The organism is Pseudomonas sp. LBUM1659, from assembly GCF_059716045.1.
Genome location: NZ_CP166797.1, coordinates 3,955,446 through 4,069,936 on the forward strand (window position 1 = coordinate 3,955,446; position 114,491 = coordinate 4,069,936).

The window sequence follows — 114,491 nt, forward strand, 5'->3', positions numbered from 1 at the left end:
GTATTCAACATCGGCGCGGCCTCCGGTACGCCGGTGAATGACCAGGACTACCAGATCCCGTTTGCATTCACCGGCAAGATCAACAAGCTGAATATTATGATCGACCGGCCGAAGCTGTCACCCGCGGACGAGAAGAGGCTGCAGGAAGCTGAAGCGAAGGTGGCAAGCGACAAATAATCTCGGGAGAGCGTTGGATCGTTGCCAACGATCCAGCCTCTGATTTCACTGGCCTGCGCGGTCATCCACACAGGCCAGTGAATGACAAACGGTCAGGGACGGCAAACAGCAGATTGCATCCTCTTGGAACGCTCAAGTATTGGATGGGAGCTACCCACTTCCTGACCAAAATACTTCCGCGGGTAGGTACCGTAATGAGCCACGAATCAAGTACAGGTCTCGCATAGCATTGAAATAACGCGGCAGATCATGGCAATAGGACGCCGAGATCGTGGTAGCTGAAAGCGCTATTTGTAGGTGTAGAGGCGTGCAACCACCACCTTTGACGGCAAATTCAGAGGACGCTGGGGTTCGTCAACAAAGCACGGCATTTCCAATCGCTGGCGAGAAGCACAACCCAGGAGTGCATCTATGTACGACTATGTCATCGTAGGAGCCGGTTCGGCCGGCTGTGTTCTTGCCAACCGCCTGTCGGAGGATCCCGACATCAGCGTCTGTGTGATTGAGGCCGGGCCTTCAGATGCACTGACGTTCATCCACACACCGGGCGCTTTCGGTTTGTTTATGTTCACCAAAAAGTACGATTGGTCGTACGAGGCGAAGTCGGATCCGGCCCTGCGCCATGGCAAACCGCTTTTCTGCCCTCGTGGCAAAACCCTTGGTGGGTCCAGTTCGATAAACGGCATGGTCTATACCCGCGGCCACCGGTCCGACTACGACGGCTGGGCCGCGTTGGGTTCCCCAGGCTGGAGCTATGACGAGGTGCTGCCCTATTTCCGCAAGGCGGAACACAATCAGCGCGGTCCCGACAAGTATCACGGCGACCAGGGGCCCTTGGCCGTGTCGGACAGCGAGCTCAACTACACGATTTCGAAGGTCTTCATCGAGGCGGCCGAGCAGGCTGGCATGCCGATGAGCAATGACTTCAACGGCGAGCAATATGAAGGTTTCGGGGCATTCCAGTTCACCATCGCCAATGGTCGGCGCTGTAGCACTGCAGTGGCCTATCTGCATCCGGCCATGAGCCGACACAATCTGACGGTGATGACCGGTGCCGACGTTGTGCGTATCGAGTGCGAAGGCAAGCGGGCGGTCGGTGTTACCGTTGAGCACAGGGGTGGACAAGCAACGATCAAAGCCAAACGCGAGGTCATCGTTTCAGCGGGTGCCTTCAACTCACCGCAACTGCTGATGCTGTCAGGCATCGGGCATCCGGACGAACTCAAAATGCATGGCATCCCGCTCGTCCATCCCTTGCCAGGGGTCGGCAAAAATTTGCAGGAGCACCCCGATACTGCGGTGCTCACCACCAGTCATTACCACGGCGGCGTGCAACTCTCCCTTGGAGGGGTGCTACAGATGGTCGGTGAAGGTATTGAGTATTACGGCGCCCATCTCGGCAAACTACGGTCCTCGTTCACCGAAGTCGGGGCCTTTCTGAAAACTGATCCGTCCCTCGCTGTGCCGGACATCGAGCTTTGCACCTTGCCGCTGCTGTTCGACGATTCAGGACGCGATCTGAAGCTGATGACAACCGATGGCTACTCGTGCCACGTGGGCTGTATACGCCCCAAAAGCCGTGGCACAGTCAGTCTAGCCAGCGCCAATCCGACCCATCAACCGATCATCGACTTCAACTTCCTCAGTCATCCGGATGATATGAAAACACTGATCGGCGGGGTTCGGCTGGTGCGCAAGATTTTGGCCGCCCCGGCCTTCGATCCATACCGGAAGGAAGAGCTGTTTCCTGGTAAGGATGTACAGTCCGACGAGGACCTCGCCCAAGCGATCAAGGACAAGTTCGGCCTTGAGTATCACCCGGTCGGTACCTGCAAGATGGGGCAGGACGACATGGCAGTGGTGGACGCCGAACTGCGCGTTCATGGCATGCAGGGGTTGCGCGTTGTTGACGCTTCGATTATGCCGACTCTGGTGGGAAGCAACACCAATGCTCCGACCATCATGATTGCGGAGAAAGCCGCTGACATGATTCGCAATCTAGCGCCGTTAAAACCTGCTGCGACATAGATTTCGAATGTTAAACCCAGTGCGAGTGGTCGACGTTTTCGTCGATGAACTCGACCTGGGTGCACTTGGGTTTGAGGGCGTCGATCTTGCTGTCACGGGGCGTCCGGCCTACCACCCAGCGATCTTGCTGAAGATCTATATCTACGGCTATCTCAATCGGATTCAGTCCAGCCGCCGGCTAGAACGCGAGGCCGAGCGCAACGTCGAGTTGATGTGGCTGACGCGGTGATTAGCCCCGGACTTCAAAACCATTGCCGACTTTCGCAAGGACAACGGCAAAGCCATTCGCAGCGTCTGCCGCCCGTTCGTAGTGCTTTGCCGCAACCGCAGTCTCTTCTCTCAGTCGATCATCGCCATCGACGGCAGCAAGTTCAAAGCCGTCAACAACCCAAGGACATCGAGGCGCAGCTCCACGACAGTCCAGACCAGCAGATCTCTCTTACCGATCCAGATGCACGCTCAATGGCCACGAGCGGCCGAGGCACCGGAACGGTTGGCTACAACGTACAAACAGCGGTCGACGACAAACACCATCTGATCATTGCCCATGAGGTGACCAACGTTGGTAATGATCGTGGGCAACTGAGCAATATGGCGAACCAGGCGCGTGAAGAAATCGAGGCTGAATCGCTAACGGTGGTGGCCGACCGAGGCTACTACAAAGGTCTGGAAATCCTTGCATGTGCTCGCCTACAACCTCAAACGAATGATGAGCATCTTCGGCATCGCAGGACTGCTTGAGGTGATCAGGGAGTAAATCCAGCCGCTTGCTCGCCCGTTAGTAGCAGTTTGGGCCGCTGACGCGGCCCAAACGGCATTACGAACGTCTATGTAGCTGACTAAGGTAATTCGCGCTTCCGCCCGCTGATTCCACAGGCAACCCTCGCGACTCTCGGTTTTCGAGGTATTTAGCGCGTTTTCACACAGCCTGGGTCGCTTGCAGCCGGCCACGACAGCTTGAATTAGCAGCCTTTACGGGAGTGATCGGCGCCAGCCTGGACGTCGACACTGCGCAGCTAAAAGTGCGCAGTATCTGGCCCGGCGGCGGGCAGGCTTGTCCACAGGGATACGCTCTGCGTGACTTTGGCCATCTGGGTGATTTCCACCTGCAACTTATCCTTGCCGAGCAGGTAGTCGGCCAGCTTCTGCGAAAACGGCCAGTAGTTCAGGTCGGCAGTCAGGGTCAGCGGCCCGACGGCGTCGGCCGGCACCAGGAAGGAGAACTCCCGAATATCGTAGCCCTTGGGCAGAATGCGGTTATCCGAGAGAATTTGCGTGGCATTCCAGACCTCGACATCCAACGGATTGCCGTCCTTGTCGCCTATGTGCACTTTGAAATTTCGCGTGTTGTCCTCGGTCTTGCCGTCCTTGATTGAACCCAGTCGATAGAGCTCGCGACCACTGGCATCCAGCACCCGGAAATCGATCCATATCTCCCGTCCCTCCGGAAAGCCGGTCGGCAGCTTGTGCCCGGCGCCGACATTGGAAACTTTGACTGCGACTGAGGTGTATTGCCCGGGAATGATGGCTGCCGGAAGTTGCTCGAACTTTATTTGCGCCGCGCGTGCGAGCATGTCGCGCCCGCGTTGCGCGCCCTCTTCCTGACCGAGATGCTTGAGCATCGTAGCGTTGGCTCCGCTGAACCAATGCGAGGCGACCTGCTCACGGTCTGGCCCCATGATCGCGGCCTTACCCGCAAAACCCGGCATATGGCAGCTCTGGCAGGTTACATCGTTAAAGCTGTAGGAACTCTCCTGCCATTCGTCATAGGTGCGCTCGACCGCCACACTGCTGAACGGGTGCGTGACGTTGTGGCAGGTGGCGCAAAAGTCCGAGCGTGTGTGCAGAGCGGAATACACGGTGTCGTGATAAGGCGAAACGGCATCTTTACGCGGGCCGAACTTGGTCGGTTTACCGTGCGCTCGAGGGCTCAAGACATAGGCGCCGTTATCGAGGCCGGTGCGGGAACTGATGTTGTGGCAGGTCTCGCAATCGACCCCAGGCATTGGATGATTTTTTTCGCTGTCTTCAATCGAGGAGCGGTTGACTTGCGAATTGATCTGCCCGGTCGTGAGACCGATCGGGGTATGGCATCCGGTGCAGAAGTTATCGACCTTCCCCTCGGTGGCCGAACTCGCACGCGTGAGCAAGGCCCGATAGATGGGTTCATCCCAGGCTTGGGACATCATCGACGAGCGCCACTGCTTGTAAATCTCCGTATGGCAGGCGCCACATACCTGGGCATTGTCGAAGTCTTTTACATTCAACACCAGGTTGCCGGGAGTATTGGCCCGGTGCGGAAAGAACGGCATCCCGCCATTCACATGCATGAGCCTGGAGCGAGCCGGCTCCAGCCACTTCTCATTACTTTGATTGTCGTTGCCCTGAGGTTCGTCGGCCGCCACCAGAGTTACCGTAAGCAGGCAGGCTAGAAAGAACAAAAGACGACTAACGGAAGGTCTGATCAACAGGTAGATCAGGTTGTGGACAAAGGCTGCCAGCGAAATGCTCAAGTCGACAATAGTGAGCTTGACGCCTGCCGGGACATTGAATACGGCCGTGTAGGGGCCGGTGCGCATCGTCCAGAGAATAATCAAGGCCGATAACCCGTTCAGCGCTACCTGCGCACACGAATATTCAGGGTGGTTCATAAGAGTTTCCCCAGGACGGTTGCAGAGGCTGAACGCAGCACTTCCATTGAGTTGACAGGGGTACTTCATCCTGCAAGCCAAGGGTTATAGGTACAGCTTCTCAACTCTCCACCTTTAATGAACCGGAGAAGCTCACTGGGTAATTACGATGCAAGGACTGTGACAAAACATGTGCAACGACCTGAAGGTCCGCACACATTGGTCAGAGGCTGAAATTTTGTGCTAATCGAGACTCGGCTGAGCAGCACCACCCATTAATGGGGGAGTTCACTCCGAAATGGGGGGGGTATGGACACCGGACCGTCTCACGCTAATTGTCTGCGCCAGGTGCCGGGTGACGTGCCGAACTGACGTTTGAAGGCGCGACTGAACGCGGCTTCGGATTCGTAGCCAACTGCAAAGCCGATTTGCGCCACACTGCCGCGACCTTCGCGCAGGTGTTGAGCCGCCACGTGCATACGCCAGAGCGTCAGGTATTGCATCGGTGGCTGTCCGACCAATGCCGTGAATCGCTCCGCGAATACCGAGCGCGACATACCCACTTCAAGCGCCAGGGCTTCTGCAGTCCAGCCCTCGGTTGGACGAGCATGGAGTAGCGCCAGTGCGCGCCCGATATGCGCATCTCGCAAACCCGCGAGCCACCCGCGCCGCTCAACGGGGAGGCTTGCGACATACTGGCTGACGGCTTCGACGAATAGCAGTTCGGATAGCTTGGCAATGACCGTCGTCGAGCCGACGCGTCCCGCCGCGATTTCGCTGACAGCGAAACGGAACGAGCTTTCGATCCAGGCTCCCGAAGCCGTCGCGCGAACGTCTAATTTCAATACGGATGGCAGCGACGAAAGCAACGGACTGAAGGGTGTTTCAGAGCCGAGGAATCCACACAATAGCTGCGTGGCCTCGCCGCCCCCACCGTACTTGATTCGTGAAATGCCGCCGACTTCTGGCGGCTGAACAACTTCGCTCGCCGGCATGGGCGCAATGCTCAGGTCGCTGCCAAAAGTATGGGGGTCATTGCGAGGAAGCAGGACGAGTTCGCCTGCCCCAACGTCGATGTTGGCACCACCATCGATGCGCAATTGCATGTGCCCGGCGGCGACAAAATGCGACGCAATGATATGCCGAGGTGCCGCCAGGAACGGGTTGCAATCATCCGCCGAGATTCTTCCGTTGATGCACCAGGGCGCAGTGAATTCTGCCTCGAGGAAGACTCCTCCAGACAGCCGAATCACACGCAAGACATCAGAAAGCGCATCCAACACTTGCCCGCCCTCTTTTCCGGACGCCTGAGCAGGTAATCCGGCGCACTGGTCATTCACCGCCTGAACGGCGAGACCTAGATTAGCACCAACGCGGACTCAGCGATCGAGGCTATCCCCCCCGATGCTTCACCTGTGGTCATTGGCTCCGACGTCAACCGTAATTGCCCCGTTTCACCCGACCAAGGCAACAGGAGATTTTTATGAACAGCGTCGCTACCCTACTCAGCTCAGAGTCAGACAACGCCGATCGTTATGCGCAAATTGTCAGATCATCAAAAAAGGCTGAATGGCAGATCGATCGCGATTTGCTACAGGACCGGAGTTTCGACTTCTCGCGCAAATTCTTGCCCGATGGACTATCGCAGATCGACCGCCTGACCTTTCTCGCCGGGGCCGAGGCGCGCCTGCTCAGTCAGATTCAGGGCCGGACCTATGCGTATATCTTTGGCCTGGTCGAGCGTTTTATCAGTGCCAAAATGCTCGATCAAGGTCGAGCCCATGTCTTTGACAATCAGCTCGCACTCGAAGCGCTGGTGCGCTTTTCCAACGACGAGATCAAGCACCAGGAGTTGTTTCGGCGCATGGAGACGATGATGGGTTCGCACTTGCCTGCGGGGTATCGTCAAGTTGCCGATCCCAACGACGTGGCGCGTGCGGTACTGGCGACCAGCACTTGGTCGGTGCTGGCGCTGACCTGTCATATCGAGCTGTTTGTTCAGGCGCACTACGTACAGAGCATCGCGCCGCGCGAGGAGCTGTGCCCACTGTTCAAGGATGTCTTCAAATTTCACTGGAAGGATGAAAGCCGGCACGTCGTACTCGATGAACTGGAGTGGAAGACGGAGCACGCAAAACTCTCGCCAGCCGAGTGCGACCAGGCGGTGAACGATCTGATTGCGCTGGTGGCGGCCGTCGACGGAATTCTTCAGGCGCAATCGGCATCCGATGCCGACTACTTTATTCGCAATGTTTCACGCCCGTTCAGTGTCGATGAGACAACGCAAATCAAAGCCTGCGTGCTGAGCGCCTACCGCTGGCAATACATTGTATCGGGCGTGCAGCATCCACACTTTGGCCGGCTGCTTGCGCGTATGACAACGCCAGCACAAATGACCAGGATTCAGACCGCACTGGCACCCATCATGAGCCATTGATCGACTGCGCGCGACCGACGCCTCGTCGGCCGCGCGGCTGTGGGAAGACGTGCTGAAAATGAGTTTTTGAGGATGGCGGCCATGACCATACCGATGTGGATGCTGCTTGGGTTTGCGACCTGGACTTTGCTGCTGTTGATGGCAACCGTCGGCGTGTACCGCTGGGTCGCCATCTTGTTCTCGAATGTGCCGATTGCCTCGTTCCGAAGCGATCAGCTCGAAGGCGAGGATTGGTATCGGCGCGGGACAAGAGCACATGCCAACTGTGTGGAAAATCTGCCTGTCTTTGCCGTCATCGTGTTCGTGATTTCAGCGCTTGGTGTCAGCGGCCCTGCAGTGAACTACTTGTCCACACTCGTCCTGATCGCTCGCGTTTGCCAGTCTTTGGTTCACGTATCCCATGTGCAAACCGATACGTTTGTGGCGATTCGGTTTACCTTCTTTTGTGTTCAGTTGGTGTGTTTTCTCGCGCTCATTGTGATAGCCGCTTGTTACGGCTAAGCAGCAGCTCAAGCAAGGCGCTTCGGTCGTTGATAGTCGTCAAAACTCGTGCATCTCTCTTCCACCTCACTGATTCTCATCCTGCCGTTTGGCCCCATCTACAGGATACGTCGCGAGGTAGCTGTTGACCGCAGCGCCTAATGTCGGAAAAAACGCGGTTTCGCCAAACTGCGTGAAAAGCCCGAATCGCTTCAGTTTGTCCTTGACCGGATCTTTCATCTCGGCCAGGCACAACTCGATGCCCGCCGCGCGCAATGTTTCGTCCAGTTCGGCCAACATATCGGCAGAGGTCACGTCCACACTGGTCATAGGTTCCGCCGCAACGACCACCCAACGTACCGGCGTAGGGGACGTGGCCACCGCGTCCAGAACCCGCTCATTGAACAACTCGGCGTTGGCGAAAAACAAAGGCGCATCCCAGCGGAAAAGGACCAGGCCGGGAAGGAGTCTTGCGTCAGGAAAGCGCTTGATGTCATGGTAGCCCTGAACGTCATCGACACGTCCCAACACCGTAGAGTACGGCCGCCAGCCATCCCACAGGAATTCAATCACCGCAATCAAAATGGCCAGGGCAATCCCCTCGATTGCACCAAACACAGCGACGCCGACGGTGCAGGCAATGGACAGCCAGAACTCCCAACGCTGAATGCGATAGATGCGTCGCAGATCCGTGACCTCGATCAAGCCGATGGCCGATGCGATCACCACCGCTGCCAGCGCGCTGTTGGGCAGGTCCTGCAACAGGTTCGGCGCCACCAGCAACAGCAAGGCAACCGCCAGCGCTCCGACGACACTGGACAATTGGGTTTTGGCGCCTGCGGCCTCAGCCACCGGTGTGCGTGACGAACTGCTGCTGATTGGAAAACCCTGGAAAAAACCGGCCGCCAGATTGGCGACGCCGAGCCCCACCATCTCCTGGTTCGGATCAACGTAAGTACGCGAACGTGCCGCATAGACACGCGAGAGCACGCTGGTGTCGGCGAACGAGACAAGCGCGACGGCGAAGCCGCCGATCAGGACCGGGACAATATCGGCTTGAGTGATCCAGGGAATGGCGAACGCAGGCATGCCTTGTGGAAGCTCGCCGAGGACCGATATGCCGTATTTCGAGGCAAGGTCCAGCACACCGACGGCGATGGTTGCACCTGCCACGGCAATCAAAATACCCGGTATGCGTTTGTGCCCCTTGAGCAACAGGATCACCACCAACGTTGCGGCGCCGACCGCGAACGTGACCCAGTTGGTTTTTCCGTCCAGCACCGCAGTGACAATCGCCCACATGGTTCGCAGCGGCCCGCCTGACTCGATCTTGAAGCCGAAGAATTTGGGCAATTGGCTAATCAATACGGTTAGCGCGATACCGTTCATGTACCCGTAGCGAATCGGTTTGGAGAGCAGTTCCGTGATGAAGCCCAAGCGCGCTATGCCAGCCAGGATACAGACCACCCCCGACACAATCGCCATCATTCCCGCCAGGGCGACGGCGCGGTACGGGTCGCCGCCCGACAGTGGCAGGATCACGGCAAGGATGACGGCCGCCAGCGAGGAATCCGGCCCCAGCACCAAAATCCGGCTCGGCCCGAATAACGCATAAGCCAGCAGCGCAATGATGGTCGCGTAGAGGCCATAGATGCCGGGTACGCCCGAGGCCACCGCGTAGGCGATACCCACTGGCACCAGCATGGTGGTCAGGACGAGTCCCGCGACGATGTCATTTCGCAACCAGGCTATTTGATAGGTGAGTAGCGTGTTCAGTCCAGGCAGCCAGCGGCGCCAGTGTTTCTGATCGGCGCCTGCTACCCGATGTGCAATACGGCCAGGTTCCGGGGCGGAAGGTACAGAATTCGAATCACTCATAGAACTGTAACCCCTTGGTGTTCAGCGCGTGATGGCTTAGAGGCAGCCGCAAAATTGCCGAATCCGCTTTTGTTCGTTATCCGCCGAGCGCGACGATCGCAACGATCAGCACCGCGCCAGTGACCGCCATTGCAACCCCGCCTTGCCACGGTTTTGCGCCTGCGTATCGCGCCAGTATCCAACCCGCGATGAACAGCACCGCGAGCCCGACCCAATTAGATAGACGAACGGCGAGCGCCGTCTCTTCGAGCAACAGGAAAGGCACTACGAGTGGAAAGGTCGATGCCACCACCAACAGAAAAACGCCCAGTGCACCTTTGAAATCATCCCATCCCAGACGCGACTGTACTGACGTGGCCGGATACTCGACCAGGCGACTGCGTAACAATTCAAGGGTCTCGGTTTTGGCTGCTGCCGCCAGGTGCGACGGCAGAGCCCCCGCCACCAGCGCCTGGCCGGTGGCCGCGTCCGCCCCGCCGAGTTTTTTGTATAACGTGCTTTTGCGCGTGCGATCGATCAAGGCTCGCAGTAGATACATCACCGCATCCGCGAGCCCCCAGGCAAGATTGCAACCGAGCGCGGCAAACATCATGGTACGTTCCGCCTCCTGGCCCGATGTCGCCACGCTGATCGTTCCAGTGAAGGTCATCGCCATGAGCAAGCCGAAGATGACCTCTGTGACACGGTCGACGGGGTCGAGTATTCGTGCCCGCTTCTGTCCTTCGGTGCTTGGCATGCGTCCTACCTCGCTGAAAAATTCTCGTGTGGTGCAGGTTTCATAGGGCAGAGCACAGCGCTTTCAATCGATGCTCTTTTTCGATTTCACTTCATTGTAGTGACAAAAAATTTTTCGCTGCCAGCGTGCGCGAGTTTCCAAACGCGGCACGTCTGCCTTGCGGGGCCTGGAACTGTTACAACGCACTGCATCAGCAACGACTAAGCTTTTGCTGGTAAATATCGTCTCCCTTGGAGATTCCCATGCGCGCCGCACCCCTCTCTGACCTCGATGCCGCCCTGCCCGGTCTGGCCCGCAAGATCCGCGTGCTGGATGCCCTGGCTTGGCCCCATGGCGTCGAAGAAGCCTTCTTGGCGAATTGGCGCAGCGGGCATGCACAGTTACCGAACGTCGAACTGCGTCCGCGTGACCACAGCGCCGACATCGCCACGCTGGAATCCTTTGTTGACCATTGTGATGAAGCGCATCCGGCCGGGAACTACCTCGCCATGACAGCGCGAAGCTATGCCACGGCCGGACGCATGCTGGGGGCCATTGGCACTCCCGCCTTTACTGACTATTCATCAGCGCTGTACCGGCGCCCGGATTTCTACTACCAACGCCTTAATCTGAGCATGCTGGATGCCGCCCGGTTCTTCCTCAACACCACTGACGCCCTTCTGGGCAGTGCCCGGATTCCCCCGAGCCCGGCCGAGGCCTTTGCCACCTGGATGCAGCCAGAACTGGACCGTTTCTTCGGCGAGGACCAGGTCACGGTGGTACTCGATCCGACCCTGGCCGCCAAGGCGGGTCGGCGTTTACCAAGGATGCCGCCTACCTGACTGGCTTGCTCGGCGTGCATACCCTGCTGCGCATCGCGATCCGCGACAACCGGCCAGAACTGGTCGGCCATTTGTTTGCCGGGCGCCTCAGCCTGGGGGATACCGTACGCCTGGCGCCACTGTTCGAGTCGGGCTAGGGGCCGGTCTATCTTCCAGCGTGGGCCAGCGATCTGCGCCTGCTCGCCGCCAACCTCGCCTTCTCAGCCTTTATCGCCCGGATCAAGCTGGATGTGCTCGAAATGGAGGTGCTCGTGGCGTTTGCAGACGAGCACGAAACCGATGCCAGTGCCCTGAGATGACAGTGACGACTAGCTGAATGGATTTAGTTTGAGTTTCTAGCGTGAATGGAATGAACGTAAACAAATGGCAGAGATTTTTTGTTTGCTACGCTTAGGGAGGGGCATCGAAGCTGAGGTCTGGGGTTAGCGAAGTCGGACCTCACCTCCCTGGCATTGATCCACTCATTCCAAACCTGCCTGACCACATGGAGATGCAATGCGCATTCCATCACTCTACACGTTGTCAGCTGTCCTTATTTTGAGCGGATCTTTCTGCGTATCACAGCCAGTGGAAGCGGCCTCAAGCACGACCACTGCCGTGCCAGCGCCCGCCAGTTCGACGCTTAAAGATGCCGTGTTTACCCAGGAACAGCTGGATCAAATGCTGGCGCCCATTGCGCTTTATCCGGATCCACTGCTGGCACAGATACTGATGGCCAGCACGTACCCAGGGGAATTCGCCGAGGCAGTCGCCTGGTCCAAAGCCCACCCGGACGCCAAGGGCGATGATGCGGTCAAACAAGTGGCGAGCCAGCCCTGGGATCCGAGTGTGCAGGCGCTCGTCGCCTTCCCGCAGGTCTTGGCCACGCTGGGACAGGATCCTGTGTGGGTACAACGCCTGGGTGATGCCTTCCTGGCGCAGCCCGACGATCTCATGGGAGCGGTTCAACGCTTGCGTCATCAGGCGCAGGCAGCAGGCAACCTGCAGAGCAACCAATATCAGAACGTGACGGTTCAGAATTTTCCAGCACCCGCACCGGCACCGTCCTCCACGTCCACAACTGTGGCCCCGGCTCCGGCCCCAGCCAGCTCCTCCACCATCATCATTCAGCCCGCCGATCCACAGGTTGTATACGTACCCACTTATAACCCGACAACCACCTACGGCACCTGGCCTTATCCTGCGTCACCTCCTGCGTACTACCCACCGCCGCCCGCCTATTACCCCGGCCAGGCATTGTTGGCCGGGCTGGCGTTTGGTGCCGGTGTGGCTATTGTCGGCTCGTTGTGGGGTGACTGTGACTGGGGAAATAACGACGTCAACATCAACGTCGAACGCTACAACAACATCAACGGCAACAACCGGATCAACGTCAATCAGAGCAAGTGGGAGCATAACTCCGCGCATCGCAATGGCGTTCCCTATCGCGACAGCAGGAGCCGCGAGCAGTACGGTCGCCAACTTAACGGTGCCAATCAGCGTGAAGCCTATCGAGGGGACACTGCTCAGCGAGCCCAGGCCCGTGAAAACGCCCGTAGTTCGATGGACAGGGCCGGTATCGAACGCCCTGCCACCAGCAACCTCGAAGCCCGTAATCAAGCGCGCGACGCCCAGTCCAGAGGCGCGGACAGCAATCGGTTACAAGGTGGTACAGACAGGGATGCTGCCAGACAGAATGCCGCTAACCGACAGCGAGCGGCTGAAAGACAGAGTGCGTCTGACAGACAGCAGACTTCTAACAGAGGCCAGGGCACTGACAGAAACACTCGGGATACTCCGCAACCCAGGAAACAGACCGCTGATGCCAGACCGCGCGGACAGGGTAACGCACAGGCGCGCCAAACTACGAAAAGTCTGCCAACCACGCAGGCCACCAACAAGGGCGGGGCACGCGACAATGCATTCGCCGGCGCGCGCTCACCGTCCCAAGTCAACGCACAAGCGAATCGTGGCCGGGCCAGCCAGGCATCTGCCCAGCGCCCGAGTGCCTCGCGATCAGCCGGCAAACAGGTCAGTCGGCCGTCTAATCCACCCGCGCGTCAAACTCAAAGGGGTAGCCGTAGTTGAATAACAATCCTCGAGTGAAGACACTCATGGGCTTGCTTCGTCACTCCTTGGCGATAACGGCAGTCGTTGCGTGGTCATGCTTGGTCATGGCACAACAGGAATTTCCAACGCCCGAAAAGACCGCTCAAGCGTTCGTCGAAGCACTGGGTACAAAACAGGCCAATAGTGAACGCCTGACAGAGTTACTGGGTAAAGAATGGCGCAGTTACATCCCTCGCGACGGCGCAGAGCGCAAAGATGTCGATGCGTTTTTGAAGCTGTACCACGAGCAAAACCACATTGAAAAAACCAGCGACGGCGAGGCGATCCTGTCGGTCGGAACCAACAACTGGACACTGCCTGTCCCGATCGTAAAAGGCACGAAAGGTTGGCACTTCGACATCAAGGCCGGCAGTGCCGAAATCCGTGCACGTCGAATTGGCCGCAATGAATTAGCCGCGTTGCAATCGGCGCAGGCCTATCACGACGCCCAGATGGATTATGCGTCAGTGGATCGTGACGGTGACGGCGCACTTGAGTATGCGCAGAATATCTACAGCGCCCCCGGCAAGCACGATGGACTTTATTGGGCAGACGACGATAGCGGTCAGATCAGCCCATTGGGTCCCTCGTTCGGCAAAACCATTGCCGGAGAAGCCTGGCATGGTTACCACTTCCGCATCCTGACTGGGCAAGGTCCTTCGGCACCGGGTGGCGCCTACAGCTATCTCATCGGTGACAAGATGAGCCGAGGCTTTGCGCTGATTGCCTGGCCGGCTAAATACGATGATACGGGCGTGATGAGTTTCATGATCAGTCATGACGGCCAGATATTTGAAAAAGACCTGGGGCCTGAGGGTGAAAAGCTGGCACAGTCGATGAAGGTCTTTGACCCGGATGACAGCTGGAAAGAGGTCACAGTAGATCAAGACTAGAACCTGGCAGTAGAACAGCCGCTGCGCTTGATGCTGATCAGTTGAGTAATTTCTGCGGTAGCGCGATTTTTTGTCGGATCGTGTTGCACGGCGCTTGCGACGTTTCCATCAGCAACTGATCCACCACGTTTGACAGAGCGCCATGGACATCCTGAGTGCTGATCAGCGCCTGCTCGAAAACGTTGCGCTGACGGTCTGCACTGGTACCGCCGCGCAGAATTCGGCGGGCTTGGGAAAAGACGTTTTCCACACGCAATTCCTGCGCCGCATCGCCAAGGATCTGCTCCGCCTGGAACAGCCACTGCTCAGCCGAGAAGGGTCGGTCGTACCCCTCGACAATGAAGGCCCCATGGATTCCAGAGCGTTTTGCTCGCCAACGATTTTCCTTGAGAATCCAATGAGACGTTGGCGACCAGGACCGTCCTGGGCGGGATTGATCAGTGGCATCGGCAACCATCAGCCGAAACAATGAGGCAATACACAAGGCATCTTCCAGGCGTGGGCAGGCATCCGTCATGCGCAATTCCAGGGTCGGATACCTGGAAGCAGGCCGTAATCCCCACCAGCATTCGCTGGCCTGCCGGATGGTGCCGGTGCGGATCAGCAAGGCGACGTAGGACTCATAGGCCGCTTCATCCTCGAAGAACTCCGGAACACCCATCCTCGGCCACTCATCACACGCGGTCTGCCGGTAGCTCATAAAACCGCTGTCAGCGCCGTCCCAAAAAGGTGAAGAGCTACTCAGCGCCAGCAACAACGGCACCCACGGCAACACGTGGTTCATGACTCGAATACGATCCAGGTGTTCCGGCACTTCAACGTGCACGTGCAGTCCGGATAACACGCTACGCCTGGCCACGCGCTGATAGTCTTCAAACAATTGAGTAAAGTGATCCTGCCGGGTGGCCTGTTGTACACGCCAGTCTGCCAACGGGTGGCTCCCGACGCAAAGCAGTCCAAGACCATAAGACTGGAGCGTGCAGCGCAGCGTTTTGCGAGTGTTGACAAAGTACTGTTCGGCCTCGGCAATACGGGTGAAAACGGGAGAAGCCACTTCGATTTGCCCTTGGAACATCTCATACGCGAAACAATCGCCTATCGCCGCCTTGCACGCGTCAATCGCAGCGTCGGGAGGCCTCTGGGCCATACGTCGAGTGTCCAGTTCAGTGATGAAATACTCCTCTTCAATTCCGAACTTCAGATGTCTATTCATCGATGTGCCCTGGGTGATAATCCTCCCCCGCTACTGCGCGCAGAAAGGCCTGATCGGCCGCGATTCGCAAATCTCGCCACTCTTCCCAACTGACCATGCGCTGACGGTCCATCTCGTCTGATTGTCGTAGCAGCTCTTCGTGCCAGGTCTCAGGCGAGTCCATTCGCAGAGCGATGTTTTCGAGTGCTCGATGCCAGGAACCCAACGCACAAAGTCTTCGTTCCTGGGCCGGCGTCAGCTGGTTTTTGAAGGCATTCATGGCAGTGGGATCCCAGAGTTGGTTCTGAATGGATCAACAGGATTCGACGTGGGTTCATAGGGACCGACAAGAGGCGCTGACCTATGAATAACGGGAGGCCCGCCTGGACCTCCCGCGCTTCATGCCACTCTTCAGGAAGTACCCATTCCTCGAGACAGATCGGCTGGGGCATTGGGTGTGTCGCGGTAATCGCGCTCTGGTTTCACGTCTTCATCCGCGTGATCCGTGGTTTTTGTCACCGTATCGCGCACCGCTTCAAAACCTTCCCGCGCCTGTTGTTTGACCTTGTCGGCCAGCCCTGCGCTGGTCTTGCCCATGTAGCGTTGCTCGGTCGCTGTCGATGGCAATGCAGCCCCCAACATCGCCCCCAAGGCGATTCCCGCAGCGGCGACCATCAGAGGCTGCTCCTTGAGCAATTGGCTGAGTTGATTGCCCATCACTTGTGTACTGCGCACCAAACGGTCGCTGGCGTCATGCACGGCATGGCTGACGGTATCGGTGGCCGCCCCCAGGTTGTCACCCAGGTGCGCCGCTTTGCCTTTCACGGATTGGTAGCCCTCCTTAAGCGTGTCCGCTGTCTGGTGCAGATGCTCACGCGCACTGTCGATGCCCTCCGCTAAACCATCGGCCCACTCCCCCACCTTGTTCTGATCCGGACCTGCGGGATAAACCGGGCGTGGGGTCGGCGGACGGTTCTGGCTCATCATCAACCACAGCAGACCCACCGACGTCAGCACTGCAGGAACCGGATTATTTCGAACGCTGGTGCCCAGGTTGGTCAGGAAGGTCGTACCGTTGTTCTGCATGAACGACAATGCCTGATCAAAGGCCTGTCCCGGGGTAAATTTGCTTTCCAGGGCATCGACAATATTGCCGATGCTCGCCCGCTGCGCATCGATGTCGCGCTCGATAGCCTCGGGGCTTTTTTGCGACTCGTATTCGAATTCACTGTTCATGAGACTCTCCTGCGCAGCGCTTCCTGGTCTTTGTTCAAGGCGTCCAACGTCCGATCAGGCTTCAAATGGGACGGTTCGAACTGTTTTTTTCCGGCCTGTAGCATGGCGAACCCGACGATCATCACCACCACACCTACGATCAGTGCTGCCAACCACGGCGCCATCACCATGCTCAGTCCATAGACGGCGGACATCAACAGGATGATGAACCCCGCCAGAAGCACAATTGCACCGCTCGCGACCCCGGCAATGCCGGCCTTGAGCGTTGTGAGACTGGCCTGGAGTTCGGCTTTGGCCAACGCCAGTTCCTTGGTGAACAACGCCGGCACTTCGCGGGCTAGCTGACGTAACAGTCCGACGACCGAAGCGTCAGGGTCAGGTACGGGTATCGGTGTCGCCCCTGGGAAATTCGGATCTTCTCTGTTCATCACAGTGCTCCATTGACGTTTGTCGAGCCGGGGCTCGAAGGTGTTGCAAAGTCCGAAGCATGGCCGTGGTCACTGGGTGCCGTCGGTGTGACGATGGTGCCGTGGCCAGGACTTTGATCGGAGCGAGATGGAACGGAGGTTTCGTAGGGGCGTTGCGCGCCAAAACCACCTGACGCAGGCATTGAGTGGCCTGCTGCCGGATCGCCGGCATCGGAGAGCGTCGCTGCAGGCGCGGCACCGGCCTTGAGAAAGCGCGACAGGCCGAAGCCCAGTGCGATGCTGCCGGCAATGAATAATGCCGGATTGTTTCGCGCCAGTTCGGCGCCATCATGGAGCAACTGTTCGGCACTCTTTCCACGCAGGTTCCCGGCCAGGCCGCTCATGGACTCGGCCATGTCCGCCAGGTAGTCGGACATGCCCAGCGTGTCCTTGTCCTGCAATTCAGCAACGAAGGATTTCGCCCCTTGGGCCAGTGCCTCCATCTGGTCGGCTGCCGTATCCCGGTATTGACCAAATTGCGCATCCGCCTGCTCTCTTGCGCCGCCCAGCGCTTCTGTCACGTTTTCCTTCAAGTGTTCAAAGCCCTGCTCTGTCCCTCCGGAGTTGGGTTTATCGGGCTGAGTCCCGGTTGTGGTGTCTGAAGTAATCATGTCGTCCCTCGCCTTCTGAATGGAAAAAAGCGTTAACAGGGTTCGCCACGAAATACCCGCAGCCCCCCTTAATCCAGATGACGGGGCGGCGGTACGGGGAGTTCCAACAGAATGATGAGCGATGCGCTCGGGATGACGCATGAAGGGGACTATCAATGTCGAGGGGGGGGGTAATTCAACGGTGGCCGGCACGGGACAGTAAACCTACAACTTCCCTTCAGACCCCGTATAACCGACGCCCAGCACCTTGTCCTTCTCATCCGACAGGCATGACCACGGCGCATCGGCGTCAGGCACTTTTATTTCCACACCAATGCCCGCTTCAGCAAACAACACATCAGTTACCTTCAGTTTGTCCTGGGCAACACCGGTCGCTTTCGCCACGGCTTTCAAACAGGCCTGCTGGGCTTTGGGGTATTGCTGGCTGAGATTATTCGCTGCGCTCGGCGGCGGGGTGGCGCGGTGGCGGCGTGTGCAAGGGAGCTGGCCAGTAAAATCGCTGCTGAGAGAAAAATTTTCATGATGTGAACGGCGCCTCATGTGCCAGAAAGCCCGAATGTAACGGTCCCTTTTGTCCTCAGGAACCGACGACAGTGCAGTGTAGATCAATGCACTGTCGCGCTATCCCACGATCCAGGAGTGGCGAGGGAGATCGGCTAAAGAATTTCGTATACCCTAGCGCTATCTCACTCCAAAACGACCGCCGACGTGAACCTACCCAAACTCAACGCTCCCGACCTTGGCAATACGCCTTCGACCTCGGAAATCATCACCCGTCATCTGCGGGACGCGATCGTCGCCGGTCATTTTGCCGAGGATGAACCGATTCGCCAGGACGACATTGCCCGCCAGTTCAACGTCAGCAAAATTCCGGTTCGCGAGGCCCTCAAGCGCCTGGAGGCCGAAGGTCTGGTGATGTTCCAGCGCAATCGCGGCGCGATGGTCACGCGGATTTCCGATGCGGAACTGGCGCAGATGTTCGAAGTGCGCATGTTGCTGGAAGACAAGGTGTTGCGCCTGGCCATTCCGAACATGACCGAAGATACCTTCGCCCGTGCCGAGCGTATCTGCCAGGAATTCATCGGCGAAGACGACGTCGGACGCTGGGCCGAGCTCAACTGGGAGCTCCATTCTTGTCTTTACGAGCCGGCGCAGCGGCCGTTTCTGGTGAGTCTGATTCGTTCGGTCAACGACAAACTGGAGCGCTATTTGCGCATGCAGATGAGCCTGTCCGCCGGCAAGGAGCGCGCCGATCACGAGCACCGTGAAATCCTGTCGGCCTGCCGTGCCGGCGATGTCGATCTGGCGGTGAAGCTGTTGGATGAGCACATTGCCGGGGTCTGCAAAACCCTGTTCGAGCATCTGCCCCACGCCCACTGATCGCGGTAAATACTGTGCTGATTTCGTCATCGGCACCGGTTAAATCCATCAAGCCGACACCCGACCGCACGGGCCACTCTAGCGTTCACTCAACCGAATGGACGTGGCCCTCCCATGAAACACATCTCCGTCATCGACTCCCACACCGGCGGCGAACCGACCCGTCTGGTGACCGCCGGTTTTCCTGATCTGGGCCGCGGCAGCATGGCTGAACGGCGCAAAATCCTCGCCGAACAGCATGACCAATGGCGTGCGGCGTGTGTGTTGGAACCACGAGGCAGTGATGTGCTGGTGGGTGCCCTGCTCTGCGAGCCCGTCGACCCGAGCGCCTGTGCCGGGGTGATTTTTTTCAACAACAGCGGTTACCTGGGCATGTGCGGTCACGGCACCATCGGCCTGGTGGCTTCTCTGGCGCATATGGGCAAGATCGGGCCCGGCGTGCACAGCATCGAGACGCCGGTGGGCACGGTACAAGCCACCCTGCACGACGACCATACGGTCAGCGTGCGCAATGTTCCCGCCTATCGTTATCGCAAAGCGCTGCCATTGCAGGTGCCGGGTATCGGTCAGGTGACCGGCGATATCGCCTGGGGCGGCAACTGGTTTTTCCTGATCGCCGATCACGGCCTGCGGGTGTCCGGTGACAACCTTGAGGCGCTGACCGCTTATACCTGCGCGGTGCAGCAAGCGCTGGAAACCCAGGGTATCCGGGGTGAAGACGGCGGCCTGATCGACCATGTCGAGCTGTTCGCCGATGATGATCACGCCGATAGCCGCAACTTCGTACTTTGCCCCGGCAAGGCCTACGATCGTTCACCGTGCGGCACCGGTACCAGCGCCAAACTGGCGTGCATGGCGGCGGATGACAAATTGCAGCCAGGGCAAATTTGGCGTCAGGCCAGCGTGATTGGCAGCGAATTCGAAGGCTCCTTCGAATGGCAAGGTGAGCGCATTATCCCGACCATTCGTGGCCGGGCTTTCATCAGTGCCGAAGCCCGCTTGATCATTGAACAGGACGATCCGTTCGCCTGGGGCATTCGCCCATGAGCCAGGGCCGTGTGGCCGATGTGATCGTCATCGGCGCCGGCATCATCGGCGCGGCGTGCGCCCAGGCGCTGGCGCGTCGCGGCTTGCAGGTGCTGGTGCTCGATGCCGGCCTGCACAACGCGACAGCCGCGGGCATGGGCCACTTGCTGGTGCTCGACGACAACCCGGCCGAACTGGCCCTGAGTGATTATTCCCTGCAACGCTGGCGCGAGCATGCACCGGACTTGCCCGACGGCTGCGCTTACCGCAACAACGGCACGCTCTGGCTGGCCGCCAACGCCGAGGAAATGGCAGTGGCCCACAGCAAATGCCTGAACCTGCAGGCTCAGGGAATCGCCTGTGAACTGCTCGGTGCCAGTGCCATGCGCCAGCGTGAACCGGAGCTGCGCGAGGGCCTTGAAGGGGGACTGCTGATCAAGGGTGACGGCATTCTCTATGCGCCCGCCACGGCCAACTGGATGCTCGACACGCCGAACATCCGCCAGCGCCGGGCACGGGTCACGGAGGTCGATGGCCATCGGGTCCGCCTCGATGACGGCCGCTGGCTAAGTGCCGAAGCGGTGGTGCTGGCCAACGGTGTTCAGGCCAATGAACTGTGCCCTGAGTTGCCCATCGAGCCGAAAAAAGGTCACTTGCTCATCACCGACCGCTACCCCGCCACCGTCACCCACACCCTGGTGGAACTGAGTTACGTGACCAGCGCCCACAACGCCAAAGGCCCGTCGGTGGCCTGCAATATTCAGCCGCGTCCGACCGGGCAATTGTTCATTGGCGCCTCGCGGCAATTCGGCACGACCGACCCGCAAGTCGAAGGCTGGATGCTGGCGAAAATGCTCAAGCGTGCGGCCGACTACATGCCGGGGTTGGCCAGGCTGAACGGCATCCGCGCCTGGACCGGATTTCGTGCCGCCAGCCCCGACGGTTTGCCGCTGGTGGGTCAGCACCCGCAACGTCAGGGCTTATGGCTGGCGGTCGCTCATGAAGGACTGGGGGTGACCACCGCTCCCGGCACGGCGGATCTGCTGGTCGCGCAACTGTTCAACGAAACCCCGCCACTGGCCGCGCAACCCTATCTGCCCCAGCGATTCCTCGGAGAACCTGTGTATGCCTGAATTGATGCTCGACGGTCATGCCCTGAGGGTCGCCGACGGTACCAGCGTCGCCGCAGCACTGGCGTTGGGCGGCAACGGTTGCAGCCGCACCTCGGTCAGCGGTCAACGCCGCGCGCCGCTATGCGGCATGGGCATTTGCCAGGAATGCCGGGTGACCATCGACGGTCGCCGTCGCCTCGCTTGCCAGACCCTCTGCCGTGACGGTATGCAGGTGGAGACACAGCCATGAACGAATACGCCGATCTATTAATCATCGGTGCCGGCCCCGCGGGTATGGCCGCTGCACTGGCCGCAGCCCCCAGTGGCGCACGCATTGTCATGCTCGACGACAATCCGTTTGCGGGTGGGCAAATCTGGCGCGATGGCCCTCAAGCGAGCCTTCCCGATCAGGCCCGTCAGTTGCGTGAGCGCTTGCAGTCCCACGGCAATATCCACCATCACAGCGGCACGCGGGTGATCGCCAATCCCGGCCCGAAACAACTGCTGGTCGAAGACGACGAAAACGGCTGGCTGATCAGCTATGACAAATTGATCCTGTGCACCGGTGCCCGCGAGTTGTTGTTGCCCTTCCCCGGCTGGACGTTGCCTGGGGTCACCGGGGCCGGGGGTTTGCAGGCACTGATCAAATCCGGACTTTCGGTGCGTGATGAGCGCGTGGTGATCGCCGGAAGCGGACCCCTCTTATTGGCCAGTGCGGCTACCGCAATCAAACAGGGGGCCACGGTGCCACGCATCGCCGAGCAAGCTTCGTTCGCGTCTGTCGCTGGTTTCGCTGCGCAACTGCCCCGCTGGCCGGCGAAATGGCTGCAATCGTTCAGCCTGTTCAACCGTCATTACCGTGCAGGCACTCATGTGCTGGCCGCCCTTGGCACGGACCGGCTCGAAGGCGTGAGCCTCCAACAGCAAGGCAAAATCGTCGAACTGGAGTGTGAGCGACTGGCCTGTGGATTCGGTCTGATCCCGAATATCCAATTGGGTCAGGCACTGGGTTACGCCGTCGAAGGACAGGCGTTGGCGGTGGATATCTGGCAGGCCAGCAACCGCGCCGATCATTACGCCGCGGGCGAATGCACCGGGTTCGGCGGCAGTGAACTGGCCTTGGTCGAAGGTGCGATTGCCGGGCACAGCGCCGTGGGAAATGTGGAACAGGCCCGCCAATGGTGGCCACGCCGGGCACGCTGGCAGGGATTCGCCAAGGCACTGAATCAGGCATTCGGCCTCGAACCGCAACTCAAGTCCCTGGCGCGCCCCGACACCCTTGTCTGTCGTTGCGAAGACGTGCCCTACGCCGCACTGACCGGGCACAGCGACTGGCGCGAGGCCAAGCTGGCCAGTCGCTGTGGCATGGGTGCCTGTCAGGGGCGTGTGTGTGGCGGTGCGGTGCAGCATCTGTTTGGTTGGCAACCCTCAGCGCCGCGCCCACCGTTCAGCCCGTCGCGAATCGAGACGTTGATGTGCCTGGACGACACCCCGCCCGCGTGATGATCGCATCGGGGGTTTCGGCCACGCTGCCGAGCCACTATGATCCCGGGGGTCGACATCAGGCCCCCAACGCCATGTACCCCTCGCTCACCACGTTTAAACCCTGCGACTTGCCGACGCTTCTGAACAGTCTTCAGCCGATCGCGCCGCTGCTCGATACCCTGTCGGACGTGGTGTTTTTCATCAAGGATCGCGAGGCCCGTTACGCCTTCGTCAACCAGACGCTGGCGCGGCGATGCGGTTTCAAACACAGTGAGGAACTGCTGGGGCGCACCGCTGAAATGGTCTTCCCGGAGAAGTTCGGCCCGCTGTACACCGAACAGGATAGACGGGTGCTCTCCAGCGGCCGGGTACTAGCCGACCAGTTGGAACTGCACCTGTATTTCGGCAACCAGCCGATCTGGTGCCTGACCCACAAACTTGCCCTCAAAGATGAACAAGGTCGCATCGTTGGCCTTGCCGGCATTTCCCGCGATTTGCAATCGCCACAATCCAATCATCCTGCTTATCAGAAGCTCGCCGCGGTGGATTCGCATATCCGTGATCACTTTACCCGAACTATCAGCCTTGCCGAGTTGACGGCCATTGCCGGGTATTCGGTGGCGCAACTGGAGCGTCACTGCAAACGGGTGTTCCAGCTCACACCGCGGCAGATGATTCACAAGGCGCGGCTGGAAGAGGGTTCACGGTTGTTGTTGCATAGCGGTTTGCCGATTACCGAGATTGCCTTGCGTTGTGGGTATACCGACCATAGTGCCTTCAGTCGGCAGTTCCGCGCACTGACCAGTTTGTCGCCGAGTCAGTATCGCGACAATCAGCGCTAGGCCCCTGTCGGTCGGTCACCGGTGTTCCCTAAAGGGGCGCCCGCACAACCATTGCTCCCATCTGTAACACCGGCCCGAATCACTCTGACACGCCGGTGCGCCGCTGCAACACTGCTACTTCAAGGGCTGGCGCTAAATTCACGGTTCTGACTGGAAATCGGCACGTTGATTGCTATTGTTAATATCGTATACGAAATCCTCAATACGATATTCAACAGCATTTCACACGAACGAGGCCTCTATGAAAAACCCCGCATTTGCCGTAGCCCTCAGCGCTGTTCTAAGTACCTCCTTTGTCGCCAGCGCCCAGGCCGACAAGCTTGACGACATCATCGAAGCCGGCAAGCTGCGCTGCGCCGTCACCCTGGACTTCCCGCCCATGGGTTTTCGCGATGCCAGCAACAGCCCTGCCGGTTTCGATGTGGACTACTGCCGCGACCTGGCGAAGATCCTCGGGGTCGAGGCTGAAGTGGTCGAGACGCCGTTCCCGGACCGCATTCCGGCACTGGTCTCCGGACGCGCCGACGTGATCGTCGCCTCCACGTCCGACACCCTCGAACGGGCCAAGACCGTCGGCCTCACCGTGCCCTACTTCGCTTTCCAAATGGTGGTGCTGACCCGTGACGATACGGGCATCAACGGCTTTGACGACCTCAAAGGCAAACCCGTGGGTAACACCAGCGGCACCTATGAGGCCATCGCCCTGGAGAAAGATGTGAAGAATTGGGGCACCGGCAGCTTCCGTGCCTATCAGTCGCAGAACGACACCCTGCTGGCTGTTGCCCAAGGCCACATCGACGCCACCGTGGTCACCAACACCGTCGCCGCCGCCACCCTCAAATCGGGTAAATACAAAAACCTGAAAGTCGCCGGTAACGCTCCGTACGTCATTGACTACGTGTCCCTCGGCGCCAAGCGCAACGAGTATGGCCTGCTCAACTACCTCAACCTGTTCGTCAACCAGCAGGTGCGCACCGGTCGTTACAAGGAGCTGTTCGTCAAATGGGTCGGCACCGATATCTCGCCGGCCAACCTGACCGTGCCACAGGTCTACTACTGAGGTGTCCGGCATGCCTAGGCCCACTTCTCTGACCGGTCGCAGCCTGGTCGCAGGCGCCGCTCAAGGTGCCCTGCTGTTCGCCGATGTCGGGCTGAGTTTCTGGGGCGGGGTTGACTCCAGCAGTGGCGAGGTCATCGATCGCCACCACCCGCTGAGCGGCGAATACCTGTCGGGGTGTGTGCTGGCGATTCCCAGCGGGCGCGGTTCCTGCACTGGCAGCAGCGTGTTGATGGAACTGATCAGCAACGGCCATGCACCGGCGGCACTGGTGCTGGCCGAACCGGATGAGATCCTGACCCTGGGCGTGCTGGTGGCGCAGACTATTTTTGCCCGCTCCCTGCCGGTGCTCTGCATCGGCCGGGAGGCCTTCGCGACGTTGCGCGATCACGCTTTCGCAAGGATTGATGGCGACACGCTGAACCTGTTCGAAAACCTGCCCGGCGATGCCTGGCAGGCACTCGACAAACCTTTGTCCACCGATAGCCGCGCGTCAATCGAGCTCACCGCGTTTGATCGGGCGCTGCTCGACGGTCAGCATGGCCAAGCTGCGCAAATGGCCATGCACATTGTTCTGCGCATGGCCGAGCTGCAAGGGGCCCGACGTCTGGTGGATGTCACTCAGGCGCACATTGATGGCTGCATCTACACCGGACCTGCGAGCTTGCGCTTTGCCCAGCAGTTGGTGCAATGGGGGGCGAAAGTGCGAGTACCCACCACCCTCAATTCGATTTCCGTGGACCAGCGTCGCTGGCGCGAATTGGGCATCGACCCGGCCCTCGGCGAGCCGGCCAGTGCCTTGGGCGATGCGTATATGGCAATGGGCGCACAACTCAGCTACACCTGCGCGCCATACCTGCTCGACAGTGCACCCAAGGCCGGCGAGCAGATTGTCTGGGCCGAATCCAATGCTGTGGTGTACGCCAACAGCGTGCTCGGCGCCCGCACCCTGAAGTACCCCGACTACCTCGACATCTGCATCGCCCTCACCGGCCGCGCCCCGCTGATCGGCTGCCATCTGGACGCACAACGCAAGGCCCGGTTGCAGATCGAGTTGCCGGTACTCGGTGAACTGGACGATGCGTTTTACCCGTTGCTCGGTTATCACATTGGTGCGCTGGCCGGCAGCCGCGTGCCGCTGGTATTGGGCCTGGAACATCGCAAGCCGAGCCTGGACGATCTCAAAGCCTTTGGTGCTGCGTTTGCCACCACCTCGGCAGCGCCGCTGTTTCATATCGCCGGGGTAACCCCTGAGGCCATTGACCCGACCAACGTGGTGGAGCCGAATGTCACCCTGCCCGTGGAAAAAATCCGCCTGAAAGACCTGCTGGTGAGTTGGCGCGAGCTCAACAGTGCCCGTGACAACCGGGTGGATGTGGTGTCGCTGGGCAACCCGCATTTTTCCCTTAGTGAATTTGCTCATCTGGCGCGGCTGTGCCGGGATCGGCGCAAACACCCGGACGTGGTGCTCGCCATCACCTGCGGCCGCGCAGTGCTGGAGCAGGCACGCCAGGCCGGGCACATCGCGGTGATCGAGGCCTTCGGCGCCACCCTGGTCACCGACACCTGCTGGTGCATGCTCGGCGAGCCGGTGATTCCACCCGCCGCGACCACCTTGATGACCAACTCCGGCAAGTACGCCCACTACGCACCTGGACTGGTGGGTCGCAAGGTGCATTTCGCCAGTCTTGCCGAGTGTGTCGATACCGCGTGCAACGCCATCGCCAGCGGACGCCTGCCGGCCTGGTTGCAACCTGCCCCCCAACTGGAGAGCCCCGCGCATGTTTGACTACACCTTCCAATGGCGCTCAGCCCTGCGCGCCTTGCCGGATATGCTCGCCGGCGCCGTGGTCACCTTCGAGACCGCGGCCCTGTCGATGATCTTCGGGGTGCTCATCGCCCTGGCCCTGACGGTCATGCGCGAAAGCAAAAACCCGGTGCTGAGTGGTATTGGCAACGGCTGGGTTTCGATTGCCCGCAACACGCCGTCGCTGTTCCAGATCTACATCCTTTACTTCGGCCTCGGCTCGCTCGGATTGCATGTCAGCTCGTGGCTCGCGCTGCTGGCCGGGATCACGTTCAACAACGCGGGCTACCTGGCGGAAAACTTTCACGGTGGGCTCAAGGCCGTGCCCCAGACCCAGGTGCGCGCCGCTCGGTCACTGGGCATGAGCGCCTTTCAGACCTACCGCATGATCGTCGTCCCGCAGCTGCTGCGCATCGTGTTCTACCCGCTGACCAACCAAATGGTCTGGGCGGTGCTGATGACGTCGCTGGGGGTGATCGTCGGGCTGAACAATGACCTGACGGGGGTGACCCAGGACTACAACGTCAAAACGTTCCGCACCTTCGAATACTTTGCGATTGCGGCGGTGCTGTATTACGCGATTGCCAAGACGATCGTCGCGACGGCCCGGCTGATGGCCTGGCGGTTGTTTCGTTACTGAGGAGTTGTCCATGTTTGCCACCGGTTTTTCCTCGAATGACCTGATGTTTCTACTCAATGGCGCTTGGGTCACGCTGCAATTGACGTTCTGGTCGATCATCCTCGGCTCCATCGCCGGGCTGCTGTTCGGCTTGCTGCGGGCCTTGTTGCCACGGGCCAGCCTGCCACTGGCCTGGGTGCTGGACGTGTTTCGCAGCGTGCCGTTGTTGATCCAGTTCGTGCTGTTCAACTCACTCAAAAGCATCGTCGGCCTGAACATCAGCGCCTTCAGCGTCGGTTGCATCGTGCTCGGGGTCTACACCGCCGCGTACTTCACCGAGATCGTGCGCGGCGGCGTGCTGGCGGTGCCTTTCACGGTACGCCGGGCCAGCCGCTCACTGGGCCTGAGTTTCTTGCAGGACCTGCGCTGGATCGTCCTGCCGATGGCCACGCGAGTCGCCTTTCCCGGCTGGCTGAACCTGGTGCTCGGTGTGATGAAAGACACCGCGCTGGTGATGTGGATCGGCATCGTCGAACTGCTGCGCGCCTCGCAAACCATCGTCACTCGCATCCAGGAGCCGTTGCTGGTGCTGTGCATCGCGGGCCTTATCTACTACGTCATGAGCCTGGTGGTTGCACGCCTCGGCGCTCGTCTGGAAAGAAGGTGGCAGGAAAATGATTGAAATCGACAACGTACACAAATCCTTCGGCAACCTCGAAGTGGTCAAGGGCGTGAACCTGACCGTGAACAAGGGCGAGGTGGTGTCGATCATCGGCGGCTCCGGCTCCGGCAAATCCACCCTGTTGATGTGCATCAACGGCCTGGAGCCGATCCAGAAAGGCAACATCCGCGTGGACGGTATCGAGGTCCATCACAGCGCCACCGACCTCAACCGTCTGCGGCAGAAGATCGGCATCGTGTTCCAGCAATGGAATGCCTTTCCGCACCTGACGGTTCTGGAGAATGTGATGTTGGCGCCGCGCAAAGTGCTGGGCAAAAGCAAAGCCGAAGCCCAGGAACTGGCGGTGCAACAACTGACCCACGTCGGTCTGGGCGACAAGCTCAAGACCTTCCCCGGCAAGCTGTCCGGCGGTCAGCAGCAACGCATGGCCATCGCCCGCGCATTGGCGATGTCACCGGATTACATGCTGTTCGACGAAGCCACTTCAGCCCTCGACCCGCAACTGGTGGGCGAGGTGCTGGACACCATGCGCATGCTCGCCGAAGACGGCATGACCATGGTGCTGGTGACCCACGAGATCCGCTTCGCCCGCGATGTGTCCAACCGGGTGGCGTTCTTTCGCAATGGGTTGGTGCATGAGATTGGCTCGCCGGATCAGGTCATTGGTAATCCGGTGCATGCGGAGACGGCGGCGTTTCTCAAATCAGTGAAATAACCCAGGCCAACTCAACCCTGTAGGAGCTGGCTTGCCAGCGATGGTCGTCAACGATGACGCGTGCAGTCTGGATAAACGCGTCGTCCTTGCAATCCTCGCTGGCAAGCCAGCTCCTACAGTGAACGAGGCCCTGACTGGAAAAAACAAGGAACAGACAATGCGCTCATCAAAAGTAATCCATGTCGTCAGCTGTCACGCCGAAGGCGAAGTCGGTGACGTGATCGTCGGCGGTGTCGCCCCGCCGCCCGGCGCCACCGTGTGGGAACAGTCGCGCTGGATCGCCAGGGATGAAACCCTACGCAACTTTGTGCTCAACGAGCCGCGCGGTGGCGTGTTTCGCCACGTCAACCTGCTGGTGCCGGCCAAGGACCCGCGGGCGCAAATGGCCTGGATCATCATGGAGCCGGCGGACACCCCGCCGATGTCCGGTTCAAACTCACTGTGCGTGGCCACCGTGTTGCTCGACAGCGGCATCCTGCCGATGACCGAGCCGCAAACCCGAATGGTGCTGGAGGCTCCCGGAGGTCTGATTGAGGTGGTTGCCGATTGCCGTGATGGCAAAGTCGAACGGGTCGAGATCAAAAACGTGCCGTCCTTCGCCGATCGCCTCGATGCGTGGATCGAAGTCGAAGGTCTCGGCTCGCTCAAGGTGGATACCGCCTATGGCGGCGACAGTTTTGTGATCGCCGACGCCAAGGGGCTGGGCTTTTCGATCAGTCCGGACGAGGCCGCTGATCTGGTGGAAGTCGGGTTGAAAATCACTCGGGCGGCCAATGAGCAATTAGGGTTCGTGCATCCGCTGAACCCCGAGTGGTCGCACATCTCCTTTTGTCAGATAGCGGCCCCCATCGTCCATGAGAACGGTATCGCCACAGGCGCGAACGCGGTGGTGATTCAACCCGGCAAAATCGACCGTTCACCCACCGGCACCGGTTGCTCGGCGCGCATGGCCGTGTTGCAGGCCAAGGGCCTGATGCAGGTTGGCGAGCGTTTTATCGGTCGCTCGATCATCGGTTCCGAGTTCCACTGTCGTATTGACTCGCTGACCGAAGTCGCCGGCCGCGCTGCCATTTATCCGTGCATTTCCGGGCGGGCCTGGATCACCCACCAATTGCTGCTCGATCCGAGCGATCCATGGCCACAGGGCTATCGCCTGTCCGACACCTGGCCGGGTGCTTAATCCCTCAACACCCGGACCAGCGGCTACAAAATCCCCTGAAAAACCAAAAAAAGCGCTGGCCGAATCTTTTCATTTTAAATATCGTATACGAAATACAATCAACGATCCGGAGGCAACAAATGAGCAACCGTATTAACTGGAGTGGCGTCTTCCCCGCGGTGACCACTCAATTCAACGATGACTTCACCATCAACCTGGATAAAACCCACCAGGTGATTTCCAACGTGATCCGCGATGGTGTGTCGGGCTTGGTGGTGTGTGGTTCGGTAGGCGAAAACACCTCGCTGACCGCCGAAGAAAAAATCGCCGTCACCGAAGTCGCCGTCGATGCCTCTCGCGGCCGAGTGCCGGTGATTTGTGGCGTGGCCGAATTCACCAGCGTGCAAGCGGCCAAGGTGGCCAACGCGGTACGCCGGGTCGGCGTCGATGGCGTGATGCTGATGCCGGCGCTGGTCTACAGCTCCAAGCCCTTTGAAACCGCCGAGCACTATCGCTACGTGGCCAAGAATGCCGACGTGCCGTTGATGGTCTATAACAACCCGCCGATCTACAAAAATGACGTCACCCCGGACATCCTGATTTCCCTGGCCGACTGCGACAACGTGGTGTGCTTCAAGGATTCCTCCGGCGATACCCGCCGTTTCATCGATGTGCGCAATGAAGTCGGCGACCGCTTCGTGCTGTTCGCAGGCCTGGATGATGTGGTGCTGGAAAGCATCGCCGTCGGTGCCGAAGGCTGGGTCTCAGGCATGTCCAACGTGTTCCCGAAAGAGGGTGAAACCATTTTCCGTCTGGCCAAGGCCGGGCGTTTCGCCGAAGCCATGCCGATCTACGAATGGCTGATGCCGATTCTGCACCTGGATGCCCGTGCCGACCTGGTGCAGTGCATCAAGCTGTGTGAAGCCATTGCCGGCCGCGGCAGCGCGCTGACCCGTCCGCCACGCCTGGCCTTGCCGGAAGCGGATCGGGTGTTCGTCGAACAGATCATGGCCAAAGCCCTGGCGAACCGTCCGCAACTGCCGGACGTCGGTCTCTGAGTGATTGCCGGGCGGGCCTTCGCGGCCCGACCCGGCTGCCTGTTTTTGCGCCTCTACAGGAAACGTCAGCATGCCCAACCTTCAAGACACTCAACGCGCAACCACACCCTCCGGACTCAAACGTGTCGTGGCCGCCGCCATGGCCGGTACTGTCGCGGAGTGGTATGAATTCTTTCTCTACGGTACAGCCTCGGCATTGGTCTTCGGCCAACTGTTCTTTCGCCAGACCGACAGCCCCATCGACGGCATCATTGCCGCTTTCGCGCTCTACGCCGTGGGCTTTCTCGCCCGCCCGCTGGGTGGCCTGGTGTTCGGTCACTACGGTGACAAATTCGGCCGCAAGCGCCTGCTGCAACTGAGCCTGGTGGTGGTCGGTATCACGACGTTCCTGATGGGTTGCCTGCCCGGATTCAACCAGATCGGTTACGCGGCGCCCGTGTTACTGGTGCTGTTGCGGCTGATCCAGGGTTTCGCCTTTGGCGGTGAATGGGGCGGTGCGATTCTGCTGGTGTCCGAACACTGCCCGGACAATCGCCGGGGCTTCTGGGCCAGTTGGCCGCAAGCCGGTGTGCCGGCCGGGAATCTGGTCGCGACGGTCGCCCTGCTGCTGTTGTCGTCGAACTTGTCTGAAGAGCAATTCCTCGCCTGGGGCTGGCGCGTGGCGTTCTGGTTCTCGGCGGTGGTGGTGTTGATCGGCTACTGGATTCGCACCAGTGTCGATGACGCACCGATTTTCAAGGAATCTCAGGCCCGTCAGGCCAACACCCGGCAACAGCAGCTGGGCGTCGTCGAAGTGCTGCGGCACCACTGGCGTTCGGTGCTGGTGGGCATCGGCGCTCGTTTTGCCGAAAACATTCTCTACTACACCGTTGTGACCTTCTCCATCACCTACCTCAAGTTGGTGGTGCATAAGGACACCTCAGAGATTCTGTTTCTGATGTTCGGTGCTCACTTGCTGCACTTCTTCCTGATCCCGCTGATGGGTTACCTGTCCGATCTGGTCGGGCGCAAACCGGTCTACCTCGTCGGCGCCGTGCTCACCGCATTTTGGGGTTTCGTCGGCTTCCCGATGATGGACACCGGCAACAACTGGCTGATCATGGCGGCCATCACCCTGGGCCTGGCCATCGAATCGATGACCTATGCACCGTACTCGGCGCTGATGGCCGAGATGTTCCCGACTCACGTGCGCTACACCGCCCTCTCGCTGTGCTACCAGGTGGCGCCGATTTTCGCCGGTTCCCTGGCCCCGCTGATCGCAATCACGCTGCTCAACAAGTACCACAGCTCGACGCCAATCGCCTGGTACCTGGTCGGTGCCTCGCTGATCTCTGTCGTTGCCGTAGGGTTGACCCGGGAAACCCGCGGCAAGTCGCTGCACGTGGTGGATGCCGAGTCGGCCGCGCGTATCGCTGCGCTGGAAAACGCCGCCCCCGTTACCCCGCAGCGAGGCGACTCGCTGGCGTGAGCCCAATACCTGTAGGAGCGAGGCTTGCCCGCGAAGGCGGTGTGTCATTCGACATTGATGGTGAATGACACACCGCCTTCGCGGGCAAGCCTCGCTCCTACAGGGGTTGTATTTACCTTTTGCCCGACAGGAGTTTCCATGCCAAAAATTCTCGGCCACAACTACATTGGCGGTGCGCGAAGCGCCGCTGGCAGCCTCACGTTGCACAGTCATGACGCCAGCACCGGCGAGACGTTGCCCTGCTCTTTCAGGCAAGCCACCGAGGCCGAAGTGCACGCCGCCGCAAAGGTCGCTGCCGCTGCATTCCCTGAGTTTCGCAACTTGCCAGCGGCACGCCGTGCGGATTTTCTTGAAGCCATCGCCGCACAACTGGATGCCCTGGATGACGAATTCGTCGCCTTGGTCACCCGCGAAACCGCACTGCCTAGTGCACGTATACCGGGTGAACGCGCACGCACAAGCGGCCAGATGCGCCTGTTCGCCCAGGTCCTGCGTCGCGGTGACTTTTATGGTGCACGCATCGACCGCGCCTTGCCCGAACGTCAACCGCTGCCACGTAGCGACCTGCGTCAGTACCGGATCGGCGTCGGCCCCGTGGCGGTGTTCGGCGCCAGCAACTTCCCGTTGGCGTTCTCCACGGCCGGCGGTGATACCGCTGCGGCCTTGGCCGCCGGTTGCCCGGTGGTGTTCAAAGCCCACAGCGGACACATGGCGACCGCCGAACTTGTGGCCGATGCAATCATCCGCGCTGCCGAGCAGACCGGCATGCCCAAGGGTGTGTTCAACATGATCTACGGGGCAGGCGTGGGTGAAACCTTGGTCAAGCACCCATCGATCCAGGCCGTCGGTTTCACCGGCTCGCTCAAAGGTGGCCGGGCGCTGTGCGACATGGCGGCCGCACGACCTCAACCGATTCCCGTGTTCGCCGAAATGAGCAGCATCAATCCGGTCGTGGTGTTGCCCGAAGCCCTTCACGTTCGCGGCGAGAACATTGCCAGTGAATTGGCCGCCTCTGTCGTGCTTGGCTGCGGCCAGTTTTGCACCAACCCGGGATTGGTGATCGGCATGCGCTCGGCGCAATTCAGTGCCTTCACCGAGTCCCTCACTGTGCTGCTGGCAGAACAACCGGCGCAAACCATGCTCAACGCCGGCACCCTCGGCAGCTACGAAAAAGGTGTGCAGGCTTTGCTAAGTCACCCAGGCGTGACCCACCTGACCGGCCATGGCCAACACGGCAATCAGGCGCGCGCTCATCTGTTCAAGGCCGACGTCAGCCTGCTGCTCGAAGGTGATCCATTGCTACAGGAAGAAGTGTTCGGTCCGACTACCCTCATTGTCGAAGTGGCCGATAGGGCCGAACTGCGCCAGGCGCTGAACAGTTTGCACGGTCAACTCACTGCGACACTGATTGGCGAACCGCAGGACTTGTATCAACACGCAGAGCTGCTGGCCCTGCTGGAACAAAAGGTCGGTCGGGTGCTGTTCAATGGCTACCCCACTGGCGTCGAAGTGTGTGATGCGATGGTGCATGGCGGCCCCTATCCGGCCACCTCCGATACCCGTGGCACCTCGGTCGGCAGCCTGGCCATCGAGCGTTTCCTGCGCCCGGTGTGCTACCAGAATTGCCCGGACGCGCTGCTGCCCGACCCACTGAAAAACGCCAACCCACTGGGCATTGCCCGGCTGGTCGACGGTAACAGCCACCGAAACCCGATCTAAAAAACACCCAAATACCTTGTAGGAGCGAGCTTGCTCGCGATAGCGTCCTCATTGCCGCCGCACGCCGCGAGGCCGCCTTCGCTGGCAAGCCAGCTCCTACAACAATCAATCAAGCCAGCAGCGCTTTGAGGTCGTTATACAACGCCTCAGGAATCTGCACCCCCTCCACCAGGCTGCGCGCCCGCGCCTCGTATCGGCGTTGGGAGGGCAAGCGTGCGCCTTGCCCTTCGATAGCCTGAAACAACACTTCGGCCCTGGCCAAATGTGCCTCCGTCGAGTCCCCCAAAAAGCACCGCGGATCAAGGGCAATGATCAATTCCCCATGGTACGGCGACGACTTGCTGCCCGCGTCGTAAGCCAGCGATTCAGCGCTGGTCAGATCCCCGATCAACGGCCCGGCAATCAACTCCACCATGGCCGCCAGCGCCGAGCCCTTGTGCCCGCCGAACGTCAGCATCGCGCCGCTGTCGAGCACGACGTTGGCATCGGTACTGGGCTGCCCCTGCGCATCCACGCCCCAGCCCTCGGGGATCGCTTTGCCGGCACGTCGGTGCAGTTCGATGTCGCCACGGGCAATGGCGCTGGTGGCGAAGTCGAACACAAAAGGATCATGTCCCTGACGGGGCCAGCCAAAGGCAATGGGGTTGGTGCCGAACACCGGCAAGCGTCCGCCGGCCGGGGCCACCCAGGCGTGACTCGGATTACACGCCAGCGCCACCAGGCCGGCAGCGGTCAACTGCTCGATCTCCACCCACAGCGCCGAGAAATGCACGCAGTGATTGATCGCCAACGCCGCGATCCCGTTGGCTCGGGTTTTCTCCGTCAATAGCGGCAAACCCGCCTGAAAAGCCAGCGGCGAAAAACCCCCGCCGGCATCCACCCGCACAATCGACGGTGCCTGGTCGATCAACCGGGGTTCGGCCGTGGCCGACACTTTGCCGGCCCGCAGGGAATTGACACACCCCAAAATCCGGTACAAGCCGTGAGAGGCACAGCCGTCACGCTCACCGGCGATGACCGTCGCCGCCACCGCACGCGTATGGGCCGGGTTAAAACCGTTGTGCAACAGGATCGATTCGGCCAACGCATGGGCTTCGATCAGGGTCAGTCGGATCATGGTCATCTCCTTGGACAGACCGGTCAGGGTGGTCTATCCGAGGCGATATCGCTTGATGGGTTTGGACGGAGGGAGTGACGAAATCAGCATAGGCCGTTGAGGCTCTTCATCAGGAACCAGCGGCAGTGCAATGTCGATCAATGCACTGCCGCCCCACTCGGTCAGGCCTTCGTGCTTCGTGCAACCGGCACAGTCAGCGCTGACTTCCTGGCCAGCAGGTAGTAAAGAACCCCCGGCACCACCAGCCCGACGATCCAGGAAATATCCACGCCACCCAGCTGCGCGACCATCGGCCCGGAGTAGAAGTGCGTGTCGACAAAAGGCAGCTGGATCAACACGCCGCTGACATACACGCTGATTCCCAACACGTTCCAGCGACCGTAACGCCCCGCTGGGTCGGACAATGCCGGGATGTCATAGCGCTCCTTGTTGATGAAGTAGTAGTCCACCAGGTTGATCGCGCTCCACGGGGTGAAGAACGTCAGCAAAAACAGGATGAAGTACTTGAACGAGTTCAGGAACGAGTACTGGCCGAGCAATGCGAGCGTGGTGGACGCCGCGACAATCAGCAATACAAACAGCATGCGCTGGCGGGCGGTGATTTCCAGCCGACTGCGAAAACCGCTGATGATGGTGGCCACGCACATGAAGCTGCCATAGGCGTTAAGCGTCGACACCGTGACCTTGCCGAATACCACGCTCAGGTACAGCAGCGACGCCATCACCCCGGTACTGCCCAGGCCGACGATGGTCGCCACTTCATGACCGCGAAAATTGGCGCCGGCCAACGCGGCGGCGAACACCCCCAGCACCATGGACGCCTGGGCGCCAAGCACGGTCCCGAGGCCGACGGCGGTGAAGGTTTTCCAGGACGACGTTTTGCTTGGCAAGTAACGCGAGTAGTCGGCCACATACGGGCCAAACGCAATCTGCCACGACGCCGACAGCGACACCGCAAGCAGGAACGTGCTCCAGCCAAAGTGACGGTTTTCCAGAAGCAGGCCGATGTCGTTGAGGGTCATCAACCGGGTGAACAGGTAGGCGAAGGCGATGATGCCGAGCACGCTGGCCACCCTTCCCACCAGGTGAATCACCCGATAGCCGAAGATCGTCAGGAACGCGATGCATGCAGCAAATATCAGGATGCCGGTGCTGTCACTGACGCTGATCAACTGGGCAATCGCCTGCCCCGACAGGACCGCGCCGGTGGCGCTGAAACCGAGGTACATCAGGCACACCAGCACAATCGGGATGGCCGCGCCGTAGACCCCGAACTGCACACGGCTGGAGATCATCTGGGGCAGACCCAGTTTCGGTCCCTGTGCAGCGTGCAAGGCGACAACCGCACCACCGAGCAACTGGCCGATCAGCAAACCGATCAATGACCAGAACACATCACCGCCCAACACCACGGCCAGCGCCCCGGTGACGATTGCGGTGATTTGCAGGTTGGCACCCAGCCACAGGGTGAACTGACTGTAGAGGCTGCCATGACGCTCGGCCTCGGGGATGTAATCGATCGAACGGGTCTCGATCAGGGGACTTCGTTGCTGATTGTCTCGGAGCTGGGTCATTATTTTTCTCTTCCAAGGTAAAAGGCATTCACGTCATCCCATGTAGGAGTGAGCCTGCTCACGATGGCGGACTGGCAGGCGACGCAGTGTTGACTGTGCCGCCGTCATCGCGAGCAGGCTCGCTCCCACAGGGAATGCGTTTAACGGTTAGGCATGGGGGCAACGGCAACTTGTCCCACGAACGGCGCCTTGGCCCACACGACTTTGCCACCGACCACTGTCATTAGCACAGCGTTACGGGCCAATTCCTCCTCGGGCACTTGCATGAAGTTTTTGTCCAGCACGATCAGATCCGCAAACTTGCCAACCTCGACCGAACCGACGACGTTCTCCAGTTTCAGTTGCTCGGCGGCGTTGAGGGTGATGGTGCGCAGCACTTCGGCACGCGACAGCGCCGGGTCGGCATTCAGTCGGCCGGCGTACTTGGGGCCATAGCTGTGCGGATTCAGCGGATCACCTGAGCGGGTGACACCGATCTTCAGCGCCAGGAACTCGTCGAGCGGGTCGACGGGCCAGTCGCTGCCATACGCCACACGGCCGCCAGCGCGGGCGATGCTGCCCGAGGGTTCCATGCGGGCAAAACGCGCAGGCCCGAGGTGATCGCTGGTGCCGTCGACCGTGGACGGCGCTTGCTGAGCCCATTGGAAGGACATGTTGGCAGTCACGTCGAGGGCCTTGAAGCGCCCGTAGTCGGCGGGGTCCACGGACTCGTTGTGCGTGATGGCCGGGCGAAAGCCATTGCCGGGCAATTGCTGGCGCACGTATTCGATGCCGTCGAGTGAGTCACGCACGGCGCGGTCGCCAGTGGCGTGCAGGTGCGGGTCGAGGCCGGCTTGCACGGCTTGCAACAGCAGCGGCTTGAGCACTTGCGGCGGGAAATACAGTTCACCGACGTTTTTGCCCGGCGCCCATTTTGGCGCCTTATCGGTTCCGGCGTTGTGCAGGTACGGCGCCAGCATCGCACCGGTGTCCGCTGGCGCATTGATGATGCCATCCATGAACAGTTTGACGTGACGCATGCTCACGCCCGGCGCGGCTTTGGCTTCGCCCTGGTCGTAGGTCGCGGCCATCGCCTTGGCCTCGGCGATGGTTTTCGCCGGGTCGGCTGCGGCAGCGGCCGGGTCAAGTTTGATCGCCAGCAAGGCCCGGGCGGTCAGCTCGCCCGACTGCTGCAACGTGGTGAAGGCTTTGCCATTTTCCGGCCCCGACAAGGCATCGAAGAAACTGGTGATGCCTTGCTGGCGCATCGCGTCGAGCGCGGCACGGGTCTGGTTGAGTTTTTCTGCGTCGGTGGCCGGCGGCACCACGGCGGCCATTGCGTCCGCTGCACCGTCTTCGCAAATGCCGGTGAGGTTGCCAGCACTGTCGCGCACGTACTTGCCATCACTGGGGTTGGCCGTGTGTTTGTTGATGCCGGCGACCGCCAGGCCGCGAGAGTTGGTCAGCACGGTATGGAAATCAGTGGAGCGAACCTGAATCGGCCGGTCGGTCTTGAGGGCGTCCAGCGTCGATTTGTCGGGGTCGCCGTCGAGTCCGTCCATGCCCATCCGGTCCCAGCTGCCCACTTCGAGCCAGACATCCGGCCCTTTATCCTTGTCGGCATCCAGACACGCCTGAATGGTTTCCTGGAACACCTTGCGCGTCATGGTCTGGTATTTCAGGTCGCACAACGTCATGGCACGACCGCCGTCGCCCGGGTGCATATGCGCATCGATGAACCCCGGCATCAGCATGCGCCCCGCCAGATCGATCAGCCGGGTTTGCTTACCGATGTACGAGGCAACCCCTTCGTCATTGCCGACATAGACAATCTTCCCGCCCGTGACGGCAATCGCCTGCTGTACCGAGTTCTGGCCATCGACGGTGTAGACATAGCCGTTGCGCATCACCATGTCTGCCGGGGCCGAACCCTGAGTCTGGCACCCCACCAGCGCCAGACCGGAAAATGCGGTTGTCGCCGCAACGGCGACAAAAAGCCTGGAAAATTTCAACTGCCTCACCTCTGTTTTTATAGTTTTGGAAGAGGCCCGAACAGCCTGCGCGCAAGCCCCTGATATGCAGGGCATACCCTATAGCGCGCGGCCGTTGGATGGACCTCCACAAATGAGGAGGGGTCAGTGAATGAGGGAGCGAAATCCGGGGGCGTCACGTTGATTCGCGACGGGTTGCCTGTGCAGACAGGACCGAACCCAACTCAACCTTGCTTTTCACGCCAAGCTGCAAGTAGCAATTGCGCAAATAAGTGCGCACGGTCGCAGGACTCAAGCCGAGGATCCTGGCAATTTCCTTATAGGAGTGCCCGGCCGCGAACAGCATCGCCGCCGTTCGCTCCCGTGGCGCCAGTACGGCCCCGCGCGATTGGGCTTCAAGGGACAAAATGACGTGCTTGGCATTCGGGCTGAGGGTCAGCGCACAGCGCCCCAGGCGCATGACGCTCGGCGCTTTTGGCAGATGGGCGATCACCTGCGCCGGCAGCATCGACCCGCTCCACCCCGGCACCTCGCGCTGGATGGCCGCGCATAAACTGGCGCCCACGTACAACAACGTTCCGTCCATGCGCGCGACCCCAAAGTCGCTGGCGCCGTTACCGGTGTCGATGCGGATCATGTCTTGCACCTGGAATCGCCACAACTGCAGCAGGTGGTCGCAGAACGCAGAAAACAAAGCGGCCTCGTTGTCGTTGAACCCTGACCCGTGTTCGCCGCGATAGAGGCAGACGAAAAACATCAGACCGCTTTCGGGCAACTCGAAGGTGATGCAGATCACATGGTAGAGGTCATGACGGCGAGCGAAGGCGTCGACCTCTTCATGGGGATCGGTGAAGCCGCTGTCGCGCACCACGGCGCCGGGTTGGCTCAAGGTGTCATGGGAGAATTTGTCGCTGCCTGCGCTCTTGTGCCATTCGGCAGCAAACGATTCGGGCAGATCGATGCGCCCGTGCATCCAGCTTTTCGGCGCCGCATGGGCGTCCGACGTGGACATTTCTCCCCACCACGCCGAAGCAAACGGCACCAGTGGGCGAAAGGCTTGCAGCCCGTCTTCGATGAATTGCGAGGCACCGCGCTCCCGAGCCAGTCGCCCGAGGTGCAACACGCAACAATTGAATGCCTTGAGCATCGCCAACGACGGTGTGCCACCGACCTCATTACCCTCCTCCATCAATTTGATCCTGTTGGCTGCGTGGCATTTTTTTCGACCATGCCACAAGGGCAGTGATCGCGTCCACAAGCCCCGTATTCATGCGCAAACCGGCAACAGTGTTTGTCCTTCAGGCCGCTGTTTGAGGCAAGGACTACCCCCTAGCATCGTCCCTACCCCGTGAGTATTTAACGTGAGCGCACAGGGTAGAAAACGGACGATCAAACCGGTTGCCCAGCCATCCTTAAACGATACGGTGAACACCATGAAACTTTCGAAAATCGTGATCCTGCTGGCGTTCGCCAGTGTCGGTGCACCAGCCTTCGCCGACGATAACAGCTCAACCGCTGCAACCGCCAAGACCCCGGTTGAAACCTATACCTACGACACCCACCTCGACATCAAACGGGTCATCAGCGTGACCGACGTGGGCGACCAGTGCGGTCCGGTGCCGGCGCAAATGACGTATGAAGACTCCCAAGGTCAACAACACGTCCTGCAATATCAAGTCATGGGCACCGGGTGTTCAAACGGTTGAGTACCGCGCAGACGTTGGAGGGTCGACACTCCATACCGGCGGCACTGGCGATTATTTGTTTTTCGTTGAGCCCACGGTCTTTTCATCGGAGGCCAGCAAGACCGGAATGTAATCCTTGAGAAAATCCACCCAGGTCTTGATTTTCGCATCGACGAATTTGCGTGATGGGTAGATGGCAAACACATTCAGCTCCTCAAAATGATACTCAGGCAGCACACGCACCAACGTCCCCGCTCTCAAGCCGTCCACGGCAGACGCAATCGGTTGTATCCCGATGCCCATTCCGTTGCTGATCGCGACCGTCATTGCATCGGCGGTATTGACGTGAAACGGCGACAACGGTGTGTTCACCGTCTCCACACCTTCAGGCCCCTCAAATACCCAGTTTTGCGCCGGCATCACGGTGTTCACAATCCTCAGGCAATCATGTGCGGCCAGTGCACCTGGCGCGTCGGGAACGCCGCGTTTCTTCAGGTACGCGGGCGAGGCGCAGAGAATGCTGTAGGTAACGCCGAGCCGCTGGGCGACAAAGCCTGAATCGGGTAACTCCCGCGCCAACACAATCGACATGTCATAGCCTTCTTCCAGCAAGTCCGGCAGTCGATTGGTCAGGGTCAAATCAAACATGACCGAGGGGTGCGTCTCTCTATACCGAGCGATGGCGTTGATCACGTAGTGATTGCCAACCGCTGACATCGCATGAATCTTCAGCCGGCCCACGGGCCTGGTTTGAGCCGTCCCCGCTTCTTCATCGGCTTCACGCATCTCTTCAATAATCTTCTCGCACCGTTGCAAATAGCGCAGACCCGCTTCGGTCAGCGCCAGACGTCGGGTCGTTCGGTTGATCAGGCGTGTTTGCAGCCGGACCTCCAGGCTGGAAACTGCTTTGGAAATGTTGGTGGTCGAGGTGTCCAGCATCACCGCTGCGGCCGTGAAGCTGCCGCTCTGGGCGACCGCTATGAAACAACGCATGGTTTGGAAAACGTCCATCCTTTTCGCCTCGGCGCAAAAATGTACCTGTAAAAAAAAAGCGGCGGCCTGACATCAGGCCGCCGCTTTGGCAGGGGTTACTTTGAACGCGGGATAAAGCCGGGGATACCGGTTTCCACCACCGAGTTGAACCGCACCCGAGTCGTAATATCCTCCTTGATTTCAAGCATGGCCCGATGCGGCAGCGTGGCAATATCAAAGTTTTCCTGAATATGGCTCAGTGTTGCAGAGGTGGTCAGAAACGCCACACCGCGCTGCACCGACCAGGCCAAAGCGACTTGAGCCGGGGTTTTCTGCACGCGTTTAGCGACGCCGGTAATCACCGGGTCTTCCAGTACGGCAGGCTCCATGCCATGGCCAAGAGGTGCAAAGGCGAGGACGATGATCCCATGCTGTTTGCAGAACTCCAGCAGTTCCCATTCCGGCAGATAAGGGTGGGATTCCACCTGCACAACGGCGGGTTTTATCCGCGCCACTTCGACAATTGCCTGCAACGCCTCCAAGGTGATATCCGACAAGCCGATGGACTTGCAGCGCCCTTCATCCACCAGGCGTTCAAGCGCCCGCCACGTCTCGATCAAGGTCACGCCCGAGTCGTAAATCATGTGGCCGAATGGGTCTCTTGGCTCCTGATCATCGCCGGGTTGAAAGGCAAACGGCGTATGGATCAGGTAGCAATCAATGTAATCCACCTGAAGCCGTCGGCAACTGGCTTCAAACGCCGGTAAAACCCGCTCAGGACGATGGTTGGTGTTCCACAGTTTGGTGGTGATGAACAAGTCCTCGCGCCGGGCCTTGCCCGTGTCGAGGAAGGCCTTGAACGCCACGCCCACCGCCTCTTCGTTCCGATAACGCTCGGCACAATCGAAATGGCGAAAACCTGTTTCCAGCGCCTGTGTGACCGCTTGGGTCGTGACGCTGAGGTCGCGGAACAAGGTGCCAAAGCCAACGGCCGGCATCTCGGCCGAGCCGTTGTTCAGCGCAAATTGGGTCTCGCGAAGTTCATCGTGAAAGACTTCGTAGGTCATGTCTTTACTCCACTCTCTGAGGCCGCAGCCTTTAATGATATGAACGTTTCGGTGCTTCGCGACTGGCCACTCGTTGCTCGAAAACACCAACGGAATTGCCGCCGAGGGCGACAAACAGTTGAACGGTGTCGAGGTACTGCGCGGTCTTCACTCTGATCTGCCCCAACAACGCCTGCTCATAGGCGCGCTCTGCTTCAAGCACCTGAAGAATGCTGTTCTCCCCTTGCGCGTACGCTTGCTGGTTCAAGCGAAAGCTAGTTTCGGCGGCACGTAATGCGTCTTCCTGGGCGAGGTTTTCTTCGGCGTCATGGTTGATGGCTTGCAGCGTGTCGGCGACCTGACCGAACGATGTGATGACGGTCTGCTGGTAGTCAGCGAGCGACGCGTTGTAGCCGTCGACCGCCGCCTGGCGTTCAGCCTTGAGGGTTCCGCCGTTGAAAATCGCCCCCGCCACCCCGGCGGCGAAGCCCCAGAGCGCAGCGCCGCCGTTGCCTGTCGCCGACTGTGCGAGAAACGCGGAAAGCTCCACATGCGGATAGAGGTTGGCGGTCGCGACACCGACGGCGGCGCTGGCCATGTGCAGTTGTGCTTCTGCTTGCAGCACGTCCGGCCGGGTGTGGGCCATTTCCGAGGGCAGACTGACGGGGACATTGGCCGGCAAGGCAAATTCACTCAGGTCGAAGTCCGGCGCGATCCAGTCAGCCGGGCCTTTGCCCGTCAGGATCGACAGCGCATGCCGTGCCGAATCACGCTGCTGAGCCAGCGGCGGTAACAACGTGCGGTCCTGCGCGAGCCGGGTTTCGGCCAGCGACACGTCGATCTGCGTGGTGCTGCCATTGAGGTGTGCCATGCGCACCAGTTCGAGGTTCTTGGTGTCATTGGCCAGCAGTTTTTCCACGGCTTGCATCTGTGCGTTCGCCGAGGCCATCAACAACGCCTGGCTGGCGACATTCCCCGTCAGGGTCAGGTACGCCGCTTCGTAGCGATGTTTCTGAAACGCCGTCAGCGCTTCCTGTTGTTCGACCTGGCGCTTGTTACCGCCGAACACGTCCAGGTCGAAGCCGACACGCGGACCGATGGCATAGAAGTTGGAAACGACGGGGGCACGACTGTTGTGCGTACGCACGCGGCCGGCCTGAGCGGCAAAATCGACCTGCGGATACAGCGCCCCCTGCGCCGCCGCCACGGAGGACGCCGCTTGCCGGATCGTGGCATCGGCAGCGACGAGCTCCAGATTGCCGTCGAGGGCACGGCGCACAACGTTGTCGAGCTTGGGCGAACGAAACGCAGTCCACCAATCGCCATTGACCTTTTTGCCGAGGTCGATGCGCTGGCCAAGACGCTGCTCGGCCTGTTGATCGTAATGCTGCGACGGGCTGGGTGGCGGCATTTGGTAATCGGGGCCGACCGTACAGGCGGTCAAGAACACCAGCACCGACACCGCGCCGAACGTGGTGTTGAACAGCGGTCTGTTGAGGAAGCGCGCATTGGATTTCATCAGGCAAACTCCACGAAAACTAGTTGGTCGCAACGGGCTTGCGAAGAAAGATCACCAGTGGGCTGACCACCAGCATCGCGAACATCAAAATCTTGAATTGGCCGACCACGCCGATAAACGCCGCCTGGCCGGTGATCATTTCGTTGAGCCCCGCCATGGCTTGCAAGGACGTCGCCGCCGAATGGGCCGCCGCGCTATACGGTGTCAAGTTGCTGGCCAGCGCCATGTGCATCGCGTGGGTGTTGTTGAAGAAATACAACTGCACGATCGCCACACCGAGGGTGCTGCCGTACACACGCGACAGGTTGAAAAGACCGGTGCCTTCCGGGCGCAGCGCCGGGTCGAGGGTGCTGAAGGCGACCTTGGTCAGCGACGGCATCAACATGCCGATGCCGACGCCCTGAATCGCACCCGCCAGCGCCACCGGCCACCAGTCCATCAGCGGCGAATAGCCGAGCATCAACCAGTTGGCATACACCACGATGGCCACGCCCGCCGCCACGAACAGCCGACGGTCGAAACGCTCCGGAACACGGCCCATCAACAGAAACGCACCGACCAGTCCTATACCGCGCGGTATGGTCAGCGAACCGGTGGTGTCAGGCGGGTAGCCGAGGATTTCATCGAGCATCGGCGACGTCAGCGCCATGGTCGACAGCAACACGAAACCCACGGCAAAAAAGATCACCGTCGACAGCACGAAGTTGCGGTCGTTGAACAAACGCTTGTTGAGGAAATGCACCTTCGCGGTCAGCACATGCACCAGGAACAGGTAGAGCCCAAGTGCACAGCCGATCGCTTCCAGCCAGATCTCGGTCGAGGAAAACCAGTCCAGACGTTCACCACGGTCGAGCAACATTTGCAGGCTGATCAGCCCCAGGGTGAAAGTGCCGAAACCAAAGAAGTCGAACGCTGGACGTTTCTCGGCCTTCTTCTCGGCCAGCAGCTGTGCGATCACCAGGAAGATGTACGCCGACAGCGGCAGGCTGATGTAGAAAATCGGGCGCCATCCGAAATGTTCAGCGACCCAGCCGCCAATGCTCGGGCCGCTGACGATGCCGACGAGCACAATGGCTGTCCACGTTGCACCGAACTTCGCGCGCTTCTCCAGTGGCAACGTTTCCAGGGCAATCGCCATCGACAGCGGCGCCAGCACGCCACTCGCCAGGCCCTGGATAATGCGCGCACCGATGAACTCCAGTGGCGTCGATGCCAAAGTGGCGAGCACCAAGCCCAGGACGAAGACGGCTAAAGCGGTTTGATACACCCGCTTCAGGCCGTAACGCCCGGCCAGCCATTGCGCAATCGGCATCGTGATCGCACTGGCCGCAAGGTACGAAGTGAAAATCCATCCAGCCTGGTCGTCAGTCATCGACATGCTGCCCTGAATAAATCTGAGCACGGCATTGGGCAACGGCAGGTTCGCGGACTGCATATAGGTGGCGAGCAACGCGGCGAACCTTAGTGAGCCCGCAGCTCCGGCAGGGTTGGTGTTCATCAGGAGGCTCCTGCGGTCAACAGCGCCTTGAGCGGATGCCACCATGGCGTGCGGTGCCCGGTATCGACCTTGACCGTGGCGCTAATCCCCGAGTAGAGCGGCATCTGCGGGTCGAGCTCGTCGAGTTCGAGCCGCACCGGCACCCGCTGCACCACTTTGACCCAGTTGCCGGTGGCGTTTTCGGGCGGCAGCAAGGCAAAGTCCGACCCGGCGCCGGGGCTCATGCTGACCACGTGGGCCTTGAACTCGTGATCCGGGTAGGTATCGAGATGAATGGTCGCAGCCTGACCCGGGCGCATATGGGTTACGTCCGTTTCGCGGAAGTTGGCTTCCACCCACACCTCGCGATCGGACAGCAGCGCAAAGGCCGGTGCGCCGTTGTTCACATAGTTGCCCACCTGCAAATCATCGACCTTGGCGACGATGCCATCGTCCGGCGCATATACCGTGGCGTACGAGAGGTAGAGCTGCGTTTCATCAAGCTGCGCCTTGGCCTCGCGAACGGCCGGGTGGCTGTCGACGTCGATGTTCGGATTGCCGTTCAAGGCAACCACCGTGCTGGCGATCTGTTGTTCGATGGAGGCTATGCGTTGCCGCGACACTTTGAGGTCGGTGTCGGCGCGCTCATAAATCGACTTCGACACGAACTCGGAAGCGACCAGCGCCTTCTTGCGGCCAAATTCCTTTTGATCGAAATCAGCCGACTCTTTAGCCGATTGCAGTTCAGCCTGTTGCTGCCGGTAGCTGGCCTTGAGCCCATCGATACGCAGCCGCGCGACGCTCAGTTGGGCTTGTGCGCGGTCAACAGCGATCTGCAACGGTTTGGGATCGATGCGGAACAACACCTGGCCCTTGCGAACCGACTGGTTGTCCTCGACTGCGATTTCGATGACCTGGCCCGACGTGCGCGCATTGATCGATGCCTTCGCCACTCGGGCGTAGGCGTTATCGGTCGAAATATAGGGCTCACGGGCCACATAGTGTGCGTACCCAACCGCCGCAAAGAGCGCCGGTACACCCACCATCAGCAATGGCCGCACGGTCTCTTTAAGGGTTTTTTTGCTGGGCGTGCCGGTCGGGTTCGGCCCTGGGTGTTCAAAGGTTTGTGAAGCTGGAATATCGAACTGTTTAGTCATGATCGAAAACACCTTTAACCGGGAAGTCAGGGGCTAATACCCATAAAAAACAGCCATACCGTGCGCAGTCAGAAGGATCGCTCCGCCGCACCCTGTTTCGTCGCCGCTATACCCAGTTCGAGCTCTGCTTCAACAAACCTGAAATTCAGGAACTTCTGGTTCCTTAATTTTGTGCGATGGTGTAAGAATATGCCTCGACCCACCTTCGCACAAGGATTTTGTACGTCATGGCACAAAAAAAGATTACCGAAGCAAAAGGCCGCGGACGCCCCCGCGCCTATAACCCACAGACCGCGTTGCAACAAGCATTGGGGGTGTTTTGGAGTACCGGCTATTCCGCCGCGTCGCTGGACAGCATCGCCACGGCAGCGGGCATGAATCGCCCGAGCCTCTATGCCGCGTTCGGTGACAAACACGCGCTCTATATCAAGGCGCTTGAGCAGTATTGGGAATTCGCCGCTGCCGACATGCATGAGGCGCTGACCGACAGCCAACTGACGTTGCGCGAGGCGTTGATGCGTTTCTATGAGGGGCAGTTATCGATTTATTTCTCCGGGGACGGTCAGCCCCGTGGCTGCTTTGCGATCGGCACGGCAACCACTGAAGCCGTCGAGGATGTGGAAATCCGTGAGGTGCTGTCGGACCGCCTGAGTCGGCTCGACGCCGATCTTGAAGCGCGTCTGCGAAGGGCCATTACTGCTGGCGAACTCAAAGACAACGTCGACCCGGCCGCCCTCGCCGTGCTCGCCTCCTCCCTGCTGCACAGCATTTCGATCCGGGCACGGGCAGGCAAATCCCGCGCGGAGCTGACCGAACTGGCGCGCAACGCGGTCAACGTGATCTGCGGTTGAGAGGCTTTATGGCGGGTGAAGGACTTGAAGACATACTGGCCGATCAACTCGACGTGATTTTTTGCGGGATCAATCCAGGCATGACAGCTGCCGCCCAAGGGCATCACTTTGCGGGCCGGGGCAATCGCTTCTGGCGCACGCTCCACCTTGCCGGGTTTACGCCCGAGGAGGTGCGCCCGGAAAACGATCGGACGATCTTGCAGTACCGCTGCGGATTGACCGCCGTGGTCGACCGGCCCACGGCGCGCGCCGATCAGCTGTCGTTGCACGAATTCATCGCCGCCGCTGCGGATTTTGAACAGAAGATCCTGCGCCATGCACCCCGCGTCGTAGCGTTTCTCGGCAAAGCCGCATACAGCGCGTTAACCGGCCAGCGGGACATTGCCTGGGGCCTTCAACCCAAGACCTTCGGCGACGCCAAGGTCTGGATCTTGCCCAACCCGAGCGGGCGAAATCTGGCGTTTTCGCTGGATCAACTGGTGGGCGCGTATCGCCAACTCATCAAAACTTGCACAAATCGACAGTAGGCTAAGCTAAGGATCAGCTTATTGCGCACGATGCTCGCTCTGGCAGGGTTTGGGTTTTTCTGAAGAGCGTCTGCAACAGCTATTTCAGACAGGCCCACACTATTCACGCAGGACTGACGTGATGACCGAGCCCCTCCTCAGCTTTGACGAACTGAAGCGTGCCGCCGTTGCCGGCGAAATCGATACCGTACTGGTCTGCATGGTCGACATGCAGGGACGCCTGGTCGGCAAGCGATTCCAGGTCGAGTTTTTTATCGACAGCGGCCATGAAGAAACCCACTGCTGCAACTACCTGCTGGCCGACGACATCGACATGGAACCCGTGCCGGGTTACGCCGCCGCCAGCTGGAGCAAAGGCTATGGCGACTTTGTGCTCAAGCCCGACATGTCCACCCTGCGCCGGGTGCCATGGCTGGAGTGCACGGCGCTGGTGCTCTGCGATGTGCTCGATCACCACCATCGCCGCGACTTGCCGCACAGCCCGCGGGCGATCCTGAAGAAGCAAATCGAACGCCTGCGCGAGCGTGGATATACCGGCATGTTCGCCTCGGAACTGGAGTTCTATCTGTTCGACGAGAGCTACGAGGCCATCCACAAGCGCAACTACCACAAACCAAAAACCGCCGGCCATTACATCGAAGATTACAACATCCTGCAGACCACCCGCGAAGAGCCGGTGCTGCGGGCGATTCGCAAGCACCTGCAGGCCAGCGGCATTCCCGTGGAAAACTCCAAGGGTGAATGGGGGCCGGGCCAGGAAGAGATCAACATCCGCTACGCCGACGCCCTGACCATGGCCGACCACCACGTCATCATCAAGCACGCCTGCAAAGAAATCGCGCAACTGCAAGGCAAGGCGATCACCTTCATGGCCAAGTGGCGCTATGACGCCGCCGGTTCCAGTAGCCACATCCATAATTCGCTGTGGGACAAGAACGGAAAAAAGCCGTTGTTCTTCGACGCCAAGGCTGAATTCGGCATGTCGACACTGATGCGCTCCTGGGTCGCCGGGCAGCTCAAGTATGCCAACGACATCACCTGTTTTCTCGCGCCCTACATCAACTCGTACAAACGCTTTCAGGCCGGTACGTTTGCGCCGACGCGAGCGGTGTGGAGCCGGGACAACCGCACTGCCGGCTTTCGTTTGTGCGCAGAAAGCAGCAAATCCATCCGCATCGAATGCCGCATCGGCGGCGCCGACCTCAACCCGTATCTGGCCTTTGCGGCCCTGATCGCGGCGGGCCTGGCCGGAATTGACGAGAAGCTCGCCCTCGCACCGCCCTTTGAAGGCGACGCCTACCTCGACGAACACTTGCCGGAAGTCTCCAAGACCTTGCGCGAAGCCTGCGCCGCACTCCAGACCTCCACGATGTTGCGCGAAGCGTTCGGGGACGAGGTGATCGACCACTACGTGCACACCGCCGAATGGGAGCAGAAAGAGTACGACCGGCGGATCACCGATTGGGAACTGCAGCGCGGCTTTGAACGTTATTGAGGTCATCATGACGGCAACCATTAAACTCATTTCCCCGGTCGATGGCCGGGTCTACGCCGAACGTTGCTATGCCGACACTGCACACATCGACCAATCGCTGGTTGCAGCCGCCACCGCCCAGGCGCAATGGAAACGCCGGCCCCTGAGCGAACGCGCCGCTTTTTGCAGTGCGGTGGTGGACGCGATGCTGGCGATGAAAACTGACATCGTGCGGGAACTGGCCTGGCAGATGGGCCGCCCGGTACGGTTTGGCGCGGGTGAACTGCGCGGTTTTGAAGAGCGTGCGCGGCACATGATTGCCATTGCGCCTGAGGCCCTGGCCGCAATAGAACCCACCCCTGTTTCAGGTTTTCGACGGTTTGTTCAACGTGATCCACTGGGTACGGTGCTGGTCATTGCGCCCTGGAATTACCCGTACCTGACAGCCGTGAACACGATCATTCCGGCGCTGATGGCCGGCAACAGCGTCATCCTCAAACACGCGTCGCAAACGCTGCTGGTCGGTGAACGGTTCGCCGAGGCCATGGCCTATGCCAACTTGCCGGCCGGTCTGTTCCAAAACCTGCTGCTCGATCACAACCAGACCGCCGCGATCATTGGCTCCGGACGTGTGCAACAAGTGAATTTCACCGGTTCCGTCGGCGCTGGCGAGGCCATGGAAACCGCCGCCACCGGGCGCTTCCTTGGCGTAGGCCTGGAACTCGGCGGAAAAGACCCGGCCTACGTGCGCGCAGATGCCAATCTCGACCACGCGGTAGAAAACCTCGTGGACGGCAGCTTCTTCAACTCCGGGCAAAGTTGCTGCGCCATCGAGCGCATTTACGTCGACAAAAAAATCTATCCAGCCTTCATCGAACGTTTCGCTGCCCTGACCCGCCAATACGTGCTCGGCAACCCACTGGACGAAGCCACCACACTCGGCCCCATGGTCACCCCGGCCGCTGCTGATTTCGTACGCGGTCAAATCGCCGAAGCACTGGCCCAAGGTGCCAAGGCACTGATTGAACCCCAGGCATTTCCCGCTGACGTGCCGGGCAGCGCCTACCTCGCGCCGCAAGTCCTGGTCGACGTCACCCATCAAATGTCGGTCATGCGCGATGAAAGCTTCGGTCCGGTGGTCGGCATCATGCCGGTGGACGGTGACGAAGAAGCCATCGCCTTGATGAATGACAGCGAGTTCGGGCTCAGTGCCTCCATCTGGACCCAAGACCTTGCCGCCGCTGAACGCCTGGGCAATGAGATCGACACCGGCACCGTATTCATGAACCGCTGCGACTACCTCGACCCGGCCCTGGCCTGGACCGGGGTGAAAAACAGCGGGCGCGGCGTCACCCTGTCGCGCCTCGGTTATGAACACCTGACCCGCGCCAAATCCTTCCATTTGCGCCACGAGATCTGAGCCATGAGCCTGACCGCGAACTGGAATTACCCCACGAGCATCCACTTTGGTGTCGGCCGCATCGCCGAACTCGCCGACATTTGCCGAAGCCAGGGCATACAGCGCCCGCTGCTGGTCACCGACAGTGGCCTGGCGCGTGCGCCGATGACCATCGCCACCCTGGAAGCACTGCGCGCCGCAGGTCTTGGCGTTGCACTGTTTTGCGACCTCAAGCCCAACCCGGTCGAAGCCAACCTCGCCGGCGGACTTGATGCCTGGCGCGCCGGCAACCACGATGGCGTGATCGCCTTCGGTGGCGGCAGCGGCCTGGACATGGGCAAACTCATCGCCTTTATGAGCGGTCAGACGCGCCCGGTGTGGGATTTCGAAGACATCGGCGACTACTGGACCCGCGCCGACGAAAGCCGCATCGCCCCGGTGATTGCGGTGCCGACCACGGCGGGCACGGGGTCGGAAGTGGGCCGTGCAGCAGTGATCATCGATGAGGCTACCCACACCAAACGCATCATCTTCCACCCGAAAATGATGCCGCGCGTGGTCATCAGCGACCCGGCCCTGAGCGTCGGCATGCCGGCCAAAGTCACCGCCGGCACCGGCATGGACGCCTTGGCCCATTGCCTGGAAGCCTACTGCGCCCCCGGTTTTCATCCGTTGGCCGACGGCATCGCCGTCGAAGGCATGCGCCTGGTGGCCAACGCACTGGTGCGCGCCGTGCACACGCCGTCCGACCTTGACGCGCGCGCGCACATGCTCGCGGCGGCGGCGATGGGCGCCACTGCGTTCCAGAAAGGACTGGGCGGGATGCATGCCCTTTCGCATCCGGTGGGCGCGCTGTACGACACCCATCACGGCATGACCAATGCGACCTTCATGCCCTACGTCCTGAAATTCAATCGCCCGGCCATCGAAGAACGCATCACGCGCCTGGCTGCGTATTTGCGCCTGCCCTCCCCCGGCTTCGACAGTTTCCTGGCCTTCATCCTCAAACTGCGCAAAGACATCGGCGTGCCGCACACGCTGTTCGAGTTGGGTGTGGATGACCGACAGGCCGACCTGATCGCGGACATGGCCGTGGTCGACCCTTCTGCCGGCGGCAACCCGTTGCCATTGACGAAGGCCGGTGCGGCAGAGATTTTCGACGCGGCGTTTCACGGCCGCTTGTAGAGCAGTTGACTGCCTGTGCTCACACAAGAATGCCACGCACGGGCAGGTTGTACCGGTTGGAGACAGGAGCAGTACGACAAGGGGTTGAAGGCCAGCCCGTCCGGTATTCCGGATGGATGCGTATCAAAACCTGATGGGGCACACAACATGAATCCAGCAAGCCAGCCCGGCACTGACGCGCCGCATGACGATGACGTCAAAGTGCTGCACAGCATGGGCTACGCCCAGCAGCTGTCGCGACGAATGGGCGTTTTCTCCAACTTTGCGATTTCCTTTTCAATCATCTGCATCCTCTCCGGGGGCATCAACTCCCTCGCCCAGGGCACCTCCGGCGGGGGCGGCGCCTCCATCGGCATCGGTTGGCCGATTGGCTGCCTGATCTCCGGGGTGTTCGCCATGGCCATGGCGCAGATTTCTTCGGCCTATCCCACCGCTGGCGGTCTGTATCACTGGGGCTCGATTCTCGGTAACCGCTTCACCGGCTGGCTGACCGCGTGGTTCAACCTGCTGGGGTTGGTCACCGTGCTGGGGGCGATCAACGTCGGTACTTACTACTTCTTTTTCGGTGCCTTCGGACCGGCGCTGGGCATGGAAGACACAACCACCGTCAGAGTGATTTTCCTCGCGGTGCTGACCGGTCTTCAGGCCTTGTGTAACCACTTGGGGATCGGCCTGACCGCCAAGCTCACCGACTTCTCCGGCTACCTGATTTTCGCCACGGCGCTGGCGCTGACCATCGTCTGCCTGATCTCGGCACCGAGTTATGAATTCGCGCGGCTGTGGACCTTCAGCAACTACTCTGGCGAGGCGGGTGGCAGCGTTTGGCCACAGGTGTCGAACGGCTGGGTGTTCATGCTCGGCCTGCTGCTGCCGATCTACACCATCACCGGCTACGATGCCTCCGCGCACACCTCCGAGGAGACGCGCAACGCGGCCATTTCCGTGCCACGCGGCATGGTCATGTCGGTGGTCTGGTCGTTGCTGTTCGGCTGGGTGATGTTGTGCTCGTTCGTGCTGATGCTGCCGAACATGGATGAAGCGGCCAAGCAAGGCTGGAACGTGTTCTTCTGGGCCATGAACACCCAGGTAAGCCCGACGCTTAAAGTTGCGCTGTATGTGGCGATTTTCATCTCGCAGATCCTCTGCGGGCTGGCGACCGTGACTTCGGTTTCACGGATGATCTTCGCCTTCTCACGTGACGGCGGCCTACCTTTCTCCAAAGCGCTGGCCTCGGTCTCGCCGACCTTTCGCAGCCCGGTGGCGGCGATCTGGACCGGTGCCACCCTCGCCGTTCTGTTCGACTGGGGCTCGTCAGTGATCTCGGTCGGGGCCACGCCGGTCTATACGATCGTCGTCTCCTGCACGGTGATCTTCCTCTTCTTCTCCTTCATCATCCCCATCGTGCTGGGCCTGTTTACCTACGGGACCGCGAAGTGGCCGACCATGGGGCCGTGGAACATGGGGCGCTTCTGGTACACCGTGTTTGCCCTCCTCTCGGTCCTCTCGATGGTGATCATCTTCATCATCGGCATTCAGCCGCCGAACGATTGGGCGCTGTACATCACCATCGGCTTCCTGGTGCTGACAGCGATTGTCTGGTTCGGCTTTGAAACTCGTCGCTTCCAGGGGCCACCGGTGGGCGACGTGATTGTCCAGCGCCAGACGCAAATCGCAGCGTCTGAGGCGGCTTTAAATAAACGCGCTTGAGCTGTTCGTCATAACAAAAAAAACGGGACGCCAAGCGTCCCGTTTTTATGAAAACAGATAGATAGATCGAGCGATAAATAACCTGTGGCGAGGGAGCTTACTCCCTCGCCACAGGACAGCAGTTACACAGATGGCTCAACTTTATCCAGCACCCGGTTCGCCGTGATCTCCGCCACCATGATGCTGTTTGAAATGCCCAGCAAGGCATAACGCGACTCACCCTCCAGATGATCCACCAACTGATGGACCATCACATCGACCGAGGCCAGCGTCTCGACCAAAAACACGGCCAGAGTTTCAGCAGTGGCTTCTGGGTCTACGGAGAACAGAGTACTGCGCGTTCGCTTGGTGGCTTTGATGTCGGCGTTCGACGGGAAGTGGAAGTTGAGGGCGCGTTCGGCGGCCTCGCTGAGTTTTTTTGAATCGGGTTCGTACGGGGACACTGGATCGGTGTCTGGTGGGTTGGGTGTTACTTTAAACATTGGCTCAAACCTCATATGAGTGAGGCTGCAACCAGCTCGCGACTAAACGAGAGGGAGGCAGCTGTGCACAGGTTAGTCGACCGATGAGCCAAGAAATCGGCGCGCCGAAGCGCCCTGCGCACAACCGCCATCAAGTGCAGGCATGGGATACCTGGCTGATAGAGACATTGTGCGTCTTGACATCAACGGGCGACTAAACCCGATCACTGATGGGCAGTGACGGGAATCAAGTTACCGAGCAGCACCAAGGCGCACAAGCCGGCGGATTCTGGCGTAGCCGTAGGTAACGGCGCAAGGATTTGTAGCTTTCAGGACGTTACCTTGATGGCGTTTAAACACGACACTCAAGAGTTGTTGAATAAGCTGACACGGACTTCCTACAGGTAGTGAAAGCTGAGAAAGCATCCAGGAAGCCACTGCCATATTTATAAGGGTGACCGTCGCGAGTGCGTTGGCAACGTGGTCTATTGAGTCAGTCAGCTGTCGGCCGATTCTGTTAAAAAAGTCGGTTCGCCCAATGGCCTGAATATTGGCGGGTGAAAACGCCATTTTTACACGCTGCTACGTGAAATCTCAGCCCGGAAGCCTCTGCCAAAAGTAAAGATTTCAATCTCAGGCGAGTATTTTTCTGCCGTGGAAACCATGACCGACTTTTTCAACAGAATGAAGATGATTCATCGTTCATCGTAAAATCCCGCTCCTTTGTACATTGTGGTCCCAGGCGCTTTGCAAGCAACGGCACGAATGGTGTTGAGCACCAACGTGGCTGCCGGGGACAATGTTCGTCCGCTCAAATGCACGATGCCAATTTCAGTAAATAGCGCTTCGGTCTCGGAAAAAGGCAAGGGAACCAGGTCTCCCGTCGACAGCTCTCGCTGCACTGCGGCGTCTGTTGCACCCAGAATCAGATCGTCGTTAATCGCGAGGTCTTTCAGCACAGAGAGGTTGTCGCATTTCAGCACCACCGGCAGTGACTGATCGGGCGCCAATTCAAGTAGGCGTCTAAGTTGAACCAGCGCCCCATTGGGGAACGAACTCAAGGCGAAGCCATAGGACAAACAATCTTTCAGCATGCGCGACGGATTACCTATCAGTGGATGACCAGGGCGGCAGAAGAATGCTCCACGTTGACGACAAAGTGGTGTGATGGCGAGATCAGGTTCATGTGAGATTTCCTGCGTGTCGGCAACAAAAAACTCGATCTCCTCGGCTCGCAGATGGAGTAGCAGGTAGCGCCAGTTGTTTGTGTCCACGGTGAAGCAAATGCCGGGATTCTGCCGCCTTACCTCCAAGAGCACCTGCCGCACCAGCCCATAGGTCGGTGAAGGTCCGACCCCGAACGCGACGTGCCCTACATCGGCGTCACGTATTTGTGCCATGTCCAACTCAAACGTGCGCATCTGGTAAGCGATACGCTTGGCGTGTTCCAGAAATACTTCACCTACTTTGGTTACTGAAACCGCTCGGTTGTCGCGGTCGAATAAGGACAGCCCCAGCTCTTCTTCCAATGCCTGAATGCCCCGACTGAGTGCGGGCTGGCTAAGATGCAGCTTTTCGGCTGCACGGGCAAAGTTCAGTTCCTGCGCCAGCGCGAGGGCATAGCGGATACGCTTCAAGTCCATCTAGCACCTCATCATGCTCATGCGTTATTGCTTCAATGCTTACAATGCATTGGACGCATCACTCTAGCAAAAATTACAGTTCGACCGTACCCAATAAGGCAACTGTTCCCATGTCGACTACTGCTTGCGCTCCCGCATCGCCCAATAGCTATCAACTGATCATCGAAGGCACCGAGCTGCAAGCGTGTGTGGCATCGGGCGAGACTGTCCTCAAGGCCGGTCTGCGCAGTGGCGTCAAAATTGCGCATTTATGCATGGTCGGAGAATGTGGCTCCTGCCGATGTCGTCTGCTGCGGGGAAAAGTCAGGCTCAAGAAGGACATCTCCCATCATGTGGACCACGATGCAATGCGCAACGGCTATCTGTTGGCGTGCCAGTCCGAACTCTTGAGCGATGTACTGCTTGCCGTACCGGGCTTGTCGTCGGATGTCCAGGGTCCGGCACTGGTCACACGCTCCGGACGGATCAAATCTGCCATTTCGCTGAACCACAATATTCGCCATCTGGTACTGGAGCTTGATGCACCGCTGGCCTACGAGGCTGGACAGTACGCCCAACTGAGCATTCCAGGGCACCCAGCCTTGGCCCAGGAAGCGCGTTGTTACTCCTTCTGCTCAGCGCCATTGGGTCATCCGCAAATCGAGGTGGAATTTCATGTCCGCTTGGTCCCCGGCGGACAATTTACCGAATGGTTGTTTGCCGAGGATCGCATCGGCGAGTGCATAGAGTTGACTGGCCCGCTCGGTGATTTTACTGTCCATAACGTTCAGCGCCCGATGGTACTCATCGCCGGCGGAAGTGGCCTTGCTCCCATCAAATCAATTCTCGAACATTTGAGCGCTCAGCAAAGCGCACCGGATGTGACGCTGTTTTTTGCCGCCCGCACCCAGGACGATCTGTACTGCCTTAGCGAAATTGCGAAACTACAAGCCAACTGGCCTGCCCGCAGTCGGATGCTGTTCGAGCCCGTCCTGTCAAATGAGCCCGGTGATTCCGACTGGGGTGGCCTGACTGGGTATTGCGGCGAACATATTTCCAGTTTCTGTAGCCCTGCCGACAGTAGTTTTTACCTCTGCGGACCGCCCCCGATGATCGATTCGATTCTTCGCCAATTAGAAGGCGTCGTTGAGCCTCATTACATCCACTACGACCGTTTTATTGATCGCAGCAATATGACGCAGCAATAAGCTTTTTTCGGCACTCATTGACTTTGGATAATAAAAAATGAAATCGAAATTGATACCCACCTTAATTCTGTGTGCAGCGTTTTCGCAGGCGCAAGCGGCTGACACGCCCATCACGCTTGAGTTTGGTGCCGCCGTAAAAAACGTATCCGAAGTTAATACTGCTACGGGAACGTCAAGCTTGAACATGATTGCCGAGGGCGCGGGAAAGCTGATGTCACAAGGTGAGTCGGTGCGTTTCTATGCCCTTTGTGCCATCACCGACACATTGAAAGGAAAGGCTGTCGTCGCGGGATTTGGCGACTGTGAATTCAAAACGACTGATGGCGGTGTGTTGTATGCCCATTTTCAGACAACGCCAGGGCATGGAGACCAGGGTCAAATCACGCTGAGTGGCGGCAGCCAGAACCTTGAGCGTTTCAACGGCATCGTTCCCGTCGAAATTACAGTCAATCCAGCCAAGGTCGGCAAGCTGGTTTTCTTTGCCGAAAATCTGAAATGAACAGTGCTCTTGGCTCGCCACTCAGCAAAAGGAAACCGCGATGGGAATGACTATTGGGCTCAGTGTCTTTGCCCTGCTGCTTGTGCTTGACATTGTGATGGGGGAATTCAGGAAACCCCGCGCATTGAGCATGAATGAAATGGGCGTGAACCTGATCTGTATAGTGATCGCGTTCTCCATTCGCGCTCTTCCTTTTGCGGCGGTTACTTATGTGCTGGTCACATTTTTCCCCGAGTGGAGAAACGCTCTCGCTCACGCCAATTTCGCCTTATTGTTCCTCGCCGTCCTGTTGCTTGACGATTATGGGAATTACTGGTTTCACCGGCAGGCACACCAAATACCCTGGCTGTGGCGCCTGCACAAACCTCACCATATTCCGACACGCATGAATGTGCTGATGGGGGTGCGCGAAAGCACGCTTTATTACTTGCTGATCCCCGTCAACGTGATGGCTCCGGTACTGGTTTTTGTTGGTGCCGAGGAGGCTGGCGCAGCGATGTTGGGCCTAAAGCTGACCGTAGGCTATCTGCAACATGTGGGTTATCGCTGGGATTTGTGGTTGCGCCGTTTCGCGCCTGGCCGTCTGTTTCTTGATCTGGCAGAAAAGCTGTTCTCGCTCCAGGATTTTCATCACGTGCATCATGGTATCGGCCGCTTCGGCAATGCCTCATCCAACTATGGCAATGTGCTCAATATCTGGGACAAGCTTCACAAGACGAGCAGCGGTCATCCGCACTGCGCTCAGGATGCTTACGGCGTGCCAACAGGTGTAAAGGTAGAGTCTTGGGCGGTGCAATTGTTCTGGCCACTTTGCCGCGAGCGGAAGGTGAACCCCGAGGAATCCTCGATCATCGTCCAGAGTTCGTCCGATGAACTTGAAGCAGCTCAAGCCATCATTTTTACCGCTGACGGTCTGGCAATTGCAGTGAGATGACGGTCCGAGTTGAATCAAGGTGAAGGTCTGCACTGGGTCCAGGCTGTGTGAAAACGCGCTAAATACCTCGAAAACCGGGAGTCGTGAGGGTTGCCTGTGGAATCAGCGGGCGGAAGCGCGAATTACCGGTTCTGCAGCCAGAAATGCCAAACGACCTTCAGTGCAGAGCCCGAGCACTATCAAATATCTTCGACTGAAATTGAACAAGTCCATCAGGCACCAGCAGAGCCGTTAACGACTGCCACTGAATATACCTGCCCATGCATCCGGAAATCCGCCAGATCGGCCCCGGTACCTGCCCCAAGTGCGGTATGACACTGGAGCAGGTGTTTCCCGAGTTAGAGGAAGAAGAGAACCCCGAACCCAAGGACTTCACCCGGCGCTTCTGGTGGACATTACCACTGACCGTGATCGTCACCTTGCTGGCCATGGGCGGCCATGCCCTCGTGCTGTTCCACGGCACCACGCAAAACCGGGTCGAGCTAGGACTGGCAACACCCGTGGTGCTTTGGGCTGGCTGGCCGTTTTATGTACGTGGCGTACGTTCGGTGATTCAGCGCAGCCCGAACATGTGGACATTGATCGGCCTCGGTACTGCGGCTTTTTTACAGCGTTGTGGCCATCCTGGTCCCCAGCGCATTCCCCAGCAATTTCATGATGGACGGCCGCATCGGCGTGTACTTTGAGGCTGCGGCGGTAATCATCTCACTGACCCTGCTCGGCCAAATGCTCGAACTCAAGGCTCGCTCGCAAACCTCTGCGGCAATCAAGTCGCTACTCGGCCTGGCACCCAAAACTGCCCGACGAATCAATGCCGACGGCACGGAAGAAGACATCCCACTGACACACGTACACAGCGGCGACACGTTACGTGTGCGACCCGGTGAAAAAGTGCCAGTCGATGACCAGGTACTCAAAGGCGAAAGTGCAGTGGACGAGTCGATGCTCACTGGTGAGCCCATACCGATCATGAAGAGGCCTGGTGATGCATTGATCGGCGCGACCCTCAACACCCACGGCGGCCTGGTGATGCAGGCGCAGAAGATAGGGTCAGCCACCTTGCTCGCGCAAATTGTACAAATGGTTGTACAGGCACAACGCTCAAAAGCGCCGATACAACGCCTGGCAGATGTGATTGCCGGTTACTTCGTGATTGTGGTGATTACTATCGCCGCACTGACTCTACTCGGCTGGGGGTTGTGGGGGCCCGAGCCAAGCTGGGTGTTCGGACTGATCAACGCTGTCGCGGTAATGATCATCGCCTGCCCTTGCGCCCTTGGCCTGGCAACACCGATGTCGGTGATGGTCGCCCCCGGCAAGGCTGCTGGCAGCGGCATCTTGTTTCGCGATGCCGCCGCCATCGAAAACCTGCGCAAGATAGACACCTTGATCGTCGACAAGACTGGCACCCTCACTGAAGGGCGGCCAGCGTTTCATAGCGTCGAGGCTGTACCTGGATTTGCTCAGGATGAAGTGCTGCGCCTGGCCGCGAGTCTCGATCAGGGCAGCGAGCACCCGTTGGCCCACGCTATTACCGAACAGGCTCGCCGCCGGCCTGACACTAAGCCCACCTGAAACCTTCGAATTGGCCTCCGGCATTGGTGTAAGCGGTCAGGTTGAGGGTCGCCACCTGAAGTTGGGCAATACCGCGCTGATGCATGAGTCCGGCGTCGTCACCGAGAGCTTGCAAGTGCAAGCCGAGAAATTACGCAGTGACGGTACGAGCATCATGTACTTGGCAGTCAATGGCGCTCTGGCGGGTTTGCTGGCTGTTGCCGACCCCATCAAACCCACCTCGAAGCTGGCAGTCGAGCGTCTGCAGGCGGAGGGCATCAAGGTCATCATGGCTACGGGTGATGGTCTTACTACTGCGCGCTCGGTAGCTGGCCAGTTAGGAATTGAGGAGGTGCATGGCGAGGTCAAACCGCAAGACAAAGAACGTTTGGTCGCGTCTCTGCAACAGACCGGACACCTCGTGGCGATGGCTGGCGACGGCATCAATGATGCCCCTGCTCTGGCTCGTGCTGACATGGGTATCGCCATGGGCACGGGCACCGACGTGGCGATGAACAGCGCTCAGGTCACCCTGGTCAAGGGCGATCTGCTCGGTATCCTGCGTGCTCGCAGCCTTTCAGTAGCGACGGTGAGAAACATGCACCAGAACCTGACCTTCGCCTTTCTTTACAACGCCATGGGCATCCCGCTGGCCGCCGGTTTGTTCTACCCGCTTACCGGTCACCTTCTGTCACCACTGATTGCCGCACTGGCCATGAGCTGCGGCAGACGTCCAGAATGAGAAAAAAACTCAGGTTGTGGCGCGAACGGCGGCGGTTGCTGCTGTCGATAAGCGCTCTTTTAAAACTGGAGATCTCCCATGAATACCAGGCTGCGCATCGCCGTGCTCACGACCCTGCTGATGACCGGAGTGGCACAAGCCGCCGAAGTCATCGACATTTACCGAGATCCTAACTGTGGCTGCTGCAAGGAATGGATCAAGTATCTTGAAGCCAATGGTTTCAGCGTGCGCGACCATGTCGAACCCAATATGAGTGAAGTCAAGCAACGCCTCGGCGTCGCCCCGCGCTTGGCCTCCTGTCATACCGCCGTGATTGATGGAAAATTCGTCGAGGGCATGTGCCGACAGCACAGATTCTCGACTTGAAAAATCACCCTGAGCTCGTCGGAATTGCAGCGCCTGGCATGCCGCCGCGCCGGTATTGAGATGAACAGCATCCGCAGGGGGGAAATCTTCAACCGGGCTAAAATTTTGTCTTAGTCGACTCAGAAGCGGAACGAGGTGCGCATCGAGAGGAAGTTCTTCGTAACACGCAGCAATCGGCAATACGCCGACACTGACCAGCGTCGCTCTCACCCCAAAACAGCTTACTGGTTTCTATAGACGCCCCTGACATCACCCTTCGCAGGGGGATTGTCCCCAGAGTTGGTTCTATTTCCCCAGGAATGCGTTTTCTTTCGCGCTGACGAATGCGTGGAAAACTCCATTTGCTCCGTCTCAGGCACTAAACAGAACGATTACTGCTTGCCTTACCTTACGTTATGTACGTCTGAGGTTTTTGGCACAGAGAATGCTGGGTATTCATCCAGAACTCATTGAGTGGTTCGAGCTGCTACAACCGTACAAGCAGCATGCATAAGGACACTCTACATGCAGCCAAATTCAGCTTTTTTCAGACGCCTTGATCGGGTAGCGGCCGACTCAATTGCGCCGACGAAACCACCCAACCTCCTGCGATGGTTTTCGATCATCAGCTTCCTCCTGATCAGCGCGATAGCCATCGGACTGGGGTCAGTGTCGACACGTTTCCTGGTCATCGAAAGCCTGGAGCGCGACGCCCTGTTGTCAGCGCAATTTATCCAGACCATCGCCCAGGGTGAGATACGTCACCACGAGTTGGCTGGGATGCGGATGGGCGACGTTTTGGCAGCCACCCAAAATGGAGTGCTGTCCGAAGAAATGTCGCTTAACAGGCACCGTGCCCGCTCCGAGTTCCTCGACCACCTTTCGTACCTCCCGGACTCACTCCTGATTAACATCTACTCCCCTCTTCGGACAGTGATGTGGTCGACCAATCCGCAGCTTATCGGACAAAAATTTCTGAACGACGAACCACTTGAAGCGGCATTCAACTCCAAAGACCGAGTTTCCACCAAATACAGCAACGCTGATGAACGCCGTCCCGAACAGCAATTTTTGCTCTCTCCCAAAATGTTCTTCATCGAGAGCTACATCCCCCTGGTAGATGATCAGGGGAATACTCTGGCAGTGGTGGAAATTTACAAGGAACCGGCCGATCTAATCGAACGGCTCAATCGTGGCCACTGGATAATCTGGCTGTCTACGGCGGCGGGCGGTCTGCTCCTTTACGTCGGGTTGTATTGGATTGTTCGACGGGCATCGATTCAGCTGGCGTCACAGGAAGCCCAGCTCGTCGCCAACAAGACCTACGTGGGCTTGGTCGAAATGTCCACGGCGGTCGCTCATAGTCTGCGTAATCCACTTGCCTGCATCCGCTCCAGCGCAGAATTGGCGAGCGACATGGACGGCCAACCCGCCAAAAGGAATATCGACGATATTGTCAACCAAGTGGATCGGATGTCGCAGTGGGTGCACGAATTGCTGCTGTGCTTGCGACCGATCCGTGGAGAGGCAGAACTGGTGGAACCGATGATTGTGGTACAGGCCACTCTGGCCGGCTTCGGCGCACAATTGGCTCAGTCAAGAATCCGGGTCGAGTTCAAGAATGAGCCCACCCTTCGGATCATCAGTAATCCACTTTTGCTTTCTCAAATTCTGAATAGCGTCATTGCTAATGCAATAGAGGCAATGCAGGGCGGGGGAAAATTAACCATCCAGGCTAATGTGGAGAAAACCCATCAATGGCTGCATCTCATCATTGGTGACACCGGGAATGGAACGTCACGGCAACAAGAAATGATGGCGTTCAAAACCTTCTACACCACCAAGCAAGGCAGGCTAGGCATAGGGCTGATTATGGTGAAGCAGATCATGGAAAGTTTTGGTGGAGAAGCCAGTCTGACCCACCATGAACAACAGGGAACATCCGTACGCTTGAGTTTCAGGGTTGTAGAAAGAAGAGCCAGCGCGTTGCGATAACCCTCGTCTTCGCGCAGCCGTTCTCGCCGATCTGGGGAGAGAGACGTAAGGTAAAAAAAGGAGAAAAAAATGGACGGATTTATTTTCCAATAGGGGACGGAAAAATAAATTCGCCCCCTTTCTTTCCCAACAACTCTTCGATTTCCTGTGCGACCAGGCTTTGTATGCGCCACATATTGCGGTCGCGAATGCCATGCTCTTTCAGCATTGTCACGGTCCGGAATAGATATTGGGCAGCCGAGCCCCAGTGCCCGGCTGCGCGAGCCAACACATGTGCAACCTTTTCCATTGGCAACTTGCCTGCATAGGCCATTCCGTCGCGTGCTGCGACAAAGGCTAATGCACGCAATATCCCAGTCTCGGTTTTAACCGAAATCCAGCGCGGAACATTGGTCGGTGGGTTTGCGTCAATTTCCCGGAACATTAACAGTCCCAGTTGTTTGAAGTGATCTTGGGCTGGAAGCCGGTATGCCAACCCGTTGCAGCTTCCACCGCGGTCGAGGGCCAACATCAGGGCTGGCAACTCGCGTGTGCCGCGCCAGCGAGCAAGTTTCAGGCAGAACGACCGATGCCACCCATAGGCGGTGGCGTCACGGCTCTCCACACATTCGAACTCCGGATTCCAAATCAGTGAGCCATAAGCAAAGATCCAAAAGGGACTGAGGGACGGATCTATTTTTTCGTGACCTTTTTTTACAGTCAGTCACTCCCGCAGCAACCGTCTGACCTCAGCCTGTATGGCATAAGCCGGCGCCTCCACAGCATTGAAATCTTGTGTATACCGCCGGGCAAATCCTTCTACCCCCCATTCCTGATACTGCTGCACATGCTTTAATTCGTGAGCCCAGAGCAAGACGTTCTCTTCTGCGGATTGAGCATCCCGGAAGAGGATGATGTCGATCAGCGTCACGGCGCCGATATCGGGGTTTTGCAGCATGGCAGTGGCGGCGCTGAATTGGCCGTTGTCGCTGACTTTGTAGCGCGCGGTATCGAGGACGCTGGGGTCGTACCAGCGCAATAGTTGCTCCCGGATGTGCGGTGGAATGGGTTGGACGCCGGCGTTGGCTGCTTCAGCGCGGGCTTGGGTCAACCACAGTGCCAGAGCAAGTGCCGCGATCGGGTAGAGACCCTCAAGCTGTCCCACGGCTGGCAGGCAGATGCAGCCGTCCAGGCATACTTGTTTTTCGCCAGCTGGGCAGGCGTCGGTCTGGGCTGGCACTTCAAAGGTCAGGCAAAGAACAAACAGCGCCACCAGGCGCGTGGTGATGGGCGGCATTGGGCGCTCCAAGGACGGACACAGCGCGAACAGTGGGTCACTATTGATCGACGACCCGCATGGCTTTAGCGTAGTCCCGAATCAAGCGCCCCCAGATAATCGCAGGAAGCGAAGGACCTCCTTTCCACTCAATCCCCATCTTAGGCGTTCATCTTGCAGCCCTGCCATACTGTTCAACATGACCAGTGCAACCTTTCGCTTCTACGAGGAGCTCAACGATTTCCTGCCGGCCGAACGGCGGCGGCAGTCCTTCACCTGCAAGTGCGCGCGAGGGGCGACGGTCAAGCACATGATCGAGGCGCTCGGGATACCGCACACCGAGGTCGAACTGGTGCTGCTCAACGGCGAGTCGGTGGGCTTCGAGCGGGTGATCTTCGACAGTGATCGGCTGGCGGTGTATCCCAAGTTCGAAGTTCTGGACATCAGCCCGCTGCTGAAGGGTCGTGCGCAACCTTTACGGGTGCTGCGCTTCGTCGCTGATGCGCACCTTGGCGGGCTGGCCAGCCTGCTGCGCATGAGCGGCTTCGATACCCTCTACGACAATGGCTTCGAGGATGGCGAGATCGCCGAGATCGCTGCACAGCAAGGACGCATCGTGCTAACCCGCGACCGCGACCTGCTCAAGCGGCGGATCATCAGCCACGGCTGTTACGTGCATGCCCTGAAACCGTCGCTGCAGCTGCGCGAATTGTATGAGCGCCTCGACCTGGCGCGCAGCGCGCGGCCATTCAGCCTGTGCCTTCATTGCAACCTGCCGCTGCACGAGATCAGCCCGGAACTGGCTCGGCCGCAGGTGCCACCACGCATTGGCGCCCTCTATTCGCACTTTTTGCGCTGCGACGCCTGCCAACGGATTTACTGGGAGGGTTCGCACTGGCGCGGTATGTGTGCATTGCTGGCACCTCTCCTGAACCGATAGCCAAGCGCATCGGGCCGGTTGAATCCACAGCAGTTAGCCATGAACACTCAACCGTTATGGTTTTACTGCGTGACTCTCGTCAATGTGGGGGGCGTCCGTTGGCTTCTTCTCCGGAACTATAAAACTCACTATCGTACTGGTGAGAATTTTGTGAGTCGGGTCGGCCACTTCAAGAAGAACCTTATGCGTGCCAGGTTTGAGTCCAACCAAAATAATCGGGTCTTCACTGGTGTGCGCCCATGTCCCTTCCCTGTCGTCGACGGTCACGTGAAGGTGACCGAGGCGTGGTGATACTTCAACAGCCGCTTTGCCAAATACCGGCATGATCCTGGCGTGCTCTGTTCGATACTGGATAATGACAACACCACGGGCGAGCGGCTCGGCAAGCGGTGGATAGGCAATGAGTTTTGGCACCGCCTCAGATTCCAATGGGAGTATCGCCGGTGGGTGATTGGTGTCTGCTTCCCCTTGACCGCACGCGGTCATGCAAAAAAAGACACCTAAAGCAAAGGCCGACAGATTTCTGAGAGCGAGGGGCATGGTGTTTTCTCCCGCGTGATTTAACTCAAGGCTAGATCAAACCGAGGAGGAAAAAAGGGGACAGATTTATTTTTCAAGCATTCAGTCAGGTTTCTAGAAAAAGCGGAGGTCCATCCGTCGTCACTTTACGAAGACAATTTTGTACTTTTTCCCCCGTCTCACCTAGCGAGATGGAGGTCCAAGCGCAGGTTCACTCCCTGCTTCAATTTTGAAGTTTTTCTTCGCAGCCCTTCTTGATAGCGTTTAGCTTATTGATTATGTGCTCGCCTACAACCTCAAACGAATGATGAGCATCTTCGGCATCGCAGGACTGCTTGAGGCGATCAGGGCGTGAGCCCAGCCGCTTGGCCCGCCAGTTAGAAGCCGATTGGGCCGCTGCCGCGGCCCAAAGGGCATTACGAACGTCTATGTCACTGACTAAGCTAATTCGCGCTTCCGCCCGCTGATTCCATAGGCAACCTTCGCGACTCTCAGTTTTCTAGGTGTTTAGCGCGTTTTCACACAATCACGTCCTACAAGATGAAGGTGGCAGTCAGTCTTCATGTGCGAGAGAGCAGGACAACGTATGCGTCCGACAAAGTCATCCATCTGTCAGATATTGTAATAATTACCACGCATGAGCCCCTCCGAAACATTGTAGGATTTCATCCCCAATTTTTTTCAGGTCTATATGAACACCCTTCTGGAGCCTCCCAGTAGCATTTTTCAACCAAAACCCTGTATCAGTTCCTCCCTTGTTGATAAGAGTTGGTCGCGTTTTTTACCGCCGCTGAACCTCGACATTCCGTCTCTGAGTTTCTCCACGCTTACTTTTCCCAAGACGAATAGGGTCACCTCCAAAGCTCCGCCTCCTTGCATTCGCTCCGAGAAGTCTTTCTCTTCTGCTACTTTTGCCCTCAACACACATTCCCCTCTTACCAGCAGGGATACGGTTGTTCGTGCCAATCGTTCATTCACCCTAACTCTTCGAGAGATTGAATAATTCCTATGGAATGGATTGCTGATCCCACGGCATGGCTTGGCCTGCTGACCCTGATCGTGTTGGAGCTGGTGCTCGGCATCGATAACCTTGTGTTTATTGCCATCCTGGCAGACAAGCTACCGCCCGAGCAGCGAGATCGTGCCCGTGTAATTGGCCTCTCCCTTGCGTTGTTGATGCGCCTTGGCCTGTTGGCCAGCATCTCTTGGATGGTGACCCTGACCGAGCCGTTGTTCGAGATCTTCGACAAGACGTTCTCGGGCCGTGACTTGATCATGTTGTTCGGTGGTGTGTTCCTGTTGTTCAAGGCAACCATGGAATTGCATGAGCGACTTGAAGGGCATGTGACCGAGCGCTCAAGTAATGCAGCCTATGCGATGTTCTGGCCTATCGTTGCGCAAATTGTGGTGCTCGATGCGGTCTTCTCGCTGGACGCCGTGATCACTGCTGTGGGCATGGTGGAACACTTGTCGGTCATGATGATCGCTGTGGTTTTCTCCATTGGCTTGATGATCATCGCGAGTAAGCCATTGACTAACTTCGTCAACGGGCACCCAACCGTCATCATGCTCTGCCTGGGCTTCTTGATGATGATCGGCTTCAGCCTCACCGCTGAGGGCCTTGGCTTCCACATTCCGAAAGGCTATCTCTACGCAGCGATTGGCTTCTCGATCTTGATCGAACTGTTCAACCAGGTGGCTCGCTCGCGCCGTAAGAAGAGCTTGCAGGGGCATCGCCCAATGCGTGAGCGTACCGCGCATGCAGTTATGCGTTTGCTGGGTGGCAACAAGTTGGGTGTAGATGAAGTCGGTGAGGAAATCGCTGACATGCTGTCAGGTGGTGATGCCGATCAGGTTTTCCATCGACGAGAACGCGTCATGATCAGTGGTGTGCTTCAGTTGGCAGAACGCCCGATACGCGGTGTCATGACCCCTCGTGCTGAAATCGACAACATTGATTTGGCGGACTCACCAGAAGAAATCCGCACAACGCTGATGCACTCGTCGTACTCCAGGTTGCCGTTAATCCGGGAGGGACGAGTTGATGAACCATTGGGCTTCGTCCACAAGAAGGAGCTGCTGAAAGAACTGTTGGCAGGTAACCATCCAAACCTGGAAACCATGGCGCGTAAGGCCATCAACTTGCTGGACAGCTTCACGATCCTCAACGCGCTGGAGCAGATGCGTAAAGAGTCGACTCACATCGCTTTCGTGGTGAACGAGTTCGGTGACTTTGTCGGTATTCTCACCATGACCGACATTCTTGAATCCATTGCAGGTGAGTTGCCGGATGCCAGTGAAATTGAAGGCCCGAACATCATTGCTGAGGACGGAGGTTTTCTCGTCAGCGGTGCGCTGAACCTCAGCCAGATTCACGAACACATCGGTTTCCAGGCAAAAGCGACTGATGACTTTCAGACGCTCGCCGGGTTGGTCATGAGCTTGCTGGATCGTCTACCGGTCAATGGAGACAAGCTCCATTGGCAGGATTGGAGCATGACCGTAGTCGAGGTGAAAGAGCGTCGAGTAACGAGAGTGTTCTTGCGTAGAGAGTAAGTGTAGAAAACGAGGCCGCATTTGCGGCCTCGTTTATTTAAAGCACTGTTTCAGGTTTTCCAGTCAGAAAATAAGGCCGGACGTTTGTGATTGAAACCAAACCCCGCCCAGATTTTTTTGGGAGCGCTTTTCGGCAAGAGGGGGGCGTCCTAGAAACGTCTGGACTGTAGGGTCATTCTGAAAATTGGTCGCCCTGAGAAGTAGTCACCCTGTCAGGGAGAATATCCCAGCAGGAAACTCCATTTTTCTCACCAAAAGCACAAACAAATCAGCGTGAGTTCACAGACACCACCCAACAAAACGCACACCCAGCCGGTTACCTGAAAAGGAAGTTTCATGATTCCGTACTCCATCTTCGTGGGAGTATTTACAGGGTCGTAGCACTGTACTGAAACGAAACTGCCACGCCGTGCCAATTGCGTTACCCGGGCGATCAGCGAGTTGTGCCCAAGCAAGACCATTAGCACCATCGAGGTCAATCTGGGAATTTCCCCCGCGTGGTTGGGGGTTTAGTAGCGATTGAGCTGCTTTTCCAGCTGACGGTAAGTGACCGCTGAATCGCCCCGGCTTTCCTGGAGACTTTTCAGCCTAAATACCGTCCTAATACCAACGGCTGCTATTGGCCCAGAGTGGGTAAAAACGCAGACACCGTTTGGAAGTCTGCGTTGCTGCGTAAAATCTGCCAGCGCTTGGCTAGTCGGCAGAGCTGAAATTTGCGTAGGAACGCGATTTTTGTTCTGGTTCTGACCGTCGTACGTGCTCTAAAACGTTTTTACACAGCCTCGGCCGATCGCGGCCTGCGGGCATAAAAAGCAGGCAAAAGGCTATCGAATCCTCAACCGTCCCGGCTGCATACCCGTACGATGACCGATTGAATGATGAGGCACCACATATCGCTACTGCCGCGGCATCGTATTTGCGCTGGTATACGTCGAACAGAAGGTGACCCCATGATCGCCCTCGCCTGGTTCGCTTACCTGTATTGCTGAATCGCAGTTCACCTCGCCAGTCGCCTTGGAGAACATGGGGGGAGCAACCCTACTGGCGAGGTTAACCATTAAACCTTAGCCCAGTTGCTCAGCCTGCTTTAACCCTTCATCTGATTTCATTGGGGGCTTGACGGGCAGCCTGCTATTGAGTCGTTTTCAGCCGGTCGCGACCGGCAGAAAACGGCCATGAGCGGCCACTCGAACACATCACTTGATCGGCTGTTTTGTAGGACGAAGCGGTCACCCATGTTCCGCTGCCAACATTGACCTGAACTGAGAAATGACCTCTGAAGATAGCCCGGCACCTTCGAACACTGCGCAGGTGAAGCTAACGGGTGCAGGGCCTGGAGCAGTTATGATACGGTCTGCAATCACAGCTACTGGACTGCTTCGATAAAGCGCGCGCCCTTCATAACCTACGGCATTCTGTTGTAAGAAGTCAGCGCTGTTCGAGGTATGAGGAACCGTGTCGAGAAGCCCGGCCCTCGCAAGTGCCAGCGTTCCACCACAGATACCGGCAATTGTCGCTCCACTTGAACGACTAGCATGAAGAAAGTCTCGAATATCCGGTGCTTCTGCACGTTCCCAGACCATTCCTCCAATGACGACAACAACGTCCGGTTTCCAGTCCAGACATTGTTGCAAACTGCTATCGATAGTTACAGCCAATCCACCCTGCGAGCGGAACTGCCCCGTAGCAGAAGCGAAAAACCTGACGTCGATCCCGTAAAACGGGGACGCAGTTCCAGCAATGTAAGCATATTCCCAATCCGCAAAACCGGGTGTCAGTATCAAACCCACGCGTGCCATCAGTCAGAATCCTCCATGAATGCCAATAACATATGGCGACAACAAACAGACATCAAGGGCTGCTTTGGGTCCAGGCTGTGTGAAAACTCCCGCAATTGTCTAATCTTCTGATCGTCGAGATCGTAGCGGGGGCGATCATGAAGCGATTTATTGAAGGTGAGGCTCGGACGCAAGTCACCTTGCTGCCGGAGTGCCTGGACGATTACGTGACCCAAGAAAATCCAGTCCGTGTGGTCGACGTTTTCGTCGATGAACTCGACCTGGGCGCACTTGGTTTTGAGGGCGTCGATCCTGCCGCAACGGGTCGTCCGGCCTATCACCCAGCGGTGTTGCTGAAGATCTATATCTACGGCTATCTCAATCGGATTCAGTCCAGCCGCCGACTTGAACGTGAGGCCGAGCGCAACGTCGAGTTGATGTGGCTAACGGGGCGTTTGGCTCCGGACTTCAAAACCATTGCCGACTTTCGCAAAGACAACGGCAAAGCCATTCGCAGCGTATGCCGCCAGTTCGTAGTTCTTTGTCGCAACCTCAATCTCTTCTCCCAATCGATCATCGCCATCGACGGCAGCAAATTCAAAGCCGTCAATAATCGCGACCGCAACTTCACTCAGGGCAAGGTGAAGGCACGCATGCAGCAGATCGAGCAGAGCATTGATCGCTATCTGGCGGCGATGGATTCGGCGGATCGGGCAACGCCCGAGGTGGCCGAGGCCAAAGCAGAGCGGCTTAAAGAAAAGATAGAAACACTGAAAAAGCAGATGCAGAAACTCAAGGACATCGAGGCGCAGCTCCACGAAAGTCCAGACCAACAGATCTCCCTCACAGACCCAGATGCACGCTCAATGGCTACGAGCGGCCGAGGCACCGGAACGGTTGGCTACAACGTACAAACAGCGGTCGACGACAAACACCATCTGATCGTTGCCCATGAGGTGACCAACGTTGGTAATGATCGTGGGCAACTGAGCAATATGGCGAACCAGGCGCGTGAAGAAATCAAGGCTGAATCGCTAACGGTGGTGGCCGACCGAGGCTATTACAAAGGTCTGGAAATCCTTGCTTGCGAGCAAGCCGGCATCACTACCTTCGTACCCAAACCCCTCACATCTGGCAGCAAAGCCGAAGGCCGATTTGGTAAGCAGGACTTCATCTATCTTGCGGCGTCGGACGAGTATCGATGCCCTGCGGGGCAGTTACTAACCAGGCGGCATTCGTCGATGGAAGACGGCATGTTATTGCATTGTTACTACTTCTCGGGCTGCCAGTCCTGCTCAATGCAAAAGCAATGTACGACGGGTAAGGAGCGCCGTGTGAAGCGCTGGGAACATGAGGCTGTAGTCGACGCAATGCAAGTTCGACTAGAACATGATCCAGCGATGATGAGGGTTCGTCGACAGACCGTTGAACATCCTTTTGGAACGCTCAAGTACTAGATGGGAAGTACCCACTTCCTGACCAAAACCCTGCCGAGGGTGAGCACTGAGATGAGCCTTCATGTGCTCGCCTACAACCTCAAACGAATGATGAGCATCTTCGGCATCGCAGGACTGCTTGAGGCGATCAGGGCGTGAGCCCAGCCGCTTGGCCCGCCAGTTAGAAGCCGATTGGGCCGCTGCCGCGGCCCAAAGGGCATTACGAACGTCTATGTCACTGACTAAGCTAATTCGCGCTTCCGCCCGCTGATTCCATAGGCAACCTTCGCGAATCTCAGTTTTCTAGGTGTTTAGCGCGCTTTCACACAGCCTGGACCCATAGCAGACGTTGCCGCGCGTCGAATGTAGAAGGCTCAGCTTCTATATTTCAGCGCCTCCACCAATGCAGAAAAGGCGGGAGACGCCTGGTGTCTGTTGGGGTAATACAAATGGTAACCCTGAAACTCAGGGCACCAGTCGGCCAAGACTTCTTTGAGTCGGCCGTCGGCCAGATATGGTGCTACCAATTCCTCTGGTACGTAGGCCAAGCCAACGCCATCAACGGCGGCATTGAGTACATGCATGATGCTGTTGAAAACAAGTTGCCCATCTGCCTTGACGGTAAAAGCCTGGCCATTCCTTTCAAATTCCCATGCGTAGATCGCCCCTGATGGTCTGTGTCGGATATTCACGCAGTCATGCCCGGTCAACTCATGGGGGGTTGTTGGTGCCGGGTTGCGTTCGAAATATTCTGGAGAGCCCACCACAGCCAACCGCCAATCCGGCCCTATGCGAACGGCGATCATGTCTTTGCTGATCGATTCGCCCATGCGAATGCCAGCATCAAATCGCTCCTCGACCACGTTGGTGAATCCATAGTCGACGTAGAACTCCAGTGTGATATCCGGGTAGCTCTTCAGGAAGCTTGCAAGCATCGGCCGAATGCACAACTCAATCTGATCATCAGTACAGGAAATACGAATCGTGCCACTGGGCTTGTCCCGCAGCTCGCCCAGCGCTTCAAGCTCGGCGGTGATCTGATCAAAAAGCGGAGCGATCGAGTGCATCAATCTTTCTCCCGCCTCTGTGGGCGACACATTGCGTGTCGTGCGGGCCAGCAGTCGTATCCCCAGTCTTTGTTCAAGTGCCCGGATCGTATGGCTCAGCGCAGAAGGAGTAATGCCCAGTTTGGCGGCGGCTTTCGTAAAGCTTTGATCTCGCGCCACCGCCAGGAAAGCTTGGAGATCGTTGACTTTGGTATTGGCCATTGCTGAGTTTTTCTCAAAACTACATGAAGATTACGCCTACTAATCAAGATATCTCTAATCCGTCAAGCTCTGTCACCTATCTGGAACGGAGTACTGATGATGAGCGAGACACCTGTAACCCTCCTTGAAGCTACAGAAGCCTTGGACTCTCCAGGGCTTGATCGGCGCGCATTCGTAAAGGCCACCGGCGTCAGCATTGCGGCTCTGGGCGTCCTTTCAGTCGCAGGCGGTTCTGCCTTAGCAGCTGACTCGAAAAGCGCTGTCAGCCCGCCGGAAGGCGCCGACAATTTTTACAAAAGCGACAAGGTCACCGTGCAAAAGGTGACCTTCAAGAACTCATACAATCTTCAGATTGTGGGCAATCTTGTAACGCCAAAAAATCTGGCTAGAAACGCCAAAGCGCCTGCAATTATCGTCGGTCATCCCATGGGAGCAGTCAAAGAGCAAAGCTCTATGCTCTATGCACAAAAGCTGGCGGAACAAGGCTTCATCACGCTGGCGATTGACTTGCCTTTCTGGGGAGAGAGTGAGGGCCTGCCTCGTAACCAGGTTGCCCCCGAAATGTATGCCGACGCATTCAGTGCCGCCGTTGACTACCTTGGCACGGGGGATTTTATCGATCGCAACCGTATCGGCGTACTGGGTATCTGTGGCAGCGGTGGCTTCGCCATCAGTGCGGCCAAGATGGATCTCCGTTTGAAAGCCGTGGCCACCGTCAGCATGTACGACATGGGCGCCGTCACCCGTCATGGTCTGAGGCACTCAGTGACTGTCGAGCAACGCCAGGCCATGCTCCCCAAAGCCGCCGAGCAACGCTATGACGAGTTCTCTACCGGAACATTGCAATTTCTGAACTATCTGCCTGCGCGGCCAGACAAGGAAACCGACCCGGTAACTCGCGAGTTTTGGGACTTCTATCGCACGCCACGCGGCATCCATATCCCTCATGGCAGTACGTTGGAGCTGACGCAAAACCGCGCCTTGACCAGTGAAGTCAGGTTCGTGAATTTCTATCCATTCAACGATATCGAAACGATTTCCCCGCGTCCGCTGCTGTTCATATCTGGCGATCAGGCGCACTCCAGAGAGTTCAGCGAGGACGCCTTCCAACGCGCCGCCGAACCTAAGGAACTGGCCTGGGTTCCCGGCGCGGGTCACGTGGATCTGTACGACCGCGTGAACTTGATTCCCTGGACCAGGCTCACCGCCTTTTTTACCCGGCACCTGACGGTGGTTGGCTAAAAGGCCAGTGCTTCAGCCAACAACTATTTGACGAGAGGTTTTTGAATGACGGCTCAGGTATTCGACACCCCGGCAGGTGAGGCCCTCGGCACGCCGGGGACTGGGGAACTGCCGGCTTACTGGAGTGGCATCTTTGCGATGACACTGTGCGTATTCGCGCTGATCGCCTCGGAGTTCATGCCTGTCAGTTTGCTCACGCCAATTGCATCGGATCTGCAAATCAGTGAAGGACTGGCCGGGTATGGGATCGCCATCTCCGGCGCCTTCGCGGTGCTGACAAGCCTTTCGATTTCCAGGCTAGCGGGTCCAATGGACCGCAAGACGCTGTTGCTTCTACTGACCGGGATTATGTGTGTGTCAGGGCTGGTGGTCGGTCTGGCGCCGAACTATACGGTGTACATGATTGGTCGTGCGCTGATCGGCGTGGTGATCGGCGGATTCTGGTCGATGTCGGCTGCAATGGCCATGCGCCTGGTACCTGCCCATAGCGTGCCCAAGGCTCTGGCAATCTTCAACGGCGGCAATGCTTTGGCAACCGTAGTGGCCGCACCACTGGGAAGCTATCTGGGGAGTGTCATCGGTTGGCGGGGTGCTTTTTTCTGCCTTATTCCGGTAGCGATCATCGCGTTGATCTGGCAGTGGATCAGCCTGCCAGCCATGACGCCGGCGCCGCGCAAAACGGGCGCTGGCAATGTCTTCCGATTGTTTAAGAGCCCATTGGTCAGTTTCGGCATGTTGAGTGTGGGCATTTTCTTCATGGGGCAGTTTGTATTGTTCACCTATCTGCGCCCGTTCCTGGAAACCGTCACTGGTGTAGATGTATCCATGTTGTCGATGATCCTGCTGGTCATCGGCGTGGCGGGTTTTGTCGGGACCATTCTGATCGGCACTTTCCTGAAAACCGGAATGTACCGCGTCCTGGTCTGCATTCCACTCTTGATGGCCGCCATTGCACTTTCCTTGATTTTCCTTGGCGGCGGAGTCGTGGCAGCTTTTGTACTGCTTGCGCTGTGGGGCCTGATCGCGACGGCGGCGCCTGTGGGGTGGTGGTCGTGGTTGGCCAAGGCGTTGCCCAAGGATGCTGAAGCCGGTGGCGGCCTGATGGTGGCAGTCATTCAGCTATCCATTGCGTTGGGCTCTACCCTCGGCGGGCTGCTGTTCGACGGGAGCGGCTATTGCATGACATTTCTCGCAAGCTCTATCTTGCTGGTACTCGCGGCAGTGACGGCCTTTTTCACATCGCGAAACCAGGTTTAATGGAAGGCAGATTTGAGTAAGGCAGGCAACTGTCCACAATTTGTCAGATCGGATTTGATCCAACGTCCTCTATTGGCCCAGAGTGTGTAAAAACGCATTAGGGCTTTGTCGGCGCGAAGAGCCGACGGCCGTTCGCTGACTGATTTCGCTTAAGGCACCCTAGTTGATCAATATCGCATCGGAGCCCCTCAGTAAGGTTCTACAGCTATTTAGATCCTCCAGAACGAACCTTTTCAGACCGACAGCGCCTTCATCAAACCATTGGCACCAACGATTTTCATGGCCCGTTTCAAGTTGTAGGCGAGCACGTTCAAGCTCATCTCTGCATTTACCCCTGCCAGCTTTCGCGTCAGGAAATGCGTTGCACCCCATCCATTGTTTAAGCGTCCCGAAGGGATGCTCGACCGTTCGTTTACGGATTCGCATCATCTCCGGCGCATTGCGCAGCCTGTCCTGCATTTCTTCCAGTACGGCTTCATGCTCCCAGCGTCGAACCCGTCGTTCCGTGCTCGGTGTGCACTGCGACTTCAGCGCGCAGTCCTGGCATTTCGAACTTCAGTAACGGTGCAGCTTCATGCCTTTTTCAACGTTGCTATAGCGCCAGATCAGCGCTTGGCCAGCCGGGCATATGTATTCGTTTTTCGCCGAGTCATAGATGAAGGCATCGTTATTGAAACGCCCGTCGGCCTTGGCTCCAGAGGTCATTGGCTTGGGCCCATAGACGGTGATATTGGCATCGTGACAAGTCAGGATTTGTTCGCTTTTGAAGTAACCTCGGTCAGCCACGACCGACAGCGTTTCCGATGCCATCGCCTCGCGGGCCTGCTTGGCCATCGAGCTGAGTTGATCGCGGTCGGAACCGACGTTAGTCACCTCATGTGCAACGATCAAATGGTGCTGAGTATCGACTGCCGTCTGCACGTTGTAACCGACGATTCCGGTGCCGCGCGTCATCATGGAACGGGCGTCTGGATCGGTCAGTGAGACCTGTTTATCCGGTGATTCGTTGAGCTGGATTTCAATCGCTTGAAGCTCCTTCATTTGTGTCTTCAGCTTGGCGATTTTCTCTTCCAGTCGCACGGCGTTGGCCTCTGAGACATTTGGTTCTTGCCGATCGGCAGTATCGAGCGCGGCCAAGTAACGGTTGATGCTCGACTCAATGTCCTCCATTCGCCGTTTCAGTTTCGCGCTGGTGAAATTGCGGTCGCGATTGTTGACCGCCTTGAACTTGCTGCCGTCGATGGCGACCAGATTTTCTCCGAACAGCCCCAACTGCTGACAGAGCACAACGAACTGACGGCAGACGCCTCGGATCGACTTGCTATTGTCTTTTCGGAAGTTGGCGATGGTCTTGAAATCGGAAGTCAAACGCCCGGTCAGCCACATCAACTCAACATTACGTTGGGCTTCTCGCTCCAAGCGTCGGCTCGACTGAATGCGGTTGAGATAGCCGTAGATGTAGATCTTCAACAGGACTGCGGGGTGGTAAGCGGGACGGCCTGTGTCAGCCGGAACAGCCCCGTCGAAACCCAAGGAAACCAGGTTGAGTTCATCGACAAATACGTCGACTACGCGCACCGGATTGGTATCGCTGACGTAGTCGTCGAGGCTTTCGGGAAGTAAGGTGCCTTGGCCTCGATGTTCACCTTGGATAAAGCGCTTCATGGGCGATCCCTGCGATGAGTTCCTCAGAAATCATAGCAAGGGTTCGCGAATGCGTTTTTACACACTCTGGGTCGACTCCTGTCCTTCGTAACAGGCAACAATCGGCCAGAAGTGCTCTGCCCGGGTCAGGCCGCTCCCGCCCCTGACTGACACCTGGATTTGTCTACAAAACCTCATGAGCGACTTGCCCAAAAAAGTAGAAGCCGCCCCTTCCCCACCACAGCATCTGGTAACCAAAACAGGATCAGCCTACCGCTCTATTCCCCGACCAACCCATACAACCCCTCCCGCCGATCCCGATGTAAATCATTCCGCGCACTAATCCGCTTATTCCGCGCCTCACCAAGATTAAGCGTCGCCAACAAAATCTGCTCCCCCCCCTGCTCCGCCGGCCCTGCCAACGGAAACCCATCCGCATCAACAATCACCGAACCCTGGACCCAACCAACCCCTCGTTCATACCCATGCCGATCACACGCAGCGATAAACATCCGATTAACCGAGGCATTAGCCTGAACCCGCACCACTTCCGCCGGACGTTCGGTCGGCGGCCGGGGTCCATCCGGCCAGTTAACCGGCGCGCAAAGCAGGTCAGCGCCGGCCAGTGCCGGAAGTCGCACCCACTCCGGAAACTCCAGGTCGTAGCAAATCAACATACCAATTCGCCCATGAACCGTTTCAACCACCGGCGGCGCCGCGTCACCTGCGGTGAAAATTTCACTCTCGGCATCCCAGAGGTGCGCCTTGCGATATACAGCGCGCAAACCTTGGGCATCGATCATCGCCGCGCTGTTGGCCAGTTCATCGCCTTCCAGTCGTTCGCAAAAACCGCCGACCACGACAACGTTCAGTTCGCGGGCGAGCTCCGCCCACAGGCGCAAGGTCGGTCCTTCGGTGGTTTCTGACAACGACAACGCTTCGCTGCGGTCGTTGAACACGTAGCCGCTCTGCACCAGTTCAGGAAGCACCACAATCTGCGCTCCTTGATGGGCCGCCGAACGAATGGCGCGTTCGGTCAGCGTGCGGTTGAACGCGAGGTCGCCAATTTTCGGTGCGACTTGGCAGCAGGCGACCACGGTGTTTTTTGCAGTGTTCAACGCACCTCCTCCACAGACGGTTTGGTCATGGCAAGGATGTCGCTCTCGGTAATCGAGTCGATGATCCGGCGTTCGGACGCGAGGTCGAGCGAGCGGCTGAGGATGAAATACGTCAGGCCCGACACCACCAGTCCCACCAGCCAGGCGATGTCCACGCCTTCCAGCATGCGCGCCAGCGGACCGACGAATACCTCCTTGTTGGCGGCGGCATCGAAGATGTAGAAGAACGGCACCATCGCGGCAAAGCCGATCAGGTACGAGACGATGCCGCGAAATTGCCAGGCGCCGTAGATGCCGTTCGGCGTGAAGAAGTGCGGGATCGCGTAGCGGCCTTTGCGCACGAAGAAGTAGTCCACCAGATTGACCGCAGTCCAGGGCACGAGGAAGTACAGGAGCAAGACGAGGAAGGTGTTCAACAGCGCGATGCCGTCACCTTTGATCGACAGCACGCAGGTCAACAGAATCACGCTGATCGCGGTGATGGACATGATCCGGGCACGCGGTGTCGGGGTGATTTTCTTGATCGAGTCGACGCCGGTCAGCAGCGTCAACATGGCGCTGTAGGTGTTGAGCGCGATGATCGGCAGGAAGCCCGCCACCGAGACAATTACCAAGACATTGCCCAGCCCCGGAATCATCGAAGACCCGACCTGGTTCAACGCCACCAGCGCATCCACCGCTTTCAATTGCTGCGCCAGCCACGCACCAAGGCCGATCATCCAGCTGCCGGACAGCGAGGCGCCGATGAACACGGCGGCGATCAGTTTTGGCCGGCTGGTATTTTTCGGCAGGTAACGGGAATAGTCGGACACATAAGGCGCATAGGAAATGTTGTAGCTGGCGCCGATGGCAAACAGCGTGGCGAACGCCACCCAGCTGAAGCCCAGGTCCGTCGCCGGGGTGACGCCTTCCTGACCGGCGCCGAACATCAAGGCGATCGTGACCAGCGCATACAGCGGCAACGTGGCCAACAACGCCCATTTAAAGGCCTTGTGCATAAGGTCGTGGCCATAGATCGACAGCAGCGCACCGATCAACACCACCGCCACCGCGACTATCGTCGGGTCGATGCCGAACACATGTTCAAGGCCGTTCATGATCAGCGAGATGTTCACCACGTTGAAGCCGACGAACACAAACATCGTCGCCATCAAGGCCAGGATCACCCCGCGATAACCGAACTGGGCGCGGGACTGGATCATTTGCGGCAAGCCCATCTCCGGACCTTGCGAGCCATGGAAGGCCATGAAAATGGTGCCGAACATAATGCCCAGCGCACCGGCCAGCATGGTCCATAGCGCCGACAAGCCGAGGCTCGGGCCGACAAAACCGATGGAGATGGTGAAGAAGTGGAAGTTGCCCAGAAACCAGAAAGGGCCCTGGCTGCTGAGTTTGGCGTGACGTTCGTTTTCTGGAATGTAATCGATCGAGTGACCTTCGATGGCCAACCCGCTGCTCGCTTCAAGGGCGTGCGCAGACTGTGGGGACCCTGACATACGAATATTCCTATGCTGGTGATTATTGTTTTTATGGGCAAAGCGCCGGTTTCATTGCAATGTAGGGCGTTGGTCCGGACTGTAAAATATCGCAGGCGCACTGTTTACATAGATCCGCGTCTATGTGGCGAACCTCGGAGGCACACATGCTGGGCACTGTATCGGAGCTGGATCTGCGTTTGATCCGGGTCTTTCTGACTGTCGTTGAGGCGGGCGGCATCTCGGCCGCGCAGACCGCGCTCAATACCACTCAACCAACCATCAGCGCGCAATTGGCGACGCTGGAAGCGCGGGTGGGATTTCGCTTGTGCGAGCGTGGGCGCGGCGGGTTTTCGGTGACGCCCAAGGGTGGCCAGTTTGTCGAAGCGGCGCGTCGGTTACTGGCGGCGGCCGAGGGCTTTCGGGTTGAAGTGCAGCACATCAATCGCAAGGTGTCGGGCAATATCAACATCGGCTTGCTCGGTCAAATCGATCCGTCCGCCAACAAGAGCATCGCCCTGGCCATTGCCCGTTTGCGCTCACGACATGAGGGGCTGTACTTCCACTTCACTGAACTGTCGTCATCGCTGCTGGAAGAAAAAATCATCAACGGCCACATCGATCTGGCCATCGGTTACTTCTGGCACCGCTTGCCCAACATCGATTACTACCCCTTGTTCCAGGAAACCCAAATTGCCTACTGCGCCCCTGCCCACCCGCTGTTCGATCACGTGGGTACGCTGAGCCGAGATGAAGTGCGCGATTACGACTGGGTCTGGCCCAGCCACCCCTTGCCGGAAATGCCCGCGCCCACCTCCATCGAGCGCTTGACTGTACTCACCGACAGCATGGACGGCGCCGCCCTGCTCATTCTGTCAGGGCAACATCTGGGCTTTCTGCCACAGCACTACGCGGCCAAGCATGAACAGCTGGGGCAGTTGCATCCGCTGAATTCTGAGCAGTTGCGCTATGAGGTCGGCTTCCATGCAGCCGTTCGACATTCAGCGCGGCAACGGGAGGTGGTGAGTGCGTTCCTGGCGGAGTTGATTGAGATTTTTGCAGCAGGGTGAGTTTGTTATCAGCCGTATTGCTGCTTCGAGACTGACAGTGGTTTCAGATGCGGATTTAGTCTTATATGCTCCAACACCTGGACACGAGCCAAGTGCGTGGTTGAGTACTTTGGGAAACGTCTGATTGTTTTCTATAAAGAGCGTCAGCATGGTGCTGCCTCTGAACACTGATAGGGAAGTCAAAAATGTCCGGCAAGCCTGCTGCGCGCAAGACCACTTAACGTTCGATACGTTTGGCTTCAGCCGAGATGCAGCGGCTGCGCGACACTTCTCCAACGAAGTCGCGCTGGGACAGAATGGTCCTTTGGGCAACATCTCCAAGATATTTCGTGGGGCGTTCCACCAAGCCTATAACGTCGAATACCAGCACGATGTCCAGATGGGTTTTATCGGCTTGTTTGATACCGTACCGTCAGCAGGCGGCTTGCCTAATCTAGGTTATGTGCGCAGCCAAACACAACCGGGCTCAAACTGTATCTGCCTCGCAGCTTGTTTCCCAATGTTGTCCAATTGACAGCCCGGGACGAAATCCGCGCCAACTTCGCCTTGAGCCGGGTCAAACCCGATCACCTGGAAATCACATTGCCCGGTGTCCATTCGGACCTTGGCGGCGGCTACTTCCCTGAATCCGAGGAAAACCTGCTGATCAGCCCCATGCAGGTGCTGGATGTCCCCGGTACGACGAACGTGAAATTCACCTCGATCTACCGCGACGCGCAACAGATGAAGGCCCAGTGGAAAGCCAAAGGCTGGCCGTCCGAAATGCTGGAGATCGTGACTCCTTTTGTTCGGGGCTTGCCTCCGGCTCAGCAAAATAGCTTTAACCCCGACAAACAGGTCTATGCGGCGTTGCAGCTCAAGCGATCCGTACGAGGTGAATTGTCGCGGGTTTATCTGCGAGTGATGTATGAGCAGGCCAAGCTTAAGGGAGTTAAGTTCGCTCATCTGGACGATGCCGATCCGAGCTATGCAGTACCGGTTGAACTCCAAGCCCTCTGTGACCGTTTTGTCGCAGGTGACTACAGCACAACATCAGCCGAAGAGCGATTGCTCAAATTGAAGTACATTCATACCTCGGCCAACTGGAACCCACCGACAATTATGCAAGGTTCAACACCTCGAACCAGTGCCGATATATTTTACTTTAATGCCCCAACTACGGACGGGGTCCGCGTCCAACATCCCCATGTACCCGACTAGGAGTCATGAACTTGCGAACACTATGGATCTTGTTTGGGGCTCTGCTGGTGAGTGGTTGCCAAGCGTCGGGCCAGCCTTTGGAGCGTTCAGCTCCTGACGCTGGACCATGGGCGATAGGTGTAGCCCATCCTTACTTTATGGATGTCTGGGTTGAGGACAGCGCGGCTATTGATGTCGATGGTGTCATGTACCGTCGGATTAGTAGTGGTGGCGCTGCTGGAGGAGAAAAAAAAGGTGCGGACGCCGCTCGTGAATGGGTTGGGGTAAGAGGGGGGGGCGATATAGCTGTACGGGGCGCCAAACTACCAGTGCGCATTTATGTTCGTTGGCAATCGGCAGTCGAACCGCAAACCTATCAAGGGTGGGTTGAGATACCCGAAAGTGCTCGGCGGATTATGCGCAATGCCCTGACCAAGAAGTGTCCCGATATTCCCGAGTTGGAGGCACTCCCGAAGAGCGCAGCTGTGCGACTTGGGCTTGCACCGGGCGGCGTTGTGCAGGTCTGGGTGGAGGATGAGTGTCTACGTCCGGTAAAAGTCGCACGTGGCCAAGCCGAGATAGAGCCTCTTGGGCCGTATCTTGGCAAGTCAGGCGGACGTTACTACCCCCAGACAGAAGCTTCCAAACGCTATGTCGAAGAGTACGGTATTCCCTACGGAAGCTGGTGATTTGAGCGGATATTCAGCCCGCAAACTGGCGGGCTTTTTTCTATCGTCGGTCTGCCCCTGGGGCGTTCAGATCCCGACCCCGGACCGGGGACGAAAATAGATCGCCCCCCTTCAGACACTCACTGTTCTTCAAGCACGCCAAAGCGTAGGTCATTGGCCACGTAATCTGATGGAAGATATCCCGATCGAGTTGGAACAGCTATTTGTGCTGTTGCAGACTCTCGTTCTCGTTGAATGGTTCGTCGGGGCTCACGCCTGTTAGCTCGGCGAGAAGTTCGCCAATCAGTTGTTTTACGCTCATATTGTTATTCTCTTTACGACAGAAGGTCTGTGCGGTCGAGCCGCCGAATTGCGGGGCTTGCGGCGCAGTTCGTGAGGAGAATTTAATAGACGGGAAAGTTGTAAACCATTCAATCGGCGACAGCCCCTTATCATTTCATGACAATTTATGCCCATTGATCCGGCAGTGGTTTCAGATGCGGATCTCACCCGCAGGCATGACATCAATCCGCGCCACCGAGCCGGTCAGGTGCGCCAGATCCTTGTTGTGCTCGGCGATGATGTCCTCGGCGCTGAGGCTGCCGTTGTCGACCGTGGAATGCGCGTCCGCCGCCAGCACCACGTCGTACCCCAGTTTCAACGCCTGTCGCACGGTTGCGTTAACGCAGTAGTCAGTTTGCAGCCCACAGATGATCAGGCGCTCGTAATCCTCTCTCGGCAGGAGGTCTTTCAGGTGGGTCTGGTAGAAGGAGTCCGGTGTGGTTTTGCGTATGCGAATATCCTCGGGGGCGTTCTCCAGCCCTTCGGCCAGTTGCCAGCCGGCGGTGTCGTACACCAGAGGACCGTCCGCTTCTTCGTGCTGGATGAACACGACCGGCACCCCGGCGATCCGGGCCCGGATGCTCAAGTGATTGATGTTCTCGATGACGCGGTTGATCTCAAAGCACTCGTACTCGCCAGCGCATAGCGCCTGTTGGACGTCGATGATTAACAGTGCAGTGGCCATGATTCGCTCCTTGAACAATCAGTGAATCAGGGGACGAAAACAGCTCCGTCCCCTTTCAAACTCAACCCTTAGTAGCCGAGCGACAACCCGGTATTGCGACGGGGGTCGTTGGCGCCGTAGAAGCGGTTTTTGCCGACCGGTTTGCCTTCCAGCGAAGGCGCGCCGACCAGGATCGCCGCCACGTGGTTGGCATCCTGTGGCCCGGCAAATTTATGCCCCCAGCTTTCGAGGATCTTCACCGTGTCCGGACTGGTGGTGAAGGTCTCCAGGTTGGTTTCTTCCGGCAACCACTGCTGGTGGAAACGCGGTGCATCCACCGCTTCCTGGATGTTCATGCCGTAGTCGATGACGTTGAGCATAGTCAGCAAGGTGGCGGTGATGATGCGACTGCCGCCTGGGGTGCCGACGACCATCACGACCTTGCCGTCCTTGGTGACGATGGTCGGGCTCATCGACGACAGCGGTGCTTTGCCGGGGGCGATGGCGTTGGCCTCCCCTTGCACCAGGCCGTACATGTTCGGCACACCGATTTTCGCAGTGAAGTCGTCCATTTCGTCGTTGAGGATGACCCCGGTTTTGCTGGCCATGACCCCTGCGCCAAACCAGTCGTTGAGGGTGTAGGTCACCGACACCGCGTTGCCCCACTTATCGACGATGGAGTAGTGCGTGGTGTTGCTGCCTTCATGGGGCGCTACCCCGGGTTTGATCTCACTGGACACGCCCGCCTTTTGCGGCTGGATCGCGGCGCGTAGTTGGGTGGCGTAGTTTTTGTCCAGCAGGTGGGCGATCGGGTTTTTCACGAAGTCCGGGTCGCCGAGGTAGCTGTTGCGGTCCACATACGCGTGGCGCATCGCTTCGATCTGATAGTGCATGCCTTGGGCCGAGTGGTAGCCCAGGTCTTTGATCGGGTAGCCTTCGAGGATGTTCATGATCTCGCAGATCACCACCCCGCCGGAGCTTGGCGGCGGTGCCGAGACCACGTGGTAGCCACGGTAATCGCACTCGATCGGCGCCAGTTCGCGGGTTTTGTATTTGTCGAGGTCGGCCTGGGTGATGATGCCTTTATTGGCCTGACTGGAGGTGACGATGGCGTCGGCGACCCAGCCTTTATAGAAGCCGTCGGTGCCCTTCTCGGAAATTTCCCGCAGGGTCTTGCCCAGATCCTTTTGCACCAGTTTTTGCCCGACCTGCATCGGCTCGCCATTGCTCAGGAAAATCGCGCCCGAGTCCTTCATGTCTTTCTTGAAGACGTCGGTGGCGTAGTCCAGCAAATCGACATCGCCCTGCTCCAGCACAAACCCGTCTTCGGCCAGCTTGATCGCCGGGGCGATCACTTCCTTGCGTGGTTTGGTGCCGTACTTGCTCAGGGCCAGTTCCATGCCGGACACGGTCCCTGGTACGCCGACGGCCAGGTGGCCACGGGTACTGAGGTCTGGAACGACATTGCCTTCTTTATCGAGGTACATGTCAGCAGTGGCGGCCAGCGGGGCTTTTTCACGGAAATCGAGGAAGGTCTTGCGCCCGTCCGCCAACTGAATGGTCATGAAACCGCCGCCACCCAGGTTGCCCGCTGCGGGGTACACCACCGCCAGCGCGTAACCCACCGCGACAGCGGCATCGACGGCGTTGCCGCCGTTTTTGAGCACATCGACCCCCACATGGGAGGCCAGATGCTGGGCCGTGACCACCATGCCGTTTTCGGCCGCGACGGGGGCTACGGAGGCCGCGTGGGCGGTAAGGCAGCTTAACGCCAAGGAAGTCGCGATAAGCGATTTGGCAAAAGGTTCGTACTTCATGAGTCGGTCTCTTTTTTTTTGTTTTCAGGCTCTGTAAAAAACAGAGTGAGCGGTTCAAAAGCACAGGCAAGTATGGTCGGGATTACGTATTGCGCCTCCCCGTCGAGTCAGTATGCTGAGCCTCTGTTCAGACCTTCTGCGGAGACCGCCAGCATGACCTACACCTTCACCACCCTGGCGTCTCCGGTCGGCGAACTGAAGCTGGTGGCGAAAGGTGCAAGACTGGCAGCCATCCTCTGGGAAAACGACAAACCGAACCGGGTGCGGCTTGGCCCGATGCACGAAGCCCCGGAAAACCCGATCCTGATGCGCGCCGTTCAGCAGTTGCAGGAATACTTTGCCGGCACGCGAAATCGCTTTGAGTTGGAACTGGATTTTGCCGGGACGGATTTTCAGAAGCAGGTTTGGCAGGCGCTACTGACGATCCCGTTCGGAGAGACACGCAGCTATAGCCAGATTGCCGAGCAGATCGGCAATCCGAGCGCGGTTCGAGCGGTGGGCGCGGCGAATGGCAAGAACCCGATCTCGATTGTTGCCCCCTGCCATCGAGTGATCGGTGCCTCGGGCAAGCTCACCGGGTTTGCCGGCGGGCTTGAGGCGAAGGAGCGGTTGCTGACGCTTGAAGGGTGCGAGTGGTCCGGCGCCAGCAGGATGGATGATCTGTTTTGAACTGTGGTGAGGAGGCTTGCCTCCGTTGGACGCGAAGCGGCCCAAAATCAGACATCACAGCTTGTCAGTGGAACCTGGCTGAATGGGTCTACGTCTGCTTCGCGGTCGAACGGGGCAGTCTGGCGTTCCGACAAGCCCCCACGCCACATAACCGCAACGTGTTCAGGCTACCAAGAAGATGTTTTTCATCGCCGCATATTGCAGGAGCATGATGGTCTTGGCATCGCAGATCTCGCCGCGGTAAAACGCTTCAAGTGCCTCGTCGAAAGCCCACTCCAGCACTTCCAGTTCTTCGGTCTCTTCTTCCAGCCCGCCGCCCTCGCTGACTTTCGAAGCCGCATCGTATTCGGCAATAAAGAAGTGCAGCTTTTCAGTGACCGAGCCGGGGCTCATGTACGACTCGAAGACCTTCTGCACGTGGTGCACGCGGTAACCGGTTTCTTCCTCGGCTTCGGCGCGGATGCGTTCCTCGGGATCGGCCCCCTCAAGCAATCCGGCCGCCACTTCGATCAGCAAACCATCGTGACCGTTGACGAACACCGGCAGCCGAAACTGGCGCGTCATCACGACAGTTCTCCTTTCGCGGTTGAACAGCAGAATCGCCACGCCATTGCCCCGGTCGTAGACCTCGCGGGTCTGGCGTTGCCAGTCGCCGTTGTTGCGTTGATAGTCGAAGGTGATTTTCTTCAGCAGGTACCAGTCGTGGGACAACACCTGCGATTCGATGATGTTGACCCGTTCGGCTGTATTCGCCATGACAGCGCATCCTTTTTTCGTCAGAGTTGCCCATGGTAGGCGAAAACGAAAAAGCCCGGCATCCCCCGCCGAGCGACACGAATCGTGTCAGGACAGCTGAGCCTTGTATTCCTTTTCGTACTGGCCGGCGAGTGTCTCTTTCTGTTTGTCATCGAGCAGCTTGCCGGCCATCTGGAAGAACTTCTGCTCTTCCTCTTCCAAGTGGTGATGCACCTTCTCGGCCAGTTTTTTCGCGGTCGCCAGCCAGGCCGGGCTGGACATCTCGGTCTCGTCCAGCTCCTCCATCATTTCGTCCATTTCGTGGTGTTCGGCGATGGCGTGGCGGCTCAGGTCGACGCCGTTGTCGAACTCCATCAGCGGAATATAGAAATGGCGTTCCTCAGCGGTTTCATGGGCCTGGAGTTCGGACTTGAGCTGCTTGTAAGCCTCCACCCGTTCCGGGGTATCGCCACTGGTTTTGATCAGCGCTTTGGCATAGCTGCGTTGACGCTCGTGGCTTTCACGCAAGGCTTCGAAAATATTCACGGGGTGTCCTCGTTGGCCGCGTTCTGAAATGACGCTATTTAGGCTAGACATCAGCGCGACTGCGACGGTTCCACTGGCGTCAGGGGGATAGAACAATCGCCGCGAGCGCGATAGGCTCCAGACTCATTGTCATAAGGTAGTAGCTCATGACCCTGCGAATCGAACGCTCGCAAAACCCCACCGATGAAGAACGCGAGGCCATCCTCACTCCGCTGCGCGCCTATAACGCGGCCCAGGCTGGTCCGTCCAATGCACAACCGCTGGCCTTGCTGGTGCGCGACGACAACGGCGAAATTCTCGGCGGGTTGTATGGCCGGTTTTTCTACCAGTGGTTGTTCATTGAACTGCTGTCAGTGCCTGAACAGGCCCGGGGACAGGGCATGGGCTCGACGTTGATGCAGATGGCCGAAGACCTGGCGCGGGAAAAGGAATGCGTGGGCATCTGGCTGGACACCTTCGACTTCCAGGCGCCGGAGTTTTACAAACGGCTTGGCTACAGCGAACTGGGCCAGATTGCCGACTACCCGCCGGGGCACAAGCGCTTCTTTTTCCAGAAACGCCTGAGCGACTGATCAACACATAAAACCCTGTGGGAGTGAGTCGGCTCCGGGCGGCGTTCCGACGATGGCGTCGGGTCAGTCAACATTGATGTTGAATGTAATGCCGCTATCGTCGGAACGCCGCCCGGAGCCGGCTCACTCCTACAAAGGTAATGCGTCAGTTCATAAATCTGTTTACAGACAGGTCGCCAACGCCGCCAAACGGCGCTTGGCGACGAAGTCGTCATGCTGAGCGTAATAATTCAACACGGTGCCGGAAGCGTCGGTGGTCACGTCAACAAAGGATTCCGCCGAACGCGTGTAGACCGTCGAACCGCCATTTTTACCGGGCTGCAAATAGGCGGCAGCATCCACACCGAACACCGCCTCGTCCTGCCAGGAAAACTGCACGCACTCTGCCACGATGGTATGCGGCTTGTTCGATTTCAGGGTTTTATACGGAGTCTTGGTGCGAGCATCGTCCATCACCGAGCCCGCGCATCCGGCCAGCAACGTTACGGCCAGCGCCACCATCAGAATTCGCATTACGTTCGCTCATCAAGAAAAAGCGGACTGTATCACCGTGGCGCGGCGTTTCGTTCTGCTTTACTGCATTTATACCGCGACACCGCGTAACGATTCGCGCACCCTGTCGCGCCATAAACACCGCCTTTTTCTGGAAACCCCATGACACCCAACGCCGAATTCTACAAACCGACCCCTGAATACGCCGACAAGCTGATCAGCCAGATCGGCCAGACACCGTCCTGGATTGCCAAGCGCATTGGCGTCACCGACAAGCGCATCCGCTACATCCTCGACGGCGAACGCACCGTCAAAGGCGAAACCACGCCGATCAAGATGACCTACACCGAACAATTCGCCCTCGAATGCCTGGCCGCAGCGGCCAAGGCCAGCAAGAAACAATCTTCGTAACCCGTTACCAAGGAGCGACCATGGCGGCAACCGAACAGCAACACGAGCAGGCGCTGAATAAGTTTCTCGATGAGCGCCCCGAACTGCGCGATGAGCTCGATAACCTCAACCCGCTGCTGGCTCAGGCCAAGGGTGAAACCCCGGCGCAGTACCGCGACGAGCGACTGCATGAAGCCTTCGAAGCTGAAGCCGAACGCCAGGGGCTGTTCGCCTGGGAACTGACGCTGCTCCTGACGGCCGCCACACCCCAGGACTACGAGGCCCAACGCCGGGAAGTGCATATCGAAGTCGCAGAGATGGCCGGTATGGACTGGCTGGATTATTGCGAGTTGTATGGGATAGAACCGTAACTACTGCTCAAGGATGCCCTCGCCGATGCTGCCATCCACCTCGTCAACCCACGCCAGCCCCGGCCACCTGCACACGCAAAAGTGGCGTGGGCGCATCGGCATGACGCTGGTGGCCATGCTCTCGGTACTCGCTGGCATGACCGACGCCATCGGCTTCATGGCCAGCGGCGATTTCGTCTCGTTCATGAGCGGCAACACCACCCGCCTCGCCGTCGCCATCAGTGTCGGCGATCTGGGGCTGACAGGGCGACTGCTGCTGCTCGTGGCCACCTTCATCGCGGGCAACGCCTTGGGCATTATCGTCAGCCGTTTCGGCAGGCGACGGGCGCTGCCGTTGATGCTGAGCATCGCCGCACTGCTGTGCGCGGCCGCGACCTGGCCTTATGACGAACAATTACCTGCGCTACTGGCAGCGATCATCGCCATGGGCATGCTCAATGCCGCCGTCGAGGAAGTGAACGGCCTGCCGGTCGGCCTGACCTATGTCACCGGCGCCCTCTCGCGCTTCGGACGCGGACTGGGACGCTGGCTGCTCGGCGAGCGGCGCAATGGCTGGCGCGTGCAACTGATCCCCTGGTCCGGCATGTTCGCCGGGGCGGTCCTTGGGGCGGTGCTGGAACATCATTTTGGGCTCAAGGCGTTATTTGCCAGTGGTCTGTTGGCGGCGGTGCTGGGGGTGGTGTCGTTGAAGATTCCGCGGCGGTGGCAGTTGGGGTATATGCCGCGTTGATTTGAGTGTTGCCTATTAGACCGCCTTCGCTGGCAAGCCAGCTCCTACAGGGGTTTGTGAGCGACACAAATCAAATGTAGGAGCGGGCTTGCCAGCGAAGGGGCCCGCACAGACAACATCGATTTAGCCGCCCCGCCGATAAAGCATTATCATGGCCACAGTTTTGCTGATCGAGTCTGTCATGAAGTTCGCCATCGCACTGTTTTCCGCCGCCCATGCGCCCTCCTCGCGCCGCGCCCTGTTGTTTGCCCAGGCTGCGCTGGCCGGTGGGCATGAGATTGTCCGGCTGTTTTTCTATCAGGATGGCGTCTACAACGCGTCCGCCAGTGTGGTCACGCCGCAAGATGAGCTGGACCTGCCCAAGCAATGGCGTGCGTTTGTCAGCGAGCATCAACTGGACGGCGTGGTGTGTATCGCCGCCGCCCTGCGCCGTGGTGTGTTGAACGAGGAAGAAGCCGGGCGTTATCAGCGTGACGCGGTTGCCGTGGGCGCGCCGTGGGAACTGTCGGGCCTCGGCCAGTTGCACGACGCGGTGCAAGACGCTGACCGCTTGATCTGTTTTGGGGGCGCGTAAGATGCCTAAATCCTTGCTGGTTATCAGCCGTCAGGCGCCATGGTCCGGGCCGAATGCGCGCGAAGCGCTGGACATCGTACTCGCCGGCGGCGCCTTCGATTTGCCAATCGGCCTGCTGTTTCTCGATGACGGGGTGTTCCAACTCGCCGCGAAACAGGACGCCAAAGCGCTGCAACAAAAAGACCTGAGCGCCAACCTGCAAGCCTTGCCGATGTTTGGTGTCGAGGAATTGTTCGTCTGTGGCGAGAGTGCCGCAGAACGTGGGCTGGACCCTTCCTCTTTATCACTGGAAGAAGCCCAGGTGCTGACCGCCCACGACATCACCGCCCTTATTGACCGTTACGACCAGGTGATCACCCTCTGATGTCGACTTTGCATGTGTTGTCTCATTCCCCGTTCGGCGACGATCGCCTGACCAGTTGCCTGCGCGTGATCGGCGCCAACGATGCGCTGCTACTAACCGGCGACGCGGTCTATGCCCTACAGCCGGGCACCGCGCCTTTCAGCGCGCTGAATACTCGCGGCCTGCAACTGTTTGTGCTGGCCGAAGACGTTCAAGCCCGGTCCATTGAATTGCCAGATTGGGCCAAGGCCATCGATTACCCGGCCTTCGTCGAGCTGTCGATTCAACACGACAAGGTCAACAGTTGGCTATGAATTCCCTGACAGTGGGCGCTCACGCCGTCTTGTTGGACAAGGACGGTTTCCTGGTCGAATTGAGCGACTGGTCCTTAGAGGTCGCCAGCGCCCTGGCCGCTGCCGAAGACATCGAGTTGAGCCCTGAACATTGGGAAATCCTCGAACTGCTGCGCGGTTTCTACGACGAATACCAGCTGTCGCCAGCCACCCGCCCGTTGATCAAATACACCGCGTTGAAGCTCGGCCCGGAAAAAGGCAACAGCCTGCACCTGAACCGATTGTTCAAAGGCACCCCTGCCAAACTCGCCGCGAAACTGGCGGGCCTGCCCAAACCGACGAATTGTTTATGACCGACTTTCCAGCGCTGACCCTCGAAACACCCGCCGAGCACCCGTTCGCCCAGTTCGTGCGCATCCTCGGCAAAGGCAAACGCGGCGCCCGCGACCTGACCCGCGAAGAAGCCCGCGACGCCATGGGCATGGTGCTCGATGACACAGTCGAAGACACCCAGCTCGGCGCATTTCTGATGCTGCTGCGGCACAAGGAAGAAAGCGCCGAGGAAATGGCCGGTTTCACCGAAGCCTTGCGGGAACGCCTCAACCCGCCCGCGTTGGAGGTTGATCTGGACTGGCCGACCTATGCCGGCAAAAAACGTCATCTGCCGTGGTACCTGCTGGCAGCCAAGTGCCTGGCGCAGAACGGCGTACGGATTTTCATGCATGGCGCTGGCGCACACACGGCCGGCCGGCTGTACAGCGAACAACTGCTGGAAGGACTGAACATTCCACTGTGCCGCAATTGGCAACAGGTGGGTGTGGCACTCGATAACGGTGGCCTGGCATTCATGCCGCTGGTGGACTGGGCGCCGCAACTGCAGCGCATGATCGACCTGCGCAACACTCTGGGCCTGCGCTCGCCGATCCACTCCCTCACACGCATCCTCAATCCGTTGGGGGCTCGTTGCAGCCTGCAAAGTATTTTCCACCCCGGTTACCAGGCGGTACATCGCGATGCCAGCGGTTTACTCGGCGACACCGCGATCGTGGTGAAAGGCGATGGCGGCGAAATCGAGATCAACCCGGACGCCGACAGTCACTTGTATGGCACCACGGGCGGTGAAAGCTGGGACGAAGAATGGCCGCAAATGTCGACCCAGCGTCACGTCAAACCCGCCACCCTCGACCCTGAGCATTTGAAGGCCGTCTGGCGCGGTGACGTGGTCGACAGCTACCCGCAAATGGCCCTGATTTCGACTATGGCCCTGGCGTTGCGTGGGCTCGGTCAGTCCCGTGATCAGGCGTTCGAAACGGCCCAACAATACTGGGATGCTAGGGACAGATCGATTTAACCGATCATAACTGCCCAACCTTTGCGCTTTTTGTTCGAACTCATGGGCATAGACTCCTCTCCAACGATTTAGGGTTTGAGGAGTCTTGAACATGGGTTTATTAGTCGAAGGCCGCTGGCATGACCAGTGGTACGAAAGCAGCAAGGACGGTGCGTTTCAGCGTGAGCAGGCGCAGCGTCGCAACTGGGTGACCGCCGACGGCAAGCCGGGCCTGACGGGTGTCGGTGGCTTTGCTGCTGAAGCTGGTCGCTATCACCTCTACGTGTCCCTCGCTTGTCCGTGGGCCCACCGCACGCTGATCCTGCGCAAACTCAAGGGGCTCGAAAGCCTGATCGACGTGTCGGTGGTCAGTTGGCTGATGCTGGAAAACGGCTGGACCTTCGACCAGAGCCTGGGCTCCACCGGCGACAAACTCGATCACCTCGACTTCATGCACCAGCGTTACACCGCCGATACCGCCGACTACACCGGCCGAGTAACCGTACCGGTGCTGTGGGACAAACAACAGAATCGCATCGTCAACAATGAATCGGCGGAGATCATCCGCATGTTCAACAGCGCATTCGACGACCTGACCGGCAATGACCTGGATTTCTATCCTGAGCCACTGCGCGCCGAGATCGATGCATTAAATGAGCGGATTTACCCAGCGGTGAACAACGGCGTATATCGCGCGGGTTTTGCGACGTCGCAGCACGCTTATGAAGAAGCGTTTGATGGTTTGTTTGAGGAACTGGATCGACTGGAGCAGCTGTTAAGCGCCAATCGTTACCTCACCGGCGAATACCTGACCGAAGCGGATATTCGGCTGTTCACCACGTTGATTCGTTTTGACGCGGTGTACCACGGACACTTCAAGTGCAACCTGCGGCGGATTGCCGATTATCCGAATCTGTCGAACTGGTTGCGCGAAATTTATCAGTGGCCGGGGATTGCCGAGACGGTGAGTTTTGAGCACATCAAGCATCACTACTATGGCAGCCACAAGACCATCAACCCGACCGGAATTGTGCCGAAAGGGCCGGTGCAGGATTTCACCGTGGCGCATGATCGGGCGCGGTTGAACGGGAAAGGGGTTTGGCGCAAGGCATGAGGTTTGTGCTGGACTTGAAGGCCCCTTCGCGAGCAAGCCCGCTCCCACATTTAACCGTATTCTTCAGTTAGAACTCGGTCGAATGTGGGAGCGGGCTTGCTCGCGAAGGGGGCGACTCGGTCTCTAGACCTGCCCCTGAGCGCCTTCAAACCACGCCAGTTTCTCGCGCAATTGCACCACTTCCCCCACAATCACCAACGTCGGCGCATGCACTTCATGCTCCGCCACCAACCGTGGCAAATCCGCCAACGTGCCGGTAAACACCCGCTGATTGACCGTGGTGCCCTGCTGGATCAACGCCGCCGGGGTGTCTGCCCCGCGACCGTGCTTGATCAACTGCTCGCAGATAATCGGCAATCCCACCAGCCCCATGTAGAACACCAACGTCTGCGCCGGCGCGACCAGGTCGTCCCACGGCAGATCGGTGGAGCCGTCCTTCAAATGCCCGGTGACAAACCGTACCGACTGCGCGTAATCACGATGGGTCAGCGGAATCCCGGCATACGCCGCGCAACCACTGGCTGCCGTGATACCCGGCACCACCTGGAACGGGATGCCATGGGCCGCCAGTTCTTCGATCTCTTCACCGCCGCGACCGAAGATGAACGGATCTCCGCCCTTCAACCGCACCACACGTTTGCCTGCCTTGGCCAGATCGACCAATTGCTGGTTGATCTGATCCTGCGGCACGGCATGATCGGCGCGGCGCTTGCCGACGTAAATACGCTCGGCATCACGACGACACAATTCAAGAATCGCCGGGGCTACCAGACGGTCGTACAGCACCACGTCGGCTTGTTGCATCAGGCGCAAGGCACGGAACGTCAGCAGGTCGGGATCACCCGGCCCCGCCCCGACCAGGTACACCTCGCCGGTCGTGACATCCGCTTCGCCGTCGATTTTCGCCTGCAACAGACGCTCGGCTTCGGCGCCCTGCCCGGCCAGCTGCCGGTCAGCGATCGGGCCTTGAAATACGTCTTCCCAGAATCCGCGACGCTGCTGCACATCCGGAAACAGGCCCTTGACCTGATGGCGAAAACGCGCAGCCAGGCCCGCCAGTTGGCCATAGGTCGAAGGAATCCAGGTCTCGATCTTGGCGCGAATCAGCCGCGCCAGCACCGGCGCATCGCCGCCGCTGGACACCGCAATAATCAAGGGCGAACGATCAACAATCGCCGGAAAAATCACGCTGCACAGGGCCGGCGCGTCTACGACGTTGACCGGCACACAACGCCGATGGGCATCGGCGGAGACTTGCGCGTTCAACGGCTCGTCGTCGGTGGCGGCAATGATCAGCCCGCAACCGTCCAGATCCGTCTCGGCATAACCGCGCAACAGGCACTCGCCACCGCTGCCGGCAACCAGTTCGCGCAGTTGCGGTTCGATTTCAGGTGCAACTACCCGCAGCAGCGCACCGGCATCGGCCAGCAGGCGGGATTTGCGCAAGGCAATCTCCCCCCCACCGACAACCAACACACGACTGCCGCGCAGGTTGTGAAACAGCGGCAGATAGTTCATTTAGCCGATGACCTCAAGGCCACCCATGTACGGCTTCAGGACTTCAGGCACACGGATCGAACCATCGGCCTGCTGATAATTCTCCAGCACAGCCACCAGGGTACGGCCGACCGCCAGACCGGAACCGTTGAGCGTGTGAACCAGTTCAGGCTTGCCGGTTTCCGGGTTGCGGAAACGCGCTTGCATGCGACGAGCCTGGAAATCGCCGCAGTTGGAGCACGACGAAATCTCGCGGTACTTGTCCTGGCTCGGAATCCACACTTCCAGGTCGTAAGTCTTGACCGCGCTGAAGCCCATGTCGCCGGTGCACAGCGCCAGGGTGCGGTAAGGCAGTTCCAGCAGTTGCAGGACTTTCTCGGCGTTGGCGGTCAGGCCTTCCAGCGCTTCCATCGACGTCGAGGGTTCAACGATCTGGACCATTTCGACTTTGTCGAACTGGTGCTGACGGATCATGCCGCGAGTGTCACGACCCGACGCGCCGGCTTCACTGCGGAAGCATGGCGTGTGCGCCACGAACTTGATCGGCAGCAGTTTCGAATCGACGATTTCGCCAGCGACGATGTTGGTCAGCGACACTTCGGCGGTCGGGATCAGGTACAGATCGGCTTCACCTTCGCGAGCGATCTTGAACAGGTCTTCTTCGAACTTCGGCAGTTGACCGGTGCCTTGCAGCGCCGGGGCCTGGACCAGATAAGGCGTGTAAGCCTCTTCGTAGCCGTGCTCGGTGACGTGCAGGTTGATCATGAACTGCGCCAGGGCGCGGTGCATACGAGCGATGGGGCCACGCAGCAAGGCGAAACGCGCGCCAGACAGCTTGGCGGCGGTTTCGAAGTCCAGCCAGCCGAATTTCTCGCCCAGGGCAACGTGGTCCTGAACCGGGAAGTCGAACGCGGTCGGGGTGCCCCAGCGACGCACTTCAACGTTGCCGTCTTCGTCATCGCCAACCGGCACCGATTCGTGCGGCAGGTTCGGAATGCCCAGCAGGATCGAATCCAGATCGGTCTGGATCGCGTCCAGCTCGACTTTACCGGCGCTCAATTCGTTAGCCATGCGATCGACGTCAGCCATCAGTGGCGCGATGTCTTCGCCGCGCTGCTTGGCCTGACCGATGGATTTGGAACGGGCATTACGTTCAGCCTGCAGTGCTTCAGTGCGGGTCTGGACGGTCTTGCGCTGTTCTTCCAGCGCTTCGATGCGCGCAACATCCAGCGTGTAGCCGCGGGATGCCAGGCGGTCCGCTACGTCCTGAAGGTTGCTACGTAACAGTTTGGAATCGAGCATGTCGGTTTCTCGTTTATCAAAGTTTGGTCAAGGACAGGCCGGCCCAGGTGGCAAGCAGCCCGCCGAATACGCTGAGCGTCGCATAGCCCAAAGCCAGCGGCACTTGCCCGCTTTCCAGCAAGCGCACCGTATCCAGTGAAAAGGATGAAAAAGTCGTCAGCCCTCCGAGGAAGCCGACGATCAACCCGGCACGCACCTCAAGCGGTACCTCCGGGCGTATCAAAAACAGACCGTATAGAACGCCGATCAGCAGACAGCCCACGATATTAACGGCCAGCGTAGCCGTATAGAAGTGCCGCGGCCAATTAGCGTTGATCCAGTTTCCGGTCGCGAACCGCAACAGCGTGCCGGCGACACCGCCGATGGACACCGCGATGACCAATGGAATCACTATTTTCTCCGCTGCCGGGGACTTAAACGGTCAAGCTGGGCGAGGTGATTGAGCTTCTCGCCAATCTTTAGCTCCAGGCCGCGTGGCACCGGCTGATAGAACGGCTGCGGCTCGAGTTCTTCCGGGAAGTAGTCTTCGCCAGCGGCGTAGGCATCCGGTTCATCGTGGGCGTAACGGTACTCGTCGCCGTAACCGAGCTGTTTCATCAGTTTGGTCGGGGCGTTGCGCAGGTGCAACGGCACTTCCAGCGAACCGTGTTCGGTGGCACTGCGCATCGCCGCCTTGAAGCCCATGTACACCGCGTTGCTTTTCGGCGCGCAGGCCAGATACGTGATGGCTTGGGCCACCGCCAACTCACCTTCGGGGCTGCCCAGGCGTTCCTGCACTTCCCACGCGGCCAGGCACAGGCTAAGGGCGCGCGGGTCGGCATTACCGATGTCTTCGCTGGCCATGCGCACCACGCGCCGGGCCAGGTACAGCGGATCGCAACCGCCGTCGATCATTCGCGCGAACCAATACAGCGCGCCGTCGGGGTTGGAGCCGCGTACGGATTTATGCAGCGCGGAAATCTGGTCGTAGAACGCTTCGCCGCCCTTGTCGAAACGCCGACGTGTGTCACCAAGCAGACTTTGCAGCAGATCGATGCCGATCTCACTGTTGTCTTCGGCCAGGTCCGAGGCGTTTTCCAGCAGATTCAGCAGACGCCGGCCATCGCCATCAGCGGCGGACAGCAGCATCTGGAAGCCTTCATCGCTGAGCGTCAGTTGCCGCTTGCCCAAGCCACGCGCTTCGGTCAATGCGCGATGCACCAACTTGCGCAGGGCCGCTTCGTCGAGGCTTTTGAGCACATAGACGCGGGCCCGCGAGAGCAACGCGTTATTGAGTTCGAACGAGGGATTTTCGGTGGTCGCGCCGATGAAAATCAGCGTGCCGTCTTCAACGTACGGCAGGAAGGCATCCTGCTGGGACTTGTTGAAGCGATGGACTTCATCGACAAACAAAATGGTGCGCCTGCCGTATTGCCCGGCCTGCTGTTTGGCGATTTCCACTGCCTGACGGATTTCCTTTACTCCGGCCAGCACGGCCGAGACCGTTTCGAAGTGCGCATCCGAGACTTCCGCCAGCAGCCGCGCCAGGGTGGTTTTGCCCACGCCCGGCGGGCCCCAGAAAATCATCGAATGCAGGGCACCCTGCTCCAGGGCTTCGCGCAAAGGCTTGCCACGAGCCAGCAGGTGTTCCTGGCCGACGTACTCGTCCAGATTGGCCGCACGTAAACGGGCGGCCAAGGGCTGAGCTATCGGGGCACTGCGAAACAGGTCCATCACGACTTGCGAAACCTCACTACTTGAACACCGCGGGACAATGTGGGAGCGGGCTTGCTCGCGAAAGCGGTGTGTCAGTCGCAATCAATGTTAACTGACACACCGCATTCGCGAGCAAGCCCGCTCCTACAGGTTTTGCGTTTTACTCTTGGATCACGTCCGCCCCTTTAGGGATGTCGAACTTGAACCTGGAGGCCGGGATCGGCTCGTTGGCCTTCACGCCGGTGAACAGAATATTGGTGCGCTGACCGACGCTGTCGATCATTTGCATGTCGTTGACCAGACCGTTACGGAACGACAGGCGCAGGCTGTCGAACAGGGTGTCCTTGGTTTTCGGCTTCAGGGTGAAGTCGATCACGCCACCGGCTTCCTTGGCGCTGATGTCGAAGCTCTGGCTGATCTTGGAGACGTCACCGGACAACAGCAATGCGGGCGTCTGGGTCAGGCGCTGATCGAGGTTCTTGATCGTGGCCTGCTCCAGGTCCGGGTCCCACAGGGTGACCTTCTTGCCGTCGGAGACCATCGTTTGTTCAGCCGGAGCATTGGTGTGCCAGTAGAACAGGCCCGGACGCTGCAACGACATTTCGCCAGCGGTTTCCTGCAACTGGGTGCCGCTGCCATCGAGGGTCAGCTGGGAGAAACGCGCATTCAATGTCTGGGATTTTTCCAGCAATTGGGTCAGGCGCGCCACGTCCTTGTCATCGGCGTGAGCCGAGAGCGTGGTCAAAGCCAGTACCGGCAGCAACAACATGCGGATAAGACGCATGGGAGTCCTCATAACATTCGTGGGGGATCGGGCGGCGCGTGTGCGCCACCCGCTTTCAATTTAAGGAGGCGATTCAAATCAGTCGCGCACCGGGCCCGGGGCCAGGACTTCACGCGAACCGTTGGTGTTCATGGACGTCACGACCCCGGCCATTTCCATGGCTTCGATCATGCGTGCGGCGCGGTTGTAGCCGATTTTCAGTTTGCGCTGAACCGCAGAGATGGACGCACGACGGCTTTCCAGGACGAACTGCACCGCTTCGTCGTAAAGCGCATCGGTTTCGGCATCATCATCGCCACCACCACCGCCATTCTCAAAGCCGCTGCCGGCTTCTTCGACACCGGCGAGGATGTCGTCGTTGTATTCCGGCGCGCCGCGCAGTTTCCAGGCCTCCACCACGCGGTGAACCTCATCATCGGACACGAACGCGCCGTGAACACGAATCGGCAGACTGGTGCCCGGCGGCATGTAGAGCATGTCACCGTGACCGAGCAGCTGCTCGGCGCCGCCCTGATCGATGATGGTCCGGGAGTCGATCTTGCTCGACACCTGGAACGCCATACGCGTCGGAATGTTCGCCTTGATCAGACCGGTGATCACGTCCACCGACGGACGCTGGGTGGCGAGGATCAAGTGGATACCGGCGGCACGGGCCTTCTGGGCGATACGGGCGATCAGTTCTTCAACCTTTTTGCCGACGATCATCATCATGTCGGCGAACTCGTCGACGACCACGACGATGGTCGGCAACTTGGTCAGCAGCGGTGCTTCGTCGTGGATACTTTCGCGCTTGTACAACGGATCGGTCAGCGGTGTGCCGGCGTCCTGGGCTTCCTTGACCTTGGCGTTGAAACCGGACAGGTTACGCACGCCCATCTTCGCCATCAGCTTGTAGCGACGCTCCATCTCCGCCACGCTCCAGCGCAAGGCGTTGGCCGCGTCCTTCATGTCGGTTACGACCGGGCACAGCAGGTGCGGAATGCCTTCGTAAATCGACAGTTCAAGCATTTTCGGGTCGATCATGATCAGCTTGGCGTCTTCCGGGCCGGACTTGAACAGGATCGACAGGATCATCGCGTTCACGCCCACCGACTTACCGGAACCGGTGGTACCGGCCACCAGCAAGTGCGGCATTTTTGCCAGGTCGGTGATGACCGGCTTGCCGCCGATGTCGTGACCGAGGGCCAGGGTGACCGGCGACTTGAAGTTGTCGTACTCGGGGGTCGACAGCACTTCGGAGAAGCGCACGATCTGCCGGTCTTCGTTCGGGATCTCGATACCAACAGTGGTCTTGCCGGGAATCACTTCAACCACACGCACGCTGGTCACGGCCAGGGAACGCGCCAGGTCTTTCGCCAGGTTGGAAATGCGGCTGACCTTCACGCCGGCGGCCGGCTGAATTTCGTATCGGGTAATTACCGGGCCTGGGTGAATCGAATCCACCGAGACTTCGACGCCAAATTCCTTGAGCTTGATTTCCAGCAAATGGCCAACCGCAGCCAGGGATTCAGGCGAATAATTGAGTTGTTTCTTTTCCGCGGGGTCGAGAATCGAGATAGGTGGCAAGGTGCCTTCCACGGCGCTGTCGATGAACAACGGCGCCTGTTTCTCTTTTTCCACACGCTGGCTCGGTGCAGCCGGTTTCGGCGGCGCGGGCGCGATAACGGGCGGAACCTGCTTCTCGCGTTCCGACATGTGCTTGCTCAGCGCTTGCTCACGTTCGATCAGGCGTTCCTTGACCTTGGCCTGCTCGCGTTTGTCGGTGACGGTTGGCGCGACCACCTCATTCACGCGATCGTCGACTTCACGCAGTTGCGCCACCAGTTGCTTGCGTTCGTTACGGGCCGCCCACCAACGATTGGCCGCGCCCTGGAACAGTTCGAACAGGTCAAGGGTGATCTTGCCGGTGAGGTCCATCACCTTGAACCACGACAGATCGGTAAACACCGTCAAACCGAACAGGAACAGCGCGATGAACAGCAGTGTGCTGCCCTGGATGTTCAGCGCGTTCCTCGCCAGATCGCCGAGGCTTTCACCCAACGCACCACCGGCACCTGCCGGCAGACCCGTGGCGGCATGGAAATGGATGTGCGCCAGCGCAGCACCCGACAGTACCAGAAACACCAGTCCAATCAGGCGCCAGGAGAACAGCCAGCCGCTCCACTGCCAGGGTTCGTGGCGCTGACGGAAGATCTGATAGACCTTGACCGCGAGCAACAACGGGAAGATGTAGGCGAAGTAGCCCAGCACCATGAACAGGATGTCAGCGCTGTAAGAACCGGCCGGGCCGCCGAAATTCTGCACGTCATCAATCTTGCTGTTATGGCTCCAGCCCGGATCGTCCTTGCCGTAAGTCAGCAAGGCCATCATCAGGAACAGGCACAAGGCGCCGATGGCGATCAATGCACCTTCCTTGAGCCGGTAGTGCAAATGCTGGCGCCAGAGCGGAACGACTGTTTTGGGTGCTGCGGTGGATTTCTTCAAAACGTTACTTTTCCTGCGCCTGGGGCGCGTCCATCTGTTGAATGACTATAAAAAACTGCCCAATCCAGGCAGGTAAAAAAGTTAACAGGCGCAACCGGGACTACTTTTAACACTGCACCCGGTGTTTTATAAACACGGCGTGCACTGCTTATTTTGTTACAACCCCCCTTGCACGCAGGCATTGTACGGGTTTGCCCGTCCGATGCCATGCTTGAGGTGCTGGATGTAGCATAGCCAAAAGCACCACGGCATGCGGTCAATTTGAGCATGCATTCTCTTTCGTGACAAAGGCTTATGAGGTGTTTTTATGAGCGAAGCGAAGCATTCACGCCTGATCATTCTGGGTTCTGGCCCTGCCGGTTACAGCGCAGCCGTTTATGCCGCCCGCGCTAACCTCAAACCCGTTGTCATTACCGGCATACAGGCAGGCGGCCAGCTCACCACCACCGTCGAAGTCGACAACTGGCCCGGCGACGTCGAAGGCCTCACCGGCCCGGCGCTGATGGAACGCATGCAAAGACACGCCGAACGCTTTGACACAGAGATCGTTTACGACCACATCCATACCGCCAAGTTGCAACAACGCCCATTCGAACTTATCGGCGACGGTGGCACCTACACCTGCGACGCCCTGATAATCGCCACCGGCGCTTCGGCGCAATATCTGGGGCTGCCCTCGGAAGAGACGTTCGCCGGCAAAGGCGTGTCCGCCTGTGCGACCTGCGACGGCTTCTTTTATCGCAATCAAGTGGTGGCGGTGGTCGGCGGCGGCAATACCGCCGTCGAAGAAGCCTTGTACCTGTCGAACATCGCCAAGGAAGTCCATCTGATTCACCGCCGCGATAAATTGCGCTCGGAAAAGATCCTCCAGGACAAGCTGTTCGAAAAGGCAGCCAACGGCAATATTCGCCTGCACTGGAATCAGAATCTGGATGAAGTGCTGGGCGATGCCAGCGGCGTGACCGGCGCCCGCCTGCGTGACAGCCAGACCGGCGAAACCCGTGAATTGGCGCTGGCCGGGGTGTTCATAGCCATCGGCCACAAACCCAACACCGATCTGTTTGTCGATCAGCTGGCCATGCGTGACGGTTATCTGCGGGTCAAAAGCGGCAACGAAGGCGACGCCACTGCCACCGCAATCCCCGGCGTGTTTGCCGCCGGCGATGTCGCCGATCATGTTTACCGCCAAGCCGTCACGTCGGCCGGGGCCGGTTGCATGGCCGCGCTGGACGCAGAGAAATACCTCGACGACATTCCCGGCGTTTAACGGCACACTTTACGGCGGGCCCACCGGCCCGCCACCGCCCTCCCCTTCTGCAAGCCCGGATGCCATGCTGACTTGGTTACAACGCAACTCCCTCACTTTCCCCCCGCTGGAAAAAGCCATGCGCGACCCCAACGGGCTGCTGGCTGCGGGTGGCGATCTATCTGCCGATCGTCTGATTCAGGCCTATCGCCACGGTTGTTTTCCGTGGTTCTCCGAAGGCCAGCCGATTCTCTGGTGGTCGCCGGATCCGCGCACGGTGCTGTTTCCCGACGAACTGCATGTTTCCCGCAGCCTGGCCAAGTTGCTGCGCCAACAATGCTATAGGGTGACCTTCGATCAGGATTTCGCCGCTGTCATCAGCGCCTGCGCCGCACCGCGCGATTACGCCGATGGCACCTGGATCACCCAGGCCATGCAGGACGCTTACATAGAACTGCACAGGCGTGGTCACGCGCATTCGGTGGAAGTCTGGGATCAGGACGAGCTGGTTGGCGGGCTGTACGGCCTGGCCATGGGTCAGCTGTTTTTTGGTGAGTCCATGTTCAGCCGCGCCGACAATGCGTCCAAATATGGCTTTGCCACACTGGTGCGACATCTGAAAGACTCGGGTTTTGTGCTTATCGACTGCCAGATGCCGACCGATCATCTCCACAGCCTCGGCGCCCGGGCGATTCCCCGGCGCGAATTTGCTGGCTACCTGGCGCAGCATCTGGATCAACCCAGTCGCGCAACCTGGGTTTGCTGAGCGACTTTTGCGCGCGTGGCTTACACTTAATTCAAAGCTTAACCCGAGGGTTGATCATGACCGAGTTGGCGCGCTTGAAGTTCTATGCCACTCAGCCCCACTCTTGCAGCTATCTGCCAGATGAACAGGCCACGACCCTGTTCCTCGACCCTAGCCAGCCCATGGATGTGCATGTCTACGCAGATTTGTCTGAAATGGGTTTTCGTCGCAGTGGCGATCATCTTTACCGGCCACATTGCCAAAACTGCAATGCGTGCGTACCGGCGCGCATCCCTGTGGCGCAATTTACCCCCAACCGCCAACAGAAACGCATTTTCAAACGCAATGCCGACCTGCAGATTCGCCCGGCCAGGGCACAGTTCACCGAAGAGTATTTTGGCCTCTATCAGCGCTATATCGAAGAGCGTCACGCCGATGGCGACATGTACCCGCCGAGTCGCGATCAGTTCTCGACCTTCCTGGTGCGCGACCTGCCGTTCTCGCGCTTTTACGAATTTCGTCTCGACGGGCGGCTGCTGGCGGTGGCCGTCACCGACTTACTCCCGAACGGTTTATCGGCGGTGTATACCTTTTACGAACCCGACGAAGAACGCCGCAGCCTGGGGCGTTACGCGATTCTCTGGCAGATCGGCGAGACACGCCGCCTCGGACTGGACGCCGTCTACCTCGGCTACTGGATCAAAAACTGCAAAAAAATGAGCTACAAGACCCAATATCGGCCTATCGAACTGCTGATTAATCAACGCTGGGTCATCCTGAACTAGAACCCCTTGGCTTAAACCCCATTTTTCGGGCACAATGCACGCCGCTTTTGCCTGGCGCAGTTGCACCGGGCCATTCATTGGACACCGAGGGCTTTACTGCATGTCGAAAGAAGACAGCTTCGAAATGGAAGGCACTGTCGTCGACACCCTGCCCAACACCATGTTTCGTGTGGAGTTGGAAAATGGGCACGTCGTAACCGCGCATATCTCCGGCAAGATGCGCAAGAACTACATCCGTATTCTTACCGGTGACAAAGTGCGCGTCGAGCTGACGCCCTATGACTTGAGCAAAGGGCGCATCACTTACCGCGCTCGCTAATCAAGTCAATACAAAACGCCCGGCTCTGCCGGGCGTTTTTGTTTGCCGATCATTCCCACGCTCTGCGTGGGGAACGATCAAAGTCAGCAGACAGCAAAAAGGCGCCTCTCGGCGCCTTTTGCTTTGTAGCGTTTAACGTCAGGCCATTTCAGCCGTGGTCTCGAACTCGAAGGTCAGCTCGCCGTCCTTCAGATCGATGTGCACCACACCGCCATGGTCGGCCAGTTCGCCAAAGAGGATCTCTTCGGCCAGTGGACGCTTGATCTTGTCCTGGATCAAACGCGCCATTGGACGTGCGCCCATTGCCGTGTCGTAGCCACCCGCCGCCAGCCAGCTGCGCGCTGCGTCCGTCACTTCCAGCTGCACGCGCTTGTCTTCCAGCTGCGCCTGAAGCTCGGTGAGGAACTTGTCCACCACGCTTTTGATAACCTCATGACTGAGGCGACCAAACTGGATAATGGTGTCCAGACGGTTGCGGAACTCTGGCGTGAAGCTCTTCTTGATCACTTCCATCGCATCGGACGAGTGGTCCTGATGGGTGAAACCGATCGAAGCACGCGCCGCTGTTTCGGCACCGGCGTTGGTCGTCATGATGACGATCACGTTACGGAAATCCGCTTTGCGCCCGTTGTTATCGGTCAGCGTACCGTGGTCCATGACCTGCAACAGCAGGTTGAAGACTTCCGGATGCGCCTTCTCGATTTCATCGAGCAACAGCACGCAGTGAGGCTGCTTGGTGATGGCTTCGGTCAGCAGACCACCCTGATCGAACCCGACATAGCCTGGAGGTGCACCGATCAAACGCGATACGGTGTGGCGCTCCATATACTCGGACATGTCAAAACGAACCAGCTCGATGCCCAACGCCTTGGCCAGCTGACGCGCCGCTTCGGTTTTACCGACACCGGTCGGCCCTGCGAACAGGAACGAACCGACCGGCTTGTCAGGCGATTTGAGGCCGGCACGGGACAGTTTGATCGCCGTCGACAACGAGTCGATGGCGGCATCCTGGCCAAATACGGTCAGCTTCAGGTCACGCTCAAGGTTACGCAGCAGTTCTTTGTCGGAACTGGTGACGTGCTTAGGGGGAATCCGCGCGATTTTCGCAACGATATCCTCGACCTGAGGCACCTCGATGCGTTTCACACGTTTCTCGATCGGTTGCAGACGCTGATAGGCGCCCGCCTCGTCGATGACGTCGATAGCCTTGTCCGGCATGTGCCGGTCATTGATGTAGCGCGAAGCCAGCTCAGCAGCCGCACGCAGCGCCTCATCACTGTATTCGATGTTGTGGTGCGCTTCGAAACGACCTTTCAGGCCGCGCAGGATGCCAATGGTGTCTTCCACCGAAGGCTCCGACACATCGACCTTCTGGAAGCGCCGGGCCAAGGCACGGTCCTTCTCGAAGATCCCGCGAAACTCCTGGAACGTGGTCGAACCGATGCAACGGATATCACCCGAGGACAGCAGCGGCTTGAGCAGGTTCGAGGCATCCATGACGCCACCGGACGCGGCACCCGCACCGATTATGGTGTGGATTTCGTCGATGAACAGGATCGCCTGCGGACGTTTTTTCAGCTCATTGAGCAGCGCCTTGAAGCGCTTCTCGAAATCGCCCCGGTATTTGGTCCCGGCCAGCAAGGCACCCAAGTCGAGGGAGTACACCACGCTGTTGGCCAGCAGGTCCGGCACTTGGTTGTCGACAATGCGTTTGGCCAGGCCTTCGGCAATCGCGGTTTTACCCACGCCCGCCTCGCCCACCAGCAGCGGATTGTTTTTGCGGCGACGCGCCAGAATCTGCGCAACGCGTTCGACTTCCAGCTCACGGCCTACCAATGGATCGATTCGACCCTGGCGCGCGAGTTCGTTGAGGTTGCTGGCATAAGCATCCAGAGGATTGCCTGAAGAAGAAGACTCACCGCCCTCGTCGTCCTGCATATCTTGCTCACCTTCAGAGTGATCGCCATGCCCAGGCACTTTGGAAATGCCATGAGCGATGTAGTTGACGACATCGATGCGCGCAACGCTCTGCTGTTTCAGCAGGAACACTGCCTGACTCTCTTGCTCACTGAAAATGGCGACCAGTACGTTGGCGCCAGTCACTTCACGCTTGCCCGAGCTCTGTACGTGGAAAACAGCACGCTGCAGTACACGCTGGAAGCCCAGGGTTGGCTGGGTTTCGCGATCCTCATCATGAACGGGGATCAATGGCGTGGTGGAATCGATGAACTCCTGCAGGTCATGCTTGAGTTTGTCGAGGTTTGCGCCGCAGGCACGCAAAACGGTGGCGGCAGCCTCATTGTCCAATAGGGCCAGCAGGAGATGTTCGACGGTCATGAACTCATGACGCTTCGAACGAGCCTCCTTGAAGGCTAGATTGAGGGTGACTTCGAGCTCGCGGTTTAACATAGCTTCACCTCATACCCAAGTGGTCGGCGATTAACCGTCCTTCTCGATTTCACAGAGTAGCGGATGCTGGCTTTCCCTGGCGTACTGGTTGACCTGCATGGCCTTTGTCTCGGCAATGTCGCGGGTAAACACTCCACATACTGCCCGCCCTTCTGTATGGACGGCCAGCATGACCTTGGTCGCCAGCTCGCGATTCAGGTTAAAAAACACCTCGAGCACTTCGACGACGAAATCCATCGGTGTGTAGTCATCATTGAACAAAACCACCTTGTACATCGGCGGTGCCTGTAACGCAGGCTTCGCCTCCTGAACAGCAATGCCTGCGGAATCGTCGTCGTGTTCCTCCGGACGATCTTTCTGGAGAGTCGGGCGATCCTGATTGAATGTTAGTCGAATCTGGCTGATTGCATGCATGGAAAGAAAGGTTCGTCAGTTGTGCTAATACAGTGGTGGGGGCGGTTATGGACGATTTCAACACTGACCGCCCGGTCACCTTGACTATCGGAAAAACGGTGTTACAACCAATAGAGCCCACAGTGGGTAAAAAAGGTCCGCAGAGTCAATCTTATTTATAGTGACTGGCTGTGGATGTACTGGATGATACTCCAGTGATGGAGTCTGTAGCAGAGGGATATGAGCATGTCAGTCGGCAAGGTGAAATGGTTCAACAATGCCAAGGGATTCGGTTTCATTAACACTGACGCCAGAGAAGGTCGTGACGAGGATGGCAAGGAAATCGACTTCTTTGCCCACTTTTCGGCTATCGAGATGGACGGCTACAAGACCCTCAAGGCTGGACAAATCGTCAGCTTCGAGATCGTTCAGGGCCCCAAAGGCTTGCATGCACTGAAGATTACGTCTGCCACGCTCCCGAGCGAACAGACCGCGCACGCCACCCAACAAGAAACGGTGTCGAGCTGACGTAACCCGTCATCCAGCTATAAAAAACCGCCCGACTCAACGTATTGAGGCGGGCGGTTTTTGTGTGACCGTGATTCAGCTACATAGGCCGCTTACATATGCGAAATGAGCGCATCACCAAACGCAGAAGAAGACAGCAGCGTCGCCCCTTCCATCAAACGCTCGAAGTCATAGGTCACGGTCTTGGCGGAGATCGCGCCGTTGGTGCCCTTGATGATCAGATCAGCCGCTTCGGTCCAGCCCATGTGACGCAGCATCATTTCAGCAGACAGGATCAGTGAGCCCGGGTTGACCTGGTCCTTGCCGGCGTATTTCGGCGCAGTCCCGTGGGTCGCTTCGAACATGGCCACGGTGTCGGAAAGGTTGGCGCCCGGTGCAATACCGATACCGCCCACTTCTGCCGCCAATGCGTCGGAGAGGTAGTCGCCGTTCAGGTTCAGGGTCGCGATCACATCGTACTCGGCCGGGCGCAGCAGGATCTGCTGGAGCATGGCGTCGGCGATGGCATCCTTGACGATGACATTCTTGCCAGTTTTCGGGTTCTTGAACTGCATCCACGGACCACCGTCGAGCAGGGTCGCGCCGAACTCTTCAGCGGCCACTTCGTAGGCCCACTCCTTGAAGGCACCTTCGGTGAACTTCATGATGTTGCCTTTGTGCACGATGGTCAGCGAGTCGCGGTCGTTGTCGACCACATACTGAAGGGCCTTGCGTGCCAGACGCTTAGTGCCTTCCAGGGACACCGGCTTGACGCCGATACCGCAGTTTTCGTCGAAACGGATCTTGGTGACACCCATTTCTTCTTTCAGGAACTTGATAACTTTGGTCGCTTCCGGCGAACCGGCTTTCCACTCGATACCGGCGTAGATGTCTTCCGAGTTCTCACGGAAGATCGTCATGTCGACGTCACCTGGCTTTTTCACCGGGCTCGGCACGCCTTCGAACCAGCGCACAGGGCGCAGGCATACATAAAGGTCGAGTTGTTGACGCAGGGCCACGTTCAGGGAACGAATGCCGCCACCGACCGGGGTGGTCAGAGGGCCCTTGATTGAAACCACGTAATCCTTGACCGCGTCCAGGGTTTCCTGAGGTAGCCAGGTGTCCTGATCGTAAACCTGAGTCGCTTTCTCCCCAGCGTAGACTTCCATCCAGGAAATTTTGCGCTCGCCGCCGTAAGCCTTCTTAACAGCAGCATCGACAACCTTGATCATGACCGGGCTGATATCAACGCCAATACCATCGCCTTCGATGAAGGGGATGATCGGGTTGTTAGGAACATTGAGAGAATGGTCCGCGTTGACGGTGATTTTGTCGCCGACTGCTGGAACCTGAATCTTCTTGTATCCCATGCTGAACTCCATTGTTTGGATTGAACATCTGGCTTCGTTCGAGCGTAACCCAGTTAAATCGGCGCGCAAACCCTATGTTCCATCCATCTTCCGCAAAGCTGCATTCCTCGCGGGCTACAAGCCTGAAAGCAAAGGGAAAAGCGCCAAACTCAAGCACGACGAACGACTCTACGCTCCGCTCGCCCCTGCGACCTTTAGACCAATGGACGAGAATCGTTACTCATGAACCATCAGCAGATTGCCAGCTACCTATGTATAATGCCGCCGCTGACTAAAGGGTCACGACGACGGAACGGCTCTATGATGAGAGTTTCCGCCCTATAAGCCGGTCTGTTACCGCAGCCCGAATGCTTGACGCCCTACTGATGCACCCAACATCACAGCAACGAAATCTCGATATTCGGCTCATGGATGACTTTGAACGAACGCGCTTACCCGGCGCACCTCGAGTTTCTGCGCACGCTTTAGCAAAGAAGAGAGAGTTAATCCGAATATGCCCACCCGCTCGAAGATCATCTATACCTTCACCGACGAAGCCCCAGCCCTCGCCACCTATTCACTGTTGCCTATCGTAGAGGCGTTCACCGCCTCGGCTGATATCGCCGTTGAAACCCGCGATATCTCTCTTGCAGGACGCATTCTGGCCAGCTTCCCCGAGCAACTGGGTGACAAAGCCGTAGCCGACCACCTCGCCGAACTGGGCGACCTGGCCGTTACGCCTGAAGCCAACATCATCAAGCTGCCAAACATCAGCGCTTCTGTTCCGCAGCTGCAAGCGGCAATCAAAGAACTGCAAGCCCAGGGTTTCGCACTTCCTGACTACCCGGAAACCGTGACCAGCGACGCCGACAAGCTCGCCAAGTCGCGCTACGACAAGATCAAGGGCAGCGCCGTAAACCCGGTTCTGCGCGAAGGCAACTCCGATCGTCGTGCACCGCTGTCGGTCAAGAATTACGCTCGCAAGCACCCGCACAAAATGGGCGCTTGGGCTAAAGACTCCAAGTCCCACGTCGCGCACATGAGCACCGGCGATTTCTACGGCAGCGAAAAAGCTGCCCTGATCGACGCGGCTGACGCCGTCAAAATCGAACTGATCGCTCAAGACGGCACCACCACCGTCCTGAAAGAAAAAACCACCGTACAAGCCGGTGAGATCCTCGATTGCGCGGTCATGAGCAAAAACGCTCTGCGCAGCTTCATCGCTGCCGAGATCGAAGACGCCAAAGCCAAAGGCGTGCTGCTGTCGGTTCACCTCAAAGCCACCATGATGAAGGTCTCCGACCCGATCATGTTCGGCCAGATCGTTGCCGAGTTCTATAAAGACGCACTGGCCAAGCACGCTGACGTGCTGACTCAGATCGGCTTCAACCTGAACAACGGCATCGGCGACCTGTACGCTCGCATCAAAGCCCTGCCGGCTGAGCAGCAAGCTGCCATCGAAGCCGACATTCAGGCGGTCTACGCCGTTCGTCCGTCGCTGGCCATGGTCAACTCCGACAAAGGCATCACCAACCTGCACGTACCGAGCGATGTCATCGTCGACGCCTCGATGCCGGCAATGATCCGTGATTCCGGCAAAATGTGGGGCACTGACGGTCAGCTGCATGACACCAAGGCCGTGATCCCGGATCGCTGCTACGCGACCATCTACCAAGCGGTCATCGAAGACTGCAAGGCAAACGGCGCTTTCGACCCAACCACCATGGGCAGCGTGCCAAACGTTGGCCTGATGGCGAAGAAAGCCGAAGAGTACGGTTCGCACGACAAGACTTTCCAGATCAAGGCCAACGGCGTAGTACGGGTTTCCGACAGCGCCGGTCGCACCCTGCTGGAACAGTCAGTTGAAGCCGGCGACACCTTCCGCATGTGCCAGACCAAAGACGCGCCGATCCAGGACTGGGTCAAACTGGCCGTCAACCGCGCTCGCGCAAGCAGCACTCCAGCTATTTTCTGGCTGGACCCGATGCGTGCCCACGATGGCGTAGTGATCGAGAAAGTTCAGGCTTACCTGAAGGATCACGACACGTCTGGCCTGGACATCCGCATCATGTCGCCGGTCGACGCGATGAAGTTCACCCTGGACCGGACTCGCGAAGGCAAGGACACCATCTCGGTGACCGGCAACGTATTGCGCGACTACCTGACTGACCTGTTCCCGATCATGGAACTGGGCACCAGCGCCAAGATGCTGTCGATCGTTCCGCTGATGAATGGCGGCGGTCTGTTCGAAACGGGCGCTGGCGGTTCGGCACCGAAGCACGTTCAACAGCTGCTGGAAGAAAACTTCCTGCGCTGGGATTCCCTGGGCGAGTTCCTGGCCTTGGCCGCTTCCCTTGAGCACTTGGGTGTGACCTACAACAACCCCAAGGCGCTGGTTCTGGCCAAGACCCTGGACCAGGCCACTGGCCAGTTCCTGGACAATAACAAGTCGCCATCGCGCAAAGTCGGCAACATCGACAACCGCGGCAGCCACTTCTACCTGGCGCTGTACTGGGCTCAAGCCCTGGCGGCCCAGACTGAAGACGCAGCACTGCAAGCGCAGTTCACGACTCTGGCCAAAACCCTGACCGAGAACGAAGCAACCATCGTTGCCGAGCTCAACGCGGTTCAGGGCAAGCCAGTGGACATCGGTGGTTACTACCACGCCGATGCCGAGCTGATCAGCAAGGCCATGCGCCCTAGCGCAACCTTCAACGCGGCAGTTGCTGCACTGGTTTAAGGTTGTAAGGATGCAAAGAAGCCCGGTCACTGAACGCATACCCTAGAGGTACATCGTTTGTGACCGGGCGCCCTCATGGGCCGGTGTTGTAAGGTTTTTTGCATCAAGCCTTTTTGATGCATAAATACATCGTGATACATCGCAATATCAGAGCGCTGGCGGCAACGCCGGCGCTTTTCTTTTTTCTCGATTCATATCCTGGCGCTGCCGCAAATTTCGCACTCGCCACTGGGTAACAGCCAAGGGTCAGCCGCCCATCAACGTCCGCCTCGTCCGGGCAACGCCCATCTCGAATGCCGTCCGGCAGCGTCCGTTCTGAACTTCACCGTGGCTACCGGCATACAGGGTGCATATAAAGCAGATAAATAGTCTAATCAGACTAACTCTCGGCAGAGTTTTATGGACTAATTTTATTTCCACTCGGGTTCGGATGGTAAAAATAAAATACACGCATCATTCGATTTAAAGCATTTAAAAATACATAAGCATCGCACTACCCCGCATAAATTTAAATGTATTTAGCCCTCCGATATCAGACTCGTAAAAATATTGAAATCAACCGACTGGCGACTCTAGGATAAAACTCAAGCAGTGCGCTATGTGCTGCCTAAGGAAATTAGAGTATTAATCAGGAGGTTTAGCCATGCAACCAAAAAACCAAGTCGCACCGAACGACAATAGTGTAATGAGTGCAGATAAGCTGGTTTTCAATACCAATGAACCCTCCAATGATTTGCAGGGGACGCTTGCAGCCAATATCCAGTTCGCCCAAAGCCAAATCGTTCCGGTATCGCCCAAACCCGATGACCACCAGCCTCATCTGATTGCAAAGCGCAAAACCTTACTCATGGTAAAACCGTTGGGCAGTGTTAATACCTTGCAAGTCACGATTAACAACAGCGATGGCACACAGCTTGGCCCGCTAATACTGAACAGCTCTGACCAACTGCCAAAAACGGCCTACTACATTGATGATTTACCGGATGATGAGATCGATTTCACCCCGCCACCAGGCTCCACTTACACTATCCACCGCCGCACCGAAATAAATAAACTGGGAGATCCGTCCGGGGATTTTCTGCTGGAAAAGCTACAACAAAACGCCTTGGTCGAGATTCATACCTCAGATGGCAACTGGGTGAGAAATATTTACTTGCCAAACAGCTCGACCCTGGAAGGAAAGGTGGTGCGCACCCGGTCCAGCGCCGGCTACAACTCGACTATTTTATACAGAGATCAGGAGGTATCGATCTCTGTGGGACAGACCCATCAATTCAAGTTTATCTCAGGGCGATGGGTCCGTGATGGCGAGCTGGAAAACCAAGGGCTCATCTATGCCGAAAATACCTGGAGTGTTGAAATTCCAGCCGAGTGGATCAAGCCCGGCATCAACCTGCGCTTTGACAGCGACAGCCTGACCGGGCAGCTGGATGATATATGGGTCGGTGCCACCACCGAACTGCTCATTAACACCATCGACATCGGCATGCTCACGGCGCCGCGTGACGCTTACGCCTTTGCAAAAGATCCCGATGCACACACGGAATATTTCCAGACTGTCCCAGTGACACGCATGATTGTGAACCAGTATCAGTCCCTCTATCTACCCGAGGTGATGTTAGCTGATGGTACGTTGCTCACGGATTTTGATCCGAGCGAGGGCGGGTGGCATAGCGGCACAATGCGGGGGGTTATTGGCAAGGAACTGATTTCACTCGGCATCAACCATGCCAACTATGGCGTCAACTGCTCGGCGGGCCGAGGCGAATGGACCCCTTATACAGCCGCTCAACTCACAGCTCACAACAGTCAGGGAAAATACTCCAACGGTATTCAGGTGCATGGTGGTTCCGGTGGCGCGGGCATGGTGACCCTCGACAGTTCATTGGGTAACGAGTTTAGCCATGAACTGGGGCACAATTATGGGTTGGGGCACTTCCCTGGCGGCTTTGACGGCTCTGTGCACCAAGCTGCCAACGAGATCAACTCAACCTGGGGATGGGACTCGAACCATTACAAGTTCATCCCTAACTTCTGGCCGATATCCACCGATCAGGACGCTTGCCATGAAGGCACATGCCAACCGCCCTTCCATGGTCGGGCTTTCGGGCGTGATTCGATGGCCGGTGGCGAGCCGATGTCCCGGCTTAACCGCTACACTCTTTACACCCCATACACGGCGACAATCATTCAGGCGTTTCTGGAAAGCAAAGTGGTATTCGCGGCCGACTCGCCCACAGGTTTTCGCAAATGGGATCCGGCCACGCAGCGCATGGAACCCTATGAGCACAGGGTGGACGTAGTCAGACAGATCATTGCCTCTAACAACGACCTGAGTGAAGAAACTCTCTCGGCGTTATTCAACAAGAGCCAAATGGTAAAGGTGTTTATGGAGGATGGGAACTACACCCACTCCATCTTTGTTCCACCGGCTTCTCAGACCAACAACCAATGTGTAATTAGCGTAGATCATCGTGCCACGTACAACAGCCAGCTCTATATCAATGGCCTGGTCATTCCAGTAAAACAAGGTTTAAAAATCAGTTATATATCGAACGGTTTGACCTGGAATGAATGCATCGTTCTGGATATGAGCATGACGCGAGTCACCGCCCCCACAAACGACCTGACAGAATACAATTTGATTAATCTGCTGGCCAGGCACCAGGTACTCAATGTTGCGATGGGGGATGACAACTGGGCCTCCTCCATTCATGTTCCGCCAGCCTCACAGGAAAATAATCAACGCATTATCACTATTGATCATAATGCCACCTATAACACACAGCTCTACATTAATGGTCTGAGTATTCAGCTATCGCACGGGACCAGGAAATACTACATTTCTGATGGTGATCGCTGGAAAGAGCGAGTGCAGCTAAAAGACCTGAGTGTTGAACGGCGCCCACAAGTGTCTGGTGTTCCCGTGACGACATTGGTTGGTTATTTCGATCCGCAAGGAGAGCTGCAAAGTTACATTTACCCCGCCTTGCACGGAGCCTATGGCTTTCTTTATGCAGATGACA

At 58.3% G+C, this 114,491-nt stretch carries 101 protein-coding genes and 7 pseudogenes (2 of these 108 cut by a window edge); 65 read left to right on the forward strand and 43 right to left on the reverse strand.

The genetic code is table 11. From position 1 onward, the window contains the following. The 4 genes and pseudogenes from ACA048_RS17860 to ACA048_RS17875 form a co-directional block, all read left to right on the forward strand. On the forward strand, positions 1 to 177 hold the end of the coding sequence (locus ACA048_RS17860; RefSeq protein WP_497625611.1) for an arylsulfatase. Its footprint begins 2,391 nt before the window's first position; 177 of the gene's 2,568 nt are visible here — the last part of the coding sequence; its start codon lies beyond the left edge, outside the window; its stop codon occupies positions 175 to 177. Positions 178 to 293: 116 nt separating this feature from the next. After that, positions 294 to 377, forward strand: a pseudogene (locus tag ACA048_RS17865) (hypothetical protein); the annotation flags it as partial. Between the two features lie 211 nt (positions 378 to 588). Beyond that, the gene (locus ACA048_RS17870) at positions 589 to 2,205 is read left to right on the forward strand and encodes a GMC family oxidoreductase (RefSeq protein WP_497625612.1); all 1,617 of its coding nucleotides are present in this window, start codon (positions 589 to 591) and stop codon (positions 2,203 to 2,205) included. A gap of 13 nt (positions 2,206 to 2,218) precedes the next feature. Beyond that, a pseudogene (locus ACA048_RS17875) lies at positions 2,219 to 2,889 on the forward strand (transposase); the annotation flags it as partial. Between the two features lie 332 nt (positions 2,890 to 3,221). Here the strand turns inward: ACA048_RS17875 and ACA048_RS17880 are convergent. Together ACA048_RS17880 and ACA048_RS17885 are read right to left on the reverse strand one after the other, a co-directional pair. Beyond that, positions 3,222 to 4,856: a multiheme c-type cytochrome gene (locus ACA048_RS17880; RefSeq protein WP_497625613.1), complete on the reverse strand. Its 1,635-nt coding sequence runs from the start codon at positions 4,854 to 4,856 to the stop codon at positions 3,222 to 3,224. A 305-nt stretch (positions 4,857 to 5,161) separates the two neighbouring features. Further along, the gene (locus tag ACA048_RS17885; RefSeq protein WP_497625614.1) at positions 5,162 to 6,118 is read right to left on the reverse strand and encodes an AraC family transcriptional regulator; all 957 of its coding nucleotides are present in this window, start codon (positions 6,116 to 6,118) and stop codon (positions 5,162 to 5,164) included. A 200-nt stretch (positions 6,119 to 6,318) separates the two neighbouring features. Here ACA048_RS17885 and ACA048_RS17890 point away from each other — a divergent pair, with 200 nt between their 5' ends. After that, positions 6,319 to 7,272 carry a diiron oxygenase gene (locus ACA048_RS17890; protein WP_497629889.1) on the forward strand — a complete coding sequence of 318 codons (954 nt, stop codon included), beginning with the start codon at positions 6,319 to 6,321 and terminating at the stop codon, positions 7,270 to 7,272. 81 nt (positions 7,273 to 7,353) lie between these two features. Beyond that, on the forward strand, positions 7,354 to 7,773 hold the full coding sequence (locus tag ACA048_RS17895) for an MAPEG family protein (protein ID WP_497625615.1): 420 nt from the start codon (positions 7,354 to 7,356) through the stop codon (positions 7,771 to 7,773). Between the two features lie 66 nt (positions 7,774 to 7,839). Here the strand turns inward: ACA048_RS17895 and ACA048_RS17900 are convergent, their stop codons facing one another. Continuing rightward, positions 7,840 to 9,630: a SulP family inorganic anion transporter gene (locus tag ACA048_RS17900; RefSeq protein ID WP_497625616.1), complete on the reverse strand. Its 1,791-nt coding sequence runs from the start codon at positions 9,628 to 9,630 to the stop codon at positions 7,840 to 7,842. A gap of 76 nt (positions 9,631 to 9,706) precedes the next feature. Continuing rightward, the gene (locus tag ACA048_RS17905; RefSeq protein WP_497625617.1) at positions 9,707 to 10,366 is read right to left on the reverse strand and encodes a hypothetical protein; all 660 of its coding nucleotides are present in this window, start codon (positions 10,364 to 10,366) and stop codon (positions 9,707 to 9,709) included. Positions 10,367 to 10,608: 242 nt separating this feature from the next. Between ACA048_RS17905 and ACA048_RS17910 the strand changes: the two are divergent. From ACA048_RS17910 to ACA048_RS17920, 3 genes and pseudogenes are all read left to right on the forward strand, one after another. Continuing rightward, positions 10,609 to 11,486 (forward strand): annotated as a pseudogene (locus ACA048_RS17910) (tyrosine/phenylalanine carboxypeptidase domain-containing protein). A gap of 196 nt (positions 11,487 to 11,682) precedes the next feature. After that, positions 11,683 to 13,254 (forward strand): DUF3300 domain-containing protein, encoded by a 1,572-nt coding sequence (locus tag ACA048_RS17915; protein ID WP_497625618.1) that lies wholly within the window; start codon positions 11,683 to 11,685, stop codon positions 13,252 to 13,254. Between the two features lie 26 nt (positions 13,255 to 13,280). Then, the gene (locus ACA048_RS17920; RefSeq protein ID WP_497629890.1) at positions 13,281 to 14,168 is read left to right on the forward strand and encodes a DUF2950 domain-containing protein; all 888 of its coding nucleotides are present in this window, start codon (positions 13,281 to 13,283) and stop codon (positions 14,166 to 14,168) included. Positions 14,169 to 14,205: 37 nt separating this feature from the next. On the opposite strand, the gene ACA048_RS17925 is transcribed toward ACA048_RS17920, so the two are convergent. The 6 genes from ACA048_RS17925 to ACA048_RS17950 form a co-directional block, all read right to left on the reverse strand. Continuing rightward, positions 14,206 to 15,381, reverse strand: a complete 1,176-nt coding sequence (locus ACA048_RS17925; RefSeq protein WP_497625619.1) for a carboxylate-amine ligase — start codon at positions 15,379 to 15,381, stop codon at positions 14,206 to 14,208. Next, positions 15,374 to 15,640, reverse strand: coding sequence for a hypothetical protein (locus tag ACA048_RS17930; RefSeq protein ID WP_497625620.1), 267 nt, complete (start codon positions 15,638 to 15,640; stop codon positions 15,374 to 15,376). Before ACA048_RS17930 ends, ACA048_RS17925 begins: the two co-directional genes overlap by 8 nt. Positions 15,641 to 15,771: 131 nt before the next feature. Beyond that, positions 15,772 to 16,596 (reverse strand): DUF3618 domain-containing protein, encoded by an 825-nt coding sequence (locus ACA048_RS17935; protein ID WP_497625621.1) that lies wholly within the window; start codon positions 16,594 to 16,596, stop codon positions 15,772 to 15,774. After that, positions 16,593 to 17,024: a phage holin family protein gene (locus ACA048_RS17940; RefSeq protein ID WP_497625622.1), complete on the reverse strand. Its 432-nt coding sequence runs from the start codon at positions 17,022 to 17,024 to the stop codon at positions 16,593 to 16,595. The genes ACA048_RS17935 and ACA048_RS17940 overlap by 4 nt, the downstream gene beginning before the upstream one ends. Beyond that, entirely contained in the window at positions 17,024 to 17,674 is a 651-nt protein-coding gene (locus tag ACA048_RS17945) for a hypothetical protein (protein ID WP_497625623.1), read from the reverse strand. Before ACA048_RS17945 ends, ACA048_RS17940 begins: the two co-directional genes overlap by 1 nt. 204 nt (positions 17,675 to 17,878) lie before the next feature. Then, positions 17,879 to 18,214, reverse strand: a complete 336-nt coding sequence (locus ACA048_RS17950; protein ID WP_497625624.1) for a hypothetical protein — start codon at positions 18,212 to 18,214, stop codon at positions 17,879 to 17,881. Between the two features lie 168 nt (positions 18,215 to 18,382). On the opposite strand from ACA048_RS17950, the gene ACA048_RS17955 reads away from it, so the two are divergent. From ACA048_RS17955 to ACA048_RS18025, 15 genes are all read left to right on the forward strand, one after another. Beyond that, the gene (locus tag ACA048_RS17955; protein WP_497625625.1) at positions 18,383 to 19,054 is read left to right on the forward strand and encodes a GntR family transcriptional regulator; all 672 of its coding nucleotides are present in this window, start codon (positions 18,383 to 18,385) and stop codon (positions 19,052 to 19,054) included. A 114-nt stretch (positions 19,055 to 19,168) separates the two neighbouring features. Further along, a complete protein-coding gene (locus ACA048_RS17960; protein ID WP_497625626.1) occupies positions 19,169 to 20,101 on the forward strand; it encodes a 4-hydroxyproline epimerase in 933 nt (310 codons plus the stop codon). Next, a complete protein-coding gene (locus ACA048_RS17965) occupies positions 20,098 to 21,213 on the forward strand; it encodes an NAD(P)/FAD-dependent oxidoreductase (RefSeq protein WP_497625627.1) in 1,116 nt (371 codons plus the stop codon). Before ACA048_RS17960 ends, ACA048_RS17965 begins: the two co-directional genes overlap by 4 nt. Next, positions 21,206 to 21,442 (forward strand): (2Fe-2S)-binding protein, encoded by a 237-nt coding sequence (locus ACA048_RS17970; RefSeq protein ID WP_497625628.1) that lies wholly within the window; start codon positions 21,206 to 21,208, stop codon positions 21,440 to 21,442. Before ACA048_RS17965 ends, ACA048_RS17970 begins: the two co-directional genes overlap by 8 nt. Next, the gene (locus tag ACA048_RS17975; protein ID WP_497625629.1) at positions 21,439 to 22,695 is read left to right on the forward strand and encodes an FAD-dependent oxidoreductase; all 1,257 of its coding nucleotides are present in this window, start codon (positions 21,439 to 21,441) and stop codon (positions 22,693 to 22,695) included. Before ACA048_RS17970 ends, ACA048_RS17975 begins: the two co-directional genes overlap by 4 nt. Positions 22,696 to 22,769: 74 nt before the next feature. Then, entirely contained in the window at positions 22,770 to 23,519 is a 750-nt protein-coding gene (locus ACA048_RS17980; RefSeq protein ID WP_497625630.1) for an AraC family transcriptional regulator, read from the forward strand. Positions 23,520 to 23,760: 241 nt separating this feature from the next. Further along, positions 23,761 to 24,579 (forward strand): ABC transporter substrate-binding protein, encoded by an 819-nt coding sequence (locus tag ACA048_RS17985; RefSeq protein WP_497625631.1) that lies wholly within the window; start codon positions 23,761 to 23,763, stop codon positions 24,577 to 24,579. 10 nt (positions 24,580 to 24,589) lie between these two features. Then, the gene (gene lhpI / locus ACA048_RS17990; RefSeq protein WP_497625632.1) at positions 24,590 to 26,365 is read left to right on the forward strand and encodes a cis-3-hydroxy-L-proline dehydratase; all 1,776 of its coding nucleotides are present in this window, start codon (positions 24,590 to 24,592) and stop codon (positions 26,363 to 26,365) included. Next, positions 26,358 to 27,023 (forward strand): amino acid ABC transporter permease, encoded by a 666-nt coding sequence (locus ACA048_RS17995; RefSeq protein WP_497625633.1) that lies wholly within the window; start codon positions 26,358 to 26,360, stop codon positions 27,021 to 27,023. The genes lhpI and ACA048_RS17995 overlap by 8 nt, the downstream gene beginning before the upstream one ends. A 10-nt stretch (positions 27,024 to 27,033) precedes the next feature. Then, the gene (locus tag ACA048_RS18000; protein ID WP_027924790.1) at positions 27,034 to 27,684 is read left to right on the forward strand and encodes an amino acid ABC transporter permease; all 651 of its coding nucleotides are present in this window, start codon (positions 27,034 to 27,036) and stop codon (positions 27,682 to 27,684) included. Next, on the forward strand, positions 27,677 to 28,399 hold the full coding sequence (locus ACA048_RS18005) for an amino acid ABC transporter ATP-binding protein (RefSeq protein ID WP_497625634.1): 723 nt from the start codon (positions 27,677 to 27,679) through the stop codon (positions 28,397 to 28,399). Before ACA048_RS18000 ends, ACA048_RS18005 begins: the two co-directional genes overlap by 8 nt. A 157-nt stretch (positions 28,400 to 28,556) precedes the next feature. Continuing rightward, complete coding sequence (locus ACA048_RS18010) at positions 28,557 to 29,579, forward strand: trans-3-hydroxy-L-proline dehydratase (protein WP_497625635.1); 1,023 nt, start codon at positions 28,557 to 28,559, stop codon at positions 29,577 to 29,579. A 119-nt stretch (positions 29,580 to 29,698) separates the two neighbouring features. Further along, positions 29,699 to 30,616, forward strand: a complete 918-nt coding sequence (locus ACA048_RS18015) for a dihydrodipicolinate synthase family protein (RefSeq protein ID WP_497625636.1) — start codon at positions 29,699 to 29,701, stop codon at positions 30,614 to 30,616. A gap of 70 nt (positions 30,617 to 30,686) precedes the next feature. After that, the gene (abaF, locus tag ACA048_RS18020) at positions 30,687 to 32,084 is read left to right on the forward strand and encodes a fosfomycin efflux MFS transporter AbaF (RefSeq protein ID WP_497625637.1); all 1,398 of its coding nucleotides are present in this window, start codon (positions 30,687 to 30,689) and stop codon (positions 32,082 to 32,084) included. A 138-nt stretch (positions 32,085 to 32,222) separates the two neighbouring features. After that, positions 32,223 to 33,803, forward strand: a complete 1,581-nt coding sequence (locus ACA048_RS18025) for an aldehyde dehydrogenase (NADP(+)) (RefSeq protein WP_497625638.1) — start codon at positions 32,223 to 32,225, stop codon at positions 33,801 to 33,803. A 109-nt stretch (positions 33,804 to 33,912) separates the two neighbouring features. On the opposite strand, the gene ACA048_RS18030 is transcribed toward ACA048_RS18025, so the two are convergent. From ACA048_RS18030 to ACA048_RS18045, 4 genes are all read right to left on the reverse strand, one after another. Beyond that, complete coding sequence (locus ACA048_RS18030; RefSeq protein ID WP_497625639.1) at positions 33,913 to 34,920, reverse strand: Ldh family oxidoreductase; 1,008 nt, start codon at positions 34,918 to 34,920, stop codon at positions 33,913 to 33,915. A 161-nt stretch (positions 34,921 to 35,081) separates the two neighbouring features. After that, on the reverse strand, positions 35,082 to 36,494 hold the full coding sequence (locus ACA048_RS18035; protein ID WP_497625640.1) for a purine-cytosine permease family protein: 1,413 nt from the start codon (positions 36,492 to 36,494) through the stop codon (positions 35,082 to 35,084). A gap of 140 nt (positions 36,495 to 36,634) precedes the next feature. Continuing rightward, complete coding sequence (locus tag ACA048_RS18040) at positions 36,635 to 38,485, reverse strand: amidohydrolase (protein WP_497625641.1); 1,851 nt, start codon at positions 38,483 to 38,485, stop codon at positions 36,635 to 36,637. A gap of 154 nt (positions 38,486 to 38,639) precedes the next feature. Next, positions 38,640 to 39,653 (reverse strand): helix-turn-helix transcriptional regulator, encoded by a 1,014-nt coding sequence (locus tag ACA048_RS18045; RefSeq protein ID WP_497625642.1) that lies wholly within the window; start codon positions 39,651 to 39,653, stop codon positions 38,640 to 38,642. 244 nt (positions 39,654 to 39,897) lie between these two features. Here ACA048_RS18045 and ACA048_RS18050 point away from each other — a divergent pair, with 244 nt between their 5' ends. Next, a complete protein-coding gene (locus ACA048_RS18050; RefSeq protein ID WP_497625643.1) occupies positions 39,898 to 40,170 on the forward strand; it encodes a DUF2790 domain-containing protein in 273 nt (90 codons plus the stop codon). A 51-nt stretch (positions 40,171 to 40,221) separates the two neighbouring features. Here ACA048_RS18050 and ACA048_RS18055 read toward each other — a convergent pair whose 3' ends face one another. The 5 genes from ACA048_RS18055 to ACA048_RS18075 form a co-directional block, all read right to left on the reverse strand. Next, positions 40,222 to 41,160 carry a LysR family transcriptional regulator gene (locus tag ACA048_RS18055; RefSeq protein ID WP_497625644.1) on the reverse strand — a complete coding sequence of 313 codons (939 nt, stop codon included), beginning with the start codon at positions 41,158 to 41,160 and terminating at the stop codon, positions 40,222 to 40,224. Between the two features lie 77 nt (positions 41,161 to 41,237). Continuing rightward, a complete protein-coding gene (locus ACA048_RS18060; protein WP_497625645.1) occupies positions 41,238 to 42,188 on the reverse strand; it encodes an aldo/keto reductase in 951 nt (316 codons plus the stop codon). A gap of 31 nt (positions 42,189 to 42,219) precedes the next feature. Beyond that, entirely contained in the window at positions 42,220 to 43,686 is a 1,467-nt protein-coding gene (locus tag ACA048_RS18065) for an efflux transporter outer membrane subunit (RefSeq protein WP_497625646.1), read from the reverse strand. A 19-nt stretch (positions 43,687 to 43,705) separates the two neighbouring features. Then, positions 43,706 to 45,184: a DHA2 family efflux MFS transporter permease subunit gene (locus ACA048_RS18070; RefSeq protein WP_497625647.1), complete on the reverse strand. Its 1,479-nt coding sequence runs from the start codon at positions 45,182 to 45,184 to the stop codon at positions 43,706 to 43,708. After that, positions 45,184 to 46,320 (reverse strand): HlyD family secretion protein, encoded by a 1,137-nt coding sequence (locus ACA048_RS18075; RefSeq protein WP_497625648.1) that lies wholly within the window; start codon positions 46,318 to 46,320, stop codon positions 45,184 to 45,186. Before ACA048_RS18075 ends, ACA048_RS18070 begins: the two co-directional genes overlap by 1 nt. A gap of 227 nt (positions 46,321 to 46,547) precedes the next feature. On the opposite strand from ACA048_RS18075, the gene ACA048_RS18080 reads away from it, so the two are divergent. The 6 genes from ACA048_RS18080 (at position 46,548) to ACA048_RS18105 (ending at position 53,463) form a co-directional block, all read left to right on the forward strand. Next, positions 46,548 to 47,171, forward strand: a complete 624-nt coding sequence (locus ACA048_RS18080; protein WP_497625649.1) for a TetR/AcrR family transcriptional regulator — start codon at positions 46,548 to 46,550, stop codon at positions 47,169 to 47,171. 8 nt (positions 47,172 to 47,179) lie between these two features. After that, positions 47,180 to 47,698, forward strand: coding sequence for a G/U mismatch-specific DNA glycosylase (gene mug, locus ACA048_RS18085; protein ID WP_497625650.1), 519 nt, complete (start codon positions 47,180 to 47,182; stop codon positions 47,696 to 47,698). Positions 47,699 to 47,819: 121 nt separating this feature from the next. Next, positions 47,820 to 49,193, forward strand: coding sequence for a glutamine synthetase family protein (locus ACA048_RS18090; RefSeq protein ID WP_497625651.1), 1,374 nt, complete (start codon positions 47,820 to 47,822; stop codon positions 49,191 to 49,193). Positions 49,194 to 49,200: 7 nt separating this feature from the next. Then, positions 49,201 to 50,592, forward strand: a complete 1,392-nt coding sequence (locus ACA048_RS18095; protein ID WP_497625652.1) for an aldehyde dehydrogenase family protein — start codon at positions 49,201 to 49,203, stop codon at positions 50,590 to 50,592. A 3-nt stretch (positions 50,593 to 50,595) separates the two neighbouring features. After that, on the forward strand, positions 50,596 to 51,756 hold the full coding sequence (locus tag ACA048_RS18100) for an iron-containing alcohol dehydrogenase (RefSeq protein ID WP_497625653.1): 1,161 nt from the start codon (positions 50,596 to 50,598) through the stop codon (positions 51,754 to 51,756). Positions 51,757 to 51,903: 147 nt separating this feature from the next. Next, entirely contained in the window at positions 51,904 to 53,463 is a 1,560-nt protein-coding gene (locus tag ACA048_RS18105) for an amino acid permease (protein ID WP_497625654.1), read from the forward strand. A 122-nt stretch (positions 53,464 to 53,585) separates the two neighbouring features. Here the strand turns inward: ACA048_RS18105 and ACA048_RS18110 are convergent, their stop codons facing one another. Next, a complete protein-coding gene (locus tag ACA048_RS18110; RefSeq protein ID WP_497625655.1) occupies positions 53,586 to 53,945 on the reverse strand; it encodes a DUF6124 family protein in 360 nt (119 codons plus the stop codon). Positions 53,946 to 54,619: 674 nt separating this feature from the next. Next, positions 54,620 to 55,567 (reverse strand): LysR family transcriptional regulator, encoded by a 948-nt coding sequence (locus ACA048_RS18115; RefSeq protein ID WP_497625656.1) that lies wholly within the window; start codon positions 55,565 to 55,567, stop codon positions 54,620 to 54,622. 110 nt (positions 55,568 to 55,677) lie between these two features. Here ACA048_RS18115 and ACA048_RS18120 point away from each other — a divergent pair, with 110 nt between their 5' ends. The 6 genes and pseudogenes from ACA048_RS18120 (at position 55,678) to ACA048_RS18145 (ending at position 62,823) form a co-directional block, all read left to right on the forward strand. Beyond that, positions 55,678 to 56,754 carry a 2Fe-2S iron-sulfur cluster-binding protein gene (locus ACA048_RS18120; RefSeq protein WP_497625657.1) on the forward strand — a complete coding sequence of 359 codons (1,077 nt, stop codon included), beginning with the start codon at positions 55,678 to 55,680 and terminating at the stop codon, positions 56,752 to 56,754. A gap of 37 nt (positions 56,755 to 56,791) precedes the next feature. Then, entirely contained in the window at positions 56,792 to 57,253 is a 462-nt protein-coding gene (locus tag ACA048_RS18125; RefSeq protein WP_497625658.1) for a hypothetical protein, read from the forward strand. A 40-nt stretch (positions 57,254 to 57,293) separates the two neighbouring features. After that, positions 57,294 to 58,187, forward strand: coding sequence for a sterol desaturase family protein (locus ACA048_RS18130; RefSeq protein WP_497625659.1), 894 nt, complete (start codon positions 57,294 to 57,296; stop codon positions 58,185 to 58,187). Positions 58,188 to 58,385: 198 nt separating this feature from the next. Further along, positions 58,386 to 60,483: pseudogene (locus ACA048_RS18135) on the forward strand (copper-transporting P-type ATPase). 78 nt (positions 60,484 to 60,561) lie between these two features. Further along, positions 60,562 to 60,893 (forward strand): annotated as a pseudogene (locus ACA048_RS18140) (DUF411 domain-containing protein); the annotation flags it as partial. Between the two features lie 460 nt (positions 60,894 to 61,353). Next, complete coding sequence (locus ACA048_RS18145) at positions 61,354 to 62,823, forward strand: sensor histidine kinase (RefSeq protein ID WP_497625660.1); 1,470 nt, start codon at positions 61,354 to 61,356, stop codon at positions 62,821 to 62,823. 79 nt (positions 62,824 to 62,902) lie between these two features. On the opposite strand, the gene ACA048_RS18150 is transcribed toward ACA048_RS18145, so the two are convergent. Further along, a complete protein-coding gene (locus tag ACA048_RS18150) occupies positions 62,903 to 63,526 on the reverse strand; it encodes a gamma-glutamylcyclotransferase (RefSeq protein WP_497629891.1) in 624 nt (207 codons plus the stop codon). Beyond that, positions 63,527 to 64,099 (reverse strand): eCIS core domain-containing protein, encoded by a 573-nt coding sequence (locus ACA048_RS18155; protein ID WP_497625661.1) that lies wholly within the window; start codon positions 64,097 to 64,099, stop codon positions 63,527 to 63,529. 178 nt (positions 64,100 to 64,277) lie between these two features. Between ACA048_RS18155 and ACA048_RS18160 the strand changes: the two genes are divergently transcribed. After that, a complete protein-coding gene (locus ACA048_RS18160; protein WP_497625662.1) occupies positions 64,278 to 65,018 on the forward strand; it encodes a Mut7-C RNAse domain-containing protein in 741 nt (246 codons plus the stop codon). A 54-nt stretch (positions 65,019 to 65,072) separates the two neighbouring features. Here the strand turns inward: ACA048_RS18160 and ACA048_RS18165 are convergent, their stop codons facing one another. Continuing rightward, on the reverse strand, positions 65,073 to 65,558 hold the full coding sequence (locus tag ACA048_RS18165) for a DUF6130 family protein (RefSeq protein ID WP_497625663.1): 486 nt from the start codon (positions 65,556 to 65,558) through the stop codon (positions 65,073 to 65,075). Between the two features lie 987 nt (positions 65,559 to 66,545). Here ACA048_RS18165 and ACA048_RS18170 point away from each other — a divergent pair. Next, positions 66,546 to 68,093, forward strand: a complete 1,548-nt coding sequence (locus tag ACA048_RS18170) for a TerC family protein (RefSeq protein WP_497625664.1) — start codon at positions 66,546 to 66,548, stop codon at positions 68,091 to 68,093. 1,229 nt (positions 68,094 to 69,322) lie between these two features. On the opposite strand, the gene ACA048_RS18175 is transcribed toward ACA048_RS18170, so the two are convergent. Beyond that, on the reverse strand, positions 69,323 to 69,892 hold the full coding sequence (locus ACA048_RS18175) for a DJ-1/PfpI family protein (RefSeq protein WP_497625665.1): 570 nt from the start codon (positions 69,890 to 69,892) through the stop codon (positions 69,323 to 69,325). Positions 69,893 to 70,029: 137 nt separating this feature from the next. Between ACA048_RS18175 and ACA048_RS18180 the strand changes: the two are divergent. Beyond that, a pseudogene (locus ACA048_RS18180) lies at positions 70,030 to 71,466 on the forward strand (IS1182 family transposase). A 215-nt stretch (positions 71,467 to 71,681) separates the two neighbouring features. Here the strand turns inward: ACA048_RS18180 and ACA048_RS18185 are convergent. Continuing rightward, positions 71,682 to 72,575 carry a LysR family transcriptional regulator gene (locus ACA048_RS18185; protein WP_497625666.1) on the reverse strand — a complete coding sequence of 298 codons (894 nt, stop codon included), beginning with the start codon at positions 72,573 to 72,575 and terminating at the stop codon, positions 71,682 to 71,684. 96 nt (positions 72,576 to 72,671) lie between these two features. On the opposite strand from ACA048_RS18185, the gene ACA048_RS18190 reads away from it, so the two are divergent. Both ACA048_RS18190 and ACA048_RS18195 read left to right on the forward strand, forming a co-directional pair. Next, positions 72,672 to 73,817: an alpha/beta hydrolase gene (locus tag ACA048_RS18190; protein ID WP_497625667.1), complete on the forward strand. Its 1,146-nt coding sequence runs from the start codon at positions 72,672 to 72,674 to the stop codon at positions 73,815 to 73,817. A 45-nt stretch (positions 73,818 to 73,862) separates the two neighbouring features. Continuing rightward, entirely contained in the window at positions 73,863 to 75,074 is a 1,212-nt protein-coding gene (locus ACA048_RS18195; protein WP_497625668.1) for an MFS transporter, read from the forward strand. Between the two features lie 233 nt (positions 75,075 to 75,307). On the opposite strand, the pseudogene ACA048_RS18200 reads toward ACA048_RS18195, so the two are convergent. From ACA048_RS18200 to ACA048_RS18210, 3 genes and pseudogenes are all read right to left on the reverse strand, one after another. Next, positions 75,308 to 76,739: pseudogene (locus ACA048_RS18200) on the reverse strand (IS1182 family transposase). Positions 76,740 to 76,996: 257 nt separating this feature from the next. Then, positions 76,997 to 77,836: a nitrilase family protein gene (locus ACA048_RS18205; RefSeq protein ID WP_497625669.1), complete on the reverse strand. Its 840-nt coding sequence runs from the start codon at positions 77,834 to 77,836 to the stop codon at positions 76,997 to 76,999. Further along, positions 77,833 to 79,332: a purine-cytosine permease family protein gene (locus ACA048_RS18210; RefSeq protein ID WP_497625670.1), complete on the reverse strand. Its 1,500-nt coding sequence runs from the start codon at positions 79,330 to 79,332 to the stop codon at positions 77,833 to 77,835. The genes ACA048_RS18205 and ACA048_RS18210 overlap by 4 nt, the downstream gene beginning before the upstream one ends. Before the next feature lie 146 nt (positions 79,333 to 79,478). Here ACA048_RS18210 and ACA048_RS18215 point away from each other — a divergent pair, with 146 nt between their 5' ends. From ACA048_RS18215 to ACA048_RS18230, 4 genes are all read left to right on the forward strand, one after another. Beyond that, positions 79,479 to 80,381: a LysR family transcriptional regulator gene (locus ACA048_RS18215; protein ID WP_497625671.1), complete on the forward strand. Its 903-nt coding sequence runs from the start codon at positions 79,479 to 79,481 to the stop codon at positions 80,379 to 80,381. A 148-nt stretch (positions 80,382 to 80,529) separates the two neighbouring features. Further along, positions 80,530 to 80,895, forward strand: coding sequence for a hypothetical protein (locus tag ACA048_RS18220; protein WP_497625672.1), 366 nt, complete (start codon positions 80,530 to 80,532; stop codon positions 80,893 to 80,895). Continuing rightward, on the forward strand, positions 80,892 to 81,581 hold the full coding sequence (locus tag ACA048_RS18225) for a hypothetical protein (RefSeq protein ID WP_497625673.1): 690 nt from the start codon (positions 80,892 to 80,894) through the stop codon (positions 81,579 to 81,581). Before ACA048_RS18220 ends, ACA048_RS18225 begins: the two co-directional genes overlap by 4 nt. 5 nt (positions 81,582 to 81,586) lie before the next feature. After that, positions 81,587 to 82,249 carry a DUF2931 family protein gene (locus ACA048_RS18230; protein ID WP_497625674.1) on the forward strand — a complete coding sequence of 221 codons (663 nt, stop codon included), beginning with the start codon at positions 81,587 to 81,589 and terminating at the stop codon, positions 82,247 to 82,249. A 472-nt stretch (positions 82,250 to 82,721) separates the two neighbouring features. Here the strand turns inward: ACA048_RS18230 and ACA048_RS18235 are convergent, their stop codons facing one another. Both ACA048_RS18235 and ggt read right to left on the reverse strand, forming a co-directional pair. Continuing rightward, positions 82,722 to 83,255 carry a cysteine hydrolase family protein gene (locus tag ACA048_RS18235; protein WP_497625675.1) on the reverse strand — a complete coding sequence of 178 codons (534 nt, stop codon included), beginning with the start codon at positions 83,253 to 83,255 and terminating at the stop codon, positions 82,722 to 82,724. 68 nt (positions 83,256 to 83,323) lie between these two features. After that, positions 83,324 to 85,051 (reverse strand): gamma-glutamyltransferase, encoded by a 1,728-nt coding sequence (gene ggt, locus ACA048_RS18240; protein ID WP_497625676.1) that lies wholly within the window; start codon positions 85,049 to 85,051, stop codon positions 83,324 to 83,326. Positions 85,052 to 85,204: 153 nt separating this feature from the next. Here ggt and ACA048_RS18245 point away from each other — a divergent pair, with 153 nt between their 5' ends. Further along, the gene (locus ACA048_RS18245) at positions 85,205 to 85,720 is read left to right on the forward strand and encodes a methylated-DNA--[protein]-cysteine S-methyltransferase (RefSeq protein WP_497625677.1); all 516 of its coding nucleotides are present in this window, start codon (positions 85,205 to 85,207) and stop codon (positions 85,718 to 85,720) included. A 162-nt stretch (positions 85,721 to 85,882) separates the two neighbouring features. On the opposite strand, the gene ACA048_RS18250 is transcribed toward ACA048_RS18245, so the two are convergent. Together ACA048_RS18250 and ACA048_RS18255 are read right to left on the reverse strand one after the other, a co-directional pair. After that, entirely contained in the window at positions 85,883 to 86,476 is a 594-nt protein-coding gene (locus ACA048_RS18250; protein ID WP_497625678.1) for an NUDIX domain-containing protein, read from the reverse strand. A gap of 87 nt (positions 86,477 to 86,563) precedes the next feature. Further along, the gene (locus ACA048_RS18255; RefSeq protein WP_497625679.1) at positions 86,564 to 87,001 is read right to left on the reverse strand and encodes a hemerythrin domain-containing protein; all 438 of its coding nucleotides are present in this window, start codon (positions 86,999 to 87,001) and stop codon (positions 86,564 to 86,566) included. Between the two features lie 146 nt (positions 87,002 to 87,147). Here ACA048_RS18255 and ACA048_RS18260 point away from each other — a divergent pair, with 146 nt between their 5' ends. Continuing rightward, the gene (locus ACA048_RS18260; protein WP_497625680.1) at positions 87,148 to 87,573 is read left to right on the forward strand and encodes a GNAT family N-acetyltransferase; all 426 of its coding nucleotides are present in this window, start codon (positions 87,148 to 87,150) and stop codon (positions 87,571 to 87,573) included. Between the two features lie 162 nt (positions 87,574 to 87,735). Here the strand turns inward: ACA048_RS18260 and ACA048_RS18265 are convergent, their stop codons facing one another. Further along, a complete protein-coding gene (locus tag ACA048_RS18265; protein WP_223521088.1) occupies positions 87,736 to 88,086 on the reverse strand; it encodes a hypothetical protein in 351 nt (116 codons plus the stop codon). A gap of 141 nt (positions 88,087 to 88,227) precedes the next feature. Here ACA048_RS18265 and ACA048_RS18270 point away from each other — a divergent pair, with 141 nt between their 5' ends. The 9 genes from ACA048_RS18270 to ACA048_RS18310 all read left to right on the forward strand — a co-directional run bounded on the left by ACA048_RS18270 (position 88,228) and on the right by ACA048_RS18310 (position 93,210). After that, positions 88,228 to 88,476: a hypothetical protein gene (locus ACA048_RS18270; RefSeq protein WP_027925145.1), complete on the forward strand. Its 249-nt coding sequence runs from the start codon at positions 88,228 to 88,230 to the stop codon at positions 88,474 to 88,476. Positions 88,477 to 88,496: 20 nt separating this feature from the next. Next, positions 88,497 to 88,826, forward strand: a complete 330-nt coding sequence (locus ACA048_RS18275) for a DUF6388 family protein (RefSeq protein ID WP_497625681.1) — start codon at positions 88,497 to 88,499, stop codon at positions 88,824 to 88,826. A 25-nt stretch (positions 88,827 to 88,851) separates the two neighbouring features. Continuing rightward, positions 88,852 to 89,556 (forward strand): YoaK family protein, encoded by a 705-nt coding sequence (locus ACA048_RS18280; protein WP_497625682.1) that lies wholly within the window; start codon positions 88,852 to 88,854, stop codon positions 89,554 to 89,556. Positions 89,557 to 89,737: 181 nt separating this feature from the next. Next, a complete protein-coding gene (gene tusD, locus ACA048_RS18285; protein WP_123432542.1) occupies positions 89,738 to 90,130 on the forward strand; it encodes a sulfurtransferase complex subunit TusD in 393 nt (130 codons plus the stop codon). A 1-nt stretch (position 90,131) separates the two neighbouring features. Further along, positions 90,132 to 90,494, forward strand: coding sequence for a sulfurtransferase complex subunit TusC (gene tusC / locus ACA048_RS18290; RefSeq protein ID WP_497625683.1), 363 nt, complete (start codon positions 90,132 to 90,134; stop codon positions 90,492 to 90,494). Continuing rightward, positions 90,494 to 90,787, forward strand: coding sequence for a sulfurtransferase complex subunit TusB (gene tusB, locus ACA048_RS18295; protein ID WP_497625684.1), 294 nt, complete (start codon positions 90,494 to 90,496; stop codon positions 90,785 to 90,787). The genes tusC and tusB overlap by 1 nt, the downstream gene beginning before the upstream one ends. Then, complete coding sequence (locus tag ACA048_RS18300) at positions 90,784 to 91,119, forward strand: TusE/DsrC/DsvC family sulfur relay protein (protein WP_497625685.1); 336 nt, start codon at positions 90,784 to 90,786, stop codon at positions 91,117 to 91,119. The genes tusB and ACA048_RS18300 overlap by 4 nt, the downstream gene beginning before the upstream one ends. Then, positions 91,116 to 92,117, forward strand: coding sequence for a glycosyl transferase family protein (locus ACA048_RS18305; RefSeq protein ID WP_497625686.1), 1,002 nt, complete (start codon positions 91,116 to 91,118; stop codon positions 92,115 to 92,117). Before ACA048_RS18300 ends, ACA048_RS18305 begins: the two co-directional genes overlap by 4 nt. A 91-nt stretch (positions 92,118 to 92,208) precedes the next feature. Further along, positions 92,209 to 93,210, forward strand: a complete 1,002-nt coding sequence (locus ACA048_RS18310) for a glutathione S-transferase family protein (protein WP_497625687.1) — start codon at positions 92,209 to 92,211, stop codon at positions 93,208 to 93,210. A 123-nt stretch (positions 93,211 to 93,333) separates the two neighbouring features. On the opposite strand, the gene cysG is transcribed toward ACA048_RS18310, so the two are convergent. The 6 genes from cysG to ACA048_RS18340 all read right to left on the reverse strand — a co-directional run bounded on the left by cysG (position 93,334) and on the right by ACA048_RS18340 (position 100,972). Next, positions 93,334 to 94,728, reverse strand: coding sequence for a siroheme synthase CysG (gene cysG, locus ACA048_RS18315; RefSeq protein WP_497625688.1), 1,395 nt, complete (start codon positions 94,726 to 94,728; stop codon positions 93,334 to 93,336). Then, complete coding sequence (serS, locus tag ACA048_RS18320; protein WP_497625689.1) at positions 94,729 to 96,009, reverse strand: serine--tRNA ligase; 1,281 nt, start codon at positions 96,007 to 96,009, stop codon at positions 94,729 to 94,731. Between the two features lie 16 nt (positions 96,010 to 96,025). Further along, positions 96,026 to 96,400, reverse strand: a complete 375-nt coding sequence (gene crcB, locus ACA048_RS18325; protein ID WP_494373685.1) for a fluoride efflux transporter CrcB — start codon at positions 96,398 to 96,400, stop codon at positions 96,026 to 96,028. Continuing rightward, the gene (locus ACA048_RS18330) at positions 96,400 to 97,722 is read right to left on the reverse strand and encodes a replication-associated recombination protein A (RefSeq protein ID WP_497629892.1); all 1,323 of its coding nucleotides are present in this window, start codon (positions 97,720 to 97,722) and stop codon (positions 96,400 to 96,402) included. Before ACA048_RS18330 ends, crcB begins: the two co-directional genes overlap by 1 nt. Positions 97,723 to 97,864: 142 nt before the next feature. After that, on the reverse strand, positions 97,865 to 98,488 hold the full coding sequence (lolA, locus tag ACA048_RS18335) for an outer membrane lipoprotein periplasmic chaperone LolA (RefSeq protein WP_497625690.1): 624 nt from the start codon (positions 98,486 to 98,488) through the stop codon (positions 97,865 to 97,867). Positions 98,489 to 98,566: 78 nt separating this feature from the next. Further along, positions 98,567 to 100,972 (reverse strand): DNA translocase FtsK, encoded by a 2,406-nt coding sequence (locus ACA048_RS18340; protein WP_497625691.1) that lies wholly within the window; start codon positions 100,970 to 100,972, stop codon positions 98,567 to 98,569. Between the two features lie 307 nt (positions 100,973 to 101,279). Here ACA048_RS18340 and trxB point away from each other — a divergent pair, with 307 nt between their 5' ends. From trxB to infA, 4 genes are all read left to right on the forward strand, one after another. Then, positions 101,280 to 102,239: a thioredoxin-disulfide reductase gene (gene trxB, locus ACA048_RS18345; protein ID WP_497625692.1), complete on the forward strand. Its 960-nt coding sequence runs from the start codon at positions 101,280 to 101,282 to the stop codon at positions 102,237 to 102,239. A gap of 64 nt (positions 102,240 to 102,303) precedes the next feature. After that, the gene (aat, locus tag ACA048_RS18350) at positions 102,304 to 102,984 is read left to right on the forward strand and encodes a leucyl/phenylalanyl-tRNA--protein transferase (RefSeq protein WP_497625693.1); all 681 of its coding nucleotides are present in this window, start codon (positions 102,304 to 102,306) and stop codon (positions 102,982 to 102,984) included. A gap of 56 nt (positions 102,985 to 103,040) precedes the next feature. Then, positions 103,041 to 103,748 carry an arginyltransferase gene (locus tag ACA048_RS18355; RefSeq protein WP_497625694.1) on the forward strand — a complete coding sequence of 236 codons (708 nt, stop codon included), beginning with the start codon at positions 103,041 to 103,043 and terminating at the stop codon, positions 103,746 to 103,748. 100 nt (positions 103,749 to 103,848) lie between these two features. Beyond that, on the forward strand, positions 103,849 to 104,067 hold the full coding sequence (gene infA, locus ACA048_RS18360; protein WP_002553999.1) for a translation initiation factor IF-1: 219 nt from the start codon (positions 103,849 to 103,851) through the stop codon (positions 104,065 to 104,067). A gap of 138 nt (positions 104,068 to 104,205) precedes the next feature. Here infA and clpA read toward each other — a convergent pair whose 3' ends face one another. Together clpA and clpS are read right to left on the reverse strand one after the other, a co-directional pair. Continuing rightward, a complete protein-coding gene (clpA, locus tag ACA048_RS18365) occupies positions 104,206 to 106,476 on the reverse strand; it encodes an ATP-dependent Clp protease ATP-binding subunit ClpA (RefSeq protein WP_046032479.1) in 2,271 nt (756 codons plus the stop codon). 30 nt (positions 106,477 to 106,506) lie between these two features. After that, a complete protein-coding gene (clpS, locus tag ACA048_RS18370; protein ID WP_020799529.1) occupies positions 106,507 to 106,890 on the reverse strand; it encodes an ATP-dependent Clp protease adapter ClpS in 384 nt (127 codons plus the stop codon). Positions 106,891 to 107,115: 225 nt separating this feature from the next. On the opposite strand from clpS, the gene ACA048_RS18375 reads away from it, so the two are divergent. Beyond that, positions 107,116 to 107,397, forward strand: coding sequence for a cold shock domain-containing protein (locus ACA048_RS18375; RefSeq protein ID WP_497625695.1), 282 nt, complete (start codon positions 107,116 to 107,118; stop codon positions 107,395 to 107,397). 92 nt (positions 107,398 to 107,489) lie between these two features. Here ACA048_RS18375 and icd read toward each other — a convergent pair whose 3' ends face one another. Continuing rightward, positions 107,490 to 108,746 (reverse strand): NADP-dependent isocitrate dehydrogenase, encoded by a 1,257-nt coding sequence (icd, locus tag ACA048_RS18380; protein ID WP_310352947.1) that lies wholly within the window; start codon positions 108,744 to 108,746, stop codon positions 107,490 to 107,492. Here icd and ACA048_RS18385 point away from each other — a divergent pair. The 3 genes from ACA048_RS18385 to ACA048_RS18395 form a co-directional block, all read left to right on the forward strand. Continuing rightward, positions 108,745 to 108,972 (forward strand): hypothetical protein, encoded by a 228-nt coding sequence (locus tag ACA048_RS18385; protein WP_497625696.1) that lies wholly within the window; start codon positions 108,745 to 108,747, stop codon positions 108,970 to 108,972. The genes icd and ACA048_RS18385 overlap by 2 nt on opposite strands. Positions 108,973 to 109,239: 267 nt before the next feature. Next, a complete protein-coding gene (locus ACA048_RS18390; RefSeq protein WP_497625697.1) occupies positions 109,240 to 111,465 on the forward strand; it encodes an NADP-dependent isocitrate dehydrogenase in 2,226 nt (741 codons plus the stop codon). A gap of 643 nt (positions 111,466 to 112,108) precedes the next feature. After that, positions 112,109 to 114,491, forward strand: the 5' portion of a protein-coding gene (locus tag ACA048_RS18395; RefSeq protein WP_497625698.1) for a M66 family metalloprotease. The gene runs 236 nt beyond the window's last position; 2,383 of the gene's 2,619 nt are visible here — the first part of the coding sequence; the start codon lies at positions 112,109 to 112,111; the stop codon falls past the right edge of the window.

What these genes read in the sequence shown, in the direction of transcription:
- ACA048_RS18260 (WP_497625680.1), top strand. Translation starts at nt 87,148, where the DNA reads ATGACCCTGCGAATCGAACGCTCGCAAAACCCCACCGATGAAGAACGC.
- ACA048_RS18210 (WP_497625670.1), bottom strand. Translation starts at nt 79,332, where the DNA reads ATGTCAGGGTCCCCACAGTCTGCGCACGCCCTTGAAGCGAGCAGCGGG.
- ACA048_RS18300 (WP_497625685.1), top strand. Translation starts at nt 90,784, where the DNA reads ATGAATTCCCTGACAGTGGGCGCTCACGCCGTCTTGTTGGACAAGGAC.
- ACA048_RS17870 (WP_497625612.1), top strand. Translation starts at nt 589, where the DNA reads ATGTACGACTATGTCATCGTAGGAGCCGGTTCGGCCGGCTGTGTTCTT.
- ACA048_RS18265 (WP_223521088.1), bottom strand. Translation starts at nt 88,086, where the DNA reads ATGCGAATTCTGATGGTGGCGCTGGCCGTAACGTTGCTGGCCGGATGC.
- ACA048_RS18220 (WP_497625672.1), top strand. Translation starts at nt 80,530, where the DNA reads ATGGTGCTGCCTCTGAACACTGATAGGGAAGTCAAAAATGTCCGGCAA.
- ACA048_RS18165 (WP_497625663.1), bottom strand. Translation starts at nt 65,558, where the DNA reads ATGCCCCTCGCTCTCAGAAATCTGTCGGCCTTTGCTTTAGGTGTCTTT.
- ACA048_RS18160 (WP_497625662.1), top strand. Translation starts at nt 64,278, where the DNA reads ATGACCAGTGCAACCTTTCGCTTCTACGAGGAGCTCAACGATTTCCTG.
- ACA048_RS18185 (WP_497625666.1), bottom strand. Translation starts at nt 72,575, where the DNA reads ATGGCCAATACCAAAGTCAACGATCTCCAAGCTTTCCTGGCGGTGGCG.
- ACA048_RS18375 (WP_497625695.1), top strand. Translation starts at nt 107,116, where the DNA reads ATGTCAGTCGGCAAGGTGAAATGGTTCAACAATGCCAAGGGATTCGGT.
- ACA048_RS18035 (WP_497625640.1), bottom strand. Translation starts at nt 36,494, where the DNA reads ATGACCCAGCTCCGAGACAATCAGCAACGAAGTCCCCTGATCGAGACC.
- ACA048_RS18275 (WP_497625681.1), top strand. Translation starts at nt 88,497, where the DNA reads ATGGCGGCAACCGAACAGCAACACGAGCAGGCGCTGAATAAGTTTCTC.
- tusB (WP_497625684.1), top strand. Translation starts at nt 90,494, where the DNA reads ATGTCGACTTTGCATGTGTTGTCTCATTCCCCGTTCGGCGACGATCGC.
- ACA048_RS18060 (WP_497625645.1), bottom strand. Translation starts at nt 42,188, where the DNA reads ATGACCTACGAAGTCTTTCACGATGAACTTCGCGAGACCCAATTTGCG.
- ACA048_RS18280 (WP_497625682.1), top strand. Translation starts at nt 88,852, where the DNA reads ATGCTGCCATCCACCTCGTCAACCCACGCCAGCCCCGGCCACCTGCAC.
- ACA048_RS18070 (WP_497625647.1), bottom strand. Translation starts at nt 45,184, where the DNA reads ATGAACACCAACCCTGCCGGAGCTGCGGGCTCACTAAGGTTCGCCGCG.
- ACA048_RS18050 (WP_497625643.1), top strand. Translation starts at nt 39,898, where the DNA reads ATGAAACTTTCGAAAATCGTGATCCTGCTGGCGTTCGCCAGTGTCGGT.
- ACA048_RS17915 (WP_497625618.1), top strand. Translation starts at nt 11,683, where the DNA reads ATGCGCATTCCATCACTCTACACGTTGTCAGCTGTCCTTATTTTGAGC.
- ACA048_RS18190 (WP_497625667.1), top strand. Translation starts at nt 72,672, where the DNA reads ATGATGAGCGAGACACCTGTAACCCTCCTTGAAGCTACAGAAGCCTTG.
- serS (WP_497625689.1), bottom strand. Translation starts at nt 96,009, where the DNA reads ATGCTCGATTCCAAACTGTTACGTAGCAACCTTCAGGACGTAGCGGAC.
- ACA048_RS17900 (WP_497625616.1), bottom strand. Translation starts at nt 9,630, where the DNA reads ATGAGTGATTCGAATTCTGTACCTTCCGCCCCGGAACCTGGCCGTATT.
- ACA048_RS18250 (WP_497625678.1), bottom strand. Translation starts at nt 86,476, where the DNA reads ATGGCGAATACAGCCGAACGGGTCAACATCATCGAATCGCAGGTGTTG.
- ACA048_RS18355 (WP_497625694.1), top strand. Translation starts at nt 103,041, where the DNA reads ATGACCGAGTTGGCGCGCTTGAAGTTCTATGCCACTCAGCCCCACTCT.
- aat (WP_497625693.1), top strand. Translation starts at nt 102,304, where the DNA reads ATGCTGACTTGGTTACAACGCAACTCCCTCACTTTCCCCCCGCTGGAA.
- ACA048_RS18170 (WP_497625664.1), top strand. Translation starts at nt 66,546, where the DNA reads ATGGAATGGATTGCTGATCCCACGGCATGGCTTGGCCTGCTGACCCTG.
- tusC (WP_497625683.1), top strand. Translation starts at nt 90,132, where the DNA reads ATGCCTAAATCCTTGCTGGTTATCAGCCGTCAGGCGCCATGGTCCGGG.
- ACA048_RS18130 (WP_497625659.1), top strand. Translation starts at nt 57,294, where the DNA reads ATGGGAATGACTATTGGGCTCAGTGTCTTTGCCCTGCTGCTTGTGCTT.
- ACA048_RS18045 (WP_497625642.1), bottom strand. Translation starts at nt 39,653, where the DNA reads ATGGAGGAGGGTAATGAGGTCGGTGGCACACCGTCGTTGGCGATGCTC.
- ACA048_RS18055 (WP_497625644.1), bottom strand. Translation starts at nt 41,160, where the DNA reads ATGGACGTTTTCCAAACCATGCGTTGTTTCATAGCGGTCGCCCAGAGC.
- ACA048_RS18010 (WP_497625635.1), top strand. Translation starts at nt 28,557, where the DNA reads ATGCGCTCATCAAAAGTAATCCATGTCGTCAGCTGTCACGCCGAAGGC.
- ACA048_RS18025 (WP_497625638.1), top strand. Translation starts at nt 32,223, where the DNA reads ATGCCAAAAATTCTCGGCCACAACTACATTGGCGGTGCGCGAAGCGCC.
- ACA048_RS18105 (WP_497625654.1), top strand. Translation starts at nt 51,904, where the DNA reads ATGAATCCAGCAAGCCAGCCCGGCACTGACGCGCCGCATGACGATGAC.
- tusD (WP_123432542.1), top strand. Translation starts at nt 89,738, where the DNA reads ATGAAGTTCGCCATCGCACTGTTTTCCGCCGCCCATGCGCCCTCCTCG.
- ACA048_RS18015 (WP_497625636.1), top strand. Translation starts at nt 29,699, where the DNA reads ATGAGCAACCGTATTAACTGGAGTGGCGTCTTCCCCGCGGTGACCACT.
- ACA048_RS18385 (WP_497625696.1), top strand. Translation starts at nt 108,745, where the DNA reads ATGCTGAACTCCATTGTTTGGATTGAACATCTGGCTTCGTTCGAGCGT.
- infA (WP_002553999.1), top strand. Translation starts at nt 103,849, where the DNA reads ATGTCGAAAGAAGACAGCTTCGAAATGGAAGGCACTGTCGTCGACACC.
- lhpI (WP_497625632.1), top strand. Translation starts at nt 24,590, where the DNA reads ATGCCTAGGCCCACTTCTCTGACCGGTCGCAGCCTGGTCGCAGGCGCC.
- ACA048_RS18175 (WP_497625665.1), bottom strand. Translation starts at nt 69,892, where the DNA reads ATGGCACGCGTGGGTTTGATACTGACACCCGGTTTTGCGGATTGGGAA.
- ACA048_RS17945 (WP_497625623.1), bottom strand. Translation starts at nt 17,674, where the DNA reads ATGATTACTTCAGACACCACAACCGGGACTCAGCCCGATAAACCCAAC.
- ACA048_RS18100 (WP_497625653.1), top strand. Translation starts at nt 50,596, where the DNA reads ATGAGCCTGACCGCGAACTGGAATTACCCCACGAGCATCCACTTTGGT.
- ACA048_RS17975 (WP_497625629.1), top strand. Translation starts at nt 21,439, where the DNA reads ATGAACGAATACGCCGATCTATTAATCATCGGTGCCGGCCCCGCGGGT.
- ACA048_RS18230 (WP_497625674.1), top strand. Translation starts at nt 81,587, where the DNA reads ATGAACTTGCGAACACTATGGATCTTGTTTGGGGCTCTGCTGGTGAGT.
- ACA048_RS18075 (WP_497625648.1), bottom strand. Translation starts at nt 46,320, where the DNA reads ATGACTAAACAGTTCGATATTCCAGCTTCACAAACCTTTGAACACCCA.
- ACA048_RS17960 (WP_497625626.1), top strand. Translation starts at nt 19,169, where the DNA reads ATGAAACACATCTCCGTCATCGACTCCCACACCGGCGGCGAACCGACC.
- ACA048_RS18095 (WP_497625652.1), top strand. Translation starts at nt 49,201, where the DNA reads ATGACGGCAACCATTAAACTCATTTCCCCGGTCGATGGCCGGGTCTAC.
- ACA048_RS18215 (WP_497625671.1), top strand. Translation starts at nt 79,479, where the DNA reads ATGCTGGGCACTGTATCGGAGCTGGATCTGCGTTTGATCCGGGTCTTT.
- ACA048_RS17880 (WP_497625613.1), bottom strand. Translation starts at nt 4,856, where the DNA reads ATGAACCACCCTGAATATTCGTGTGCGCAGGTAGCGCTGAACGGGTTA.
- ACA048_RS17895 (WP_497625615.1), top strand. Translation starts at nt 7,354, where the DNA reads ATGACCATACCGATGTGGATGCTGCTTGGGTTTGCGACCTGGACTTTG.
- ACA048_RS17935 (WP_497625621.1), bottom strand. Translation starts at nt 16,596, where the DNA reads ATGAACAGTGAATTCGAATACGAGTCGCAAAAAAGCCCCGAGGCTATC.
- ACA048_RS18065 (WP_497625646.1), bottom strand. Translation starts at nt 43,686, where the DNA reads ATGAAATCCAATGCGCGCTTCCTCAACAGACCGCTGTTCAACACCACG.
- icd (WP_310352947.1), bottom strand. Translation starts at nt 108,746, where the DNA reads ATGGGATACAAGAAGATTCAGGTTCCAGCAGTCGGCGACAAAATCACC.
- ACA048_RS18235 (WP_497625675.1), bottom strand. Translation starts at nt 83,255, where the DNA reads ATGGCCACTGCACTGTTAATCATCGACGTCCAACAGGCGCTATGCGCT.
- ACA048_RS17925 (WP_497625619.1), bottom strand. Translation starts at nt 15,381, where the DNA reads ATGAATAGACATCTGAAGTTCGGAATTGAAGAGGAGTATTTCATCACT.
- ACA048_RS18000 (WP_027924790.1), top strand. Translation starts at nt 27,034, where the DNA reads ATGTTTGCCACCGGTTTTTCCTCGAATGACCTGATGTTTCTACTCAAT.
- ACA048_RS18145 (WP_497625660.1), top strand. Translation starts at nt 61,354, where the DNA reads ATGCAGCCAAATTCAGCTTTTTTCAGACGCCTTGATCGGGTAGCGGCC.
- ACA048_RS17985 (WP_497625631.1), top strand. Translation starts at nt 23,761, where the DNA reads ATGAAAAACCCCGCATTTGCCGTAGCCCTCAGCGCTGTTCTAAGTACC.
- ACA048_RS18030 (WP_497625639.1), bottom strand. Translation starts at nt 34,920, where the DNA reads ATGATCCGACTGACCCTGATCGAAGCCCATGCGTTGGCCGAATCGATC.
- ACA048_RS18330 (WP_497629892.1), bottom strand. Translation starts at nt 97,722, where the DNA reads ATGGACCTGTTTCGCAGTGCCCCGATAGCTCAGCCCTTGGCCGCCCGT.
- ACA048_RS18310 (WP_497625687.1), top strand. Translation starts at nt 92,209, where the DNA reads ATGGGTTTATTAGTCGAAGGCCGCTGGCATGACCAGTGGTACGAAAGC.
- ACA048_RS18125 (WP_497625658.1), top strand. Translation starts at nt 56,792, where the DNA reads ATGAAATCGAAATTGATACCCACCTTAATTCTGTGTGCAGCGTTTTCG.
- ACA048_RS18305 (WP_497625686.1), top strand. Translation starts at nt 91,116, where the DNA reads ATGACCGACTTTCCAGCGCTGACCCTCGAAACACCCGCCGAGCACCCG.
- abaF (WP_497625637.1), top strand. Translation starts at nt 30,687, where the DNA reads ATGCCCAACCTTCAAGACACTCAACGCGCAACCACACCCTCCGGACTC.
- ACA048_RS18390 (WP_497625697.1), top strand. Translation starts at nt 109,240, where the DNA reads ATGCCCACCCGCTCGAAGATCATCTATACCTTCACCGACGAAGCCCCA.
- ACA048_RS18195 (WP_497625668.1), top strand. Translation starts at nt 73,863, where the DNA reads ATGACGGCTCAGGTATTCGACACCCCGGCAGGTGAGGCCCTCGGCACG.
- ACA048_RS17905 (WP_497625617.1), bottom strand. Translation starts at nt 10,366, where the DNA reads ATGCCAAGCACCGAAGGACAGAAGCGGGCACGAATACTCGACCCCGTC.
- ACA048_RS17940 (WP_497625622.1), bottom strand. Translation starts at nt 17,024, where the DNA reads ATGAACAGAGAAGATCCGAATTTCCCAGGGGCGACACCGATACCCGTA.
- ACA048_RS18155 (WP_497625661.1), bottom strand. Translation starts at nt 64,099, where the DNA reads ATGCCGCCCATCACCACGCGCCTGGTGGCGCTGTTTGTTCTTTGCCTG.
- ACA048_RS18245 (WP_497625677.1), top strand. Translation starts at nt 85,205, where the DNA reads ATGACCTACACCTTCACCACCCTGGCGTCTCCGGTCGGCGAACTGAAG.
- clpA (WP_046032479.1), bottom strand. Translation starts at nt 106,476, where the DNA reads ATGTTAAACCGCGAGCTCGAAGTCACCCTCAATCTAGCCTTCAAGGAG.
- ACA048_RS17950 (WP_497625624.1), bottom strand. Translation starts at nt 18,214, where the DNA reads ATGAGGCGCCGTTCACATCATGAAAATTTTTCTCTCAGCAGCGATTTT.
- ACA048_RS18120 (WP_497625657.1), top strand. Translation starts at nt 55,678, where the DNA reads ATGTCGACTACTGCTTGCGCTCCCGCATCGCCCAATAGCTATCAACTG.
- lolA (WP_497625690.1), bottom strand. Translation starts at nt 98,488, where the DNA reads ATGCGTCTTATCCGCATGTTGTTGCTGCCGGTACTGGCTTTGACCACG.
- ACA048_RS18080 (WP_497625649.1), top strand. Translation starts at nt 46,548, where the DNA reads ATGGCACAAAAAAAGATTACCGAAGCAAAAGGCCGCGGACGCCCCCGC.
- ACA048_RS18115 (WP_497625656.1), bottom strand. Translation starts at nt 55,567, where the DNA reads ATGGACTTGAAGCGTATCCGCTATGCCCTCGCGCTGGCGCAGGAACTG.
- ACA048_RS17930 (WP_497625620.1), bottom strand. Translation starts at nt 15,640, where the DNA reads ATGAATGCCTTCAAAAACCAGCTGACGCCGGCCCAGGAACGAAGACTT.
- clpS (WP_020799529.1), bottom strand. Translation starts at nt 106,890, where the DNA reads ATGCATGCAATCAGCCAGATTCGACTAACATTCAATCAGGATCGCCCG.
- trxB (WP_497625692.1), top strand. Translation starts at nt 101,280, where the DNA reads ATGAGCGAAGCGAAGCATTCACGCCTGATCATTCTGGGTTCTGGCCCT.
- ACA048_RS18110 (WP_497625655.1), bottom strand. Translation starts at nt 53,945, where the DNA reads ATGTTTAAAGTAACACCCAACCCACCAGACACCGATCCAGTGTCCCCG.
- ACA048_RS17980 (WP_497625630.1), top strand. Translation starts at nt 22,770, where the DNA reads ATGTACCCCTCGCTCACCACGTTTAAACCCTGCGACTTGCCGACGCTT.
- mug (WP_497625650.1), top strand. Translation starts at nt 47,180, where the DNA reads ATGGCGGGTGAAGGACTTGAAGACATACTGGCCGATCAACTCGACGTG.
- ACA048_RS17890 (WP_497629889.1), top strand. Translation starts at nt 6,319, where the DNA reads ATGAACAGCGTCGCTACCCTACTCAGCTCAGAGTCAGACAACGCCGAT.
- ACA048_RS18005 (WP_497625634.1), top strand. Translation starts at nt 27,677, where the DNA reads ATGATTGAAATCGACAACGTACACAAATCCTTCGGCAACCTCGAAGTG.
- ACA048_RS18090 (WP_497625651.1), top strand. Translation starts at nt 47,820, where the DNA reads ATGACCGAGCCCCTCCTCAGCTTTGACGAACTGAAGCGTGCCGCCGTT.
- ggt (WP_497625676.1), bottom strand. Translation starts at nt 85,051, where the DNA reads ATGAAGTACGAACCTTTTGCCAAATCGCTTATCGCGACTTCCTTGGCG.
- ACA048_RS18270 (WP_027925145.1), top strand. Translation starts at nt 88,228, where the DNA reads ATGACACCCAACGCCGAATTCTACAAACCGACCCCTGAATACGCCGAC.
- ACA048_RS17920 (WP_497629890.1), top strand. Translation starts at nt 13,281, where the DNA reads ATGGGCTTGCTTCGTCACTCCTTGGCGATAACGGCAGTCGTTGCGTGG.
- ACA048_RS17995 (WP_497625633.1), top strand. Translation starts at nt 26,358, where the DNA reads ATGTTTGACTACACCTTCCAATGGCGCTCAGCCCTGCGCGCCTTGCCG.
- cysG (WP_497625688.1), bottom strand. Translation starts at nt 94,728, where the DNA reads ATGAACTATCTGCCGCTGTTTCACAACCTGCGCGGCAGTCGTGTGTTG.
- ACA048_RS17965 (WP_497625627.1), top strand. Translation starts at nt 20,098, where the DNA reads ATGAGCCAGGGCCGTGTGGCCGATGTGATCGTCATCGGCGCCGGCATC.
- ACA048_RS17970 (WP_497625628.1), top strand. Translation starts at nt 21,206, where the DNA reads ATGCCTGAATTGATGCTCGACGGTCATGCCCTGAGGGTCGCCGACGGT.